The 115343-nt window shown below is 42.5% G+C and carries 85 protein-coding genes, 3 tRNA genes and 5 pseudogenes (2 of these 93 cut by a window edge); 45 read left to right on the top strand and 48 right to left on the bottom strand.

Annotated features, from left to right (window positions below; all coding sequences use genetic code 11):
• The 10 genes and pseudogenes from DW121_RS05840 to mobA form a co-directional block, all read right to left on the bottom strand.
• A protein-coding gene (locus DW121_RS05840) for a radical SAM protein (protein WP_118323255.1) crosses the window boundary here: on the bottom strand, positions 1-802 show its 5' portion. Its footprint begins 344 nt before the window's first position; the window shows 802 of its 1146 coding nt (coding positions 1-802); the start codon lies at positions 800-802; its stop codon lies off the left edge, out of view.
• Positions 793-2001 (bottom strand): hypothetical protein, encoded by a 1209-nt coding sequence (locus DW121_RS05835; protein WP_118323254.1) that lies wholly within the window; start codon positions 1999-2001, stop codon positions 793-795. Before DW121_RS05835 ends, DW121_RS05840 begins: the two co-directional genes overlap by 10 nt.
• Positions 1995-2198 (bottom strand): helix-turn-helix transcriptional regulator, encoded by a 204-nt coding sequence (locus DW121_RS05830; RefSeq protein WP_118323253.1) that lies wholly within the window; start codon positions 2196-2198, stop codon positions 1995-1997. The genes DW121_RS05835 and DW121_RS05830 overlap by 7 nt, the downstream gene beginning before the upstream one ends.
• Positions 2199-2316: 118 nt before the next feature.
• Positions 2317-2820, bottom strand: a pseudogene (locus tag DW121_RS05825) (conjugal transfer protein TraG); the annotation flags it as partial.
• Between the two features lie 115 nt (positions 2821-2935).
• Positions 2936-4747, bottom strand: coding sequence for a reverse transcriptase/maturase family protein (locus tag DW121_RS05820; RefSeq protein WP_187120010.1), 1812 nt, complete (start codon positions 4745-4747; stop codon positions 2936-2938).
• Positions 4748-5311: 564 nt separating this feature from the next.
• Positions 5312-6139: pseudogene (locus DW121_RS05815) on the bottom strand (TraM recognition domain-containing protein); the annotation flags it as partial.
• Positions 6140-6243: 104 nt separating this feature from the next.
• Positions 6244-7908, bottom strand: coding sequence for a group II intron reverse transcriptase/maturase (gene ltrA / locus DW121_RS05810; RefSeq protein WP_187120011.1), 1665 nt, complete (start codon positions 7906-7908; stop codon positions 6244-6246).
• A 630-nt stretch (positions 7909-8538) separates the two neighbouring features.
• A pseudogene (locus DW121_RS05800) lies at positions 8539-9255 on the bottom strand (YWFCY domain-containing protein); the annotation flags it as partial.
• 19 nt (positions 9256-9274) lie between these two features.
• Positions 9275-10546 carry a conjugal transfer protein MobB gene (gene mobB / locus DW121_RS05795; RefSeq protein WP_118323250.1) on the bottom strand — a complete coding sequence of 424 codons (1272 nt, stop codon included), beginning with the start codon at positions 10544-10546 and terminating at the stop codon, positions 9275-9277.
• On the bottom strand, positions 10531-10953 hold the full coding sequence (gene mobA, locus DW121_RS05790) for a conjugal transfer protein MobA (RefSeq protein ID WP_118323249.1): 423 nt from the start codon (positions 10951-10953) through the stop codon (positions 10531-10533). The genes mobB and mobA overlap by 16 nt, the downstream gene beginning before the upstream one ends.
• Before the next feature lie 513 nt (positions 10954-11466).
• Here mobA and DW121_RS05780 point away from each other — a divergent pair.
• The 7 genes and pseudogenes from DW121_RS05780 (at position 11467) to DW121_RS05750 (ending at position 17678) form a co-directional block, all read left to right on the top strand.
• On the top strand, positions 11467-12249 hold the full coding sequence (locus DW121_RS05780) for a ParA family protein (RefSeq protein WP_118323248.1): 783 nt from the start codon (positions 11467-11469) through the stop codon (positions 12247-12249).
• Between the two features lies 1 nt (position 12250).
• Positions 12251-12679 (top strand): DUF3408 domain-containing protein, encoded by a 429-nt coding sequence (locus DW121_RS05775; protein WP_118323247.1) that lies wholly within the window; start codon positions 12251-12253, stop codon positions 12677-12679.
• Between the two features lie 2 nt (positions 12680-12681).
• On the top strand, positions 12682-13344 hold the full coding sequence (locus DW121_RS05770) for a hypothetical protein (RefSeq protein ID WP_118323246.1): 663 nt from the start codon (positions 12682-12684) through the stop codon (positions 13342-13344).
• Between the two features lie 160 nt (positions 13345-13504).
• Entirely contained in the window at positions 13505-13801 is a 297-nt protein-coding gene (locus DW121_RS05765; protein WP_100263229.1) for a DUF4134 domain-containing protein, read from the top strand.
• Positions 13802-13811: 10 nt separating this feature from the next.
• Complete coding sequence (locus tag DW121_RS05760) at positions 13812-14147, top strand: DUF4133 domain-containing protein (RefSeq protein WP_118323245.1); 336 nt, start codon at positions 13812-13814, stop codon at positions 14145-14147.
• Positions 14144-16354, top strand: a pseudogene (locus tag DW121_RS05755) (TraG family conjugative transposon ATPase); the annotation flags it as partial. The gene DW121_RS05760 and the pseudogene DW121_RS05755, both read left to right, overlap by 4 nt.
• A 448-nt stretch (positions 16355-16802) precedes the next feature.
• Complete coding sequence (locus DW121_RS05750; RefSeq protein WP_118323244.1) at positions 16803-17678, top strand: hypothetical protein; 876 nt, start codon at positions 16803-16805, stop codon at positions 17676-17678.
• Positions 17679-17749: 71 nt separating this feature from the next.
• Here DW121_RS05750 and DW121_RS15820 read toward each other — a convergent pair whose 3' ends face one another.
• Genes DW121_RS15820 through DW121_RS15810 form a run of 3 tightly spaced genes read right to left on the bottom strand, consistent with a single transcriptional unit; the run spans position 17750 to position 19573 of the window.
• A complete protein-coding gene (locus tag DW121_RS15820; RefSeq protein ID WP_233555778.1) occupies positions 17750-18250 on the bottom strand; it encodes a hypothetical protein in 501 nt (166 codons plus the stop codon).
• Positions 18251-19372: a hypothetical protein gene (locus DW121_RS15815; RefSeq protein WP_233555777.1), complete on the bottom strand. Its 1122-nt coding sequence runs from the start codon at positions 19370-19372 to the stop codon at positions 18251-18253.
• A gap of 12 nt (positions 19373-19384) precedes the next feature.
• The gene (locus tag DW121_RS15810; RefSeq protein ID WP_233555776.1) at positions 19385-19573 is read right to left on the bottom strand and encodes a hypothetical protein; all 189 of its coding nucleotides are present in this window, start codon (positions 19571-19573) and stop codon (positions 19385-19387) included.
• Between the two features lie 751 nt (positions 19574-20324).
• On the opposite strand from DW121_RS15810, the gene DW121_RS05740 reads away from it, so the two are divergent.
• From DW121_RS05740 to DW121_RS05730, 3 genes are all read left to right on the top strand, one after another.
• Positions 20325-21347, top strand: coding sequence for a DUF3871 family protein (locus DW121_RS05740; protein ID WP_118323243.1), 1023 nt, complete (start codon positions 20325-20327; stop codon positions 21345-21347).
• Positions 21348-21663: 316 nt separating this feature from the next.
• The gene (locus DW121_RS05735) at positions 21664-22251 is read left to right on the top strand and encodes a tyrosine-type recombinase/integrase (protein WP_118323291.1); all 588 of its coding nucleotides are present in this window, start codon (positions 21664-21666) and stop codon (positions 22249-22251) included.
• Between the two features lie 486 nt (positions 22252-22737).
• A complete protein-coding gene (locus DW121_RS05730) occupies positions 22738-23790 on the top strand; it encodes a hypothetical protein (protein ID WP_147399662.1) in 1053 nt (350 codons plus the stop codon).
• Between the two features lie 208 nt (positions 23791-23998).
• On the opposite strand, the gene DW121_RS05725 is transcribed toward DW121_RS05730, so the two are convergent.
• Entirely contained in the window at positions 23999-25759 is a 1761-nt protein-coding gene (locus DW121_RS05725; protein WP_118323241.1) for a recombinase family protein, read from the bottom strand.
• 93 nt (positions 25760-25852) lie between these two features.
• Between DW121_RS05725 and DW121_RS05720 the strand changes: the two are divergent.
• From DW121_RS05720 to DW121_RS05675, 10 genes and pseudogenes are all read left to right on the top strand, one after another.
• Positions 25853-26170, top strand: a pseudogene (locus tag DW121_RS05720) (conjugal transfer protein TraG); the annotation flags it as partial.
• A gap of 11 nt (positions 26171-26181) precedes the next feature.
• Positions 26182-26538, top strand: a complete 357-nt coding sequence (locus DW121_RS05715) for a DUF3876 domain-containing protein (protein WP_118323240.1) — start codon at positions 26182-26184, stop codon at positions 26536-26538.
• Complete coding sequence (locus DW121_RS05710; RefSeq protein WP_117682020.1) at positions 26535-27161, top strand: DUF4141 domain-containing protein; 627 nt, start codon at positions 26535-26537, stop codon at positions 27159-27161. Before DW121_RS05715 ends, DW121_RS05710 begins: the two co-directional genes overlap by 4 nt.
• Before the next feature lie 29 nt (positions 27162-27190).
• The gene (gene traJ / locus DW121_RS05705; protein WP_004326113.1) at positions 27191-28186 is read left to right on the top strand and encodes a conjugative transposon protein TraJ; all 996 of its coding nucleotides are present in this window, start codon (positions 27191-27193) and stop codon (positions 28184-28186) included.
• A gap of 20 nt (positions 28187-28206) precedes the next feature.
• The gene (gene traK / locus DW121_RS05700; RefSeq protein ID WP_004309966.1) at positions 28207-28830 is read left to right on the top strand and encodes a conjugative transposon protein TraK; all 624 of its coding nucleotides are present in this window, start codon (positions 28207-28209) and stop codon (positions 28828-28830) included.
• Between the two features lie 4 nt (positions 28831-28834).
• Positions 28835-29122 (top strand): TraL conjugative transposon family protein, encoded by a 288-nt coding sequence (locus tag DW121_RS05695; protein WP_118323239.1) that lies wholly within the window; start codon positions 28835-28837, stop codon positions 29120-29122.
• Entirely contained in the window at positions 29100-30422 is a 1323-nt protein-coding gene (gene traM, locus DW121_RS05690; protein WP_118323238.1) for a conjugative transposon protein TraM, read from the top strand. The genes DW121_RS05695 and traM overlap by 23 nt, the downstream gene beginning before the upstream one ends.
• Positions 30423-30455: 33 nt before the next feature.
• The gene (gene traN / locus DW121_RS05685; protein ID WP_118323237.1) at positions 30456-31391 is read left to right on the top strand and encodes a conjugative transposon protein TraN; all 936 of its coding nucleotides are present in this window, start codon (positions 30456-30458) and stop codon (positions 31389-31391) included.
• A gap of 2 nt (positions 31392-31393) precedes the next feature.
• The gene (locus DW121_RS05680; RefSeq protein WP_118323236.1) at positions 31394-31975 is read left to right on the top strand and encodes a conjugal transfer protein TraO; all 582 of its coding nucleotides are present in this window, start codon (positions 31394-31396) and stop codon (positions 31973-31975) included.
• Positions 31976-31988: 13 nt separating this feature from the next.
• Positions 31989-32429: a DUF3872 domain-containing protein gene (locus DW121_RS05675; protein ID WP_118323235.1), complete on the top strand. Its 441-nt coding sequence runs from the start codon at positions 31989-31991 to the stop codon at positions 32427-32429.
• A 49-nt stretch (positions 32430-32478) separates the two neighbouring features.
• On the opposite strand, the gene DW121_RS05670 is transcribed toward DW121_RS05675, so the two are convergent.
• The 8 genes from DW121_RS05670 to DW121_RS05625 all read right to left on the bottom strand — a co-directional run bounded on the left by DW121_RS05670 (position 32479) and on the right by DW121_RS05625 (position 38988).
• On the bottom strand, positions 32479-33987 hold the full coding sequence (locus tag DW121_RS05670; RefSeq protein ID WP_233519540.1) for an RNA-directed DNA polymerase: 1509 nt from the start codon (positions 33985-33987) through the stop codon (positions 32479-32481).
• 131 nt (positions 33988-34118) lie between these two features.
• Entirely contained in the window at positions 34119-34601 is a 483-nt protein-coding gene (locus DW121_RS05665) for a DUF6956 domain-containing protein (RefSeq protein ID WP_117682026.1), read from the bottom strand.
• Between the two features lie 15 nt (positions 34602-34616).
• On the bottom strand, positions 34617-34835 hold the full coding sequence (locus DW121_RS05660) for a DUF3873 domain-containing protein (protein WP_087422716.1): 219 nt from the start codon (positions 34833-34835) through the stop codon (positions 34617-34619).
• Between the two features lie 74 nt (positions 34836-34909).
• Positions 34910-35443 (bottom strand): antirestriction protein ArdA, encoded by a 534-nt coding sequence (locus DW121_RS05655; protein ID WP_117682027.1) that lies wholly within the window; start codon positions 35441-35443, stop codon positions 34910-34912.
• Positions 35444-36081: 638 nt separating this feature from the next.
• Positions 36082-36654, bottom strand: a complete 573-nt coding sequence (locus DW121_RS05640; RefSeq protein WP_118323234.1) for a hypothetical protein — start codon at positions 36652-36654, stop codon at positions 36082-36084.
• A gap of 120 nt (positions 36655-36774) precedes the next feature.
• On the bottom strand, positions 36775-37305 hold the full coding sequence (locus DW121_RS05635; protein ID WP_118323233.1) for an ORF6N domain-containing protein: 531 nt from the start codon (positions 37303-37305) through the stop codon (positions 36775-36777).
• 84 nt (positions 37306-37389) lie between these two features.
• Positions 37390-38625 carry a site-specific integrase gene (locus tag DW121_RS05630; RefSeq protein ID WP_118323232.1) on the bottom strand — a complete coding sequence of 412 codons (1236 nt, stop codon included), beginning with the start codon at positions 38623-38625 and terminating at the stop codon, positions 37390-37392.
• Positions 38626-38900: 275 nt separating this feature from the next.
• Positions 38901-38988, bottom strand: a tRNA-Ser gene (locus DW121_RS05625).
• Between the two features lie 555 nt (positions 38989-39543).
• Between DW121_RS05625 and DW121_RS05620 the strand changes: the two genes are divergently transcribed.
• The 5 genes from DW121_RS05620 (at position 39544) to DW121_RS05600 (ending at position 44031) form a co-directional block, all read left to right on the top strand.
• The gene (locus DW121_RS05620; protein WP_117712820.1) at positions 39544-40770 is read left to right on the top strand and encodes a glycine betaine/L-proline ABC transporter ATP-binding protein; all 1227 of its coding nucleotides are present in this window, start codon (positions 39544-39546) and stop codon (positions 40768-40770) included.
• Entirely contained in the window at positions 40767-41594 is an 828-nt protein-coding gene (locus DW121_RS05615) for an ABC transporter permease (protein ID WP_117712821.1), read from the top strand. Before DW121_RS05620 ends, DW121_RS05615 begins: the two co-directional genes overlap by 4 nt.
• A 16-nt stretch (positions 41595-41610) precedes the next feature.
• The gene (locus DW121_RS05610; protein WP_118323290.1) at positions 41611-42462 is read left to right on the top strand and encodes a glycine betaine ABC transporter substrate-binding protein; all 852 of its coding nucleotides are present in this window, start codon (positions 41611-41613) and stop codon (positions 42460-42462) included.
• A 196-nt stretch (positions 42463-42658) separates the two neighbouring features.
• Positions 42659-43414, top strand: coding sequence for an inositol monophosphatase family protein (locus DW121_RS05605; protein ID WP_118323231.1), 756 nt, complete (start codon positions 42659-42661; stop codon positions 43412-43414).
• Positions 43415-43419: 5 nt separating this feature from the next.
• The gene (locus DW121_RS05600) at positions 43420-44031 is read left to right on the top strand and encodes a DJ-1/PfpI family protein (RefSeq protein WP_117712858.1); all 612 of its coding nucleotides are present in this window, start codon (positions 43420-43422) and stop codon (positions 44029-44031) included.
• 299 nt (positions 44032-44330) lie between these two features.
• On the opposite strand, the gene DW121_RS05595 is transcribed toward DW121_RS05600, so the two are convergent.
• A tRNA-Ser gene (locus DW121_RS05595) sits at positions 44331-44415 on the bottom strand.
• Between the two features lie 397 nt (positions 44416-44812).
• Here DW121_RS05595 and pflB point away from each other — a divergent pair.
• A complete protein-coding gene (pflB, locus tag DW121_RS05590) occupies positions 44813-47041 on the top strand; it encodes a formate C-acetyltransferase (protein ID WP_118323230.1) in 2229 nt (742 codons plus the stop codon).
• A 142-nt stretch (positions 47042-47183) separates the two neighbouring features.
• Positions 47184-47909 carry a pyruvate formate-lyase-activating protein gene (pflA, locus tag DW121_RS05585; RefSeq protein WP_118323229.1) on the top strand — a complete coding sequence of 242 codons (726 nt, stop codon included), beginning with the start codon at positions 47184-47186 and terminating at the stop codon, positions 47907-47909.
• Positions 47910-47932: 23 nt separating this feature from the next.
• On the opposite strand, the gene DW121_RS05580 is transcribed toward pflA, so the two are convergent.
• Both DW121_RS05580 and DW121_RS05575 read right to left on the bottom strand, forming a co-directional pair.
• Positions 47933-49249 (bottom strand): outer membrane beta-barrel protein, encoded by a 1317-nt coding sequence (locus DW121_RS05580; protein ID WP_118323228.1) that lies wholly within the window; start codon positions 49247-49249, stop codon positions 47933-47935.
• Entirely contained in the window at positions 49250-49798 is a 549-nt protein-coding gene (locus tag DW121_RS05575; protein ID WP_117712826.1) for an RNA polymerase sigma factor, read from the bottom strand.
• 180 nt (positions 49799-49978) lie between these two features.
• Between DW121_RS05575 and DW121_RS05570 the strand changes: the two genes are divergently transcribed.
• From DW121_RS05570 to DW121_RS05535, 8 genes are all read left to right on the top strand, one after another.
• A complete protein-coding gene (locus tag DW121_RS05570; protein ID WP_117712827.1) occupies positions 49979-50683 on the top strand; it encodes a NigD-like protein in 705 nt (234 codons plus the stop codon).
• 180 nt (positions 50684-50863) lie between these two features.
• The gene (locus DW121_RS05565) at positions 50864-53983 is read left to right on the top strand and encodes an ATP-binding protein (RefSeq protein ID WP_118323227.1); all 3120 of its coding nucleotides are present in this window, start codon (positions 50864-50866) and stop codon (positions 53981-53983) included.
• A gap of 142 nt (positions 53984-54125) precedes the next feature.
• Positions 54126-55175, top strand: a complete 1050-nt coding sequence (locus DW121_RS05560; RefSeq protein ID WP_118323226.1) for an efflux RND transporter periplasmic adaptor subunit — start codon at positions 54126-54128, stop codon at positions 55173-55175.
• Between the two features lie 2 nt (positions 55176-55177).
• Complete coding sequence (locus DW121_RS05555; protein ID WP_118323225.1) at positions 55178-58210, top strand: efflux RND transporter permease subunit; 3033 nt, start codon at positions 55178-55180, stop codon at positions 58208-58210.
• A 2-nt stretch (positions 58211-58212) separates the two neighbouring features.
• Complete coding sequence (locus DW121_RS05550; RefSeq protein WP_117712831.1) at positions 58213-59496, top strand: TolC family protein; 1284 nt, start codon at positions 58213-58215, stop codon at positions 59494-59496.
• A 31-nt stretch (positions 59497-59527) separates the two neighbouring features.
• Positions 59528-60553, top strand: coding sequence for a sensor histidine kinase (locus tag DW121_RS05545; RefSeq protein WP_118323224.1), 1026 nt, complete (start codon positions 59528-59530; stop codon positions 60551-60553).
• Positions 60546-61322, top strand: coding sequence for a LytR/AlgR family response regulator transcription factor (locus DW121_RS05540; protein ID WP_117712833.1), 777 nt, complete (start codon positions 60546-60548; stop codon positions 61320-61322). Before DW121_RS05545 ends, DW121_RS05540 begins: the two co-directional genes overlap by 8 nt.
• Positions 61323-61381: 59 nt before the next feature.
• Positions 61382-62293, top strand: a complete 912-nt coding sequence (locus tag DW121_RS05535) for a DMT family transporter (protein WP_117712834.1) — start codon at positions 61382-61384, stop codon at positions 62291-62293.
• A gap of 39 nt (positions 62294-62332) precedes the next feature.
• Here DW121_RS05535 and DW121_RS05530 read toward each other — a convergent pair whose 3' ends face one another.
• The 12 genes from DW121_RS05530 to DW121_RS05475 form a co-directional block, all read right to left on the bottom strand.
• Positions 62333-63400, bottom strand: coding sequence for an acyltransferase (locus DW121_RS05530; protein ID WP_117712835.1), 1068 nt, complete (start codon positions 63398-63400; stop codon positions 62333-62335).
• Positions 63401-63503: 103 nt separating this feature from the next.
• Entirely contained in the window at positions 63504-66725 is a 3222-nt protein-coding gene (locus DW121_RS05525) for an alpha-mannosidase (protein ID WP_118323289.1), read from the bottom strand.
• A 158-nt stretch (positions 66726-66883) separates the two neighbouring features.
• Positions 66884-68743: a glycoside hydrolase family 127 protein gene (locus DW121_RS05520; protein ID WP_118323223.1), complete on the bottom strand. Its 1860-nt coding sequence runs from the start codon at positions 68741-68743 to the stop codon at positions 66884-66886.
• Between the two features lie 38 nt (positions 68744-68781).
• Positions 68782-70410 (bottom strand): glycoside hydrolase family 43 protein, encoded by a 1629-nt coding sequence (locus DW121_RS05515; RefSeq protein ID WP_118323222.1) that lies wholly within the window; start codon positions 70408-70410, stop codon positions 68782-68784.
• A 44-nt stretch (positions 70411-70454) separates the two neighbouring features.
• Entirely contained in the window at positions 70455-74441 is a 3987-nt protein-coding gene (locus tag DW121_RS05510; protein ID WP_233555775.1) for a hybrid sensor histidine kinase/response regulator transcription factor, read from the bottom strand.
• 46 nt (positions 74442-74487) lie between these two features.
• A complete protein-coding gene (locus tag DW121_RS05505; protein WP_233555774.1) occupies positions 74488-76023 on the bottom strand; it encodes a glycoside hydrolase family 28 protein in 1536 nt (511 codons plus the stop codon).
• A gap of 11 nt (positions 76024-76034) precedes the next feature.
• Positions 76035-77504, bottom strand: a complete 1470-nt coding sequence (locus DW121_RS05500; RefSeq protein ID WP_233555773.1) for a glycoside hydrolase family 28 protein — start codon at positions 77502-77504, stop codon at positions 76035-76037.
• A gap of 26 nt (positions 77505-77530) precedes the next feature.
• A complete protein-coding gene (locus tag DW121_RS05495) occupies positions 77531-80272 on the bottom strand; it encodes a glycosyl hydrolase (RefSeq protein WP_118323219.1) in 2742 nt (913 codons plus the stop codon).
• Between the two features lie 12 nt (positions 80273-80284).
• Positions 80285-83011 (bottom strand): glycosyl hydrolase, encoded by a 2727-nt coding sequence (locus tag DW121_RS05490; RefSeq protein WP_118323287.1) that lies wholly within the window; start codon positions 83009-83011, stop codon positions 80285-80287.
• 160 nt (positions 83012-83171) lie between these two features.
• Entirely contained in the window at positions 83172-84668 is a 1497-nt protein-coding gene (locus DW121_RS05485; protein WP_118323218.1) for a SusD/RagB family nutrient-binding outer membrane lipoprotein, read from the bottom strand.
• A gap of 26 nt (positions 84669-84694) precedes the next feature.
• Entirely contained in the window at positions 84695-87808 is a 3114-nt protein-coding gene (locus DW121_RS05480) for a SusC/RagA family TonB-linked outer membrane protein (protein ID WP_118323217.1), read from the bottom strand.
• A gap of 35 nt (positions 87809-87843) precedes the next feature.
• A complete protein-coding gene (locus tag DW121_RS05475; protein ID WP_118323216.1) occupies positions 87844-89763 on the bottom strand; it encodes an FISUMP domain-containing protein in 1920 nt (639 codons plus the stop codon).
• Positions 89764-90176: 413 nt separating this feature from the next.
• On the opposite strand from DW121_RS05475, the gene DW121_RS05470 reads away from it, so the two are divergent.
• Both DW121_RS05470 and DW121_RS05465 read left to right on the top strand, forming a co-directional pair.
• Positions 90177-92240, top strand: a complete 2064-nt coding sequence (locus DW121_RS05470) for a beta-L-arabinofuranosidase domain-containing protein (protein WP_118323215.1) — start codon at positions 90177-90179, stop codon at positions 92238-92240.
• A gap of 42 nt (positions 92241-92282) precedes the next feature.
• A complete protein-coding gene (locus tag DW121_RS05465; RefSeq protein ID WP_118323214.1) occupies positions 92283-94436 on the top strand; it encodes a glycoside hydrolase family 3 C-terminal domain-containing protein in 2154 nt (717 codons plus the stop codon).
• Positions 94437-94589: 153 nt separating this feature from the next.
• Here the strand turns inward: DW121_RS05465 and DW121_RS05460 are convergent.
• Positions 94590-94674 (bottom strand) — tRNA-Ser (locus DW121_RS05460).
• 115 nt (positions 94675-94789) lie between these two features.
• Here DW121_RS05460 and DW121_RS05455 point away from each other — a divergent pair.
• Positions 94790-97324, top strand: coding sequence for an endonuclease MutS2 (locus tag DW121_RS05455; RefSeq protein WP_118323213.1), 2535 nt, complete (start codon positions 94790-94792; stop codon positions 97322-97324).
• A 62-nt stretch (positions 97325-97386) separates the two neighbouring features.
• The gene (locus DW121_RS05450; protein WP_118323212.1) at positions 97387-98598 is read left to right on the top strand and encodes an L-serine ammonia-lyase; all 1212 of its coding nucleotides are present in this window, start codon (positions 97387-97389) and stop codon (positions 98596-98598) included.
• Between the two features lie 2 nt (positions 98599-98600).
• Here DW121_RS05450 and DW121_RS05445 read toward each other — a convergent pair whose 3' ends face one another.
• The 10 genes from DW121_RS05445 to DW121_RS05400 all read right to left on the bottom strand — a co-directional run bounded on the left by DW121_RS05445 (position 98601) and on the right by DW121_RS05400 (position 106225).
• On the bottom strand, positions 98601-99089 hold the full coding sequence (locus DW121_RS05445; RefSeq protein ID WP_117712838.1) for a PepSY-like domain-containing protein: 489 nt from the start codon (positions 99087-99089) through the stop codon (positions 98601-98603).
• Between the two features lie 40 nt (positions 99090-99129).
• Entirely contained in the window at positions 99130-99570 is a 441-nt protein-coding gene (locus DW121_RS05440) for a PepSY-like domain-containing protein (protein WP_117712859.1), read from the bottom strand.
• 93 nt (positions 99571-99663) lie between these two features.
• Entirely contained in the window at positions 99664-100953 is a 1290-nt protein-coding gene (locus DW121_RS05435; protein WP_118323211.1) for a sensor histidine kinase, read from the bottom strand.
• Positions 100950-101627 (bottom strand): response regulator transcription factor, encoded by a 678-nt coding sequence (locus DW121_RS05430; RefSeq protein WP_117712840.1) that lies wholly within the window; start codon positions 101625-101627, stop codon positions 100950-100952. Before DW121_RS05430 ends, DW121_RS05435 begins: the two co-directional genes overlap by 4 nt.
• A gap of 51 nt (positions 101628-101678) precedes the next feature.
• On the bottom strand, positions 101679-102230 hold the full coding sequence (locus DW121_RS05425; RefSeq protein ID WP_118323210.1) for a DUF4738 domain-containing protein: 552 nt from the start codon (positions 102228-102230) through the stop codon (positions 101679-101681).
• 83 nt (positions 102231-102313) lie between these two features.
• A complete protein-coding gene (locus tag DW121_RS05420; RefSeq protein WP_117712860.1) occupies positions 102314-102541 on the bottom strand; it encodes a DUF4248 domain-containing protein in 228 nt (75 codons plus the stop codon).
• Between the two features lie 167 nt (positions 102542-102708).
• Entirely contained in the window at positions 102709-103164 is a 456-nt protein-coding gene (locus DW121_RS05415) for an HU family DNA-binding protein (RefSeq protein ID WP_117712842.1), read from the bottom strand.
• Between the two features lie 300 nt (positions 103165-103464).
• Complete coding sequence (locus DW121_RS05410; RefSeq protein WP_118323209.1) at positions 103465-104604, bottom strand: YhcG family protein; 1140 nt, start codon at positions 104602-104604, stop codon at positions 103465-103467.
• A gap of 80 nt (positions 104605-104684) precedes the next feature.
• A complete protein-coding gene (locus DW121_RS05405; RefSeq protein WP_118323208.1) occupies positions 104685-105293 on the bottom strand; it encodes an HU family DNA-binding protein in 609 nt (202 codons plus the stop codon).
• A 245-nt stretch (positions 105294-105538) separates the two neighbouring features.
• On the bottom strand, positions 105539-106225 hold the full coding sequence (locus tag DW121_RS05400; protein ID WP_118323207.1) for a potassium channel family protein: 687 nt from the start codon (positions 106223-106225) through the stop codon (positions 105539-105541).
• 1255 nt (positions 106226-107480) lie between these two features.
• Between DW121_RS05400 and DW121_RS05395 the strand changes: the two genes are divergently transcribed.
• The 6 genes in view from DW121_RS05395 to DW121_RS05370 are tightly spaced (at most 41 nt apart) and all read left to right on the top strand, a layout consistent with a single transcriptional unit that may run on beyond the window.
• Positions 107481-110447, top strand: a complete 2967-nt coding sequence (locus tag DW121_RS05395; RefSeq protein ID WP_118323206.1) for a SusC/RagA family TonB-linked outer membrane protein — start codon at positions 107481-107483, stop codon at positions 110445-110447.
• 25 nt (positions 110448-110472) lie between these two features.
• On the top strand, positions 110473-112059 hold the full coding sequence (locus tag DW121_RS05390) for a RagB/SusD family nutrient uptake outer membrane protein (protein WP_118323205.1): 1587 nt from the start codon (positions 110473-110475) through the stop codon (positions 112057-112059).
• Positions 112060-112100: 41 nt separating this feature from the next.
• Complete coding sequence (locus DW121_RS05385; RefSeq protein WP_117712862.1) at positions 112101-112991, top strand: Calx-beta domain-containing protein; 891 nt, start codon at positions 112101-112103, stop codon at positions 112989-112991.
• A 32-nt stretch (positions 112992-113023) separates the two neighbouring features.
• Positions 113024-113515, top strand: a complete 492-nt coding sequence (locus tag DW121_RS05380) for a TlpA family protein disulfide reductase (protein ID WP_117712848.1) — start codon at positions 113024-113026, stop codon at positions 113513-113515.
• A gap of 33 nt (positions 113516-113548) precedes the next feature.
• Positions 113549-115162 (top strand): DUF6029 family protein, encoded by a 1614-nt coding sequence (locus DW121_RS05375; RefSeq protein WP_117712849.1) that lies wholly within the window; start codon positions 113549-113551, stop codon positions 115160-115162.
• Between the two features lie 27 nt (positions 115163-115189).
• Positions 115190-115343: the start of an Omp28-related outer membrane protein gene (locus tag DW121_RS05370; RefSeq protein WP_118323204.1), read on the top strand. The gene runs 929 nt beyond the window's last position; 154 of the gene's 1083 nt are visible here — the first part of the coding sequence; its start codon is at positions 115190-115192; its stop codon lies off the right edge, out of view.

The raw sequence follows: 115343 nt of genomic DNA, 5'->3' as shown, positions 1-115343 counted from the left end.
CATTTACATTCAATAATGGTAATTGTATTGATAAATCTTCAATATGTTTTTTATTCATTGTTGAAAGAACGGTATGTACTAATATAGGAATACCCGCCTCTTTATACAACTGAATATTTTTAACAATCGTTTGAACCCCTAATTCATTATCCTTTTTATCTTTTTGAGGACGAATTCTTGAATTAACACTATTCAAAAGAGAATCAAGAGAGATTCTAACAACAACATTGTATTTTTTTAACAAAGGAACAATATCTTGTTGATAAATCAAACCATTGGTATCAAGCATAATTCCCGTTCTATTTCCAATTGTATTAAGCACATCTTTCAATTTGGCTTTTTCCAATAACGGCTCACCTCCAGATAATACAATCGCCAAAGGATTCATATCAAGAAGTTCCTTGGCTATCTTGATTACATCGACTTTTGCGAACTCTTTATCAATTACGTCACCTGCATAACAATATGTACAATTACAATTACATTTATTTGATATTAACCAATTCAATACTATTGGCTGTCCATCAGGCAGTTCATCTATATCCGAAAAATGTTCTTTTGATGGCAACCAATTTTCTACATCAAAAGAAGCACATTTATATTTTTCATTACCGATATTCAAATGATTAATAATTTTCTCTGGTAAATTATTAGTCTTATTATTACAGTATCTTTCAACATCCTCAGAAAAATTATCAGCAACAGCCAAGAATAATCCTGAAAACGGGGAGAAAATAAGAGTCCCAAATTTAGGATGTCTTCTAAGATATATTCCTTTTTTTGTCTTTCTTACTATTTCCATACCTTTAGAATATGTCTTATATGATGTGAATTTATTCTTTTAGCTGCTTTACCTATATTGCCATAATGACTAATATGAGAAGTATTAATTTCTTCTATTTGGTAACCCATATCTGTAAAGATATCACAAATAGAAGCACCTACAGGAATGGGAATGTCACGAGTTATATTATCATTTACAACTATATAACCCATAGCTTTTTCTGTTAACAATGTATCTATTTTTTTATATGCTTCTTGAATATTATAAAAATACTGACAGAAATAAGGATGATAATATACAATTATGTCATTTTTTGATTTCTTAGGCATTTTCTTTGCTTTATCCAGTAACTCCAATAAAAAAGTATTAGCAATAGGAGATTCTATTTCACCATAACTTTTACCACTTACATTATTTGAACCTATCATTCTCTGAAAGTCATACTGATTCTTATTTATAATATTATCAAGAATCCAATTTTCTATCCTAAATAGTTTAGAATAATCCCTATAGTTAGGATATGGAGGTGATGTGACAAAGTAAGAATATTTATTATCAAGACTAACATTCATTATATCTGATAATACATTTGTATGTATAAATTCCGTGTATTGTTTAATTTCTTCCTTTAATAAAACACCCAAAGCCTCCAAATACTTTACAAAATCTAATTTCCAATTAACATAAGAGCATAAACCTCCTTCTTTGAAATGAGTAATATTTGTGCTACTTCTTTGATAATGAGCAAAACGAGATACAAAAGGAAGAAAAATTGCGATAGACAATTCTTTATCATTATTGGCTATATCATATATTGTATTGTATAATTTTGATATAAAGTCTATTGATGCTTTTGTAAAGAAACTATCAGAAATAGAAACACTCTGTTCTATTTTAGGCAGTTCGTTAATCCGATTTAGCAAATTATTGATATATAATTGAATAGTATTAGTGTTGCTCGGATTCTTTAATAATTGCCAATAATAAGCTGGTGGATTTAACTCAATATTCATTGTTTTAAAACCATTTCTCCCCCAAAATCGCATACCTCCTCCATAACCACTCATAGGGTCTAAAATACATTCTCCAACTGATATATATTGAGTTATATCGGCTAATATGACATCAAGTTCTCCTTTTTCTTTAAAAGATGCAAAAGCACGACTTCGGGTCATTAATCCTTTGTAAACATGACTTATATTCTCTATTTCTAGCATTTATCTTCTGCATTAATTAATTCCTGAATATTAACTTGTAGTATTTTGGCAATTTCGAATAAAGTTTCCAATGGGGGTTGAACTCTATTAGAAGAATAAGCATTTACAGTACTAAAACTCTTCCCTAACTGCTTTGCTAACCAAGTTTGAGATATTCCTTTCCTGTCCAAAACCTCTTTTATTTTATTCAATTTCATTGCTAACTCATATTCATTATTACTTAAACGCTACAAATATAGCAAGTTTAATGCTATACTCGAAATTATCAACATATATTTTACGTGCATTATTCCATATATTAAAAAATAACATTTCCTACCCACCATCATATGTGCTATCTTCACCATCTTTAATCAAATGGCATAATTCCGGGTCGTTCTTAATCCGGGTTATCTCGTCCTCGACAATCTGCCGGACTTCCTGACGGATGCGGTCGTAATTGGCTTGTATCTCCTCCTGCATCCGGTCGTTGCCTTCCTTGTCGGTGAAGTCGATAATCTGCGGCAGCTTCACGTAACGGGCGGTTTCCCGCTTCACCTTTTCATTGTCCACCACGATTTCACAGTGGAAAATCTTCTGCTCTATCCGTTCATCGAAGTTGTCCGCTACCGCCCCCACGAACATGCCTTGCGTGAGGTTGGATATTTTGCTGGCAGGTATCAGGCTGTCCATTTGGGTACTTATCGAGGTGGATTTCTCCCGCTGGTTTATCGTCATGCTCTGCCGTTTCTGCAACACCTTTCCGAAGCGTTCGGAAAGGATTTTCGCCGTTTCACCGACTACCTGACCGCTAAACACGTTACCCACAGTATTTTGGATGTAGACTAAGTAACCGACGCCCATTTTCATATTTCTATGACGGGTTTCCGGATACTCGCCCCCAAACCGGACGTACACCTTTCGATGTATCCGGCTTTCCATTGTTTCTGTCAATCTATAATTTACCATTGTGTATCAGTTTATGGCAATTATGACATACTGCTATCGTTTTTCTTCTACGTGCAATCATGAACTTTGCCCATGAGCTTTTCTTTTTCAAGTCTTTGAGCTTACGCACATGATGCATTTCAAGATTTTCGGTAGCCCCACAGTATTCACATACACACGCACTTAACCTGTCTATAAGACTGGTTCGTACAAATGTATATTTCGACTTGGGTAGTTCATCGAAATTTGCAATCTGACATCCGTCCTTCTTGCGCTTGAAACCGTCATGATAGAAAATTCTTGTCCTCTCGTTTCCTTTATTGTCTTTGAAGCGTACACCGATTTCCTTTCCGACACGCAACTTTTCCCTCAGTTTTTTACCTTTTATTCGGTATTTCTGTCCGAAAGTTTTAATCATGCTCTGTTTCATGATAGTATAAAACGAGTTAAGAACGTTACTGTTGTTTGCGATTGAGTAATAGTTGTAGAAACCTCGTATCTCGGAATTATATTTATCCAATATTTCAAGGTCGTCATTGACTGAAAGATAACCTCTCGGAATACCTTTCCACACCTCTTTGCCATTAGCTTTGTTAATCTTGACGGCATCAAGTGCAAGAAGTTTCTTCTGCATAGTTGCAGTAGTCACTTTCAAGACGACTTTGTTCCCGTAAAAACGTTTCAATACTCCGTTTTTATCTCTCTTGGCATCGTTTGTTTTTCGTATGCACACATCGAATCCCAAGAATTTGGCAGACTGATTTCCATGCGTAATGAGTGTCTTTTCATCGGACAGTTCAAGTTTCAGCTTTGATTCAAGATATTCCTTGATGTCAGCCTTTATCCTTTGACTGTCCTCTTTTGAGCCAATCACTCCTATCAGGAAATCATCTGCATAACGGACATATTTCAAGCGTCTGTAATTGCTGTCCATACTGTCCGCAGCGGGTATTTGTACTCGTCTCTTTTCTATTTCCTTAATCTCATTTTGCAGCATGAGGATATTCCCCATGTCTGTCTCCTTTTCAAGTTTCTTGATGACAGTCCTCTTGCGTCCTTCAAGTTTGCGGTGTTCAGGATTCCTGCGCCTTTTCTTCCCGTTGTCAAACTTTTTGATGTATTCCTCCATATACTTGTCAAGTTTGTCCAAGTATATGTTTGCCAGTATGGGGCTTATAATCCCTCCTTGCGGAGTGCCGCTATAATTGCGGTGGAATACCCAGTTCTCCAAATATCCTGCGTTCAGAAACTTTCTCACAAGGCGTATGAAACGGTCGTCTTCTATGCGCTCTTTGAGTATGCCGACCATTACATTGTGGTCAATGTTGTCGAAAAATCCTTTGATGTCTCCTTCGATGAACCATTTTGCCCCGATGAAATTGTCTTGCAGATATTTCAGTGCGGTATGACAGCTTTTATCAGGTCTGAAGCCATGAGACATGTAGCTGAAACTATTCTCATAGATAGCTTCGAGCACCATTTTCATAACTTCCTGCACCAATTTATCTCTGAAAGCAGGTATGCCGAGCGGACGCATCTTCCCGTTCTTTTTGGGAATATACGTTCTTCTTGCAGGCATAGGCTGATAGTTTTCCTTTTTCAGTTCTTCTATCAGTTGCTTGATTTCTTTCAGGCTCGTTCCGTCAATGCTTTTTCCGTCAGAACCTTTAGTCGTATTGCCTTGCTTTTTTGACAATTTCTGATAAGCCCGGTAATACATTTCTTCATTAAACAAAATCCTGTACAACCGCTCGAACTTGTAGTCCGGATGATTGCTGTGTTTCGATAGATTGTTTAATACTCTTTCTGGATGTCTCATAATGTCTCTTCACATTTTCCGTTAATTGTATTAAAAGAACCAACTGCCGCCCTTTGCCATGTACAAGGCTTTCCCTTGCTCGGACTACTACGGCGGCTCCGTTACCATGTCGGATATTCAGAGGTCTGCACCTCATAGCCGTTTTCCTCGGCTTTCCGATTTAGGTAATCCCCATTTAGACATATAATAACATAGCTCGACAGATTGTCGGATATGACTTCCGCCCTTTACGTTTATAACGTTGTGCTGCAACCAGTTCCTGCCATATTTCCCCAAGTAATATGGAAATAGGGATTGTAGTATGACGATTATAGTTACCTTGACGTCATAGTTTAAGGCTCTAACCACTCGGACTATCATTCAATCAGTATGGATTTTATCCTCGTATCTGTCTTTTCACCCACCATTCAGTCGCGGTTTGGTAACTTTACCGACTTATGGCTTTGCTGACGTGCTACACTCCCTGTCCGATTTCTCTTTCAGATAAGTCAGCGGTGATAGGTCATTTCAAAGAACACTTGCCTAATCTCTTGCCATAGAGATAATTATTATATGCCCTTATGGGCGCACTACTTTGCTTTCCTTGTCCCCGTAGTCACGGGTAAGCTGGCTGTAATCCTGAAAGCCCAGCAGAACCGCCACCTTGTTGCTTCGAGCGGTGGCTATCAGGTTATCAAGCCCACGAAAGTATATGGTCGGTAACTCATCTATTATCACCGAACTTTTAAGCTGACCTTTCTTGTTTATCAGCTTCACTATTCTACTGTTATACAATCCCAGTGCCGCCGAATAGATGTTCTGACGGTCGGGATTGTTGCCGACAACCAGTATTTTAGGCTCTGCCGGGTTATTAATGTCTAATGAAAAATCATCGCCCGTCATTACCCAATAGAGTGCCGGACTTATCATCCTTGAAAGCGGGATTTTCGCACTGGCAATCTGCCCCTGCAACTGTTCGTTAGCATCAGATTCCCAAGCATCCACGAACGGGGAAAGGTAATTTTCCAGTTCGGGATAGCTGCGCAAAATCGTGAACACATCGGCGTATTTCTTGTTCAGCAGTTCTATGGCATGGGGGAACGTGCAATATTTACCGCCTTGATAAATACGGAGATACCAAATTATAGCCGCCAAAAGGATAATCGGGCTTTCCACGAAAAAGTCGCCCTGCTTACTTATCCAACTGCGGTTCAAATTGAGCATAATCGTGTAGCTGGCTTCATAGGCATCCGCAATGTCCGACATGAAGCTGGCGTTTATCGGGTTACATCGGTGGCTCTTGCGGGGGTCGTCAAAATTGATAATATAGAATTTCGGCTTCACCTTGTACCCGTCCAAGTGGTTAAGCAGATGATTGTAAGCGATTTCCGAAAGGTCGGGGTCGGGTAGGTCAGCACCCTTGCGGGTGCTTTCCCCCCTAAGAACCGTGCGTGAAAGTTTCCCCTCACACGGCTCAAGCAAACAATATTCCTTTTTAAATAGAAATACGCTCATACTTACTTCTTCTTTTTATGTGTAACACTTTGATAACAGCCATCATGAACTAAGCAAAGGTGTTTTTTCCCATTCTTCTGCTGGCTCATGGTGTGCCATGAGGTTTCTGCTGTTATCGGCTGTCCGCATAACACGCAGTTTCGATTTTGTCTTTCCCACATTGAGATAAGTGACTTCTTACCTTTCAAACTCATTCTCATTTTGGCAGTTCTCCTTTTTTCAAGGTATTGCTTCCATTCAGGGTCAAAAGGATTGACATCACATTTCAGTTGGGGGTATCTTTCAATCTTCGTATTAAACAGAATAGTGATTGGAATAAAATATTCCTCATGCTTTTCGTTCTTCCTTTTGACTGCAAATACCCAGTCACGACCATCAATTCTATGGAAATAGCGGTTCTTAATCCACCCTTTGCATTTGTTACCATGCCTGCGGAGTGCCCACCGCCATAACTTCTTATAGATTTGATAATCTGTCTTACGAAAGACATTTGAGGCTGCACTATATTTGTAATAGTTAGCCCATCCATTAAGTATCGGGTTCAATCGCATAATCAGTTCATGTTGAGCATCGCCACGAAATCGTTTGATTTCATCTTTGACTTTGCTCAACATTCGTTTTGTCCTATCTTTAGAAGGTTGTGTCAGCAGGGTATCTCCAAATTTCCGTACATTGAAACCAAGAAAATCGAAACCATCCGTTATGTGTGTAATTTTAGTTTTCTCTTCGGATAGTGTCAGTCCTCTTTCTGCGAGGAAATCAGCTACCAAAGGTTTTACTCTATGTTCCAATATTTCTTTAGTATCACCTGTTATAATGAAGTCGTCTGCATAACGCACCAATCTAACTTTCGGACAGTACCATCCTGATTTTCCTGATACTCGTTCCCACGGGAAATGAGTTTCCAATAGGTTCTGTAAACCATCAAGCGTCATATTGGCAAGTGTTGGTGATATGATACCTCCTTGCGGTGTACCTTCTTCTGTCGAGAAAAGTTCTCTGTTATATACGTATCCACATTTCAGCCATTTTTGTAAGATGGATTTATCCATAGGGATATTCTTCATCAACCATTCGTGGCTTATGTGGTCGAAACAACCTTTAATATCTCCCTCCAATATCCATCGGGCAGATGTTTTCTTGGACAGAAGCGAATGGCAACGAGCCATAGCGTCTGCTGTGCTGCGGTCTTTCCTGAAACCAAAGGAATAGTTGTCTGCTGTAGTTTCAGACACTGGTTCCAGTGCCATCAGATAAAGTGCTTGCATGGCTCTGTCTTTCATTGTCGGTATTCCCAACGGGCGAAGTTTGCCATTACTTTTCTTGATGTTTACTCTTTTTAACGGTTGAGGTTTGTAGCCTCTTCTTCTTAGTGTCACAATGGCTTTGAACTTCGATTGCGGAGTTGACCAAAGAATTTTATCAACCCCTGAAGTCTTCTTTCCATTATTGGAAGTAACTCGCTTGACTGCCAATGCTTTGGCATAAAACGAGTGGGTAAGTGTCCATTGCAAGGCTTTTACCTTGCCGAACTTACCTGCTTTCTGAGCTTTTACAATACGCACTTGCAGCTTATTGACTGCCTGCTCGCACTTGTTCCAGGCTATGCTTTCCCAAGTCCGACCATTGCGGTCAGAAGACGCACACGATTTTTTGTTTTCGTACATTTGCTTTTCTTCTTTCATAAGTTCTAAAAGTTATCTTGTAAAACGTCACCATACCGGAAGTCTGCTCGTTTTCACGTAGGATAATGTTGTCAAAAACAATTCATGGTTTCGGCTCAATCCCTATCCACCCGATTACGGGATGGCATTCGCTTTCTCCGATTCTCCTTTACCCACATATCCGTCAGATTACCTTGCGGTTCTCCTACCCGTACGGGAGATATATGGGCTTACCGTGTTTTACACCAGTACCGGGAATGGGTTAGGTCTTGCCTCTTCGCCGATGGCTCTATTGTTCACGTGTCCCCAAAATTCACAGGGACAACCAGCCATTTTACCTTTTGGTTCAAGCCTGATAGCATTAGTAGGCTTGTTCGACTTAACGACGTTTATTAGCAATTCACTTGCGTTGACCATACCTTCCGAGCCAAGCTCCCCGACCGCATAATGCTTGCGACCTTTGAACTTCCCTCACAGTTCGTTCTTACCCTTTCGGGAGGGCTACCTTGTCCGAGCAGCTTGATACCCTTGTACAAGCGCACCTGCTCGTAGGCTACTATTGGTGAAACAATAGGTCTGCTCTATCGATGAACGATTGACAGACAGCTACTGGCGTAACTTTCCACGTCACACAAACTTGTAGTCATAACAATAGAGTGCAAAACCTTTCTCGATTTGCACTTTTATGTAACTGTTTACCACGGCATACGACTTGCCGCTGCCCGGCGTACCCAGCACAAGACTGGCACGGAACGGGTTTACAACATTTATCCAGCCATTATTCCACTTCTTGTTATAATAGAACCGGGTCGGCAGGTTTACGGAATACTCGTTCTCGATAAGCCTTGTTTCTTGTTGGAAACTTTCATTTTCCATGTTAAAGACATCTTCCATGAGGTTGTTCTTCAAAAGCCGGGACATCCATGTACCCGCCATGAGCATACAGATATAGCCCACCGACAGCGTGGCGATATAAAACACCGTACCTGCCGTGTGTGGCAGGGGAAGTTCCAGCAGCCACCAGTTCAGGAAGAACAGCACGACACCCACCGCAAGGCTGCAATGTATCTTCGTCCATGTTATCTTTTCCTCTTTCACGCCCTTAGTGCCGATGCACGACAGGGCGAGGAACACCACGGAGAAAAGTTTCGTCCAAAGAATGGACGAGAACAGCCCGGTGGTGCGCTGGAAGTTCCATAGTATCTTGTCTATCACCTCAAAGGTCACTCCCCACTCTTTCAGGGTGGAGTAACAGAACCAGTACACGTTTATTCCCACGAATAGAATACTGATAGCCCGCATAAAGTCCATGACCCTTGCAAGTCCTCTCAAATCATCTTCTTGTTGCATGATTGTAATGTTTTTTGAGTTAGTCGATGCGCCTTGTGCGCTTCTTTTTCTTCTTCTTTCTCTTTTGACTGGTGGTATCTTGTGGCTCGTCACCAGCGGATGAACCGCCGCCCAACAAACCGCCGAAAGCACCCAGCACGGATGCCATACCCGAAACGATGTCGGCTTTCGGCGTGAAGCCCGGCCGTTCCTGATGTGTGGATTGTTCCTGCCGTAGTGTTGCCATTTCAGGCTGGTGCATATTTTCGGTTTCCCCCGAAAAGCGTTCATTGAACACGTTCGCCGAATACTCTTTGCCCAATCGTGAACCGTTCAGCACCACCCGGCTGTCGTGGTCGATGAACGTAACGCCATAGATGCGCCCGTTGTCGTTCTGACGGAATACCACGTCAATGCCCTGTTTCTTTAGCTGCTGTTCCAGTTCTTTGCAGTTGCGGGTATTCCTCACGGCATCGGCTACAATCTTCCGGGTACGTTCTTTCAGTTTCCCATTCTTGATTGCTTCGCCCGATTTCTCCATTCTGCGCTGCACCGCTTCATAGCCCACCGACTTGCCGATGCGGGATGCCTTTACCGGGTTGCCCACCTTTTCGCCTTTGTCGTTCATGGCAGAATAGACTATGCCCTGATAAGGCTTACCGTTTATCTCTCCCTTGACTTCCTCGGCACATATATTATAGGTGGCGAGCAACGCCTTGTACTCCCCGAAGGACTGGAAGCGGTAGCCATAGCAAGCCGCTTTCACGGTGTTACCGATTTGATGCTTCACGTCCCCGGCGGTGTAGTCCACCTTTTTTAGTTCCGGGCGTTCCGTCCTCGCTTTCTTCTCTGCCGGGTGAAGCCCGTATTTCTGTTCCAGTTCACGGGTTATCTGCTTGCTGCGCCGATGCTCGAACTTGTCGTTCAGCGGTCTGCCGTTTTCGTCCACCCGCAAACCTACGATATGGATATGGTGGCGGTCGATGTCGGTATGCTTGTACACCAAATAAGGCTGGTCGCCATAACCCAACTTCTGCATATACTCCCGTGCGATGTCGGAAAACTGGCTGTCCGAAAGTTTATCTTCCGGGTGCGGATTTATGGAAATATGAAGTATCGGCTTCTTGGTGGATAGCTGGACGGGCATCTGCATTTCAAAGCTGCGCATACACTCGCCGATGCTGAAACGCCCGTCCTCGCTTAACAGCATCCGGTTGGAGAAAAGCACTTTTGCTTCCTCGCTGTCCACCTTGTTTTGGTTGTATGCCAGTGCGCCGAACATATTGCCGCCCGTGCTTATTTTGGCAACCATAGTTCCTTGCACTCGTTTGTCAGGTCGATAACCTGACGGTTCAACATCGCCAGTTCGGTAGTCGCTTTCTCCAATTTATAGAGAAAAGCCAGTGCCTTTTTCTCTGAAAAATTGCTATGCAACGCCTTTACAATTTGGTTGTAATTGACCGCCACGGCTCTGAATTGTGCATAAAATTCGGTAAGCCGGGCGCAATACTCGACCGCCGACTTGTCCACTTTCACCACCCGGAACGGCTCGCCGAACAACCGTGCGGCGATGAAACGGGACTTGCTCGTAACGCCCGACTGCTCCCACTGCGAGAGGAAGCGGGCGTTCTCCCGGTCGTTCAGGTAAAGGACATGGCGGTGCTTCGCCGGGTCTGCGAGGGCGGGGCGACCGCTCTTGTTGGTTTTTCTTGTTTCCATACTTCTTTGAATTAAAAAATTACGACTTCGGAGTGATTTTTACCCCCGCAAGGGGCAAGGCGTTTTCAGGCACGGAAAACGGTTTTGTAGCATACAAAACACACCTTGCTATTTTCTGACGAAAATCGAAATCCGTCACGGACGGATTGGGGTTAGCGTGAAACGGTAAGCCCTGCCATTAACCAGCCCTGTTTTACCCCTCTGCCCCCAGCGGTTCGTTACTCCGCTGCAAAGTAACGGTGATTTATAATGCTGTAAAATAGGTGGTTGGTGGACAAATCGGGACAGCGCAGGACAAAACGGGACAAGGTTTTCAGGGGACGTTTTTTCTCCCTTTTTTTGCATCGGATTTCAAGATTGAAAGCAAGATTGAAAGAAATATTCCAATCAGGAAAGAATGATTGAAAGCATGATTGCAGGATTTCAATATTCCAAGAAAGAATGAAAGCTGGAAAACAAGATTGAAATAAAACAGTCTTTCAATATTTCAAGATTGCAATATGGAAAGAAAGAATGAATGAAAGCAATATGGAAAACGAGAAAACACCCCTTTATGTCGCCTTTTCCACCCAAAAGGGCGGGGTCGGCAAAACCACCTTTACCGTACTGGCAGCGAGTTACCTCTATTACCTCAAAGGCTACGATGTGGCGGTGGTCGATTGCGACTACCCCCAACACTCCATTGCCGGGATGCGCAAGCGGGATGCCGAGCAGGTCGGGGCGGATGAAGATTACAAGCGAATGGCGTATGAACAGTTTACCCTGCTGGAGAAGAAAGCCTACCCGGTGCTGTGCAGTTCACCCGAAAAGGCGATAGTCACGGCTGACGAATATGTAGCTGCCGGACACGTGCCGGATATAGTGTTTTTCGACCTGCCCGGCACGGTGAACAGCAAGGGCGTGATAAACTCCCTTGCAGGCATGGACTACATCTTCACCCCCATTTCAGCCGACAAGGTGGTGCTGGAAAGCAGCCTGTCGTTCGCAATGGCTATCCAAAAGCTATTGGTAAAGAATGAAGCCTGCCGACTTGCCGGGCTGTACCTCTTTTGGAACATGGTGGACGGGCGGGAGAAAACAGACCTTTACACCGCCTATGACAAGACCATTAAGGAACTGGAACTACCGCTGATGAAAACCTTTATCCCCGATACCAAACGCTACAAAAAGGAACTGGTAGCGGATAAGAAAGCAGTGTTCCGCTCCACGCTCTTTCCCGCCAGCCGCCCGCTGGTGAGGGGAAGCAACTTGGAAGAACTGATAACGGAAATAGTGTATTACATCAAATTACAGTGATATGGCAAAGCAAAGCGGCGGTATGCCGAAGATAGACGAGGATTTCATGAAAGAACTTATCTCGCAGGGCGTACCCGCCAAGCGGGAGAACCAGCCGGATGATGCACCGCAGCCCGGCGGCGAAACGGAAACCGCCCATGAGGGACGGCAGACTGAAACGGTGCGGGTGGAGAAAACGACAAACCGCAAGCGCAAGGGCGGCACGGGCGACTACCGGGAAACCTACTTTCAGAAAGTGGAACTGGCAGACCGACAGCCCTTGTACGTGAGCCGTACCACGCACGAGAAGCTGATGCGTATCGTGACGGTGATAGGCGGGCGCAAGGTGACGGTAAGCAGCTACGTGGAAAACATCCTGCTGCGCCACTTCGAGCAGTACCAAGACGAGATAAACACCCTGTACGAAAGCCACTTCCAAAAGCCTGTCTGACTATGGTAATCCATTGCATACTTACCGGGCTTTTGGTGTACTATATCGCCCTATGGCTGTGGTATCGCTACACGGACAGACGGACATCACCGGGCAAAACGGACGATGCGCCACTCCCACGAAACGAGTTTTCAAGCTACACGCTGATAGGTGAAAGCCGATACAAGGGTGGACTAATCGAGACAGCGCAGGACAAATCGGGACAGCTCCCGCAAGCGGTTGAAAATGATACTATTTTTGCGCCGCAAGCTGGCGAACAGTCGGAAGAAAACTTTTTGGAAACAACACCCGAAGCGGAAGAAACGCCCGGTTACGAGAATGACGAACCCGACAACGAGGACGAGGAAATAGCCGGGTACATGGACGGTGACGATGATACCGGGCGGGCTACGGGCGTGAGCTTTGACGAACTGGGCAAAGCGGTACGCACGGCAAACGCCGATAACCCCACCGAAGCGGAACAGCGGCAAGCCGCCGGGACTCTGGCAAGCATTGAGGGGACGAACCTCTACGATGCGGTGGTGGAGAACATCAACGGCGGACTGGCAAAGGTGGCGGAATTGCTCAAACGGAACGAAGCCGGATTGGTTGCAACTATTCCAACCGAAGCTGCCCCATCTGCAAGCAAGGAACACGAAGCGTTCGACATGAACGACTTCCTATAATATAATAAAGTATAACAATATGAAGCAACGTGACTACGGTTGATTGGCAACCTGAAAACCAAGCAAACGGGACTATCCCTGACCACTAAAATTTCAAATTATTCACCAGCCGGGAAAGGCGGACTTCCCACCCGCCGCCCGGCATTAAAAACAAATCACAATGAGAAAGAGAATCTTTTTGTCGGCGGCTATCCTTGCCGCTGCGGTAAGTGCCTACGCACAGGGCAACGGGCAGGCGGGCATCACCGAAGCCACGAACCTAATCACAGGGTATTTCGACCCCGGAACAAAATTGGTGTACGCAATCGGGGCGGTCTGCGGCTTGATTGGCGGGGTAAAAGTATATAACAAATTTTCAAGCGGCGACCCCGATACCAGCAAGACCGCCGCCAGTTGGTTCGGGGCGTGTATCTTCCTGATTGTCGCCGCCACTATCCTGCGGTCGTTCTTCCTATAAACCAGCGGCTATGTCTGAATATCCGGTAAACAGGGGTATCGGAAAGCCGGTGGAGTTCAAGGGGTTGAAAAGCCAGTACCTTTTCATCTTTTGCGGCGGCTTGCTCGCCGTCTTCGTGGTGTTCATCGTCCTGTTCATGGCAGGCGTGAACCAATGGCTATGTATCGGTTTCATCGTGTCGGCTTCGCTGCTGCTCGTATGGCAGACGTTCCGGCTCAATGCCCGGTACGGCACGCACGGGCTGATGAAAGCAGCCGCCCGCAAAAGACACCCCCGCTTCATTATCAGCCGAAAGGCGATACCCCGATTATTCACCTACAAAAGAAGAAAGGAAGAAAGACCATGAGGAATACATTAAAAGCTACCACGCTGGAAAGGAAATTTCCACTTTTGGCGGTGGAGAACGGCTGCATAATTTCAAAGGATGCCGACATCACGGTGGCTTTCCGGGTGGAACTGCCCGAACTGTTCACCGTCACCAGTGCCGAGTACGAAGCCATACATTCGGCATGGTACAAGGCAATCAAGGTGCTGCCCGACTACTCCATAGTACACAAGCAGGACTTCTTTATTAAAGAGAACTACCAGCCCGACACCGAAAGGGACGAGCTTAGTTTCCTGTCCCGGAGTTTTGAACGGCACTTCAATGAACGCCCGTTTCTGAACCATTACTGCTACCTGTTCCTGACAAAAACGACAAGGGAAAGAAGCCGCCGACAGAGCGACTTCTCCACCCTCTGCCGGGGCAGGATTGTACCGCAGGAGATAGCGGACAGAGAAACGGCAACAAAGTTCATCGAAGCGGTCGGGCAGTTTGAAAGGATTATGAACGACAGCGGTTTTGTCACCCTTACCCGGCTGGCGGCATCGGAAATCACCGGGCAGGACGGAAAGGCAGGCATCATCGAGAAATATTTCTCGCTATCGCAGACCGACACCACCTGCCTGAAAGACATCGGGCTGTACCCGGAAGAAATGCGTGTCGGGGACGATATACTGTGCCTGCACACGCTTTCGGACGTGGAAGATTTGCCCGGCAAGGTCGGAACGGACACACGGTTTGAAAAGCTGTCCACCGATAGAAGCGATTGCAGGTTAAGTTTTGCCGCCCCGGTGGGCGTGCTGTTGTCGTGTAACCACGTCTATAACCAGTACATCTTCATAGACGACCACGCCGAAAACCTGAAGAACTTCGAGCAGACCGCCCGGAACATGCAATCGCTCTCCCGCTACTCCCGTGCCAACCAAGTGAACAAGGAGTGGATAGACGAGTACCTGAACGAAGCGCATAGCAAGGGGCTTATCTCGGTACGTTGCCACTGCAACGTCATGGCATGGAGCGATGACCGGGAAGAACTCAAACGCATACGCAACGATGTGGGAAGCCAGCTTGCACTAATGGAGTGCAAGCCACGCCACAACACGGTCGATACGCCCACGCTCTTTTGGGCGGGCATACCCGGCAACGAAGCCGACTTCCCGGCAGAGGAAAGTTTCTACACGTTCTTGGGGCAGGCTCTCTGCCTGTTTGTGGAAGAAACGAACTACAAAAGTTCGCTTTCGCCGTTCGGTATCAAAATGGTGGACAGGGTAAGCGGTCGCCCGCTGCACATCGACATATCAGACCTGCCCATGAAGAAAGGCATCACCACCAACCGCAACAAGTTTATACTTGGGCCGAGTGGTAGCGGGAAGTCTTTCTTCACCAACCACATGGTGCGCCAGTATTACGAGCAGGGTGCGCACGTGTTGCTGGTCGATACGGGTAACAGTTACTTGGGGCTGTCCCAGCTTATCCACAACCGCACGCACGGCGAGGACGGGATTTATTTCACCTACACCAACGAGAACCCGATAGCGTTCAACCCGTTCTATGTCGAAGACGGTGTATTTGACATAGAGAAGAAAGAGAGTATCAAGACCCTTATACTCACCCTGTGGAAGCGGGACGATGAAGCCCCCAAGCGGTCGGAAGAAGTGGCGTTGTCCAATGCGGTAAGTGCCTATATCGAGCTGATAGGCAATGACCGTTCGGTAACGCCCTGCTTCAACACGTTCTACGAGTTTGTCCGGGACGATTACCGCCGACAGCTTGAACAGAAGAACGTCAGGGAAAAGGATTTTGACATTGACAATTTCCTGAACGTGCTTGAACCGTACTATCGTGGCGGTGAGTACGACTACCTGCTGAACTCCGACAAGGAGCTGGATTTGCTGCATAAACACTTCATTGTCTTTGAATTGGATAATATCAAAGACCACAAGATTTTATTCCCGATAACGACTATCATCATTATGGAAGCCTTTATAAACAAGATGCGCAAGTTAAAGGGAATAAGGAAGTTAATACTAATTGAAGAAGCGTGGAAAGCGATTGCATCGGCGAACATGGCGGATTACATAAAATATTTGTACAAAACCGTCAGGAAGTATTTCGGAGAAGCGATTGTGGTAACGCAGGAAGTGGAAGATATTATTTCCTCGCCCATAGTGAAAGAGAGTATCATCAATAACTCGGACTGCAAAATCCTGTTAGACCAGCGAAAATACATTTGTTGTTGGAAGGTGTGAACTTAGCTTATTTTAACAATAAAACTACATTTTGATTGGCTTTTGATGTCTGTTGGACTTATAAAAGTAACCTACTATACATATTTAAGACTCTATACCAAGTCTGATTATTTGGCTTTCTTCAATACTTAGCACATGAAATTAACTGATATTTGCTGGCTGAAAGATATTTTTGCATTTTATTTAACGGTCTAACCACAATGTTTTCACCTAAGATTCAGTATCTTTGCATTTGTCAAGCTGATTACTTGACTGGTCTTCTGAAAAGACTAAAAGCGGTCTTTGAAATGTTGTGATTCTGTTTCTCTGCAAGCGTCTTGCAGTTTCTACAAGAAGATGAACAGCATTAATTTTTTGCTCATATCTGAAATTTTAAAAAGGTTGTTTGAATGTTTTTTGTTTTTGTTCAATAATCTAAAAAAATAGAAAGATGAAAGATAAAGAATTTAATGCTAATGGTAAAGTCGTAAAGTTTGCGGCTGTTACTATATCAATCAATGGTGAACAAAAGGATATTATCCCTGCATTTACCGAGTTTTCAATCAAGCGCAAAGACTTCTCAAAGAGTAAAATCTTAGAGAACATTGACAAGAATAAAATCCTGCCAGCACTCTTTGCGTTTACAGGCACTAAGCCGTTCAGAGATGAAAATATCACCCTGCTTGACTACAACGGAGTAGAGATACCCCAAGAGTTAGACGGGGAGGTTCTTGTCAGTCTTGACAAATCCGATACTATCAATTTGTTTGGTGTACTTGATGCACCTTTCAGTTCTGTTATGGTTGAGTGCAATACCGTTGCAGAAGCCTACTCTCGTGTGGCTACAACCTTTGCCATTTCACAAATGCCTAAAAAAGACGAATGGATTGGTTTAGGCATAGCTACCACGAAAGATAATGTTCTTAGTCAGATTCTCCAATTTGCTAATGAACACAAAATGAGCGGAACAACGGCACAAGCCTATTTTGGCTTGTCCTATAATATATCTTCTTTGAAAAAGGCAGCCATAACAATGGCTTCCCCTCTTGAAGATGCAAAGTTTCGCTCTATGGATGAAGCAACAAAATTGTTTCAAGCAATAGGAAAGGCATTTGGAACAAAATATGCTGTGCTTACACAATATGTGAAAGCATTGAATGTGAGCATAAAACGCTATTCCTTAAATGAAGTAGTGGAAGTTCTTAGTGAACTTGACAAAGACTCGAAACAATCTATTTCAGACGCACAAAGTAACGAAAGAAGCCAACTCATTCAGGCTATTCTTTCAGAAAAAATTGTTTTACGCAGAAATAACAAACCTGCATAAATAAAAGAAACATGAATCACAACAAACATTTAGAGGGCATTCCGTATTATACGGTCTGCCCTCTTATTTATTCAAATAAACTCAAAGCCACCTTTTCGGCAACCGTCAGAAAGTGGAATTTTTACAGGTTTCATCTTGATGCCAAATCTCTTTTCCAAGTGGCTTGCAACCCCTTTCTGATTTATGCCATACCTTGCATACACTTCTTCCATTCTTGACTTTATGACATCGGTAAGTTCCTTATTTCCAACAGGAAATATATCTCTAAATTCCTTAAAGAGCCGATAAGTCGCTTGTTTGTTCTTTATCTCATTTTTGAGATTTATTTCCTTATATCCCAAAGACTTAATCCGTTCACTACCCAAAGAATCATAATAAATTTTCAAGTCCTCATATTGCCGCTCCATGATTGTGTCCGCAATGAAATACTTGCAGTTCTCTTTCTTACTACGATACTCGCAATAACGCTTCATCCTGTCAGCAAATCCCTCTTTCTTGATGATACACTCTAATTGTTCCCTGTAATCGGAATGTTCCTCTTTTTCACTGACACAAAATCCGCTATCTTCCAACTACTTTTTGACTTTAATGCCATTCAAATAGTTTTCCCTTTGAACATCAAAGGAAAATCGGTCATTCAAATAAGCCATTCTATTTACTGAAAAACGGTCATTGACAGAATCATACCATACATAGCTATCACTATACTTGTTCAATCTTTGAGAATCAACCGTTTCTTTTATAAAACTCTCTCTTATATCCTTGTCTGTTACGCTATTTTTATGATTGGCATTTTTGACAGACTTTTGCAACTTGCACTCTAAAGCTGTTTTATAGGAACTTGAATCATTCTCCCCGACATCCACATTATATATAAAAGTAGTGGTGTTCTTGAACGGATTACACTCTAATCTTTGCCGACCTGCTATTTGAGCCAGTTCCGTAGCAATATCAATAGAAGTGTGAACTTTCCTGTTGTCGCTTATTACGAATGTGGATGCACAAGTGGAATAGAAGTCACATCCTGCAAAAGCGGTAGAAGTGCAAAATGTAACTTTCTTATGTTGTTCCCCCTTCAATGGAATACAGCCTATCCCGTAATCTTTACCTAACTTCTTTACGAGCGATTCGTTTTCAGCAGTAGAAGCCACTATTATATTCACATCATCAGCCTGTAAGCCTGTGTGCTTGATAATGTTTACAATGTTGGCTACACTATTCAAGAAAATAACACACTCTTTCGATTCTACCTTTCTATCATTTACAATAACGGAAGCATATATACCTTGCTGATAATTCCTTACTATCTCAATAGCATTGTTTATCGGATTCTTCGATTGTACCCTCTTTACAAACCGTTGCTCTACCTTGCTCCATTCTAAGACTTTGTAGGGCACATCTTTGAAACAATCCATTTCCAACATATACTTATCCGCAATAGGAGTGGCAGACAGATAAGTGACAAACGGAAAGCCTTTCAACACTTCCAATAAAAACATTTCGGTTTCCGACTTAAATCCGCTGTCTATCAATAGATATTGATATTCATCTACAACCACTCTCCAATCCGACTTATCCTTGATAAGACTACTCAATCGTGGCATAGAATCATACGTTGCCAATATCTTAGGCTTCGGGCTGTTCTTCAAATAATTCTCTATCTCCGCATTTTTCACATCGCCATAAACTGCCAAAGTTTCTTTATACTATTGGCTCTTATTGGTTATCAAGTTGATTCTTGGACTGCATATAATAGTCTTGTGCGCATCTTCAATGGCAAGGGTGGTAGCTCCGCATCCTGTTATTCCCTTGCTCAAAATTCCTTTCGGCAGTTCAAATCCTACCCATTCATTCAAATAATTTACATTGGCTGGTACTTTTATTGTTTCGACCATAGCATAAAATTTAAAAATCAATATATCCGCATCTTGAAATCCGTGTCCGATATTTCATCGGTTTTATCTTTATTTCTAAGGAAGTCAGGACAAAAAATTAGACAGTCCAAAAAACTAAAAAATCTATCTATCTTTCTAAAAGTGGCAGGAAAGAAAATCAGACAACGCCCGCAAAATAAAACCGAAACACATAGATTTCGGCTTTATGCTCATCTGCATGGGCTGGATATGTTGATTTTCAAAATATAAGGGGCAAGACAGTAAAACGCCCCTCTCTAAATTATGTGGTAAGCAATTATAAACAACTTTAGGCAGACTTCCAAACGAATATACCGCCAACCTTGAAAATAGCGCCTCACATATTACCCTGCTCTGTTTTTCATACTTTGAGGTCTGCTACAAAGTGGCTAACAGCCTATCTCCGCTTTTTCTGTTTTTGCAAAAATTGAAAGTTTCCGGTTGCAATATGATTACATATAGCACATTACAAATTTGACACGACATCCAACCTGCAAGACTTTATAAGGGGATATAGCTTATTGGAATAACAGAGCCATCCCGAAAAATAGGCATATACATTATTATACATGGATATTGTCAGAATAGTCCTCTCTACTTGTTCTGCTATCCTGTTTTTCAAATTGGAGATAGCCATAAACACAAAATTCTACTACAACTTGAAGTCCCCCCACCAATACTTGAATAAAAACAAAGAATAAACTTAATCATTCACTAATTAAAAATTTCAAGTATGGAAAACTTAGTTTTATTGCCTACTATGGCACAGAAAAGAAGTAGTGACTTCAAACAGTATGCAGAGGATGCAACAGTAATTTTAGAAGAAACTACAAAAGTCCAGAAAGTGAATCACTTTATAGAAGCTAATACTATGGAGATTGATTTACAACATTTAAAGAGTGACTGTATTGTTCCCGTCTTTTCAAAAGACAACGAACTGACTATTTCGCACAATGCTTTTATTGAAACGGTATGCGAAGCTACACTGTCATTCTTTAGAGGTGAAACGGTTGATAAACCCGACATTCGTGTTTCTCACATTGTCAAAGGCAGAATCCCCGAAGCGATTCATAAGCCTGCAAACCAACTGTTAGAGAGTGACAAGACACAGTATTTTGAACGTATGATGTTTTGCATTGAAGTACCTACTATCTATGAAACGATAGAGGGAAACAAACTCACTCTAACGATTGGCGGTGTGCGTGCTTATAATCACATGAACCTCTATTCAAAGAAAACCGTTGAGAAATTCAAGGTTTTCATTGGATTTAAGAATCTCGTTTGCACAAACTTATGTGTTTCAACAGACGGTTATAAAAGCTGTTTGGAAGTTTCTAATACAAGCGAATTATATCGTGCGGTATTGGAAATGTTTCACGCCTATAATCCTGCAAAACACATTCATTTGATGCAGACACTTGGAAACAGCTTTTTGACGGAACATCAATTTGCGCAAATTCTTGGCAAAATGAGATTATATCAATGTTTGCCACAAGGCTATCAAAAGAGCATACCCCGATTGCTAATTACAGACACACAAATTAATAGCGTAGCTAAAGCATATATACAGGATGAGAATTTTGGTAGCTTTGGCAGTGATATAAATATGTGGAAGTTCTACAATTTACTCACAGGGGCTAACAAGTCAAGTTATATAGATTCTTTCTTGGATAGAGCCTATAATGCGACAGAGATAGCGCAAGGCATTAACATGGCTTTACATGGTGACGAGCGTTACAAATGGTTTATTGATTGATTTTACACAGTGGGAGATATTCAGTAATGGATATCTCTCATTTTTTACAAACATCTAAAATTTAGAATTATGGCACAGAGACAAAATCAAAAATGGGCAACAAACATGATTATATGCTTAGTGATACTTTTTATATTCCTTTGCATTAGTCCGTTTTATACAATCGCTTTCGTGTGGCTTGGAGTGTTGGCATTTTCTTGCTGGAAATGATTCACTAATTAGCAAAGTGAATGTTCCGTTGATGTTCAGTTACTTACATTAATTGGATATGCACCGGACATTCACTTTTATTGTCTAACTCTCAAAAATGAACATTATGAGCTTGAAATACAGTAATACAACGGCTGATTTTCTACAATGGGATGAAGCTATGAATTTGATAAGAAAGCTATTCAAAGATGAAAATTACTCTATGAGTTTATTAATTGCTTTAGGTTGTTTCTTCGGTTTGCGTATAAGTGACATTCTTGCTTTGCGGTGGAATCAAATACTTAATGTTGATGAGTTCACCATCATTGAAAAGAAAACAAGTAAGAAACGGACTATCCGCATTAACCCACAACTGCAAAGGCATATTGCAGATTGTTACAAGGCAATCAAACCAATAGGCAAAAGTTCGCCTATATTGGTAAGTCAAAAGGGTACAATCTATTCAGTACAACGAATAAACATTATTCTGAAAGAACTGAAAAAGAAGTACAAGCTACATATTGATAACTTTAGCTGCCACTCTCTTAGAAAGACTTTTGGCAGACAGGTTTATAATATGAATAGTGAAAACTCTGAATTGGCTTTAGTTAAGCTAATGGAATTATTCAATCATTCAAGCGTTGCCATTACAAAACGCTATCTTGGACTAAGACAGGAAGAACTTTTAAACACATACGATTGTCTTAGCTTCTAATCCTTAGTAGGTAGGAAATTCAGTAATTTTGCTCTTATATGGGTGAGGTTGATTTCCTACCTGTTTGGATTACACAAAATAGCGTCCTAACAATTTAATAATAAGCATAGTTCTTGCTCAAACAAACGCTTTTATGTAATTTTGCACCAATTTCAATGACCTAATGCGTTAGGAAGTTGAAAGGACATATAAACGAAAGGGCGTTTAGCTAAATTATCCCTTGTTGGAATCTGGACAATTCTTGACTGTGGATAATGAGCAGGAACGCCCACACCTTAGTTATATACTTATCTCTTATGGGGTAAACTATATACTATCTTGGTGTGGGCTTTGCTTATTATACAGTCAAGGGCAGTCCAGAACTCTTAGCAATAGGAGAGCCTCAACAAGATAATAAGTTAAAGTACCCACACCTTTTCTTTGTATGTAAGCTAAAGAATAAAAATCGCTTCTTTGGGGTACTGGGTAGCACAAAAAAGTCAAACAATGAAGATATTAAAACTTGCTGAAATGGCTTTATTTACCATTACGTTGTGCATGGGTGTCATTTCCTGTGAAAAAGAAGAAGATGAGTATGTTAAATTGGGACGGCTTCAATATAATAGCGATATGAAGTTGGAAACTAAATGGGTTGCGCCTTTTTCAGTTGGATTAGATATTGCTTCCTCTTATTGTACTGATTATGCAATATCAACAGATAGGGATTTTTTGGAACAGAGCCAATTTGGAGATGGAGACTGGAATGTCATTAGATGGTACGATAGAGAATCAGAAAATGATACTTATATGGGAGTAGCCTGTAAGTTATGCAAGAGAGATATAATTATAGATGAACTTTCTCCCAATACAACTTATTATATTATGCCCTGCTATACTCCCGACAATCAAGGAAAACCAACAGAGCAATGGCAAAAGGGAGAAATAATAGAAATTACAACTCCGAGCGAAGAAGAATGGACAGAAGAAATAGTAGATTTAGGATTAAATGTAAAATGGAGAGGTTGGAACTTAGATGCTAACGACCCTTTTAGCACAGGAAATTTTTATATTTGGGGTAATACAAAACCGACCACATATAACCACTCTAATTTAACTTATTATCCAGAGCCACCGACTATAAATTTAGAAAATATTTGTGGTACACAATATGATGCTGCGACTGTAAATTTAGGGGAAAATTGGAGACTACCAACTTATAAAGATGTGCATGATGAATTGCTAAATAAAGCAGCTTGTACTATAATCTATACAAAGAATACAATTCTTTACGATTTTAAGAGCAAGATAAATGGTAAGCATTTATACATTCCTGCTTCTGCTTATATACCCTATTTGGTAAAAGACTATGGAAGTGGAAACCTTACCATTTACGGAGAAGAACATATTGAAAATGAATCAGAGTATGATATACCTTATTTTTGGATAGGTGATTTTGGTGATGCGGGCAGCAATAGACATTGCTTGAAAGGCAATAAAGTTGCTATTGTTAAAAAATACTGGGGACTTCCTATCAGACCTGTTTACGAAGATAAGAGATAATCATTTTTCATGACATATTAGAGAACGGCATTTGTGCTAAATCAGCATAATTGCCGTTTTTCATTTGGCGCATTCATAAGACAAAAAAGAATTTGCAACACTTCTTTTTTGCCTGTCTAATTTTTCTTCTCGGCACTCTTATAAAGAACTTGTAGAACAGTCTAAAAATCGGACATAGAAGAGAGAAAACTCTCTCATAAAAAACAAGCTATTCAAAAAGAGGAAAGTTCTTTACTCCTTTTATTAGATATTCTTCATTATCACCAAATAAATCTTCCGTTTCTTTGGCTGATAGAGGTTTATATTCTGCAACAGGCAAGGTAAAGGCTTTATTCTTATCCTGCTTAATTACAGGCATCAATACTTTTCTATTTTCTATATCGAATTTAAATGTAGAGGGCAATTCAATAGCTATCGGAACTTTATTGTTAGTGTGAATACAAACTATAATTTCTATGCCGTTTTTGAAAGTGATAACAAAGAAGCCCCTACGCAATCTTTCAGAATAGTAAACAACTTTTTCAAGATACTTTCTAAACAAATCCGCTTTATCCTCTATTGACAACTTATCCAGCGCATCAATGGCAATATCACTGCTTAATTGATTTTTGATAAGCTCTTTGTTCTCCCTTTCCACTTTCAGCATTTCTATCTCCTTTTCTTTGAGGGTTATATCCTTTGAATGTTCCTCATAATCGGTTTGAAGCCGCAACAGGATTGTGGGATTCGTGAGCTTTCCCATATTGCCGATTAGAATTTCTTGGTTTGCCTTAATCTGTCTTATTGAGCTGTTCAAAAATTGAATCTTTGAAACAATATCGTTTATCTCCGCATTGATTGCTTCTACTTTCTCATTGGAAACCTGTTCAAACTCTTTGCCTACTATGACGGCTTTTAATACGTTCCAAATGATTCTTAGAGCTAAATCCACATTTACACCGCCATTGGCACAAATCGTTTGGTCGTACTTGTTCTTTTTAACGGCGCACCGATAAAAACGCAACTCGCCTTGATGTGCAGTGATATACAGATTCTTTCCACAAGGACACTTCAAAATACCTTTCAACGGATTGAAGTTTGAAATACGTCTGATTTCAAAAATAGCGTTCTTTTTAAGAGCCACTTGCACTTTGTCCCAAACTTCCTCGCTTACTATTGCATCGCCATTTTTAGTTATGGTCTGTTCTATGCTGTTGCCCTGTTTATCTGTCTTTTTACGATTATGTGTCAAAGTCCATTCTCCTTTATAAATTGGAGAGTGCAAGATATGACCGATTGTAGCAAGGGCAAAATCCTCACCTTTTCTCGTCTTTATCCCTTTTGCGATTAACCTCTGCTGAATTTTCTTTATGGTAAGCCCCTCTATACACCATTGATATATTTGTCTTACGACATCGGCTGTTTCGTCTTGTCGGAGCAAAGTTTTTGGAGTTCTACCTCTTTCAAAATTCGGATTAGGCACAGCGCAATAGCCATAAGGCACAGCACTACCTGTAAGCATTACATCGTCAGACTGCATAAAAGCCCTGTCTAAGCCACTTAACATACGTTGGGTTATCTTCTTGCGCTCCTCTTTGGCATACTCGGCAGCTATCGCTATTCTCATTATATCAACAAGTTCAAGAGGCTTTCCACCTTTATAATAAGAATTGTTGTCTATAAAGATAATATCCAACTCTCTTTGCAACAGGCTGTTTACATCGGATAGAGTAGCAATAATATCCTCTTGTCTTGACAAACGACTTAATTCACTGACAATCACAACATCCGCATCTTCTTTCGTAAGTTGCAGGAGTTTAAGATAACTTGGGCGATACTTGATAGCACCGCTTATACCCTCGTCTTTTAAAACATCAATCAGATTATAGCTGTTATCCTCACAATAACGCTCAATCTGTACCCTTTGCCGTTCCGCATCCTGCAATGTGGTAGATACACGAATATAGCCTATAACTCTTTTCTGCTCCATACTTCTTTTGCTCTATTAGCTACAATTAGCGGATTTGCTTCTTGCTCCAATTCTACTTTTGCAAAGGTACAAAAAAATACTCACACCCAGCAACAACCTATGTACCTGAACAAGTTCGACAGCATACAAAACCTGCTCGGACTGACCGACAAGGAGCGTTCGCAGATATTGTCTATCAACATGGCGAACCACCCCGGACGGAAGTACAAGGAAGTTTTCTTCTCGCTGGGCGGCACGCAGTCGGCGGTGTACGCCACAGAAGTTTCGTTGGAAGAATATTACACGTTCACGACAGAGGAAAGCGAGAAAATGGAACTGTTCGCCCTCGCCGAGAAGCTGGGCGGCAACCTTGAACTGGCTATCAAGCGGCTTGCCGAAAGCAAACGCAATCCCCAATCATCAACAACTTAAAATAAGGAAACATGAAACAGATAAATAGACTGTTTCCCATGCTGCTATGCGCCTGCCTGTCATTGGCTGGCTGCACTGGCAGTGGGGAAAAAAAACTGGAAAAGATGCGTGGTGAATGGGTACACGTCAAGGGACACCCGGCTTTCACGCTCTCGGAAACGGGCGGCAAATACACCGTCACCCGGAAAGCGAATATCAGGGGCAAGATACTGGAGACCGCCTATCAAGTGTCGGAACAGGACGGAAAACTGTTTATCGAAACTGGCTTTGCCATACTGCTGACGTATGATAAAGGGCGTAACCGGATAACCCTTTCACCCGGTGGCGAATACAAGCGAGTTACAAACCCTAAAAACAGAACAAGATGAAGAAAACAATTCTCCTTTTGGCGATATGCCTTTGCGTCATCGGCAAGGCATCCGCACAGTGGGTGGTGTCAGACCCCGGCAACTTGGCACAGGGTATCATCAACACCACCAAGCAGATAGTGCAGACTTCCACCACTGCCAAGAACACGCTGGACGGCTTCATGGAAGCGCAGAAGATTTTCCAGCAGGGTAAAAAATATTACGATGCGCTTAAAGCGGTACACGATGTTGTCAAGGGCGGTGTCAAGGTAGGAAAATCTATCGAACTGGTGGCGGAAATCTCCGAAATCTACGTGCGCAACTTCCAAAACATGCTGGCAGACCCGAATTTCACGCCTGACGAACTTTCCGCAATATCGTTCGGCTATGCCAAACTGATGTCGGAAAGCTCGGACGTGTTGCAGGACTTGAAAAATGTAGTGAACATCACGGGTATGTCGCTGACGGATGCCGAACGGCTGGCTATTATTGATAATGCCTACCGAAGCCTATTGAATTACCGAAACCTCGTGAACTACTACACCCGCAAGAACATTTCCGTGTCCTACTTGCGGGCAAAGAAGAAAAACGACACCGACAGGGTGCTGGCTCTCTACGGCTCGGCGGATGAACGCTACTGGTAACATGATACGACCACTTAATTAGTACGCCTATGTTATTAGCAGCAGTGGATTTTGACAACCTGCACCAAGTGTTGCGGGTGCTGTACGATGAAATGATGCCCTTGTGCAGCAACATGACGGGGGTAGCCAAAGGGATAGCCGGGTTGGGAGCTTTGTTCTATGTAGCCGCCAAAGTGTGGCAGTCGCTCGCACGTGCCGAACCCATAGACGTGTACCCGCTGCTCCGTCCCTTTGCGCTGGGGCTGTGTATCATGTTTTTTCCAACTTTCGTGTTGGGGACTATCAACACGGTATTGTCGCCAGTGGTGAAAGGGTGCAACCAGCTTATGGAAACGCAGACTTTCGACATGAACGAGTACCGGGCGCAGAAAGACCGACTGGAATATGAAGCCCTGATGCGAAGCCCCGAAACCGCTTACCTCGCATCGGACGAGGAATTTGACCGACAACTGGAAGAACTGGGCTGGTCACCCTCCGACATGGTGACTATGACGGGTATGTACATGGACAGGGCGGCTTACAATATCAAGAAGTCCGTCCGGGACTGGTTCAGGGAGTTATTGGAAATGCTCTTTCAGGCGGCGGGGCTGATTATCGACACGCTGCGCACGTTCTTCCTAATCGTGTTAAGCATACTGGGTCCGCTGGCGTTTGCGATTTCCGTCTATGACGGTTTCCAAAGCACGCTGACCCAGTGGATTTCACGCTATATCTCCATTTACCTGTGGTTGCCCGTGTCTGACTTGTTCAGCAGTGTGCTGGCTCGCATACAAACGCTGATGCTCCAAAAGGACATTCAGGAACTTTCAGACCCGAATTTTATTCCTGACGGGAGCAGCACCGTGTATGTAATCTTTATGATTATCGGCATCGTGGGCTACTTCACCATTCCAACGGTGGCAAGCTGGATAGTGTCGGCTGGCGGCACGTCTGCCTATAACCGCAACGTGGCACGGGCGGGGTCAATCGCCGGGGCTGCGGTCGGTGCGGCAAGCGGGAAAGTAACCGGGAAACTACTCAAATAACCAACATCAAAATTTAGTATATGGAATTTAAGTCATTAACGAATATCGAAACGAGTTTCCGGCAAATCCGGCTCTTTGCACTGGTATTCATCTGCCTGTGCGCACTGGTGACGGGCTTTGCCGTGTGGAACTCGTACAGCTTCGCCGAAAAGCAGCGGCAGAAGATATACGTCCTCGACAACGGCAAAAGCCTGATGCTGGCACTCTCGCAGGACATGGCACAGAACAGACCCGTGGAAGCCAAATCGCACGTGCGGCGTTTCCATGAGCTTTTCTTCACCTTATCACCCGACAAGGGGGCTATCGAAAGCAACATCAAACGCTCGCTGTTCCTTGCCGACAAGACCGCTTTCAACTATTACAAGGACTTGGCGGAAAAGGGCTATTACAACCGGGTGATTTCCGGAAACGTCACGCAGACGGTGGAGATTGACAGCGTGAAATGCGACTTCGACCAGTACCCCTACAAGGTGAACACGTATGCCCGCCAGTTGATTGTCAGGGAAAGCAGCCTGACGGTGCGAAGTCTTGTGACCTCGTGCCGCCTGCTCAACGCCACACGGAGCGACAACAACCCGCACGGCTTCATTATCGAAGCGTTCACCATTACCGAGAACAAGGATTTACAAACCGTCAAGAGATAGCCTTATGGAGAGAAAACGAAATTACATCGAAAAGGTGCAGGGCTGGGCGGACGACCGACTGCGCCGGATGTGCGGACGGATTACGCCGGGCAAAAGGCTGGCGGTTATCCTCGTGATGTTCTTCTTTTTCGGCGGCTTGTCTATCTACATCACCGTTTCATCAATCTACAATATCGGGAAACGGGACGGCAGGCGGCTGCAAATAGAACACATCAAACAATACCCGCTACACGATAGCGACAGTATCAACTTATTAAACAGACTGAACAATGGACGAAGTACAGAAGAATGAAAGTAGCATATCTACTTCACCAACAAATGGGAAGCCCCCAAAAGAAAATAAGCCTAAAAAGGAACTGACACCCCAACAGGTACAGCAGCGCAGGAAAATGATAGTCTTCCCGCTGATGTTCCTTGCCTTTGCCGGGTGCATGTACCTGATATTCGCCCCCTCCGGCAAAGAGAACGTGAATGTGGAAAGCGTGGGCGGCTTCAACGCCGACATACCCCTGCCCGCAGAGGACGGGATTATAGCCGACAAGCAAAAGGCATACGAACAAGCAATGCTGAACCGCAAACAGCAGGACAAGATACAATCCTTGCAGGACTTCGGTTTCACGGGGGACGATAAAGCGGAAGAACCGCAAGCGGAAATCGACCTGATGCCGGAAAAAGATGCGAAGCCCCAAAGGGGCGGCGGTGCTTCTTCACGGGCGGCTTACCGGGACATCAACCGCCAGTTAAGCACGTTCTACGAAACCCCGGCGGTGGACGAGGAAAAAGAGGACTTGAAGCGGCAGGTGGCGGAACTGACAGACCGACTGCAACAACAGCAGAACGCCACGCCTACGGCTGACGACCAAATGGCACTCTTGGAAAAATCCTACGAACTGGCGGCAAAATACATGAATGACGGCGGGCAGAACGGGCAAACGGCACAAGTGCCTGTTGCCGGGACTGTCACCCAAATGCCACAAGCCCAGCCCGTGCAGGCAATCCGGGAAACGACCGTATCAGGATTGCAGCAGCCCACGAGCGATGCCGACTTCATCCGTGCTTACAGCCAGCCACGAAACTACGGCTTCAACACGGCGGTAGGCACGGGCTACGCTATGGGAAAGAACACGATAGCCGCCTGCATCCACCAAGACCAAACGCTGGTGGACGGGCAGGCGGTGAAACTACGGCTGCTCGAACCCATGCAGGCGGGAAACATCGTTGTGCCGAAAAATACCCTTGTGGCGGGGACGGCAAAGGTGCAGGGCGAACGGCTCGACATACTGGTGTCCTCGATTGAGTACGCTGGCAACATCATCCCGGTGGAACTTGCCGTGTTCGACACGGACGGGCAAAAGGGGCTTTCCGTCCCGTCCTCTATGGAGCAGGAAGCGTTCAACGAAGCTATGGCGAATATCGGCAGCGGACTAGGTACAAGCATTTCCTTTGCACGGAGTGCCGGGCAGCAGGTGGCTATGGACGTGACAAGGGGATTGCTGCAAGGAACGTCCGGCTACCTTGCCAAGAAGTTCCGAACAGTAAAAGTGAAGCTGAAAGCCGGGTACAAGGTGATGCTTTACGCCAAACAACAATAACCATTTTATCAACCACTAAAATTTCAATTAACGATGAAACAGATTTTTGTAATGTTCGCCCTCTTGCTGGGCGTGTGTGCGGCAAACGCACAAACCGCTGACACCGTGAAGTATGCGGCAGGCAACGACTTGTACCGGGGGATTACCCGGAAACTCTCGTACCGCCAAATGGTAACGCCCTACGGCGTGGAAGTGACCTTTGCCAAGACGGTGCATATCATCTTCCCTGCCGCCGTCCGCTATGTCGATTTGGGAAGCAACCACATCATAGCGGGCAAGGCGGACGGTGCGGAGAACGTTATCCGGGTGAAAGCCACGACAGAGGGCTTTCCCGGCGAAACGAACTTCTCCGTTATCTGCGAGGACGGGAGTTTCTTCTCGTTCAACGCCAAGTATGCCCGTGAACCGGAAATGCTCAATATCGAAATGAAAGACTTCTTGGAAAATGAAGATACATCCGATTTCTCGCATACCCGCATGAACATCTACTTCCGGGAACTGGGTAATGAAAGCCCGCTGCTGGTGAAGCTGATAATGCAGAGCATATACAAGAACAATGACCGGAAAGTGCGCCACTTGGGTAGCAAGCGTTTCGGCATACAGTTCTTAATCAAGGGCATTTATACCTATAACGGGATGCTCTATGTACACACGCAGACAAAGAACAGTTCCAACGTGCCTTTCGATACCGATTTCATCAAGTTTAAGATAGTCGATAAGAAAGTACCGAAGCGCACGGCTATTCAGGAAACAGTATTGGATGCGGTCAGAAGCTATAACGAAGTAGTGGAGATTGCCGGGAAAACGACCGTGCGCACGGTGTACGCCCTGCCGAAGTTCACCATTCCTGACGATAAGCTGCTGTTGGTGGAACTTTACGAGAAGAACGGCGGGCGGCATCAGGTTATCCGGGTGGAGAACGCCGACATCGTGAACGCAGAAGTGATTAACGAACTCAAAATCAAATAGGGATGAAGAAACACATCTTTATAATGATGCTCTTTGTGCTGTGCCTGACCTCGTTTCAGGCACACGCACAAAGATACCTGCCGGGCATGAAAGGCTTGCAGGTGACGGCGGGCATGACGGACGGGGTGCATTGGAACGCTGGTAGTGATTTCGCCTACCATATCGGGGCGGCATACAGCGTTTACACCAAGAACGCAAACCGCTGGGTGATTGGCGGGGAATACCTGCACAAGAAATATGACTACAAGGATATGCAGATACCCGTAGAACAGTTCACCGCAGAGGGCGGCTATTACCTGAAATTCCTATCGGACAGGCGCAAGACCTTTTTCCTTTCATTGGGCTTGTCGGCACTCGCCGGGTATGAAACAAGCAACCGAAGCGAAAAGCTCTTGCCGGACGGCTCTACCTTGCTGGATAAGGATTGCTTCATTTACGGCGGTGCGCTAACGCTGGAACTGGAAGCCTACCTGACTGACCGGGCGGCTCTGCTACTGAACGCAAGGGAACGGGCGTTGTTCGGCTCGGACATAGGCAAGTTCCACACGCAGGTATCTTTGGGACTGAAATTCATTATCAACTGACCGCTATATAATAATGTATATGAAGAATGTAATGTATAAAATCATCATGGGCTGCTACATCGTGGCCGCCCTTGTGCTTGTCACCGCCTGTAATGACAACTTAGATATTCAGCAGGCATACCCGTTCAGCATCGAAACGCTGCCAGTACCCAAAAGGCTGAAAGTCGGGGAAACCGCCGAAATACGCTGCCAACTGGTGCGTGGCGGCTATTACCAGCCGACTACCTATCAGATAAGGTACTTCCAGCCGGACGGCAAAGGGAAGCTGGAAATGGATAACGGCACGGTGTTCCTGCCCAATGACCTTTACCCGCTGGAGAAAGAAACATTCCGGCTCTATTACACATCGGCATCAACCGACCAGCAGACGATTGACATTTATATTATCGACAGCTTCGGACAGATGCAGCAGCTTTTGTTATCGTTCAACAATGACAGTAGCGAGGATAAATAATGAGATAAGAAACAGAGGTTGTGCCAATCTTTGACACAACCTCCTGCTATTAATAATCAAAGATAGAAACTTCATCTATATTTATAATAGGTGTAAACATATCTCTAATCCAATTGGTACACATGCTATATAATGGAAATTCCGCAGTATATTCATCCTTTAGCCATTCATTATTCCATATCTGTACATTTGGCTTATTCTCTACTATTTTGCATAAAGCTTCTGTATAGCCCATTGGAGTATTCATTTGGAAAGTTATTCGTTGCATCCATAATTGCAAATACCCAATATTCGGCAAACGGGAAAATTTGTTACATATATTTTTAGCCATAGTCTCTCTTTTTTCAGTAGTATCCAAATGATTAATTAGATTACTGATAATAGAAACTGCTAAACTATATACCTTAGGACTATTCATCGCTATTTCTACTACTATGGCTGATAGAACCCCTACATTTTCTAATAAATTTTCTATTGCAGAAATACGCTTTAAAAATATAGTTAATAGTTTGGATATTGTACCAGAGTTGGGATATTGCTTTGACAGACACAATATATATAGAAGTTCCTGTTGCAGTGTATTGAACACGGCTTCTTCTCCCTTGTAAATAGGAAGATTGGCTATATAAAATAACTTATCTGCTTTAACAGAACTTTCTATAATATCTTCGCTCAATTTTGTTTTAGAACTGTTCAACTGAAAATTCAATTTTGCAAGAGTAATTTGAAGAGTCATTGCTATTTTTTCAAGTTCTTCCTTACTATTGCTAAATATCCTATAATCATCACGATATCGCAATATTTTGTAATGAGTAATTCCCATTCTTTGTAGTTCCTCATATAACAACAAATCGGAGTACCCTAATACCATCTCTGCAATAAAATCAAATAAGACCCCACCTTGAGGTATTCCATTCGTCTGAGCATATTGCATACCCATAATGTATTTATCTATATTATTGCCTAAATTATCCTCTTGTCGATGAGATTTTGCATAATCTATTCCATGCAAAGCCCATGCTATAGAATGAGTATAAATAGAACCATAGCAATTTGTTATGTCAGTAATAAAGATATACTTATATTCTAAAGAAAGTTCTATAGACCGTTGCTCTATATGTTCCCACCAAGATTTAATTGTAGTTGCCATTACACTTTTATCTTTTTTCTCTTTTAACATCGGTATGCTTACAACTTCAATACTATCTTTCTTAAAATCTGCAAACCTTTGTTTGAGAAATTTCCAATTTTTAGCTTTAGTTATTTCCCGGGCTAAAAAATAATACAGAAATGGATTTGCTAATTGTAATGGTCTATACGCATAACGCCCATCCTTATTTACTAAAAAATCATAATTTACATTTTCATAATCGGATGGAAGTTTCTTGACATCTTTTAAACATTGACTGAAGTCTTTTTTTCCAACCTTATTTTTTACGAATTTTAAAATCTTATCAAAACTAAAATATATAGGTAGCGATAGCGTACTATAATTTGTAGGTTGTAAAAAGTAATCCAGTGCTTTAGTTGTTGACAACTCCAGTATATTTCTCATCATTCTATCATTTTTTTGCAAAAATACTATAATTATCTATTCAACAGATTATAAATGGGCTTCTTTGTTACTTTCTTCACCCGCTGGCAGGCTCACGGAAGAAAGTAACGGCGGCAAACAGCCGCCGTTCTCTATCAACTGATTTTAATGCTCTTTACGGGTACATTTTTCTCTAACCACACCTTTACCTGTTCCATGTTATATTCGCCCGTTATGACCGCCGTATGGTCGTTTATGGCTACAAACCTGACACTTTCGTAACTGTTTACCCAGCCTTGCAGGGAACAGACACCCCACGCCGCCGCATCTTCAAAAATACTGCGGTCTATTTGGCTGATTGGCTCACCGAAAACTACTGTCATTGTCTGAAAGTCCGGTTTGTCCTCCAGCAGTTGCAAATGGCGCAACGTGCCGAACTCGTCAATTTTACGCCCCCACGCCCACACATCATTATATAAATCATCGCCCCACTGGTGTGGGCGGTCGAAGCGTACTTTTACCTCTTTAGTGTGTTCGTTTTCTTCCGTGTCCTCAATAACACCCGTTACCATTAAGCCCGTAAAAATGCACTCGCAACGCCTGCCGATAAGCTCCTTGTTTACTTCTGTCGTTTTCATACCTCAAAAATTTACTTATTTATTACTCCGTTCTTTTTTCGCTATCCACCCGTCACGCCTGCGGCGGCACTCTGCCAGCGTTTTGGCTACCGTGCTGAATAGTTCGCCGTCCGTGTGGCGGTAGTCATATTGAAAATAAATCTGTCCCCTGAATGCGCCTAAGCAACATTTCACGTATTTTTCTTCTCCCGGTGTTTGGGTGATGCTTACCCCGTTTTTGTTAAGTGACTGCATGATGTCTTATTTTTTATGGTTATAAACTTGGTTGTTTTTAGCGGGCAGGGCTTTGACACCCCGCCCGGATGTTATTATGCTGCACGGAACACAAAGCCGTCATCAAACCAGTAATCGCACATAAACAGGTCACGGGCAAATTTTTCATAATCGAAATAGGTCTTTGCGAACTCCGGCAGGTCGTAACATTCTTCTATAATTTCATAGGCGAAATCTTCTTCATCGTCATATTCCCCTTGATATTCATCCCGGAAATCACGTACAAGGTTGTCCGCATCTTCCTCGCCTAAATCATGGCTTTTATAGTTGCACCACACGAAAAAGGCTTCCTGCTCGGTGTCGCTCAAATCCTCCACCGCATCACGCAGGGAAAAGAAATTTTCAGAAATCCAGCTTTCGCCGATTAAGCCCTCCGGCACGTTCTCCCAGTCCTGAAACATATATTCCGCATCTTCCTCGTCCTTGTGAAGTTCCCGGCAGGCTTCGTAAAATTCTTCCTTGTCCGAATAGTCCGACAGGTCGAGCCATGCGCCGGACAATGAACCGTTGTTGTACTTGGCGTAAGTGCCTACATAAACGCTTGCTGCTGATAATGTCGTTGCTTCCATATTGCTGTAATTTTTAAGTTTTTAATTTTATGCGGATTTGAGAGGTGAGGGAGTTGAAGTTTCACTGAACTTTTTTCCTGTTTCCCGTAAATCCGACTTTTTTTTTATGCGTCTTCCGGTCGGGTCGGTCGTTTTCGTTTCACATAGGCGTAAAAGGGTAGTGTTTAGAGTTTGCAGGGTTTTGGGCAAAAAATACCTCGCAAGGCAGGGAAGATTTTTTCGCCAAACCGGAACGGCTCGACCTTGCAAAATCGTGAAGAACACGTAACTACCTTTGCCTATTGAAATGATTAAAACGACTGTCCCGGCTGGGGGACTGCGTAAGAGGAAGATTTACAGATAGGGAAACTGGAGAAAAGTGCCTGTTCTCTTTCATCTTTTAGGGAACACTCCATGCGGGTGGGAAAGGCAAGGGTATGGCAAGTTTACCTTGCGGTACGCTTGTGCGGGTTTCCAACGGCTCTTTTCACGAAATACAGTCAGCCATGCCACGCACGGCTGGCGTTTCGGGGAATGTGCCAGTGGGAAAAGGATATAAAAAATGCGGGTAGTCGGTGGACTGCCCGCAAGGTGATAGAAAGCACTTTGGTAGAATATAGCTTTTTAGAATGTTATATAGACAAAATCCATTATACAGATTACCTGTCTTTTAGAAATTTAAATAAATTATTTAGATTGATACCGATACCACCTATATTGGGTTCAAGAATTAGTGCATCATTTAGGATTTTACCAACTCCACTTTTCAATTCTTTCTTTACTTTGAAATCCTGAATAGCCTTCTTATCTCTTATATCTTGAAAAATCTTTTCAAGAAGAGCTACAACATCTTGAGGTCGCTGACAGATTTTGCGTATTTCTAAAAACACAAATTTATCTTTGGGAATATTCTTTCCTTTTAGTTGTTTATTATTTCCGTCTATAAAGTATTTCGGATGAAGGGTAGTTATCATTAATGCTGGTAATAGTTCCAATGGGTCTATACCATTTATAGACTCCCAAGACATTAATTCCGAATAAAAATGACTACCTGCCATTCCCTGTATAACCACAGAATTATTATTAGCTGCAAATTCTGCTATTTTATCAAAATTTTCTCTTAAAGTGTTACCTATGGGTTCATCCCAATTATAATAATCCAAAATGTACAAATAATAATTTTTAGAAACGCTATCAGGTATTTCTGCTAATGTATGAATTTTCAATCCCATATTGTTACTTGCTTTTAGAGGACAAAGATATGCTTTATTTATCAATAGCTTACTTGCATTTAAGATTATCTTCGAAATCACTAAATTTATTATGTGTCATTTCGTTACCGAAATCGTTACCTATTTGTTACCTGAACGGTCATAGGTAACGAAACCTATCGGACGGCGTTCTTTTTGCTGTTGCGACTGGCTTAGAAGCTGGGTAAGGGCTTGGTACAGTTCGTTGAACTGCGCATCGGTGCTTACCTCCAATTCCTCGATGCGCTTTAACAGTTCCTCGTAACCGATTGCCATTTGGCGCATGAGGACAAAAGCCCGCATGATTGAGATGTTTACTTCTATGGCTACTTTGGAACGAAGAACCGAAGAAAGCATGGCTACGCCCTGCTCCGTAAAAGCCATAGGCATAGCAACGCCGAAGTTGTAAGCAGGGGGTATCACATTTTGTGATACCCCTATGGATAACAGCAAGTTAGCTTCCTCTTGGGTGAGAACAAACATAAAATCACCCGGAAAACGCTCGATATTGCGCTTGACCGCCTGCTTCAAGGCTCGTGTTTCCACTTGGTAGAGTTCTGCCAAATGATAATCGAGCATCACCCGGCAACCTCTGACTTCAAAAATCTTGTTTTGGATAATCTGTAAATCCATAATTGTATATTTTAGGGGATTAGGTAATGTTGGAACAATAGTAAGGACTGGTCACAATTTGTGACCAGTTCCCAATAATCAAGATTACATGGCTACTTCCTTGTAAATCTTTTCGATACCAACAAACTTCTTGTCAAGTCCCTGCATATCGCTGCCTATCTTACTGTTAGTTATGCGGGCGTAAATTTGAGTCGTTTCAATGTTTGTGTGTCCCAGCATCTTGCTGACCGTTTCAATGGGTACGCCTTTTGAAAGCGTGGTGGTCGTGGCGAAAGTATGCCTCGCGAGGTGAAAAGTCAAGTTCTTTTTAATTCCGCATACATCGGCAATCTCTTTCAAGTACGCATTCAGCTTCTGATTGCTGATAATGGGAAGTATCTTGCCGTTCGGTAATTTGCCCTTGTACTTCTTCAAAATCATCTTGGGAATATCCAGCAAGGGAACATTCACGTCCGTATTGGTCTTTTGCCGCTTTGTCATTATCCAAAGGTTGCCGTCAAAGGATTTGCGGATATTGTCTTGCGTAAGCCCGGCTACATCTATATAGGCAAGTCCGGTGAAACAGGCAAAGATGAACAAGTCCCTGACGTGTTCCAGCCGTTCGGAAACCATTTTCTTTTTGAGGATGATTTTTATCTCGTCCTCCGTCAAGTAGCCCCTATCCACTTTCTCCAGCCGAATTTTATAACTGGCGAACGGGTCGTTTACCAATATGCCGTTGTTACGGGCTATGATGATGATGCGCTTGAAGAACTGCATGAACTTGGCGGTGGTGTTGTAGCCGCACTTGCAGGCAGTACGCAGGTACAACTCAAAATCGGTAATGAACATCGGCGTTATCTCCTTAATGGATATGTCCGATACGTTGTACTTGCTTTGAATGAACTCGGCAAGGTGTCGGCGGGTAACTTCATACTTGCGGTAGGTCGCTATCGTCTTGGATATGCCCACAAGCTGCTTCACGTCGTCATTGTGCTTTTGGAACAGGGTAAGGATAGTTTCGTGGCTCTCGCTATGTCCCAAGAACTCGTTCTTTACTTTCTCGGCGGTCACGTAGTTGTCACGCCGCTGCATTTCGTGGTAAATGGTGTTCAAAGATGCGTTTATATCATCCAGCATACGGTTTATGCGGCTGGCTTCCGCAGTACGTCCGGTAGCCTTGCCCATTTTACCGTCCCAAATAGAGTGTGGCACGTCCAGCTTGGTATTAAAACGGCTTGCCACGCCGTCCACTGTGATACGGGCGAAAATGGGGTACGCACCGTTGGCTTTCTGCTTGTCTTTCTTTGCGTAAAAGCAAATGTTGAATGTCGATTTCATAACTCACTTCTTTAAGTTGCAAAACTATTGTAAATCTCTTAAAATGAGTTCTATGCAGGCAAGCCAAATAGCGACAGGACTTCGCCAATTTCGGACAATCTGTACCCCCTTTCCGCTTTTGTTTGTCGGGGGTACAAGTTAGGTTACGAACTTTGTCTTTTAGGGGCGAAAAGATGTACTTCAAGGCAGACACAAGGGGGATAAAAAAAGTCCCACAAATCATTGAATTTGTGGGACTTGTCTGCTTACTGTCCGGTTTTGTCCGGTTAGTTCAGCGGAGAGACGGGGATTCGAACCCCGGATACCCTTTAGGGGTATACACGCTTTCCAGGCGTGCCTCTTCAACCACTCGAGCACCTCTCCTTATCGGGGCGCAAAAGTAGGGGAAGTTTTCGGATTTACCAAATGTTTGGCATAAATAATCAATTAAAAACATATTATATTCCGTCAAACTCAAGTAAAAAGTCAAAAAGTCTTCAATAATCAAATTTAATTATTACTTTTGCACTACCACTTATGTACGATAAATGCGATATACGCAGCGGGAAGGCATTAAGCCCTCGACGATGCGTATATCGCATTTATTGTTAGTACATGAGTGGTATCAATATTAACAAGTCGGGGGCTTTTTAGTTCCCTTTGCCATCATGAATTTATATTTTTATATACTTGTATAGCCCTCTTAAAAGGCTATTATAAATTTTGTCGTTTTCCCGTCTTACTTGTGAAAGCAGGACGGGATTTTTTGTTTCCTCTGAACAAAGCATAGCAGTGGGCGTTTATATAACAGTAAACGACAAATTCCCTCATTTTAATTCCATATTTACTCATCCTTCTCAAGGAAAACAGAGTTAATAAGCCCCCGGTCTGAAAATAAAATGTGAACCTGAACCATTATTTAAAATAAACTATATTATTATGAGTAAAATAGAAATTAAAAACTTATACCTAATCTTCGGAAAAGAAAAACACAAAGCTGAGAAAATGTTGAAAAAAGGTAAAACCAAAGAGGAAATATTAAAGGCAACCGGATGTACCATTGCCGTAAAAGATGCCAACCTTTCCATCAATAAAGGCGAAATATTCGTAATCATGGGTTTGTCCGGCAGCGGAAAATCAACCTTGCTACGCTGTATCAACCGGCTGATACGCCCCACATCAGGAGAAATAATAATCAACGAAACAGACATTTCAAAAGCCTCCAAACAGGAATTGCTACAAATACGCAGGAAAGAGCTTGCCATGGTATTTCAACATTTCGGGTTGCTGCCCCATCGCTCCGTACTACACAATATTGCTTTCGGGTTAGAGCTGCAAGGAGTGAAAAAAGAAGAGCGTGAAGAGAAAGCCATGGAATGTATGCAACAAGTGGGATTAAATGGATATGAAAATCAAATGGTTGGTCAACTCTCCGGAGGTATGCAGCAACGTGTGGGGCTGGCACGCGCCCTTGCCAACAATCCGGAGGTGCTGCTGATGGATGAAGCCTTTTCCGCCCTCGACCCACTGATACGCGTACAGATGCAAGATGAATTATTGACTTTGCAGTCGAAAATGAAAAAGACAATTGTTTTCATAACCCACGACCTGAACGAAGCCATCAAATTAGGTGACCGCATCGCCATCATGAAAGATGGAGAAATCGTACAGACAGGTACATCGGAAGAGATATTGACAGAACCTGCCAATGCTTACGTAGAGCGCTTCGTGGAAAATGTAGATCGCTCCAAAATCATCACAGCAAGTTCCATTATGGTGGACAAACCGCTTGTGGCACGACTGAAAAAAGAAGGTCCGGAAGTATTGATTCGCAAAATGCGCGAACGCAACCTGACTGTTCTGCCGGTGGTAGATGCCGGCAATATATTGACTGGGGAAGTCAGGCTGAATGACTTGATAAAACTGAGAAAAGAACAAATCCGCTCAATAGGCACTGTTGTGCGCCACGAGGTACATTCCGTATTAAGCGATGCTGTACTTGAAGACATCCTGCCTCTGATGACACGCACCAACTCTCCCATCTGGGTCGTTAACGGAAACCGGGAATTTCAAGGAGTAGTCCCCCTGTCTTCACTCATCATTGAGGTGACAGGAAAGAATAAAGAAGAAATTAATGAAATCATTCAAAACGCAATAGAATTATGATAAACATAGGACAATATATAGAATCAGCCATCAACTGGCTTACGAACAACTTCTCTACCTTTTTTGATGCTTTGAGTATAGGCATCGGCGGCTTCATAGACAGTTTTCAGCACGTACTGTACGGAATTCCTTTTTATATCACGATTGTTCTACTGGCACTTCTGGCTTGGATGAAATCGGGTAAAGGTACAGCCATATTTACTATTCTGGGACTATTACTGATTTACGGAATGGGCTTTTGGCAAGAAACTATGCAAACACTGGCTCTTGTACTATCATCCACCTGCCTCGCACTACTGCTGGGAGTACCGCTGGGCATTTGGACGGCCAACAGCGACCGATGCAATACAATTATGCGACCGATATTAGACTTCATGCAAACCATGCCCGCTTTTGTATATCTGATTCCTGCTGTACTATTCTTCGGGCTGGGTACTGTACCGGGGGCATTTGCAACTGTAATCTTCGCCATGCCACCTGTAGTACGACTAACCGGGCTCGGTATCCGTCAAGTTCCAAAAAATGTAATAGAAGCCTCCCGCTCTTTCGGCGCCACCCCTTGGCAGCTACTCTACAAAGTGCAACTCCCCCTTGCACTACCCACCATAATGACAGGAATCAACCAAACCATCATGATGTCCTTGTCTATGGTAGTCATTGCCGCAATGATTTCGGCAGGTGGTTTGGGAGAAATTGTCCTGAAGGGAATTACCCAAATGAAAATAGGACTCGGCTTTGAAGGTGGCATAGCCGTTGTCATATTAGCCATTGTACTGGATCGCATCACCCAAGGAATGGCACAAAGTAAAAAGAGAAAACAATAAAAAAGAATCAACTATTATGGATAAAATAAAAATAACAGTCGTACTATTACTGGCAGCCCTGTTATCCGCAGCCTGCAGCAATCTTGACAATAATAAGAAAATCAGCATAGCCTATGCCAACTGGTCGGAAGGCATCGCAATGTCTCATCTGGCAAAAGTCATACTGGAAGAGCATGGTTACAACGTAAAGATGCTGAATGCAGATTTAGCACCCATCTTCGCTTCCCTATCACGCAAAAAAGCCGATGTATTTATGGACGTATGGATGCCGGTAACCATGCATGATTATATGGAACAATATGGAGACAGACTGGAAATCATCAGTGACATATATGACAATGCCCGTATCGGACTGGTAGTACCGGAATATGTCACCATCCGGTCTATCGAAGAATTAAACGAACATAAAGAGTTATTTTCCGGCAAAATTATCGGTATTGATGCTGGTGCCGGAATTATGAAAACAACCGAAAAGGCATTGGACAACTACGGACTGGACTATAAGCTGATGACAGCAAGCGCTCCTGCCATGACCACATCTTTGGAAAAAGCCATTCAAAAGAAAGAATGGATAGTAGTAACCGGCTGGACTCCACACTGGATGTTTGGACGTTATAAGTTAAAGGTACTTGATGACCCCAAACAAATATATGGAAAAGCGGAATCCATCCACACCGTAACTTGGAAAGGCTTCAGCGAGAAAGATCCGTTTGCTGCCAAACTTTTACGTAACATCCGGTTGACCGACCGGCAGATTAGCTCATTGATGACTGCCGTAGAAAAAACGCAGAAAACAGAGACTTATGCCGCACGCCAATGGATAAAGGCGCACCAAACATTGGTAGACAGCTGGATTCCGATGAAATAGAGTCCCCCATACTTCCGGCAAATCTTTATCGCCTGAACTATAGGAAATGCTTCTGCGACAACCGGAAGATTTGTTTTTGTGTTTCTTTGAGCCTATCTGTAAAAACATCAATAAAATAACTAATTTTGCATTCGGACAAGGGCAATCCTTTCCAAGACATAAGAAAAAACAATTAAATTAAACCCTATAAATAAACATGGATGTACAACGTATAATCAGCTTGGTCAAAGAGACTAAGGGGATAATCACAAACAGGGAAATGGCAGCTCATGTGAAAGAAAAAGGAGTTGCCGATTACGTTACGCAAGTTGACGTGGCTATACAGGACTTTCTGAAAAAGGAATTGTATATATTCGCACCTGACATCCAGTTTCTCGGAGAAGAAACCGGCTTGCAGCGGATGAATACAGACTGCTACTGGATTCTTGACCCCGTTGACGGCACTACTAACCTCATGCACGACTATCAGCATAGCGTGGTTTCGTTGGCTCTTTGTCGCCAAAAAGAGATAGTTTTGGGTATTGTCTATGACCCGTTTCATGACGAGCTTTTCTCTGCTGCCAAAGGCGAAGGCTGTTTCTTAAACGGCAAACCCATACACGTTTCCTCTGCCCGAAAGCTTTCGGAAACCATAATCGGCATCGGCACTGCTAAAAGAGAGCTGGCGAAAGAAAACTTCGCCAAGTTTCTCAAAGTCTATGAAAACTCTCAAGACATCAGAAGACTTGGTTCTGCTGCATTGGAATTGGCATATACAGCGTGTGGCAGACAAGGTGGATATTTCGAGATATATTTGAATCCATGGGATTATGCGGCAGGGATGCTTTTAGTACAAGAGGCCGGAGGAAAAGTAACCGGCTGGGATGGAAATGCACTCGACCCGGCTCAAGGATGCCAAGTAATCGGAACAAACGGAAAAATCCACGAAGAATTACTCAAACTATTATTATGAATATGATGAACAACGAAATTCTATATATACTCTTACCGAATTATGCCGCACATGAAGTGGTATATCTTTCACAGGCTATCGCTTCTGATGAATATGCGCTGAAAGAAAAACCGAAGTATGTCAATAAGGTTGTAGCCCCGACAATGGAGCCTGTAAAATCCATCGGTGGTTTCCGCACTTTACCCGATTACTCATTTGAAACGATGCCCGATGATTATGCAGCATTGGTATTGATTGGTGGTTTCGGGTGGACAACACCTGTTGCAGAACAAGTCGAGCCGATTGTCAGGCAAGCCATAGAAAAAAGAAAGGTTGTCGGTGCAATTTGCAACGGGGCTTCCTTCATGGCAAAGTGCGGCTTCCTCAATACCGTAAAGCATACCGGCAACGGATTGGAGCAACTGAAAATTTGGGGCGGTGACAATTACATCAATCCGGAAGGATATACCCATGCTCAAGCAGTCAGCGACAAGAATATCGTGACAGCAAACGGTTCTGCTACACTTGAATTTGCCAAGGAACTGCTTCTGCTACTCGAAAACGACGTACCCGAGCGCATTGAAATGTATTACCAGTTCTACAAGCAAGGTTTTTGCTCGCTTTTCTCCAATCAATAATAGTATGGAAGTAATATCTTTACGACATTCCCCGGAATATCCCGACAGAGCCATTACCTATTTTCAGGAAAAATGAGCTACGGAAGAATCCATGCCGGTTTACGATGATGCAAAGATTATCGGGGATACAATCTTGAAAAGACATTGATAGATTGTGTCGCCCAGAAATCAAGATTTTATCAAATACTCGTGTAGTATCGATAAGATTATTGAAAATAATAAAAACGCCCAATTTTACATTCTTGGTATGTAAAATTGGGCGTTTATTTTGCAAAACACTGATTTTCAGCTTTTTTTTGCGGAGAGACAGGGATTCGAACCCCGGGTGCCTCGCAGCACAACGGTTTTCAAGACCGCCGCAATCGACCACTCTGCCACCTCTCCAAAACTTCTTTTTCAAAAAGTACTTTTCTCTTAAAGCGGTGCAAAGATACTACTTTTTTCTTAATTTACAAATAAATCCGAAATAAAATAGTTTCTATATTCACAAAAACTAAAATTACAGTATAAGGGAGCCTAATGTTTCGTCACTAAATACTAATCGTCCGACAGCTGTTTAATTATCGTCCCACAGTTGTCGGACGATAATTAAACAGCTGTCGGACGAAAGTGAAACGGTTGTGGGACGAATAGATTTTAATATCCACAACATTAATTTATGGATATTTTATGTTCTTCAACATAAAAATCAGCCGTTTTATTATGTAATTACGGAAAAATTTCCATAATTTTGCGCGCTCTAAGGGATAACATATCTAATCACCTTCAAAAAAAGAATATTATGGAATTAAACAAAACCTTTATTGACGGGCTTTGGAACAAGGAAATCAATGTCAGTGATTTCGTTAGTAAAAACATCGCACCCTACACCGGAGATGCATCTTTCCTGCAAGGACCTACGGAACGTACCAAACGTATCTGGAACTTGTGTTTGGAAGCATTGGAAGAAGAAAGAGCCAATAACGGTGTTCGCTCATTAGACTATACTACAGTATCCACTATTACTTCCCACAAAGCAGGCTATATTGATAAGGAAAATGAACTTATAGTAGGCTTGCAGACAGACGAACTGTTGAAACGCGCCATCAAACCTTTCGGTGGCATCAATGTCGTGGCAAAAGCATGCCGCGAAAATGGTGTGGAAGTAGACGACAGGGTAAAAGACATCTTTACACACTACCGTAAGACGCACAACGACGGTGTGTTCGACGTATATACCGAAGAAATCCGTTCGTTCCGTTCTTTGGGCTTCCTTACCGGACTTCCCGACAATTATGCGCGCGGACGTATTATCGGTGACTACCGCCGTCTGGCGTTGTACGGCATCGACCGTCTCATCGAAGCCAAGCAGGAAGATTTACATAACCTGACCGGTCCTATGACCGAAGCACGCATCCGCTTGCGCGAAGAAGTATCAGAGCAGATTAAGGCTTTGAAAGACATCAAGACGATGGGTGAATATTACGGGCTCGACCTCAGCCGCCCGGCAACATCCGCTCAAGAAGCAGTACAGTGGGTATATATGGCATACCTTGCCGCTGTAAAAGAACAAGACGGTGCGGCCATGTCACTGGGTAATGTATCTTCTTTCCTCGATATTTTTATTGAATACGATTTAGCTCACGGCAAGATTGATGAAACTTTTGCACAGGAATTGATTGACCAATTCATCATCAAACTGCGCATGGTACGCCACCTGCGTATGCAGTCTTACAATGATATCTTTGCCGGAGACCCGACGTGGGTTACCGAAGCTATCGGCGGACGTTTCAACGACGGCCGTGTGAAAGTAACAAAGACCTCTTTCCGTTTCTTGCAAACATTGTACAACCTCGGTCCCTCTCCCGAACCTAACATGACTGTACTGTGGAGTCCGGAGCTGCCGGAAGGCTTCAAAGAGTTCTGCGCCAAAGTATCAGTGGACACCAGCTCTATCCAATACGAAAACGACAACCTGATGCGCGAGGTGCGTAACTGTGACGACTACGGTATTGCCTGCTGCGTATCCTACCAAGCCATCGGCAAACAAATCCAGTTCTTCGGTGCACGTGCCAACCTTGCCAAGGCATTGTTACTTGCCATCAACGGAGGACGTTGCGAAAACACCGGAACAGTAATGGTAAAAGGTATCCCCGTACTGACCCACGACACGCTGAACTTCGAAGAAGTAATGGCTAACTACAAGAAAGTACTGACGGAAATTGCCCGCGTCTACAATGAAGCAATGAACATCATCCATTATATGCACGACAAGTATTACTACGAAAAAGCCCAAATGGCATTCGTGGATACTGACCCGCGCATTAATCTTGCCTATGGTGTAGCCGGACTTTCCATTGCCATCGACTCACTGTCCGCTATTAAATATGCCAAAGTAACAGCACGCCGCAATGACATCGGCTTGACGGAAGGTTTCGACATTGAAGGCGCTTTCCCCTGTTTCGGCAACAATGACGACCGTGTAGACCACCTCGGCGTGGACTTGGTTTACTATTTCAGCGAAGAGTTGAAGAAGTTGCCCGTATACAAGAACGCCCGCCCCACCCTGTCACTGCTGACTATCACTTCTAACGTGATGTACGGTAAGAAGACCGGCGCCACTCCTGACGGACGCGCCAAAGGTGTTGCCTTCGCCCCGGGAGCCAACCCAATGCACGGACGTGACAAGAACGGCGCCATCGCCTCTTTGAGTTCCGTAGCCAAATTGCGTTACCGTGACTCACAAGACGGTATCAGCAACACATTCTCCATCGTTCCGAAGTCATTAGGCCCTACTGCCGAAGAACGTGTAGAGAATCTGGTCACCATGATGGACGGCTACTTCACCAAAGGTGCACATCATCTGAATGTAAACGTACTGAATCGCGAAATGCTGGAAGATGCCATGGAGCATCCGGAAAAATACCCACAACTCACTATCCGCGTTTCCGGTTATGCCGTGAACTTTGTGAAACTGAGCCGCGAACATCAATTAGAAGTTATCAGCCGCAGTTTCCACGAACGTATGTAATACGTTAATTAAGAATGAAGAATTAAAAATGAAGAATGAAGAATTGCCATGCGGTGTATCTGCAGGATGTAGCAAGATTCTTCATTTTTAATTCTTCATTCTTAATTCTTCATCCTTCATTTTTAATTATAGACCTTCGATTATGATTAATGTTCATTCATACGAATCAATGGGCACTTTCGACGGCCCGGGATTACGGCTCGTCGTTTTCCTTCAAGGCTGTCCTTTCCGTTGCCTGTACTGCGCCAACCCCGATACCATAGACGTAAAGGGCGGTAACCCCACTCCACCCGATGAAATTCTGCAAATGGCAATCAGCCAAAAAGCGTTCTTTGGGAAGAAGGGAGGAATTACTTTCTCCGGCGGAGAACCTACCTTACAGGCTGAGGCATTGGTACCTTTGTTTAAGGATTTAAAAGCCAACGGCATCCATATCTGTCTTGATACCAATGGCGGCATTTGGAATGAAAAAGTGGAGGAACTGTTCAGCCTGACAGACTTGGTACTGCTCGACATTAAAGAGTTCAATTCCGAACGCCACCGCACCCTGACCGGACGCAGCAACGAACAAACCTTACGCACCGCCGCCCGGCTGGAACAACAAGGGCACCCTTTCTGGTTACGTTATGTCTTGGTGCCGGGATATAGTGATTTCGAGGAGGATATACGCAGTATGGGTAAACAGCTTGGCAAATATCAAAGCATACAACGAGTAGAAATACTTCCTTACCACCGACTTGGAGTACATAAATACGAAGCAATGGGCTGGGATTACCAACTGAAAGAAGTGATAGAGAACACTCCGGAACAGTTGGAACAGGCAGAGAAACTCTTTAAAGAATACTTTCCGACAGTAGTAGTAAATTGAGAATTAAAAAATTCTCAATTTAATCAGTATGTCAACCGTATCCCGCCCTGCAAAGTGAAGTTACAGGGATTTTCCTTTCTTATGGTTTGAATATCAGAGCCGTCATCAAAGAAGTAAGACACCCCCGGTTCCACATAGATACCTACTCTGTTACTTATATTATATTGTGCACCCACAGCTCCCATTACAGAAAACTGCAATGGTTTCACTGTTTCACTTTGGCTGCCTATCTTGCCATAGATACATTTCTCCATAGCACCACCGGCAGAAACATACATAACAAAAGCTTTCTTATCCACAAAGTTCCAGTTTGCCCGCAGAGGAATGCCCAGATAATGTAGTTTTTGGCTGAGTTTTTCCGAACTTCCGGCGAACTTTACATCCGAAGCGAGATACGTATATGTCAAGCCTGTCTCTACCGAGAATCCTTTTGCAAGTCCTTTACGTACAGAGAAACCGAAAGACAAAGGCTGCTTATGGTCTACATCCACTATCTGATCCTTATTTTTCAACAAATATGGCATTCCGTTCTTGAAGACAAGTTCCTGCCCTTCAGGAACAGCTAAAATCCCGTTAGCTACTGTACTAAGGTCTACTTTTCCACCGGAATAACCGAAGTCTGCATCGCTTTGTATGAAACTGCCTTCACTGATATTATTTCCCGATATCAGTCCGCCCGTATTTCCCACAGCCAATCCCACCGACCAGCCACGTGACTTTTCTTTTTTCGTATTTCCAACCGGTAACTGTAATTTATCCTTGCTGGACGGGCGGCGTCTCTCAATCTGCCGGTTCTCCGTACGGCTATCTTTCACTGCTACATCCCCTGTCTCTTCCTGTACTGTTTGCTCCTGCACATCTCCCTGCATTTCTTGCCGGGCAGTCAAAGGTTGCTCTTCTGTATTCTGTCCGGTTTCGCTTGCTACGTGCAATTGTTGTGCCAGTAAAGTACGGTGGTGCACACCTGTTGCCGCCACTTGTTTTTGCACGCGATAGCCAGGTTCTGTAATTTCCGTTTGTATTGCAGGAGTTTGTTGCTCAGGCAGTTTGTCCGGAACAGCCGCTAAAGCCGGCACAGCCGTACTCCGCACTTCTTCCCCCATAGGACTCTGAAGTAACCATACGCTGACTGATGACACTGCAACCAACAGCACCGCAGCTGCAGCTACAGTCCAGCGACGGAAAGGAATGATACGCCGTTGCACAACTACCGGTGGCTTAGAAGCGGACAAATCCTTTTCAAGCCGTTCCCAACCCGAAACGGGTAACGGCTCGGAATAATCCTCCAACCGTTCCTTTATCTTTCGCATCCACAATTCATCTTCCATACGTTTCTTCATTTATGCGTTCTTTCTCATCCACTCCTTTACCTTAACCGCCAAAGCAGCTTTAGCACGAACTAACTGCGAAGCCGATGACTTTTCATTGATACCCAGCAGTTGGGCTATCTCTTTATGAGATTTATCTTCAAAAACAAAAAGGTTAAATACGGTACGATAGCCGGCAGGAAGTTCACCGATAAACTGCATCAATACCTTTTGAGGAATAGTATCCACTGCCGAAGCATCCGGTTCTTCATACGTCTCCGGGACATCGTCCAAGGCAGCGGACTGGTTCATCACATCATTCTTCCGCAAATACTGCAATACCGTATTCACCATCACACGTTCCATCCAAGCCCGCAAAGAACCTTCTCCACGCCAAGTGAACTTATCGAAAGAGTCGAATAGTTTCAGAAAGCCGTCATGCATCAGGTCTTGCGCAGTCTCCCGGTCACCGGCATAACGCAAACATACGCTGAGCATCCGCCCCGCATATTGTTCATACAGTTCTTTGCGGGCAAGATTGTCTCCTTGCCTACAGCGTTCTGCCAATACCTGTTCTTCCATTCTCTCTTTCAACACGTGTTTACCTTATAAATGCAACGGGCACAAAAATACTGCATCCGACAGATAAGAAATTCATTCTTTATCTTCTTTAACAATCTCATTAAGCAGTATTCATCCAAATTCGGCATTTTCTGAATACAAAATCTAAATTATAGAATCTATAAAACAAAACCTCTACTTATGAAAAAGTTAAGAACAACATTAGCCGCATTTCTACTATTGTTCATAGCCATGCCCACGTTGCAATCCTGTTTGGACGACTGGGATGATAGCAACCGTTCATCACTCACTATCGGCACTGTACGAATCGTCGACGGAAAAGATTATTACTTTGCACTCGATGAAGGAACCAAGATGTTTCCCGGTGACACCGCACAAATCAACAACTACACATTGATAGAAGGGCAACGCGCTTTTGTGTACTTCAATTTGCTCGACGAAAAAGTAAACGGATACGATTATAATGCGAAAATCAATCACGTAGAAAATATCCTCACCAAAGACATCTACTTTATGCCTGCCGAAAAAGCCGACAGCATCGGTGACGACCGAATCAACATAACCAATATGTGGATTACCGACAATTACTTGAACATCCAGTACCAACTATACCACAGTGGCGATGATGAAAAGAAGCATATGCTAAACCTGATAGTAAACGAGAGTTCCGATGGCAAGAACGACAAAGAAGGATACATCACACTGGAGTTCCGCCAAAATGCTTATGATGACGATCCCCTCAGACCGGGACAAGGGCTGGTTTCTTTCAAATTGGACAAGATAGCTGACCAAATAGTTGGCAAAACCGGACTCAATATCCGTGTAAAAAGTTTGTATGACGGAGAACGTTACATAACTATCGACTTTAAAAAAGACGAAAACTAATCTATCCTGTGAAACACTCTTTTCAATTCCTTTTTATAGAAGCGGAGTGAGACCTATGTCGTCACTTCGCTTTATTTATATTCTCCCCCATTATTTATTCTATTTCCTTTGTCCGTCCGACAAATTATACATACTTTTGCTTAATTTTAACTCACATTAAATGAACTTATAAAAGAAGACATGAGAGAATTCATTCAAGCAGTAACTATTTTACTTTGTTTACTGACACAATCCGTGTCTTCGTACGCCAACAAAGGAGACAAAAAAATAAATCACATTCTAATCGTCAACACATACTCCGATGCCAATCCATGGAGTAACAGTCTCATTCTCCCGATAGTAAATTTAGCGTCCCGTCACGGTGATATGGGAGCCTATACCGCACACCTGAAGATGCTCACTTTGCAAGACACAAAAGACTTCAAAAGCTATAAAAAGAAAATACGCAAAGAACTTTCCAACCAATCACCCAGCTTAATAGTCTTCATAGGATGTGCCAGTTTCATTCTATGTGACGAGTTGAACAAACAATGGCCGGATATCCCAATGCTTTTATGCGGAGAACGAGACTATACAGGTCCGGAGGACTGTGTAGCCGACGGACATGCCTTATCACCGGAAATGCGCATTCCGCTAAAAAGTATGCAAGGACGCATGAACCTGACCCTAATGCACGCCAGCAACCATATAGAAGAGAATATCCGTCTCATGGAACACATGATTCCGAAAATGAACAAACTCATGTATATCGGGGACGAAACTTATATCTGCCAGCAAAATAATTATGATATTTCGGAAGTCATCCGGAACAAACATCCGGAACTGTCATACGATTTCATATCCGCCAAAGACGTCACTACCGACAGTTTGTTTACTATTCTCAACAAAGTGAATACCCAAACCACCGGCATCTTGTACACCTCATGGTTTCGGAAACAAGACTACAAGGACAATACGATAATGGTCAACAACTCTCATCGCATCATCGCGACTTCCTCCATTCCCCTGTTCTCTTCCAGAACAGTAGGCATTAAAGACGCAACCGGTTTCGTTGGTGGATACTTTTACGACGAAAAGGCCTTTATCAAACAAATGCTTTCTACCATTCAAGAGATATTGAACGGAAAAGCCGCACGCAACATTCCTTTTTATTATGCCACCGATGGGGTTCCCACTTTCAATTACAACTCACTGAAGCAACTTAACCTCGACCCCAAACGCTGCCCTAAAAATACAGTATTTTATAATATGCCACCCACCTTTTGGGAACAATACGAATACATCATCATAATCTGTATCTGTGTTATCATTATTCTCATGTTAGCTTTCCAACACCACCGCCTGCTCGTGCTCAAAAAAATGAAAAAACTTCAGCAGAATGAGTTGGATACTGCCACCAAATACTATACCCTGATAAATAATATGCCTATTATCTATCAACTGGAAGAGTTAATTAAAGATGAAAACGGACAAATCGTAGAGACCCGCTTTATTGATGTAAACAGGCAATTTGAAGAAAAAATCCTCCGGCGCGACAAAGTCATCGGAAAACTGGGAAGTGAAATATTCCCGCAATCCATGACACATTTCCTCTATTTCATGAACATCGCCTTAAAGGAAAAACGTTCTGTAACCTTCTCCTACTATTCTAAAGAAGATAACGCTTTCTACGACATTGTGATAAATGCTTACAGCGACGAACGCCACATGGATATTTTCTGTCTGGACAGCACCGAATTGCATCGCGCACAAATGCAGTTAAGTTCCATCAACCATAAACTATCCATGGCACTCGACATAGCCAATATCGTGCCTTGGAAATGGAATTTGCAGACTCACACCATACTTTGTGACGTAAACAAACCCATTGAGCTAAACCATGAAAACATCGGTTCCAATGAAGAGCAGCTTTCCGTTCCAGATCATATGTACTTTGCCAAAATACATAAGGAAGACCTGCCAAAGGTAAAAAAAGCATATGCCGATCTGATAGCGAAACGTACCACAAAGGTCAAAGAAGAATACCGAGTTATCAACCGCATCAACGGATGCAAACAAATAGACTGGGTAGAAGCCCAAGCAGCAATAGAGAGTTACGATGAGAAAGGTGAACCGCTTACGCTGATAGGTTCTTCTTTAATCATCACCGAAAGAAAACGAATGGAGACCGACCTTATCTCTGCCAAAAACCGGGCAGAAGAATCTAATCGTCTCAAGTCGGCTTTCCTTGCCAATATGAGCCACGAGATACGCACTCCACTCAATGCCATTGTCGGATTTTCCGGCATACTGGCTTCCACCGAAGAAGAAAAGGAAAAACAGGAATATGTCAGTATCATCGAAAACAACAACGCTTTGTTATTACAATTGATTAGCGATATCCTCGACCTTTCCAAGATTGAAGCCGGCACAATGGAATTTGTCAATACAGACTTCGACCTAAACCGGGTAATGACAGAATTGGAAAGCGCACTTCGCCTGAAACTGTCACCGGAAAAAAATGTGGAACTTATCTTCGAGTCCCGCCTGCCCGATTGTCATATTTATGCCGAACGTAACCGTATTTCTCAAATCATCATCAATCTGGTAACTAATGCCATCAAATTCACTGACACGGGCAGCATCCGCTTTGGCTACGAAAAGCGCGGCAAGACACTCTATTTCTATGTTACCGATACCGGTTGCGGTATTCCCGATGACAAACAGAAAGACGTATTCGGCCGCTTCGTGAAGCTGAATAACTTTGCCCAAGGTACAGGGCTTGGACTTTCTATCTGCCAAACCCTTGTACAACATATGGGTGGCAATATTGGGCTACAATCCAAGTCGGGAGAAGGCTCCACCTTCTGGTTTACCCTGCCCTACACTCCCTCCACCCACATCAGACAGCAGGAGGTAAAAACAGAGCCTATCAAGATGAAACAACAAAAAATCACTATCCTGATAGCCGAAGATCATGATAGCAATTACCGTCTGATAGAATCAATCCTCAAAAAAGACTACAATCTGATCCATGCTTGGAATGGCGAAGAAGCTGTTGCAATGTTCAAGACATATGCACCGCAACTTATCCTCATGGACATCAACATGCCTGTTATGAACGGCTATGAAGCTACCAGGGAAATACGCAAGCTATCTACACAAGTACCCATTATAGCTGTTACAGCCTTTGCCTATGCATCTGACGAGCAGAAAGTCATGGAGAACGGTTTTGATGCCTATATGGCAAAACCTATCAATGCCAATCAGCTGAAAGGACAGATTACATCTATATTGAAACAGCATATCATTTTTATGTAAAAGCATCGGCCTTTCCAACCGAAGGGTACAACTTTTGTTCCCTATTTCTCCTTTTTCAGCCTCTAATTTTCCGGCTTAGGAAACTATATCAGGACAAGTTTCCTAAGCCTTCCTTACTTTTGGCGAAAAATCAGAATGAAATATGAGAACAAAAGTACCCGCTATCCTACTATCTGCACTTGTCCTATTGCTTTATGCTTGCAATGAAAAGGATACTAAAAATGAACACGAGTTGTTGGTCAACACCTCCACAGTCTCCACATTACCACAAGAGGGAAATAAAGAATTTCCTTTCATAGCCCAGCCTTTTCGTACCAGTGAACTATCATTCCGGGTGGGTGGTCCTATTGATCGTTTCGATGTATATGCCGGTAACCAATATAAACATGGAAGCATCATTGCTGAGATAGACCCGCGCGATTTCCACATTCGTAAAGAACGTGCCGAAGCAGTCTACCGCCAAAGTAAAACAGAATTTGAACGTATAGAAGCGTTATACCGGAAAGAAAACATCTCTGCCAGCACTTACGAAAAGGCGAAATCCGATTATATATCCGCCAAAACCGCTTTCGATACTGCCGTATGCGAACTGGAAGATACCCGCCTGACAGCCCCTTTCACCGGATATGTAGGCGAGGTCTACATTGAAAAGTTTCAAGATGTCAAAGCTACTCAGCCGGTCATATCCTTTATTGACATACATCAACTAAAAATAGAGATATACATACCGCAAGAGATAGCCTACGCCGCACAGTCTTTAGACAGCATACAGATACATTTCGACGCCATCCCTGACACGACCTATCAGGCCAAGATAATGGAGGTGTCCAAAGGCACTACCCGCAACAATCTGTCATATCTGCTTACAGCCATATTACCAAATGAAGGTGGTAAACTGCTTGCGGGTATGTCCGGCAAAGCGATGTTGGATATACCACAAGCAGAGAGTGCCGCCGGTTTCTGCATCTCCCAGGCGGCACTCTGTCACCGACCTTCCATAGGCGATTATGTATGGGTAGTTAATCCTTCCACATCACAAGTCAATCGGCGTAAAGTAACAGTCGAGAAATTATTGTCTAACGGGTCGGTACATATTTCAAACGGACTTCAAGCCGGGGAAACCGTTGCAACAAGTAGCCTGCGCTTCCTCTCTGACGGAATAAAAGTAGGTCTTACCTCTAAAAACAAGTAATTATGAAGCTGGTAAAATACTTTTTACAGAAGAAATCCGTCACAATCCTGTTATTGGTATTAGTATTGGCAGGCGGATTACTGGCATACGTCAAAATGGGTAAACTGGAAGATGCCCCGTTCACCATTAAACAAGCATTGGTATTAACACCCTATCCGGGAGCATCCCCTTCGGAAGTCCAGTCACAAGTCACAGACATACTGGAAGAATCTATCCAAGCATTGGGTGAACTCTATTATCTGAAAACGGAAAACCGTGCCGGACTATCAAAAATCACCGTTTATGTAAAGAAAGAAACTCGTGCCGACGAGATGCAGCAACTCTGGGACAAACTGCGCCGCAAGGTAAACGATGTACAGAACAAACTGCCTGAAGGAGCCGGTCCTTCAGTTGTAAATGATGATTTTGGTGACGTATTGGGCGTTTTTTACGGGCTTACGGGAAGTGGACACAGTTACCGAGAACTTGAGAATCAGGCCAAACTAATAAAAAATGAAATTCTGAAAGTAAAGGACGTAGCTAAAGTAGAAATCTACGGTACACAGACACCCACCATTGATATTTCTGTTAGTCCTTCTGTAATGGCCCGTAGCGGTATCACTATGGCAGATATCTCCCGTGCTTTCGAAGCTCAAAATAAAGTAGTGGATGCCGGCGGTATAGATGCCGGTTCCAACCGCTTACGCATTGAGTCCACCGGAAATTTCTATTCTTTGAACGATATACGCAACCTCACGATTGTATCACACACCGGAGAACACTTCCGTCTGGCAGACATTACCCGGATTGAAGAAAGCTATCAGACTCCGGCAAGCAACCTAATGCGTATCAACGGGCAGCCTGCTGTCGGTATTGCCATTTCCACCGTTCCTACTGGCAATGTGGTTGACATGGCAGCTGCTGTCAAAGAATCCCTTGAACGACTGTCGGGAAGTATGCCCGAAGGATTTGAACTGGTTACTATTTACGATCAGGGATACGAGTCGGCAATTGCCAACCGGGGTTTTATCCTTAATCTCATTATATCCGTACTTACCGTAGTTGCAATCCTGCTCTTTTTTATCGGTTTGAAGAATGGGCTTCTGATTGGCAGCGGATTGGTATTCTCTATTTTCGCCACCTTGATAGTAATGCTGTGTACTGACATCGCCCTTCAGCGTATGTCATTGGCAGCTATTATTATTGCTATGGGAATGTTGGTAGATAATGCCATCGTGGTATCCGACTCTGCGTTGGTAAATATGCAACGGGGTATGAGAAAGCGCGTCGCCATTATGCGCGCTTGTTCATCCACCGCCCTACCGTTACTGGCGGCAACCATCATTGCCATACTGACGTTCCTGCCTATTTATTTTTCACCTCATATCACCGGCGAATTACTTTCCTCATTGGTAATTGTTATTGGTGTTTCATTGATGTTTAGCTGGGTATTCGCACTGACACAAACCCCGTTCTTCATTCAAGAATTTGTACGCCGTCCCCGACCAGAAGAACTGAAAAATGCCTTGTTCGACGGGAAGTATTATAATATGTTCCGCCATTCTCTACATTGGGTTATAAAACATCGCTATGCCACAATAGGCTGCATGATTTTGCTTTTAATACTCTCTGCATGGAGTTTTAAATTCATTCCCAAAGTATTTGTACCTGCACTGGACAAACAATATTTCACGGTGGATGTCTGGCTACCCGAAGGCACTAATATTGATGCAACCAGCAAGATGGCAGAAGATATGGCGGAATATATCCGTACATACGAAGAAGCGGAAATGGTATCCACCTTTATCGGTAGGACTCCCCCCCGTTATTACCTATCCAACGTGGCTTTCGGACCACAGTCCAATTATACGCAATTACTGGTAAAATGCCACACCTCGAAAGAATCGCGTCAACTTAACGCTACATTACAAGACTCTATTCGCCTGAAATTTCCCGAACCGCTCATCAAAGTGAACAAATTTGAGCTAAGTCCGCTGACAGAAGCCGTTATCGAGGCCCGCTTTTTAGGTCCTGACCCGGCTGTACTCGATTCCCTCGTTGGGCAGGCAATCGAAATCATGCGTTGCAATCCCAAAGTAGCGGACGCCCGTAATGAGTGGGGAAATATGGCATTGATGATACGCCCAGTTTACGATCCGGTAAAATCGGGTGAACTCGGCATCACCAAAGCACAGATGATGCAGTCTGTTAAATCTATCAGTGACGGTGTACCGGTAGGCATCTATCGTGACAATGAAAAGAAAGTCCCCGTTCTGCTGAAAACCGAAGGATACAACATTACAAATGCCAGCTCTTTAGGCAACTTCTCCATGTGGAACGGTGAACGTTCCGCCCCCTTATCACAAGTAACGGAACGTATTGAAACAACTTGGGAGTTTCCTCAAATACGCACCTATAACCGCCAGCTCAGTATGGCTGCCATGTGCGGCGTAAAGCCGGGACATACAATGGCAGAGGTACATGGAGAAATCCGTAGCGAAATAGAGTCCATGCCGCTTCCCACCGGCTACACATTCTTTTGGGACTCGCAATATAAGGATCAGGGTGAAGCCATGCAGGCTATTGCCAAGTACTTTCCACTGGCATTCCTAATGCTGATTGTTATCTTGGTAGCGCTGTTTGGAAATTTCCGCCAACCGATCATTATCTTGTGTATACTTCCTTTATCACTTATAGGTGTTGCTGTCGGAATGCTACTTACCGGATTCGAATTCGGTTTCTTCCCCATTGCAGGTTGGTTGGGATTACTGGGTATGATTATCAAGAATGTGATTGTACTGATAGATGAAATCAACATACAACGCCGCGACGGTGTCCCTGCCTATACAGCCGTAATAGAATCTACCGTTTCTCGTACACGTCCTGTATTAATGGCGGCCACAACCACAATTCTCGGCATGGTTCCATTATTATTTGATATTGCCTTCGGAGGTATGGCGGCCACGATTATTTTCGGATTAACATTCGCCACTTTGCTGACGCTATTTGTCACTCCGGCATTATATATCTTATTCTATAAAATAAAAACTAAGTAAACATGAAAACATTCTATACTTTACTGTTCTGTTGTTTGTGTGTCCAGCCCGTATTTTCCCAGCAGAATTCTCTGCTGGAAAAATATAGGGCAATGGCTCTGAACTATAACCACGATCTGCATGCCGCAGACAAGAACATCGCTTCCAGCATGGAACTGATGAAAGCCGCCAAAGCCGATCTTAAGCCCAAATTATCGGGTGATGCAAATTTTCAGTACACCGGAAATCCGATTGAGCTTACCATAAATCTTCCCCAAACGCCCCTTCTCACTTTCGAGGGGCGTGATATGAAATACGGTGCATCTCTGTCATTAACACAGCCTCTCTACACAGGCGGCCGCATCCTTGAATCTATCCGTCTGGCAAAACATCAACAGTCCATGAGTATTCATCAGGCAGAACTGCTCCAATCTTCTGTATGTTACCAGACAGATATGCAATATTGGAATACCGTGGCTCGTTTGGAGCTCGTGCGCATAGCCACAGATTACCGTAACTCTATTGCTTCATTGGCACATACTATCCGTGAGCGTGTTGAAGCTGGACTTGTCGATCCCCAAGATCTTCTCATGGCAGAAGTAAAACTCAATGAAGCCGAGTATCAAGTATTGCAAGCCCAAAACAATTTTGAAACCGGTCGTATGGCACTCAATTCCTTAATAGGTGTGAAACTCGAAGCTGAAACGAAAGTAGAAGATACCATCCCTACGGTTCCTCTCTCCGATAATCTGATGATGTCCGGTGGCAGTAACCGTCCTGAACTGCTTATAGCATACGATCGGATAAAAATAGCCGAAAGCCATGGTAAGCTGACAGACTCTAAATACAAACCACAACTTTACATCGGAGTAGACGGTAGCTACTCTTCTCCCGGCTATGATTTCAAAACCGACCTTGATCCCAACTATGCTATATATGCAAGATTATCCGTTCCCATCTTCGAGTGGGGCAAACGACGCAACGAAAAGCGTTCTTCCGCTTGGAAAGTAGGCATGGCAAACGACTATCTTAACAAAGTGACCGATGATGTAAACCTTGAGGTACAAACTGCACGCACTTCCCTTTCACAAGCTATAAAACAAGTAGAGCTCACCGGAAACTCTCTTGAGAAAGCACGAGAAAATGAACAAAAAGCATTAGAACGTTATGAAGAAGGGAAAACATCCATCATGGAAGTTATTGAAGCCCAGAACTACCGGCAAGCCTCACAAATAAACTACATACAGGCTAAAGTCTCTGCGCAGGCTTCTTACTCCAGTTTGATAAAAGCATTGCACAGATATTGAATTCTCCCAAAACATTATAACTTTGTCCCCCATGAAGTGGAATAATCTGATATACGGCATTCTGTTCTCTGGATTAGGAGCCTTCTCCTATATCCTTCTGGTAGACTATACAAATCTATCTCCTCATATTGCTGACGCACTCTATTCCCGCGGGGCATTCATCTATTTTATCTTGGCATTCAATGTGCTGGGGTATGCTACCCTTCGTCTCAGTTCATGGATTAGCACACAATATGCTGTGAATATCCGCTCACGATGGAAGATTCCTGCCATTTATCTGATAGTCATGTTGCTCTTCCTGTTACTTAATTACGGGCTGCTTGCCAGTGCCAAAATACTGGCAGGAGCAACATATCCATTCGCCATCCAGCCAAGAGGATGGTGGCTACTGATTACTATCTGGCTTGTAGAACTCGTTATTCTGGGATTATTACTGGCAAACCGTTCTATCCAAAAAGCATTGAAACTACAACAAGAAGCTGCTGTATTGCAAGCCGAGAATGATACGGCGCGCTATACGGCCCTACAAAACCAATTAAACCCGCACTTTCTTTTCAATAGCCTTAACACCCTCATTGCCGAGATAGAATATGACCCTAAGAATGCGGTACACTTTACCAAGCATCTGTCCAGTGTCTACCGCTATGTGCTGCAAAGTCAGGACAAAATGTTGGTGACACTTGGCGAGGAGTTAGAATTTATTCGTTCCTATCTGTTCTTGCACGAAGTTCGCCTGGGTAATTGTCTCACATGCCAAAATAACGTTTCGGCAGAGTATACAGAAAGAATGTTACCTCCCCTCACCTTACAATTATTAATTGAAAATGTCATTAAGCATAATTCTATTACCTCCAACAAGCCTATGGTTATCACTATCTCTATCGAAAGTGAATATCTGTCTGTCAGCAATCCAGTGCACCCCAAGAAAAGCATTACATCATCCGGAATAGGGCTGGCAAATCTTGCCAAACGCTGTAAACTGATGTCCGGCAAAGATATAATCATCGAAAACGAAATAGAACTATTTACCATAAAAATCCCTTTGTTATATGAGTAATCCCACTGTTGCCATTATTGAAGATGAAATTCCGGCAGCCCGTCTGTTACATTCCATGATTGCCCGCCTACGTCCGGAGTGGAACATCACAGTTATTCCCGGTAGTGTAGAGGAGGCAACCGAATGGTTTGCCTCGCATCCTCACCCTAACCTTCTTTTTCTCGATATACAACTGGCTGACGGTAACTCATTCGACTTTCTGGCAGCTGCTCATCCCTCATCCACTATCATATTTACAACTGCCTACGATCAGTATGCAGTCCGCGCTTTTACAGTCAACAGCATTGACTATATACTGAAGCCGATAGATGAACAGCGTTTGCAGGACGCCATTGATAAATATGAACGCTTGCAGCAACACAGCAATACACGCCCCGAAGACTACCTGACAACCTTACTAAACGCTTTACAATCCAAAGAAGAAAAACAATACCGCACTCGTTTCCTCATATACCGTGCCGATCGTTTTTGGCCTTTACAAGTCAGTGATATCGCCTATTTTTACTCAGAAAATAAAATAACCTTTGCAGTCACCCGTGACAATCAGGAATATGTACTCGACCTATCACTGAACAAACTTTCCGAACAGTTGGATCCGGACCGATTCTTTCGCGCCAACCGTCAGATTATCCTGTGCATCGATGTTATAGACCATGCTGAGCCCTACTTTAATGGAAAAATATCAGTAACAGTGCGTCCACCCTATAAAAACAAAATAACAATCAGTGAGGAGAAGCTTAGTGCTTTCAAACGCTGGCTTAACTTTTAATTCAAAAGAAAAACGTATCTTTGCAGCCAATTTTATCAAACTACTCACTTTCTGCAAGCATGAAAAAAGGACTGCTATATGCTATATTTGCATCTATACTATGGGCTATTGTAAACCCGTTTATCAAGCAAGGGCTTAGTTATGATTTCACTCCGATGAATTTTGCCGGTATTCGTTTCACAAGTGTCGGCATTCTACTTTTTGCCTATACTTGGCATAAAGGTATGTGGCAGGAAATCAAACAATACCGCAAACTGTTTCTGAACCTGGTATTCATCAATATGTTCATGGGCTATACCGCCTTCTATTTCGGAGTGGACTTCGTAAGTGGAGCTATATCGTCTATTATCATGGGTATGACACCTCTTATCAACGTACTGCTGGCACACTTACTGGCGAGCAATGACAAGTTGAACGGGTATAAAATAGTGAGCCTCATCGTCAGCCTCGCAGGACTATTGCTGATTGTAGGCATGGGCAGTGATGGTGAGCCGCTGGACTGGAAAGGTATTACAGGTATTGTACTGTTGTTACTCAGCATTATCTTTCAGGGGTATTCTGCCATTTCTGTATCCGAAGAGAAAGGCAAAATCAATCCTGTTTTTCTAAACGCCGTACAAATGTTCTTCGGTGGCTTGCTTATCTATATCATAGGACTAACAACAGAGGGGTATCACTCTTTCATTGGCAAGCCTACCGGATTTTATATCAGTCTGGGCATTCTGGTGTTCATATCTGTCTTTGCATTCAGTTTTTGGTTTATGGCATTACAGAGCAAAGGTACAAAAGTCAGCGACATCAATATGTGCCGCCTCATCAATCCTATTCTTGGGGCTGTATTAAGCTGGGTGATGCTTGCGGACGAATACCCTACATTCAGTACCGTAGCCGGTATGTTGGTAATCGTCAGTTCATTGGTCATCTACTTCAAAGGAGCGGAGATTGCAAAATACTTTAGTACCGGAAAATAACCTACAAAAGTAAGAAGCAAACTCTACTCCCATTTATCATTACCCTATTATCCATTTGCTACCGGGCAAATAGGAGATAAGTTTTGTAGTGACATAACAACTGATAAAAGTAAGTACGCTAATAAGCGGGATAGCTACTGCAACGGATGTTTGCGGCTGAATAAATGAAACCCATAACGGCAACCATAACAAATGCATCAGGAACATACCGTAACTATTTATGGAAATACTTTTTATCAGACCATAAATCCTATTTTCCTTTTGAATAGTAGTAAACAACAAGAATGCCCCAAAAGTAGCTACTACACAATTAATTATGCAGAAACACCATGCGATTTCCAAATCAGAAAGTTGTTGAGGGGTGCCGGGTTTAGCTTGCAGATAAAAGCTAAGAATAGTAAAGGATGTACCGCCCAACAAGCAGACAAACCCGATAACGGAACGTTTGAATCGACTCCAATCAATGTGATAGCGAATATAATGTCCCAAAATCAGATAGCCGGGATAACCACTGAAATCGTACAGCATATAATACTGATTCCACCAACACTGCCCCAACACATCACCATAGAATTTATTCACAAACGGCAAGCAGGTAGTCAACGCCCACAAATATAAAAACATACGTTCCTGTTTAGCCGTAGCTGTACGCAACCAAGGCGAGAGAATAGGAATAAGCAGGTAAAGTCCGATAAGAGGATACATAAACCAAAGATGAAAAGCATTCATCGGAAAATTTAATGGCAGCTTACAAATAGCCACGCACATTTCTTTCCAACTTCCCCCATCCTGCCATATCGGAAGTACAGCATAGATAACCATAAATATAGCCATAGGTGGCAAAATACGGAGAAAACGCCGTTTAAAGAACTCTCCCCACGGCTGATTTTCTTTCATAGGAACCAACAAATAAGCTGAAGTGATAACAAACAAAGGCACTGAAATGCGACTCATCCCATCCCAGATAGCAATCCAAAGTTTGTGTGATTCTGAAAGAATAGGCACGTCACCCACCCCATAAAACGCTTCACCGGCATGCACCATCATCACTAAAAAGCAAGCAAAAACTCGCAGATAATCCAAAAATACAACTCTGTCCTGTTTCATATGATTGATTTGTGTTTTTGGGGAACAAAAGTAAGAAAAACGATACAAATAATTGATATCTAACACTACCTTATTTAGAAAATATCGTGATATTTCATTTTTATTAGTTCATCTTTCGATTTAAAGTTTTCACTTGACAAGTTTCGCTTTTATTTGCTGTACGGAATAACTTAGAAACGGGACAAACGGACAAAGTATTATCGTTGACCAAAGTAGCTGCAAAGATGACAATATCCTTATTGTCAGGCAATACTACCTCTGTAACCTTAGCCGGTAAATCAATGGCCAATTTGAACATATAGGTAAACTCATAAGGATGATCACCTTTACCTGAATGGCGGTGCGTACCCACATAAGCCACTTCTACATCTTTCAAATAACCTTCCGTATGTCCTGTGTGTCCCCATTGACCAATAAAACCAGTATAGGAAGGTACAATAATTTCCTGTTCAGACCTACCTACGCGAAATACTCCCTGCACATCTTTTTCAGAAGCGGCAGCCGCAAGAATATAAAGACGATTATAAACACTGTCTACAGGCAGTTTCAATGTATCGCCTTTACACGCCATACCATTAAGTTCTTCATAGGTTTCCAGTTTAAAAGGTACTCCATGCATATTTATCTCAGCCGGAACTAGTTCTGCAGCGTAAGAATAACCAGACTCAAAGTTTGCCGCTGTCTTGAACTCATTCCAGCTGAAGCACTTTTTGTCATAAGTAAGAATCAACGGTTTACCGACCGTTTTCGCTTTTCTCGCGGAGGCAAAGCGTATCTTGTAAGTTTTAATACTATTGGGATTGACAACCACCTTTAAACAATTTCTGTTGAATTCTGCCTTATCAATAGTTTTTTCTGTACCATCTGCCTCTACAGCCGCTATGATGTCATTAGCAAAGACTATTGAGGCTTCTTGTACCTGTTCTCCTCCTGTCTCATATACACGCACCACATATTCATCCGAGCTTTCAGCCTTCTTTAACGCCTTAATAAGAACATTCCGATTATTTGAGAAAGCTAAAGAATAAGTCTTTCCTAATTCACCATGATGTTTCCCAGTAATGAATGCCTTAATGCGTTGATTTAACAACTCAGCTTCCTCACGAACCCGTACTACATCCAAAGTACCTGTATGACCTATCAGACTGTAAGTAAAGGTATGATAGCCAAAGTCCTGACAATTTTGATAAGCATAGTGTTCTTTTGTTTTCGGAGTATGCAGCAAAGTAAGACGCAAAGTGTTATTATCAGGTTTATCCCAGCCATACTTACTGTCATTCATCACAGAAACCCCATAAGAGCCATTGCTGTCTGTCAAATCTGCCCAATATTGAGCATATACTTCGTAAGCAGTCGAAGTATTGTTACCCCTCTGCACACTGCCTACACCCAAGTCGTAAGTAGCTTTCTCATTATCCAAATTGAAAGGAAACTCAGCTTTTAATAAAGAATTGGTAGACTGCCAATCTATTTCATTAATGAAATCTATTCGATGCGCCAACGCACCTTCATATAGATGAATATATTGGCGAAAAAAAGAGTTGCCGTGAGACTTCTCCACACAGAGGGTTTTACGTAATTTACCATTCTCGCACAAAGTCACCTTCACATTACTAGTAATAGAAACAGGGGTGCTATCTACAGTTTTCTTCAGTACCTCCCAGGCGGGCCAAGAGAACGATTCATTTTCTGTAAAAAGAGCTAAGCGAATAGCTTTGCCGGCTTTCACCAATTCTTTGCTATTTTTCTTGTCGAACAGTGAAATTATATCACCATTTTCGTTTAACCTCAATTTGTAGAGTGAATTTTCAATACTTGTGGCTTCAGCAGTAGCTACCCTTTTTCCGTTACCTGAAAAACGTACATCATAAACCACATAGCCCATAGCGGGAACAGTGGCTTCTACCAACAGGCGCACGTTTCCATCAGTATATGAAACTAACTGTGAATTTACCTTTTGACCTTGTTCATTATACACAGTCACTTCTTTGGGAAAACGAGGAGTTTCTATCTCTATACTCACCACATCGGTAGCCTCAAAACCGGAAGCATTATAAAACACTATAGGAGTACCCTTAACTTGAGTATCAAGATTGTTTGCCACGCTTTTCACAGCATAAGTGAGAATACCGGAAAATTGCTTCAAAGAAAGTAACTCATCATTCCAAGAGAATTCATAAGCACGAGGAATACTAGTACCAGTCAAATCATCATGGAACTGATGGAAGATAAAGCGTTGCCATGATTCTGTCAGGCTTGTTCCCGGATATTCTGCTGTCCCAAGCAAGGCAGCAGCTACAGAGGCTCGCTCTGCTGCATCTCCTAAAAGTTCATTTTGACGATTATAAAGCTTCATAGCAGCCTGTGAAGTATAACAACCTGTACCATGAACATCCATTAACAGTTCACCATCGAATACCGGAAGCTCAGGATGGATATCATAAGGTTGGTATGATTTGAACAGTTGATCACTCGTGGCACTGATAATTTCTAACGGTCCTTCTCCTTTAATACCCTTTTCCACAGAAGCAACAGAAGCAATAGTGGGAGATCCACCCATATCACCCGTTCCGTAATAACGGTAAACAGTATTCAGTGGAGTACGTTTGGAAAACTCTAATAGTGTCTTATTGTTGGAAATATCCTCATTGTTCCAGCGGTGACCATAATAATATCCATGAGCTAACATGATGGAGGCACCATCTATACCTCTCCACAAACCAATGGTGAAAGGATGTTTACTTTCACCATAAAAAGGATTGGTACGCCAGTCTAGTTTCTGTGAAGAGAAGCCTATCAACCCACAATGAGAAGCTACAGTAGGAAGTGTCCAGCCAAAACCAAAACAGTCGGGCAAAAAAATGTCAGTACTTTCCACTCCCAATTCTTTACGATAGAATTCCTGCCCCAACATAATATTGCGAATAAATGATTCAGTAGAAGGAATCAGGGTGTCAGTTGCATCCCAACTGGCTCCACTTACATGCCAACGTCCTGCTTTTACAAAAGTCTTCATTAATTCGTATTCACGAGGATAATACTCCTTCATCCAAGCATATTTTACACCTCCTTCAAAGTTGAAAATATAGTTAGGATATCTATTTAAAAGAAAGATATTCTGGTTCAAAGTGTTCCAGATGTACTCCCGGATAGTGGTTTGAATATCCCAATTCCATTGCGTATCCAAGTGTGCATCTGCCACCGCATACACTTTCACCTTTTCCGCTATCATGGTTTGAGCTGACAATTGTCCGCCTATAATAACTGGCAACACAGTTTTTGCTATCAAACAGATCCTCTTAGCCAGTATTCGCTTTATTTTCATAATAGTTATATTATATATCATTAATTAAGAACAAATGAAATTATCAGCAAGTACTATGCGGATAACAATAATCCAATTAATGTATTATATTTCTTCATTAACCTTTTTTTGTCAGAAACTATCACAGGAGTACACAATCACCTATATTAGGAATTTCACTATTTTTTATAGTCAATCCATACTTTCATGTTACCAGCCTCCATATTATCCCATGCATAGTAAGGAATTAGGGTAAAAGTCTTTTTTCCATCTTTGGCAGTAATTTGCTGAACACCATTCAGAAGATTCACATTAAAATTGGTCTTAAATGATGTCTTTGGAGAAATATGGATTCCTTCAATTGTGCCTTTGTTTTGAGCATCCTCAATACAATAAACCAATGGGCCACGCTGAATAGCACGCTTTCCTATATTCTGCTTCACCCTGATATCAGATTGCACAACTTCTACTGGCATATCAAAATCCAATTCTATATTATCGCCTGAGTTCCATTCGGCTATTACTACATATCCCTTATCAACCACCTGTTTTTTAACTTTCTTTCCATTAATGAATAAATTATACTTTTTACACCATCCAGGAATACGCAAACGCAACTCCTTATTGATTTTTTCATCTGCATTAATAGTAAATTTAATTTTTCCATCCCAAGGATATTTCGTCTCCTCTTTCATAGCTACTTGGACTCCATCCACATTGACTTCTGCCACATTGCCAATATAAAGATTCACCCAAATAGCATTATCGGAGATACCGTAAATATAGTTACCAATAGAAGGGAGAAAGCGCGATAATTGACTCGGACAACAAGCACAACCGTACCATGGAAGACGATGATGGTCTCCCTTGGATTCAAGGGGATTCACATAAAAAAAGCGATCACCATTGAGAGAAATACCTGCCAGTGCACCGTTATACATAGAACGTTCCAGTACATCAATATATTTAGAGTCACCCGTGAATTGATTCATACGATGATTCCACAATACCATACCAACCGACGCACAAGTTTCGCAATAAGCTTCTAAATTAGGAAGATCATAGTCCTCAGTAAACCCTTCGTTGTGACGTGATGAACCTATACCGCCCGTTATATACATATTTCGTTCCACAACATCAGTCCACAATCTATTAAGCGCATCAATATATTGAGGGTTGTGTTTGATTGCAGCGACATCAGCCATACCACAATACAGGTACATACAACGTACAGCATGACCACCTATACTTTCCATTTCCGAAACAGGAACTTCATCTTGATAATACGATTTATCCCAATTACTCTTATCACCCTTAGTACCATAACCATGCCCGCGTTGCTCCAATAGCCAATTAGCGAAATCCACGTATTTGGATTCCCCTGTTGTTTGCGCCAATTTTACAAGAGCCAATTCTATTTCTTCATGTCCAGGTACCCAATGACGTTTATTTGGTCCAAAAAGTGTCATCATATGGTCTACCATATGTGTAGATACATTCAATAATGTACGCTTTCCCGTAGCTTTATAGTATGCTACAGCCGCTTCAATCATATGACCAGCACAATACATCTCATGCTTATCCATATTTGTCCAACGTTTATCCAACCCAGTAAGGGTATAAAAAGTATTGATATATCCATCGGGAAGTTGGGCTGCCGCCATTTTATTTATCCATTCATCTGCCTTTTTCTCCAGCTCAGGATTTGGGTTATTGATTAGTGAATAGGCAATACCTTCCAAAGCTTTATAAACATCCGAATCGTCATAAAAAATACCAGAATGCTTCCCTGAGTTTTTTGCCGCATTCTCAAAATTCCGTATCCGCCCAGTTTTATTTTCTATTTGATCTATACAAACAGGTAGTGTATTAGTAACATGCTTTTTCAGACGAGGAGACCAAAAATCATCCTGTATACGAACTTGAGAAAAATCCACCTGATTAATCATTTTTGTTTGCGCAAAAAGTGTTTTATCACCACCCGTATAGCATATTAATGTCATACCACAAACAAGAATTGTTTTAGTAAATTGTTTCATTGTATATTATTTATTCGTTATATTTATTATTTTTCAAATTAAAATCCCGTATATTCAAACCAAGAGAATGTCGCTGTTCGTTTACTTACTTCTCCATTACTGGAAGCATACATACCCACATATGGACCGATAAAACCACGAGCCACATTCGTACTACAAACAGTTGCATCCACCTCTTCACAGAGCGCACGCATATTCTCACTTGATTCACCGTAGTAAAAAGCATATTTCAACCCATCACCTTGAATAGAAAGAATGATATTGTCTGCTCTATACGGAACATGAGCTAATATGGCTTCTTTCCCATTTTTGACTTGAATTAACCTCAGTTCACGAGGAGTATCTCCTTTACCCGCTATAGTCAAACGATAATGAAAACGATCATTTTGCATAATTACCATACCTGCCTCCTCATTGGGCTTGCTTGGATTGAATTGCATGGCACAAGCTGTATAAAACTTATGATGTTCCACGCGACGAGCAATCAAAGAAGGATTCACCAACTCACTTACACGCTGAGGTCTCAGGTTGATTTGGAGTTTAGAATCTTTTAACTCATACCACTTCTCAAAAGGAGTACGCAAAAAATTCCAGCAATAAGCTAATGATTGTCCATTAAATTCATCCTTATTATCAGGCCTTATTACTGGACATTCAGGAAGTTTAGGAAATTGTTCTTCCATGAGTACCCTTCCTACTCCCGGATTAAAAATAGGCTGGTCTCCCTGAAATTCTACAGAGGTCAAAAAGGTTTCACGTCCTAACATATTAAATCCATTTACAGGTCGTACACCAAGCATCACACTATACCAATCTCCATTTTGAGTTTGTACCAAGTCTGCATGGCCTATTGTAGTAATGTCAATATCATTGCCTAAATGACGATGCGTCAGTACAGGATTACAAACAAACGGAGTATATGGACCAACAACATTATCCGCAGTAAAAATAGACACAGCATGGTTCTCCCATGTGCCACCTTCAGCAATCATCAAATAGTACTTCCCTCTAATTTTATATATATGCGGTGCCTCAGCATAAGGGCTATTGATAGCATATCCGCTTGAAACTATATGTCGTTCGCCAATAAATTGCCCTGTCGACGGATCGAGTTGTTGCACATAAATACGATCTTCAGCCGGATAACGACGGGGCGGTATTTTATTATCTCCATTAATACTACCACAGTACCACATAGTCCCATCTTCATCAAAGAATAGAGATGGATCGATACCAGGTGCATCTTTAATAAAGATGGGTTCTGAGTAAGGTCCTTCGGGAGAGTCTGCTGTTACAAAAAAATTGCCTCCACACCCTGTAGCTGTACAAATCACATAATATTTGCCTTGATGATATCGAATGGTAGGCGCCCATAATCCATTCGATGCCTTCAAGCCATCTTTCATTTGTAATTGAGAAGGGCGATCAAGCACGTGCCCTATCTGCTCCCAGTTTACCAGATCCTTACTATGAAAAATGGGTAAACCCGGGAACCATTCAAACGAAGAAGTTACCATGTAATAATCATCCCCCACTCTACAAACAGAAGGATCCGGATGAAATCCTGGAAGAATAGGGTTCTTAAACGTTTTTTGCGCAGATACATTAAACGAAAACATTAGTAAAAATAATGCAAGATACGTACGTACCCAAATTGTTTTGTTCATCTTAGTCTATTATTTAAAAGTTAATTCATTATTCTAATTCTATTTCATTCTGTCGAGTTACTACTACTTCCAGATTGCTTTATAAATTCTTTAGGAAGCATACCAAAATGTTGATGAAAACACTTTGTAAAGTAAGATGCACTAGTAAATCCAGTAAGGGATGCAATCTCATTAACTCTATAACCACTTTCACACAATAGAGAAGCCGCACGTTTTAATCGTTGCAATCTAATATAATCATTAGGCGTAAGGTCTGTCACCCCCTTTATTTTTCGGTGTAGGCTCGAACGGCTCATATTCATTTTTTCTGTCAGTACATCCACGCTAAATTGTGTATTATCTATGTTCTTTTCGATAATTTCATTCATTTGCTTCAAGAATAACTCATCTGTTTTTGTAAGTGCTACAACATTTGCTTCAATGAAAGGGCGTTTGTAGAATAACTCTTTAATGGACTTCCGATTTACAAGCAGATTTTGAATTTGTGCCATAAGATATTCTAAAGAAAACGGCTTTTCGATATAGGCATCTGCTCCCAATTCTAATCCATTTATACGGCTCTCCAAATCCGATTTAGCACTTAATAAAATTACAGGAATATGACTGTATTCTACAGTCTCCTTAATATTTTTGAGTAACTCCATACCATCCATATTGGGCATCATTATGTCACTTACAACAATATCGATATCAAACTCCTTAAGTACTTTCAATGCTTCCAAACCATCAACAGCCCTATACACATCGTATTTATCCATCAAACGTTTCGATATAAAGTCCTGCATCTCTATATTATCTTCAACAATCAGCATAGCTGACTTCTCTGAAAACTTCAAATTTGTCATGGTAACAGGTTCTTCATCTTTCGGTTCAACATCATCTACTCTTGTTTGATGGTAACTTGGTAAGTTCAGCACAAATCGGTTTCGTTCTATACACGCGGTATCAAGTATCAGTGAACCTCCATGTAATTGTGCTAAAGAACGTGCCAATGGCAGCCCCAGCCCTCTCCCGGAACTTATCGGTCCCTGAGATGAAACTTGCACAAAAGGTTCAAAAATAGCTTCTCTCATTGTTGGCTCAATCAATTCCCCGTCGTTTTCAACAATAATACGAAAACTGCTATTTGTTACAGCGGTTAATTCTACCTTGATTTCTGAAATTGAATATTTTGAAGCATTTGTAAACAAATTACTTATAATTTTTGTAAATGCTTCCAAATCTACATCAGCATATAGAGAATCTTCGGGCAGTAATAATGAGAACTTACGGCCATGCTGTTCACTCGGCAACTTAAAACGCCTATAAATAGACTTAAGTAACAGATTTATATCAGCACGTTCAAAGTTCAATTGAACCCTTCTTGTTTCCACTCTCTGAAAATCAAGTAACTGATAAGTAAGTGAAAGCAAACGCTCCGTATTTCTCATCATAGTATCCAACGTTTCCTGCGTATTCTCATCTAATGATTTATTACGCATTATGTATTCTAGCGGAGTCTTTATTAAAGTAAGCGGAGTTTTTATTTCATGAGCTATATTGGTAATAAATTCCAATTTAGCATGGTAAGATTCACGTTCCTTTTCATGTTCCAACTCTTGCATTAACTTCTGATGCTTCTTATTCACTTTCTGCTGATTGTAGGACATGAAAATCACGATTAATACCAATATCAATACGCAATAAATAGTATATGCCCACACACTTTTCCACCAAGGACCATGTATATGTATAGTAAGTGAACGAGCTTCATGCCATTGTCCTGCACTATTTTTAGACCTGATTTGTAATATGTACTTACCTGGACGTAAATCTGAATATGAAATACGCTGCATATCTGTGTAAGACCAATCTTTATCAAGGCCTTCCAACCTTACACAACAAGCATCATTTGTAGTTGCCGCATATTTCAATACAGCAAAATCAAAACTAATAAAGTTTTGGTCATATTCTAAATCCAATTTATTTGTATGAATAATGGAATGCTTCAAAGGCGAGTCTACTCCAGGAATAACTTCTTTATTATTTATTTGGAATCCCGTTAGATATACAGTTGGAAAACTTAAATCATCTTTAACATTGAGAGGATCAATAACAGCTAAACCTCCAATAGTTCCAAAATAAAGCTTTCCATGATTATCTTTATATGCAGAGTTATAATTAAATTGATTGGAAATCAATCCCTCACTTTTGGTAAATACCCGAATATTACCAGACGATGGATTAAGTCGTACTAAACCACGATTAGTTCCTACCCAAATATCCCCAAAGTCATCTTGAATTGGGCTGAAAGCTGTATAATCAGGGAAACCATCCTCAATAGTATAGTGAGAAAATTGTTTATCTTCAGGGTTATAACATAATAAACCATGTCCAATTGTGCCCATCCATAACCAACCATCCTTATCTTCATAAACATCCACAATCTTATTAATTAAATGTCCGGTTTGTTTTTGAATCTCAGAAATAAAATCAATTCTTTTTGAATCATAAGTATAACATACAAGTCCTCTACCTACCGAGGCAAGCCAAATATTACCATGACGATCTTCGCAAATATTATGTACATACATATTAGAAAATCCGTTCACCTGCGTAAATGTCCCATCCTTAGGACTAAACCAATATAATCCACCTTGCGTGCATATCCAAATACGATCTTTTCTATCTTGATAAATAGCATAAATTGAATTTTGTACATTGTAACGCTCGTCTGATATGTAATACCTTTTCACCCCCCCAGTATTCAGATTATAAACATTAAGTCCACCAGAGTATACTCCCACGTAAAGTTCATCATCAATTACACATAGCCCATGAACATTATAATGTTCCAAATGGGCATCAACAGGAATAATATTTTTTTCTTGAGAATTAAAGTAGTTCAAACCAGCATCTTCTGTTCCAATCCAAAGATTGCCCATGGAGTCTGGCCTTATTTCTCTTACAACCCTTCCTCTAAGAGATATTCTAGTCACTATTGGATAATATGATTCAATATACCGATTCTCGTTAATGGACATATAGTTGATGCCACCAAAATAAGTACCAACCCATAGTCCATTCTCACTATCGCGATAGACAGCATAAATAGCATTGTCAGAAAGCGAACGCTTATCAAAATAATCATTTACACATTTTGATGCCTTCTTTTGTATTTCATCATAAAGATACAACCCTGTTTCTGTTGCCAGCCAAAGCCCATTCTCACTTATTTGTATATCATGTACATAAAGAGACTCACCTATCCCCTCCCCTATTTTCAAACATTGAGTGGTCTTATCATTTAAATCGTATCTCACTACACCTGAGTATTGAAAGCCCATATAGATAAAATGTCCATTGCCGGTTATTACCTGCATACCATCATTCTCGGCATTAAGGCAATCTATTTTAACTGTATGATAATTTCCTGTTGTATAATCGAATTGTATCAAACACTCTTTATCACCACCAATCCAAACATTATCATCATTATCAATCCACATAGCTGTAGCAGTGATATTTGTCTCCCCAACTTTTAAATTGCTAAAGGGATAAAATTGACATTTACAAGTTTGGGGATTATAACTATATATTCCTTCATCCTTTTCCAAAAAGAATAAAACACCTTTTGCATTTGCCTTTACAGACAGAATCATTCCTTTGGGAGTACGTCCATCTGCAGTTTTGATATGTACCTGCTTCAAAGAGTCTCCTTGAGTATCATAACAAAGGATACCTTGAGCACCTATCCAAAGTGTACTATCTGGAGCCAAGCATAGTGAAAAAATACTATTTATGTCTTGAGAATTATTTGGGGAACATTCACCCTTATAAACTTTCACTTTGCTACCATCATAACGATTCAAGCCATCGCGTGTAGCAAACCACATAAATCCATACGCATCCTGCATAATGGCAGTAATGTCATTGTGAGACAAACCATCATCCATTGTAAGATGTGAAAAATGATATTGTCGTACATCTGCATTTAGTGTAGTACTCAAAAGCATTACCAGGACCATTAAACAGATACGTATAATTTTCATATTTATAAACTCTACTTATTAATATAATAGTGATAGGTTCTCAAATTTACTTTACGAATTCATTGATTTTTAAATTCAAACCTTCTTCTGCAGAAACGGGCTTTCCTTGCACAGTACAGCCTGCAATATTTACATTTCTAATACAGAACTGTGCATTTTTGCCTAATATTTGCGATTCTACCCCATCCATGTTCGCTAATATATGTATATCTTTAACTTCTACTCCATCAATTGTACAATTTCCAGTACATTCACGCCAACTTTTATCAGTAATTTCAAAATCAATTAACCTAGGGGCTTCATTACCTGGAAATTCAAAACTTTCAATATAAAAATTCTCAAATCGTACTTTTTCAATATGAGTGGAGTCGAATGCATTGATAACCATTGCTCTTTTACACTTCAAGATATCAATATTACTGAACGTAATATTACTAAACTTCCTCACGCAAGTTTCAGTACCAATCTTCGCAGCAGCCGAGTTACTCATAGTCAGAATCCTGTCAAACAAAATATTTTCAGTTGTCCAAATTCGTTCATTGTCTAGCCCTTTAACGACCACATTATCATCACCTGCATGAATAACTGCATTTATGAGTGAACAATCTTTCGATGAATCAAAATCAATTCCATCTGTATTGGTCCAATTTCTCACAGGGCGATTATTCAACACCTTGAGATTTCTGAAATGTACCTGCTCTGAACGATACACACGAGTATTCCAAAAAGTAGGGTCACGAAGTACAACACCATCGAAAACAATATCCTTACAGTTAGAAGCATAAACTAAATAAAATTCACGAGCACCATTTTTGCGCAATCCACTCCAACCGGCTCCATCTATTGTGCCATATCCCAATATGCGAAAGTGGCTTACGCTATCTATACGAATCAAACATTTCTCCTGATAGTCATTAGGATTAACACTGCCCATAATCAACGCATCATCTGCCAAAAATAATGTAAGATTACTGCGCATATTAAGCTGTCCAGTTCGATAAATACCTTTAGGAAAATACAGCACACCCCCTTTTTGAGCTGTTTCATCAATGGCCTGCTGTATTTTATCTGTACAAAGCGCATTTCCTGTACCGTCTATATCATAATCCTTTATATTCACAAGAGCCTGATTCTTAAACCCAGACCGGTAGTCTATAAATGGATTAATAAGCAGATAAAGATCCTCCATATTGTTAATTTTTACCATAAAAAATCCAGGTCCATCGACCGTAAAAGTCAACTTATTTCCAACAACTTCACCGTGAATATCTTTTCTTAATGGGCTTATGCGATAACTTTGAATATCTTCCTGAACTGTTACCATAATCTTTATACTTGCCTTTCCATCACAAACCACTTGTGTGTAATGAATAGGAATATCCAATTTTGCCATTTTCTCAACAGCCGCTTTCACTCCGTTAACACTTACACAAAACTCCTTACTAAGCGGTTCATCACCTAATGCCGGAAGCAAACGGGGTTCATTGACTGACTCACAGGCAATAAATAGAAAACCAACAATAATTACACTAAATAATATTTTTACACATTTTCCCATATTTCTCATTTTAAAAATAAACATAGACTTCATTATTATTTGCGGAACTGATTACCCACATATCTCACATTACTACATTCTTTTAGATTGATAAATTTAGTTTCATCAAGCATAGGCATTACACAATCCCTCAACAATACTCCTTCTGTGCGGAATACATCAATAACAGGAGTATCTTTTGAAGTAGTATTACCTATCAAATTACTAAGTACAATTTGATTACCATGCGTTATATTAAATGATGATTTTCCATTTATATTCAGTAATTCTATATTACGTAGAGTCAAATTCTTCACATAACTGGCCTCTAACCCTTGTTTACACTCCATGCGAATATCCTCTAACAAAATGGACTGTGGAGGAGCTTCTGCCAATCCTATAATATTAATAGCCTGCTCTATATTCGTCCCAATAATGTCTTTGAAACGAATATTTTTGAAGAACGGAGTTGATTCTGTTACTGGATAAATCTTCCCACTAATCCCCTCGTACCCCATATCAATTGAAATACCTTCACGCAGATTCTCCATGATGATTCCACTTGCAAAAATATTCTCTACTGTTCCACCTCGTCCACGCCCAGTCTTCACACGTAAACCACGTAACGTACCTTTAAAAACGCAGTTCATAACTGTTACATTTTTTATACCTCCTGACATTTCGCTACCTATTCCCACTGCACTACGTCCATGAGCAAACGTACAATTCGATATAGTAATATTCTCACATGAAAGACCTTTCTTGCGTCCATGCTCATTATAACCAGACTTCAATGTTATACAGTCATCACCACAATCGACATAACAGTTTGAAATCCTCACTCCATTACAACAGTCTGGATCAATACCATCTGTATTAGGGGATTCATAAGGTTGAATAATAGAAATGCCATTAATAATAACATTTCGGCAATACACTGGGTGTACTGTCCATGAGGGAGAATTAGTTATAGTCAAATCCGAAATTTTCACGTTTTCACAACGGTATAAATTAATCATACGCGGACGTGGATACTTCAACGGTGAACCCTCAGGGTTTTCAGGTTCACGTTCTCGAATACCTGCAGCCGTACGCATTTTATCAGTTTCCCAAAAGGCATCCCACCATGCCTTTCCCTGTCCGTCAATTCGTCCACGACCAGTGATTGTCACATTCTTCAGATCATGTCCTGTAAAGAGTGAAGCATATACTTTTCGCTCAATACCCTCCCAAGATCCATCTATAATAGGTGTGTTTGCTATATCATTACTAAAATAAATTGTGGCTCCAGAACAGACTTCAAACTCAATATTGCTTTTCAAGAATAAAGGACCACTTACATAATTGCCTGCAGGTACAATAATTTTCCCGCCTCCTTTATCAGAAGCAACATCTATAGCCTTTTGGAATGCCTCCGTGCAAAGTGTATAATTCCCAACAGCTCCATAATCATTCACATTGAAATATTGCCCCAATACCATCAGTGGCATCATGCAACAAATCATAAACAAATATACTTTTTTCATAAATTGTATGTTATTTTATTTTTCAGTCAATCTTCATGTTTACAACATCTTAATTCTATTGGGCCCAACACTCCCGATGGAACACTATCCCACAGTTCAGCACTAAAGTTACGATATGCAACATCCACTAAAAAAAATGTTTGCCATTTCACTTCATTACGATCCATCCATATCATTCTATTTGCATCAAGGTTACGTACCTCGATACGAAGTTTATTATTCTTCTTTTTAAGTAAAGAAGCATTAATATTCAGTTCAAACGGTACTGACCACAATTCCCCAACATATTGATTGTTTATCCAAACTTTAGCTGTTTCACGAACATCACCTAAAGCAAGTTGATAATTGTCACATTTCACTTCTGGCAGATTGAAAACTGTTTCATATACTCCTATACCACTAAAATACTGCGCCATAGTATCCGGAGCCTCAGTCCAACTTCCTATAGTAGTAGTATGATAGGAGGCAGGAAGTTGCGGTTTCCCTTCTTTGAAAGATACATTCCAATCACCATCTATACGGAAAGAAGCAATTGCATTATGATAGTTCCATGCAGAAGTATTGCTATCTGCAAATAATTTGATAAAACAGGATTCCCCCGGCTTTAATTGCAAATAAATTCCCTTATCTGATTTTTTAGCTACCCCCTCTTCACCTGTCAACGGATTATAAAGCGTTATATTCTCTGCAGTTTTACCGAGTTTAACCCAACCTTCTTCAAATTCATTACTTTGATTAGCTACAAAGTAAATTATGCCTTGTTTATTCCGCATACGTATGAATTCCAAGTTTTGAGTGCCAAATTTCTCTTGTACCACACCAGAACGTTTAATAGCATTGCAAAACTGAGCATCTATTTGCACATTATTGTAACCTTTTATCTCATCCAACAATGAATAGAATTCTTTACGTTGTTTTTCAGAGACATGATAACCTGGAATGTCACGAGGCATTCTATATGCAAAAACAATTTGAACGCCTTTCTCTGCAAACAGCCTGAGTTGTTGTAACGTAGAAAGTGGCATACGCTTGCAGCAAGGCACAACAATAGTAGTGTAAACTGATTTTCCAGGCGTTACTATTTTACCATTGACAGCATTTGACATTACAATCTGCCTATCGGATATATAATCAAAATCAAAGCCCTCACGTTTCATTGTACGTGCAATATCACCAATGTCCTGACGGTAGAACCAAGTGTCAGGATTGTGTATGGTAAACATCTTTAATTTACTTCGACTATCTTCATCGTCCGATTCTGTCCAAAAATCATGCATAGGTACATAAAGTAGTACCTCATTATCTGTTGAACTATTTTGTAGTAGATGTTGGCAACGCGCAACATAGAGTGAAAAGTTAGGGATTGTTTCCTTGAAAGCACTGGTTATTCCAAAATTAGCTGCAGGATAAAACCTCCATCCTGGAAAATCTATTTCTTTGGGTGAATAAGCGCCACAAGTCAACATTATATGGTTGATTCCACTAATATACAACTCATCAATTTGTGGTTTTGCCTGTGATAATGCCACCTTAAAGTGATCACCCAACCAAGTAGCAGTTTCCGATGACGTGAGAGACTTACCCATTACATGCGATGCCGATGATGCAAATTTTAATAGCATCTTATCCGGGCGACCAAAAGATTTCTCGTTATATACCTTGTCAATCCGCACATTCTTTATATTCAGCGGACTGGCGCCAAACGATTCAGTTTGAGGTATATCTGAAGCACCATATAGATCAAGCCAATTAGCCGGAGTTCCATGAGCTTGTTCCACAGTCTTTACTCCATGATTATTTGCCCACTCATGCCATACTTTTACAAAATTATCCAATAAAAGATCAGACACAGTTTCACGATAATCACACAATACTCTACGCGCTTCATCACTTCTGTTCGAAGGATCAAGTAAGTAAAGTACTTCTCTTAGATCATAACCTCGACGTATTTTGAATTCATCCAGCAATACAGGAGTATAATCAGCTCCATAAACCTCATATGAATCATTGAAAGTTGAGCGCAAATCTGACCGTGACTGAAACAGAGCATCAAACCTTTTCAAATATTGTTGAACCGTATTTTTATCAAAATGGTCTATTACCAACCCTTCACCTCCTAATCCTGAACGCTTTGTCCGTTGTCCGGTAGGACAAGAAAATAAAGCATATACATCATATTTTTTTGCAGGAAATGTGTAAGACAATATACCATCTTTATTAATATGCTGAGTAAGGTCTATATATTCTCCATCAGTAGAATAAGCACTTAGTACCTGAATTTCACCTCTGCCCAAAGTATCTACTTGGATATTTACTTTTTCTTTGGGTATTGCTGTAAATACGCGAGTCACAACTGAATATTTAGCACCCATTTCAGGAGTGACATTAGGTCCTCCAAAAGGCCAGGCAGAAGTAAGTGATGCATCAATTGCCAGCCCGTTGTTTTTAAAATTAGTAGCAGTATAATTCAACATTCTAATCCAGTCTTGACTCATAAAGGGAATAAACTTCTCTTTATAATCATCAACCCCATATGTGGCTGCAATGCTGGCACCACCATAACCCATTTCTTTAAACTGTTGCAGATGCCAGTCCAACCCTGCACAATCCACTGCACTACCCAACCAGTACCACCAAAGCCATGGACGTTCGGTTGCAGTAAAGTCAGAAAGTTTTTGTTTCAATTCTTGTGCTTGTATAGAAAAGCTTTGAAAGAGCAATGAAATTACCATACTCTTTAAAACCCAACTTTTTATTTTATTATTCATTTTGTTTGTATATTAATAATTACCTATTAAATATATATCACCTATCAGTCCTGATTCTTCTAACTGCCAATTAGTGGTATTATAATCACCACGCTTGGGGTCACTAATATAGCATTCTTTCCATTTAATATGGTGGCGATCCATACCTATTATTTTATTAGTAGCTATATTTTTCACTTTTATTTCTATTTTATTATTTTTCCGCTTTAAAAGTTTAGCATCAAAATCCAATAAATAAGGAACACACCAAGTTCTTCCTATTGATTTCCCATTGATAAACACTTCAGCCATATCACGAACATCAGAAAATTTCAACCGTAATTTTGTAGAATTCTCTAAACCTTTTGGTAAATCGAATGTCAATTTGTAAGATCCTACCCCATTATAATAACAATGCGTGCTGTCACCCAACTCAGTCCAACTACACAGCTTAGTTGTCGTTAAAGTGGCAGGAGGATTTTTCTCTTCTCCAAAAGAAATAGTCCATTCCCCTTTTAACTGATAGCTTTTTCCTATGTATTCATTGTAAGCTTCGGCTTTCTGTATACTATTATCAGCAAAGATTATAATTGCTTCTCCAGGCAACAATTGAATTCGTATTTCACTATTACTTCCCTCCTTTCCTATTGTAGGAAGCCTATAAAAATCACCAGTGAGAGGATTGTAAGCTGTTATTTTTTTATACTTAGCATCAAGCATAATAGCGCCATAATTGAATTTACTATCCTGATTAGCAACAAAATATACTTTTCCTTCTTTGTAGCTTTTACGAATAAAATCCAGTCCTACTGTAGAAAATCCTACTTTGGGAATTTCAAGTCTATGTAAAACAGAATCGACATTCTCTGTAATAAATACTTGAGGAACACTTCTCATGGATTCACGAAGATTGTTAAGTGTCAGCAGTTTTTCACTCACTTTATGAAGTCCAGGAACATCAAGAGGCATAGAACTATCAAATATAACAGAAACACCACTTTTAGCCAACTGCAACAATTTAGTCATAGTCTCAATAGGCATACGCTTACATGCTGGAATTACTACGGCCTTATATAGATGTCCACCTTGACTTTTAATCATTCCATTATCCACAGTCATGCCTTGTAACAATTTATCAGACACATAATCAAACTGATAACCTGCATTTTTTAAATTACGACCAGTTACAGCAAACGGCCAGTCAAATCCCCATTTAGTAGTAAGATGGTCCATCATGGTGAGTACTCCCAAATCTTCTTTAGTTTCACTAAAATAATCGGATACTGGATAATAAAGCAATATATCATTATCATTTTCAGATTGCTGTAAAACATTCTGTACTCTTGAAACATAAAGGCTAAAATCAGGCATATAATCCATCAATGATGATCGAGGACCAAAATCCGGGGCTGGATAAAACACCCAACCAGGGTATTCTGAATCTAAAGGTGTATTAGTGGAACTAATAAGATGTATATGGTTTATACCTGCTACAAAAAGCTTATCCACCTCAGGCTTTACTTGAGAGAGGGCAGTACGAAAATGATTAGTCAACCATGTAGCAGTCTCACTCGAGACCAGTCGGTTTCCCATAAGGTTTGCACCTGATGAAGCAAATTTCATATGTAACACATCAGGTCTTTTATAAGGAACTCGTCGTGTATCCTCATCCACTCGCACTTTATCTATATTAAAGCAACTGGGACCAAACGATTCGCACTGAGGAATGTCTGCCGCAGCATACATATCCAAAACATTTGAAGGACTTCCATGGGCCTGTTCCATAGTAAGAAAGGAATTCTCATTACTCCAATGAGTCCATTCCGTGGTAAAATTATCCAAAATCAAATCTGCCATCGTAGCACGATAGTCACAAAGAAACCTTTCATGCAGTTCACCTTGCTGCTTATCAAACAAGAGAGAGAGATATGGCTTTGGAGAATATCCACGTCTTTTCTCAAACTCTGAAATAAATGTAGTAGTATAATCAGCACCGTATACCTCATATGAGTCGTTGAATACCGCCCGAATACCTTTCATACGTATCAGATCTTTTTCAAAATCTTTCAAATAGTTACGCAGTGCATTTTTATCAAAGTTATCTAAAACAAGTCCTTCTCCTCCTGGAGAAGAACGTTTAACACGTTGGTTAGTATACCCTCCTATTACTGCTTCTATTCGCCATTTTCCTTTAGGAAGAGATGTTTTCAATTTACCACTTGCACGGATCTGAGGAGTCAAATCAAGATATTCACCATCATTTGAGAAAGCTGATACTGCAATAATATATTCATCATCTTTATCATCTATTAAAAACTTATCGATTGTCCCATTCGCCTCGAAACTCAATGAGCGTTTTAAAAATTTAGCCCCATCTTGTTTTGTAACCTGTTTACCTCCAAACGGCCATGCAGAAGAAAGCGCTATATCGACCTTCATATTCAATCGTTTAGCTTTCTTCAATGTGTAGTTCACCATATTATACCACTCATCACTCCTATACATTAATTGTTTTTCCTCGTATCCTTCCACACCATACGTAGCTATAATTACTACACCACCATATCCAGCTTTTGCATATGCGTCCATATGCTTATCAATTAGATCTTCTGTTACCACATTTCCTAACCAAAACCACCACACCCAAGGACGTGCTTCAGCACTGTATTGACGTGCATCGTCATTATTCTGAATTTCACCAGCCTGCAATGCTGTGCACCAAACGATACTCAGAATGAAATATAAGAAGAACTTTTTCATTAGTATTTTTATTTTCTCAGTAAACAAACAATCTTTATACCACCAAATGGAGCTAAAGAAAAAACTAATACAATATTAAATAATAGCAAAAGGAAGCATCAATGTATATATACAGGCATTGATGCCTCCCCATAACTATTCAATAATTCTAACTATACACTTATTTCAAAATCCACATAATATCATCTACATCATCCGAACCATTGTATTGCCGTTTGATCGCTTCTTTCACATTAGCTTCATTTGTTTGGTATTCAGCCCTTGGATATCTCCACCTCACAGGAACTTTACCGCTAGGATTACTCATATTACTACCAATCTGATATGCCGGAACTCCTGTACGGCGCATATTATAGAAAGGCTCCCAACCTGAATTATTGAAGAATGAAATATATTTCTGATTAAGAATCTGCTCTAAATCGTTATTGTAAGCAACCACAGAACTGTTGATATAGTCAGAAATAACAGCCTCATCAAGATTGTAAGATTCCATAGAAGCTCGTATACCCGCTTTGTAATAAGCATCGGCATCACCTTCAATCCAACCAAGATTGATAGCCTCGGCAATGTTAAAGCACTGTTCTGAATAACCCAACAAAATCATAGGCTCCCCTACAGGTGTACAATAATATTCACGATTAAAAGTTGAGGCTTGTTCACGAGTTGCATAAATAGCATCGTAGAGATCGTTCGAGTTTACTCCCCCATACTCGTTCACATCAAAGTTAGAATTGTCAGGATTAGCATCTTGTGCAACTTTTGTACGTTCAGCAATTACAGAAATACGTGGGTCATTATATTTCTTAATTAAATCATAATAAGTGTTCCCAATTCTATAATAATCAACATTAGCTTTCAAATAGAACCACAGATAACGATTATCTTCAATATCATACCAACGGTAAACAACATTGTCTGCATTTGAACCCAAAAGCGGGTATTTTGTGGGATTATTCACAATCTCTGCAAACTGTTCTTTGATTTTTAAATCGGTATCATCAGAACGTTTACTCAGATTAATTAATGTACGAAGCCTTAAAGCGTTTGCAGCTTTTTGCCATTGTGCCACATCTCCATTAAAGATGAGATCTCCACTACCTAACGAAACCTTCTCTTGTGCTGCTTGTGCCAAGATTGAATTAGCTTCTTCCAACATACTCAAACAATTCTGAAACACTTGTTTTTGAGTATCGTATTTAGGTGTAAAATTAGCTTCAGACTGTCCTTTCATTGCCTCAGTCATAGGTACATCACCCATCTGCATAGTCATGTCAAGATAATTCCAAGCTTTAAAAAAATTCCCCACCCCTTTATATGCAGGGGAGTTTACACGATCAGCTTCAAATTCCATTGCTTCTACATCACGCATAATATGGTAAGTTAATCCTGCCTCTCCTCCCAAATAACCTTGGAACTCAAGATCACCCTGTTGTGCTGATATAGATGCAACATATTGTGACCAACCACATTGTACTCCAATCAAGGGACGATAGCACCCTAAAGTGTTCTTAATAATTGTATTAAGAAGTAAAGTAGGAGGCACCTGCCCTTGAGAAGCCGAGTTGGGATTATTCTCATATTCAGAGAATGGTTGACATGCGGAAAACATGAACACGCCTGCCACCAAAGCTGCGAATTTATTTTTCAGTATTTTCATAATTGTTACTTTTTACTTTTATTCATTTAGAATGTTACATTCACATTAAATCCGATATTGCGGAATGAAGGGGTCTGCAAGTTATCCCACACTGTATTTTCATTGTACTGGTCAGGGTCTACTAATCCCGATTTAGTGATTAGGAAAAGGTTACGGCCTACCAGAGAAACACTAGCTCCTTTAATAGGAGTTTTTGTCAAATGTTTGGTAAGATCATAAGTGAGCGACACTTCACGCAGTTTCAAGAATGAGCGATCAACCAACACACACTCATCTATACCATAATACCCCTTAGAATTCTGCACATAATCAAAATAATTAGTTGGAATATCATTAGGAGCAAACTTACGCGTATCACTAATAACATTACCTTCTCCATCGCGTTTCAACTCACCCGATACTACTTTTACACCTTCTGCAATATATTCTTTACCTGCATACCAGTTTTGGCGCTCTTGATCATCAATATCAAGTGAACGACCACCAGCCCACATATATCTATTATATTGGCTAAGCATCTTACCACCGATACAGGCATCAAACGAGAAGTTCAGTGATACTGGACCATATGACATATTGTTACTGAAGCCAACCATCAAATCATTATTGGCATATCCCAGTTTTTGTTTGATATTATCCTTTTGAATATTTCCATTGTCACCTATAATAACCTGCCCCGCATATTCACTATTTGTCGGAGCATACATTATGGCCGAGCCATAGATAGCATCCATACGATCGCCAACTTTCAACTCACCGTATTGTGTTTGCCCTTCAGGCAACTCATGTAAGTAGTTGCGATAAGAAGAAAGATTCAAAATAAGATCCCAATTAAAACCTTTATCATTTCTAAAAGGAGAAGCAGTAATTGAAAGTTCCCACCCCTTACGCAATGTTTTCAATCCATTTAAGCAGTAGGCTCCATATCCCGATGTCTCTGAAATGGGTTGATTGTAGGTCTGAGGACCATCAATAAAGTAAAAATAAGTTGCGTCAAAGCCTAAACGGTTGTTAAACAAACGAAGTTCACCACCTACCTCATAACCAGTACTATAAGACGGTTTAATATCTTTGGAATAAATAATTTCAGGAGAAGTCAAACCTAAATTGTTGTTCCAAGTACCAGTTTCGCTATACACAGGCGAAAAGTAATAAGGAGAGAAAGCACTACCCACACGAGCGTAAGAGCCTCTTAACTTCAAGTAACTAATAAATTCAGGCATAGGAATATATTCCGATACCACTGTAGAAAGCTGTGCAGATGGATACAAATAACTATTTTTGCCAAAAGTAGGAATAGTAGATGACCATTGGTTACGAGCAGTTAAATTCAACATCAAATAGTTTTTCCAACCTAAATCCAAATATCCATAAACCGCATACTCAGCCAACTCCCGCTTACTGCTGGTAGGGGTAGTGGGTTTCATTGAGTTCGATAAAGTGTAAATACCAGGAACAGCCAAACCGTCAGTTTCAGCATAGTGTGAAGCGTCATTATATTGACGTGCATTAAACCCAAGCATTGCACCCACATCAAATATGCCTAATTTCTTATCGTATTTGGCAATCAAGTCTGTCAAAATCTGAAAATCATTCTTGTAGCTTTGAGAATAATTTCCGTTGCGATTATATGCAGTAGAATAGGCCGTACGATAATCTTCCATTAGTTGATTCATGTTTACACCTGTACGCAAAGTAATGTTCAATTCGTTAGTTACATCATATTTCAATGATGCACTACCGTATGCTGCGTTCTTATGATAGCCATGCAAGTTTTCATATAAAATGAAATAAGGATTATTATAATCGAATGAGCCATTGTCGTAACCAGGTCCAATATCGAAATTACGTTGTTGCAAACCTTCCAATCCAGGAGCCCAATAATTACGCAAATCACGTACATCCACATTAGCACCTGCCCAAAGAATCATAGAGTAAATAGGACTGTTCCGACCATATCCCACAGATGGGAAGTTTGGTGAATCAATCTTATTATAATTAATATTGGCATCAAAACGCAATTTCTTGGAGAATTGTATACCACCACTCATATTCACAGTGTAACTATTCAGTTTAGTATTTTCAAATACACCCTTTTGATGCATTTCACTCAAAGATATACGGAAATCTCCTTTATCAAACTTAGTTTCCACGCTTACATTGTTATTTGTCACCACACCAGTACGCAACATATTCTTTAAATTATCCTTACCACGTGGTATCCAAGGTATAGCAATTCTGTTGCCATCGGCATCATAAGGACTATTCCATTGTGGAAGTAATCTACCATCAAGTTCCGGTCCCCATGCTCCCCAAAATTCATCAGTACTATTACCCACACGATATTGGCCTTGATAACCGGTTCCATATTTTTTCTGGTAAGATGGATTTGCAATCATACCTGTGTCAAATCCAGTAGATGAGTTTACTGAAATTTTAACCGCTTCTTTAGCTTTCTTTGTGGTAATCTGAATCACACCGTTCTGTCCCATCTGTCCATAAAGAACAGCGGCAGCAGGACCTTTAAGTACACACATACTCTCTATATCTTCAGGAGCAACCTCCCAAAAGGTTGCACTTTCAACTGGTACTCCATCAATTACCACTACAGGAGCTACACCACGTAAAAGAAGTGCAGGAGTATCAAAAAGATTGGGAGAATTTGACACCTTTAAACCGGCAATCTTACCTGTTAGGTTAGATGCGGTATTGGCAGACGGAATCTTGGTAAGCGTAGGGGCATCTAAATCCTGTACTGCATAACCCAGTTTCTTTTTCTCTTTTTTGATACCCAAGGCGGTCACCACCACTTCATCCAGAACTTCGGTATCAGATTTTAATACTACATTGATAATTCTCCGTCCTTTTACCTGTTCAACAACAGGGACTAATCCCACAAATGAGAAACGAAGTGTACTTTTATCATTTTCCACTCTTACTGAATATTTACCATCTATATCAGTAATCACACCATTTGTAGTACCCTCCACTTGTACAGTCGCACCAATGATAGATTCTCCTTTCTCATCAATCACCGTGCCTGTCACAGTTATGCTCCCATTCGTCTGAGCGAATGATACTGTTGTACACATCAATAGCACAACAAAAAATATGCTGAATTGCCGAATTGTCTTATACATATGTTTACTATGTTTTTCTAAATTAAAAAAGTTTATTATTTGTCTGCATCACGTACACAACGCACTTGCCAACCTTCATACTTATGAGTCCAGCTAATACCACTATCACCCTCATCACCTCGGCGATGATAAAGTAACCAAGGATAATTAGAATCACTAACATCAATAGACCACCATGTTGTTTCACGTGCTCCTAAAGTATTCCAACCTTTCCATGTACCATCTCCATTGCGTCCTGAACAAGCCCAGCCGTTCCAACCTGTAGAGTTAGCATAATGATCGTGTGCCAAAAGCCCATTCATGTAATTCATATCGCCTGCAGCAAAATCTTCAGTGCTGGCTCCAATTGACTCCAGCAAAGTTATCAGTTCGGCTTTACTGGGCACATGCCAACCTTCGGGGGCAATACCTCGCTCGTCTGCTACTGCATACCAATTATAAACGCCACCATACGCTTTTGCGCTATGATCACTTACATTTTGATTGAAAGTATCTTCAGTCCACTGCCAATCAGCAGCTTCACCAAAAATCCAACTAAATGCACCTACCATGTCTGATCGACCAGCTTTATCAAATTCTGCATTATGATTCTTATCACAATACAAAATCTCGTCTCCATTATTATAATGCGTAGTTCTTAAGTTTTCGGCTAACCAATATTGGTCACCAATCTTCACTATTTTATATTGATTACCATCATAATCCTTAACAGGCATATCTATTTGTATATTCTCTGTATACAAAGTATTAGAACCTTCAACACGGTATCCACGAATATGGTAGGTATCACCCGAAAGTAATTTAGTAATTTCACCAACTACCACATTTCCACCCTTGCCAACAAACTTCTTGTCGTTCACCGTAGGATCTTTAGTACGTCCCATAACCAGCCCATATTCCGAATACTTACTCATATCACCATTTATTACCATCATGTAAACAACTTTAGTGTTGGTAACATCCACAAGACTAAGTACACAGTCACCTCCTGTTGCCTGCGATAGGGTAGACTCAAACAAAATCTCCGAATTGATATCAGTAGAAGTCATTTTGCCTTTAATTGACTCACCAGTCTCCTCCAAGTATAGATATCGACGAGTATTATCAGAATAGTAGATAGACAATCGTTCACCTCTCACATTCCATGTTCCATCTATGACTGCTCCTGTTGATGAATTTTCTTTAAACATTCCATCAGCTTCAAAAACCATCGTCTTACCCAAAAGAGCCAGGTCATTTGATACCCCATTCATAGCCCTAGTAACCAGCCATGTACCCAAAACACGTACATCATTCATGTCCGCCTCAGGGGCTGGCTGTTGGGTCACTTCGAATGTTTTGGCATAATTCGCAGGAAGCCCCTTACCATTAATAGAGACAGTAGAAGTTCGGGGAGAACCTGTAACATTATCCTTAAACATAATACGTAAAGGAACCTGACGAGGAGGATTTCCACTAACCACCTCATCCTCAAGCATCACAGCCCATCCATCAACAGATGTCACTTCTAACTTCAGGTTAGTGTTAGCTTTTAATTGAATAACGTTCTCAAGCCCGTCTACTGTGATCGAAGTGGGCATATCCACAATTTCGAAGCCGTCAGGGTTAAGTTGCACAACTTTAATCTTACGCTCAACTGAACCAGCTTTCACTGTTACTTCTGCCAAACGTTCCTCAATTTTTTCATTTTTTTTCACTTTAATCTGCAAAGAAGAACTTCCTGCCGAACCGCCTTTTATAGTAGGCTTACACCATTCAGCATTACTTTCCACTGTCCAATCAAAATTGGAATTAACTTCAATAGTTTCAGTAGCCCCTTCAGAAACTACATTTATTGTTTCCGATGATACCGTCATTTCATAAATAAAATCAGGTAATAATTCATCATTGCTGCAAGCAGCAAAAAAGATAGTGAAACAATAGGCTACCATAAAGGTAAAAATAATGTTTTTCATACTTACTTGTTTTTTTTAACATTAACAGCTGTTTTTCTTCATCGCAAAAATATATAAAGAAAACTCTCTAAGCAAAATTCTACAAATTTATGATATAAAATGGCAGAATATCTCCATTTTGCAATTTAAGACTTCTGCACGTAACAATAATCAACATAATAACGCCCAATAACACCAACTATTTTTAATCACATCTAAAGCATCAATGTTACCTATTCAATACTATATACTGCTTTGACATAATTTTACAAGATTCTGACAGAATAATAATATTTACTCAAATACCATCAAAAAAGCTGTCTAACAATAATTTGTCAATATCGTGTAAAAATCTGTATCAGCTTGGAACTACATACAATAAAGCATACCTTTGAGTTGTAAAAAAACATCAAATTATTTTATCCATAAGCTTTATGAAACCAATAAAATCTTTAACTTTTGTACTAACAGCATTTTTTTTATCGGTATTTATTATGCCATTTAGTCTAGCACAAACTCCAATGCCTATGAATTACCGTAACAACCTTTACCCACTTCAACGAAAGCCCTATATACAGTTACCAATCGGTAGTATCAAACCCAAGGGATGGCTCAAAGAAATGCTTCTCAGACAACGGAATGGTATGTCCTCACAACTTGATAAACTTTATCCGGAGGTTATGGGAATCCGTAACGGTTGGTTGGGTGGTGACGGCGACCAATGGGAACGGGGACCCTATTGGATAGATGGGTTGTTACCTCTATCCTATCTCCTTGATGATGAAGAAATGAAACGCAAAGTACAACCCTGGATAGAATGGGCCTTGAACAGTCAGCGTAAGGACGGTTTTTTCGGTCCTTCACGCAACTACGAACCTGAACCAGGATTGCAACGCAACAATTCAGAAGATTGGTGGCCCCGCATGGTAATATTAAAAATCATGAAACAACATTATGAAGCAACTGGAGATACACGAATTATACCTTTCCTTACCCGCTATTTCCGTTATCAACTACAAACTCTACCACAAAAACCTTTGGGATATTGGACTTTTTGGGCAGAGTACCGAGCTTGTGATAATCTTCAGATCGTATATTGGCTTTATAATATAACGGGCGAGCCATTTTTACTGGATTTAGGTAAACTATTGCATAAACAAGGTTATGATTATGTAGATATGTTTTTGCGACGTGATGACCTCACACGCATTAATACGATTCATGGTGTGAATTTAGCCCAAGGTATCAAAGAACCAATTATATACTACCAACAAGATCCCGACTCTACTTATATATATGCTGTTAAGAAGGCATTTGCAGACATACGTAAATACCACGGACAACCTCAAGGAATGTATGGAGCAGATGAAGCTTTACATGGTAATAAACCAACTCAAGGAGCAGAATTATGCTCTATTGTAGAACTTATGTATTCATTAGAAAGTATGCTCGAAATTACAGGAGATATACAATTTGCCGATCATCTTGAAAAGTTGGCATATAATGCTTTACCTACACATATCACAGATGACTTCATGGCACGCCAATATTTTCAGCAACCTAACCAAGTAATGCTCACACGTCACGAACACAATTTTGATATCAATCATTGTGAAACCGACATTGTATATGGACTTCTAACCGGCTATCCTTGCTGTACCAGTAACTTTCACCAAGGTTGGCCTAAGTTTACACAAAACCTATGGTATGCCACAGCTGATAACGGTATAGCTGCACTGGTTTATGCCCCCTCTGAAGCGACTATAAAGGTAGGTCAAGGAGTAGATGTACACGTAACAGAAACTACCACATATCCTATGGGGAACAATATTATGTTCACTTTCAACTTTCCTAATTCAATTAATACATCCTGTAACTTCCCATTACACCTACGTATACCTGCATGGTGTAAAGGAGCTGAAATAAAAATTAATGGTAAAACCATACAGTTATCAGGTTCGCAGTCCGGTATTGAAATAATAAAACGCGAATGGCATGAAGGAGATCAACTTGAACTAAGTCTACCAATGAACGTATTTACATCTGAATGGTACGAAAATTCAGTTGCAGTGGAACGCGGGCCACTGGTTTACTCTTTAAAAATAGGCGAAAAATGGGTAAAGAAACAAATAAAAGATGATCCCGTTCGCTTTGGAACAAGCTACAACGAAGTATTGCCTACCACTTCGTGGAACTATGGATTGATAGACTTCGACACGATAAACTTTAGCAAGAACTTCATTGTAGTAGAACATCCCGAAAAAATGAAAGCTAAATATTTTTGGAATCAAGAGAGTGCTCCCATAGAAATCAAAGTCAAAGCAAAAAAGATACCTTCATGGACACTCTATAATGAAATGGCAGGTCCTCAACCATACAGCCGAATGATATACGGCATAAATAAAGAAGAAAGTTCTGAAGAAGAAATTACCCTTATTCCATATGGATGTACCACACTACGTATTACCGAGTTCCCCGTTTTGGGAAAATTCGACTAATGAATATTCTCCTATATAAACAACTAAAACAACTTTAATATTATGAAACGATTTATTAAAATCATGATGTCAGCATGCACGCTCACATTAGTAGCGTGTAGTCATCAGGCTCCCTACCAAAACAAGTCTCTCTCCCCCACCGAACGAGCTATAGACTTAGTTAGTCGGCTTACTTTGGAAGAAAAGATTGCTTTAATGCAAAACAACTCACCAGCCGTGGAACGATTGGGCATCAAGCCTTATGAATGGTGGAACGAAGCGTTACATGGAGTTGCCAGAAACGGATTAGCCACAGTCTACCCCCAGGCTATTGGCATGGGAGCTTCTTTCAATGACACATTACTTTACCAAGTATTCACGTCTATAAGTGACGAAGCACGTGTTAAGTACCGTCAGGCTCGTGAAGTCGGCAACTACAAGCGATATACAGGATTAACTTTTTGGACACCCAACATCAATATCTTTCGTGACCCGCGTTGGGGACGTGGACAAGAAACCTACGGTGAAGATCCCTACCTAACCTCACGTATGGGATTATCGGCTGTTGATGGATTGCAAGGTCCCGAGAACACTAAATATGACAAAACACATGCTTGTGCTAAGCATTATGCAGTGCATTCCGGACCTGAATGGAACCGGCACAGTTTTAATGCCGAAAATATCAATCCACGCGATCTTTGGGAAACTTACTTACCTGCTTTCCAAGATTTAGTCACACGAGGTAATGTAAAAGAAGTCATGTGCGCATATAATCGTTTCGAAGGAGACCCCTGTTGCGGAAGTGACCGTTTGCTTATTAACATACTACGAAATGAGTGGAATTATAAAGGTTTGGTAGTTAGCGACTGTGGAGCTATAGACAACTTCTACTTTAAAGGACGGCATGAAACGCATAAGAACGAAGCTGACGCATCGGCAGCTGCCGTATTAAGTGGCACGGATTTGGAATGTGGACGCTCATATGCAGGGTTGGTATCTGCTGTAAAGGAAGGGTTAATCGACGAATCCGCTATAGATCAATCTTTATGCCGTCTCATGAAAGCACGTTTCGAATTGGGTGAAATGGATGACACTACTCCGTGGGATCAGTTACCGGACAGTCTATTGTCGTGTCATGCACATCAACAATTGGCTCTACAAATGGCACGTGAAAGTATGACATTACTACAAAATCACAAAAATGTATTACCATTAGACAAAGAAATGACAGTAGCACTCATTGGTCCAAACGCCAATGACTCTGTGATGCAATGGGCTAACTACAACGGTTTTCCTGCCCACACCATTACCTTACTTGAAGGACTAACACAATATTTACCTCAAGAAAGGCTAATTTATATTCCTCAAAAAGATGCAGAAGATCAGAAATACCCATGGGTAAATTATTATCCAACCGACATACAGACGGTTGTTAACCAAGTTTCAAAAGCTGATGTAATTATATATGCGGGTGGTATATCCGCTTCATTGGAAGGTGAGGAAATGGATGTAGATGCAGAAGGATTCCGCGGAGGAGACCGTACCACCATCGAATTGCCCAATGTACAGCGCAAATTAGTAAAAGCCCTGAAAGCTACCGGTAAACCAATAGTGTTCGTAAATTTCTCCGGATGCGCTATGGGATTGCAGCCCGAAAGCCAAATTTGTGATGCCATCCTACAAGCATGGTATCCAGGACAAGCCGGTGGTACTGCAATCGCAGAAGTATTATTTGGCGATTATAACCCTGCAGGTAGATTACCGGTTACTTTTTATAAAAAAGACAATCAATTACCCGATTTTGAGGATTATGATATGCAAGGGCGTACATACCGTTATTTGGATTGTGAGCCACTATATCCTTTCGGGCACGGATTAAGCTACACCACCTTTTCCTATAGTACTCCTCTCATTGAAAATGGCAAACTCAAAGTGAAAGTAACAAACACCGGAAACTATGACGGTGATGAGGTTGTTCAACTTTACGTAAAACGCCATGATGACCCCAATGGTCCGTTGAAGACTCTACGGGGATTCCAACGTATTCACATTCCGGCTGGCCAAACAGTTGAAGTTTCTTTCCCATTCACATCCGATACCTTTACGTGGTGGGATAAAGATAGTAACACTGTACACCCTCTACAAGGAGAATACAAGATTTTTGTCGGCGGAACCTCAGAAGAAAGTCAACTGAAATCTATTGAGTATAAATACTAATCCACAATAAGAACAATTATTGCAGATTCCCATTGTAAGCATCCCTTTTTAGGGATGCTTGGATATACTTATTTTGCTATATACCAAAAGCAAAAAAATCCCTGTAAAGTGCTATTTTACAGGGATTTTTCTTTGTTTTGCAATTCTTTCCAGCGGAGAGACAGGGATTCGAACCCCGGGTGCCTCGCAGCACAACGGTTTTCAAGACCGCCGCAATCGACCACTCTGCCACCTCTCCAAAACTTCCTATTCAAGAAGTGCTTTTCTTCTAAAGCGGTGCAAAGGTACAAATCATTTTTAATTCTGCAAACATACTTCCTGTTTTTTCATGAATTAATTGTACTTTTGCATCCATGATATACCCACAGAACTTTGAACAGAAGATAGGTTTCGACCAAATACGCCAGCTGCTAAGAGAGAAGTGCCTCAGTACGCTTGGCGAAGAGCGAGTGACAGACATGGCATTCTCCGACCGTTTTGGTGAAGTGGAAGAGCGTCTGGATCAAGTTACAGAATTTGTACGCATACTTCAGGAAGAAGACAATTTTCCCGCACAATATTTTTTCGATGTACGTCCATCCCTGAAACGAATACGGGTGGAGGGTATGTATCTGGACGAGCAGGAACTTTTCGATCTCCGCCGCTCATTAGAGACGATACGTGACATAGTACATTTCCTTCAAAAAAACGAAGATGAGGAAGACGGCCCATCTCCCTACCCTTGCCTCAAACGACTGGCGGGAGACATAACCGTATTCCCGCAACTTATCGGAAAAATAAACGGCATTCTCTCCCCCTACGGAAAAATAAAAGACAACGCATCGGCAGAACTGGCACGTATCCGCCGGGAATTGGCAAGCACAATGGGAAACATTTCGCGTTCATTGAACAGTATCTTGCGCAATGCACAGTCTGAAGGGGTTGTAGATAAGGACGTAACTCCCACAATGCGCGACGGACGACTGGTTATTCCCGTAGTGCCGGCCTTGAAACGGAAAATAAAAGGTATTGTACACGATGAATCTGCCAGCGGAAAAACCGTATTCATCGAACCTGCCGAAGTGGTGGAAGCCAACAACCGCATCCGCGAGCTGGAAGGAGACGAACGACGGGAGATTATCCGTATACTAATGGAGTTTTCCAATCTGTTGCGACCATCTATTCCCGATGTCTTGCTATCCTATGAATTTCTTGCTGAAATAGATTTCATACGTGCCAAAGCATTATTTTCCGAACAAATCACCGGGCTGAAACCCGCTTTCGAAAACAAACAGGTTTTAGACTGGACAATGGCTGTCCATCCGCTGCTGCAACTCTCCCTTGCCAAACATGGCAAAAAGGTAGTACCGCTGGATATAGAGCTGAACGGACAGCAACGCATCCTCATCATTTCCGGTCCTAATGCCGGCGGCAAGTCTGTCTGCCTGAAAACCGTAGGATTGCTGCAATATATGTTGCAATGCGGCTTGCTCATCCCGATGCACGAGCGCAGCCATGCCGGCATATTCAGCAATATATTCATTGACATCGGCGATGAACAATCCATCGAAGACGACCTGAGTACCTACTCTTCGCATCTGACGAACATGAAGATAATGATGAAGAACTGCAACGAGCGCAGCCTCATCCTGATTGACGAGTTTGGCGGCGGTACGGAACCCCAGATTGGCGGAGCGATAGCCGAAGCAGTACTGAAGCGTTTCAACCAAAAGCAGACGTTCGGTGTTATTACTACACACTACCAGAATCTGAAGCATTTTGCCGAAGATCACGAAGGGGTAGTAAATGGTGCCATGCTATACGACCGCCACTTGATGCAGGCTTTATTCCAACTCCAGATAGGTAATCCGGGCAGTTCATTCGCCGTAGAGATTGCCCGCAAAATCGGATTACCGGAAGATGTAATCGCCGATGCCTCGGAGATTGTAGGCAGCGAGTACATCAATGCCGACAAATACCTGCAAGACATCGTACGCGACAAACGATACTGGGAAGGCAAACGCCAGACTATCCGGCAGCGTGAAAAGCATATGGAAGAAACCATCGCCCGATACCAGACGGAGATAGAAGAATTACAGAAATCCCGCAAGGAGATTTTGCGAAAAGCCAAAGAAGAAGCCGAGCAACTGATGCAAGAAGCCAATGCCCGCATCGAGAATACTATTCGTACCATAAAAGAGGTGCAAGCAGAAAAAGAAAAGACACGTCAGGTACGCCAGGAACTGAATGATTTCCGCGAATCAATGGACGCTCTTGCCGCTAAGGAACAGGAAGAGAAGATTGCCCGCAAAATAGAAAAGCTGAAAGAAAAGCAGAACCGGAAAAAGGAAAAGAAAGCCGATAAAGGACAGGAAAATACACTGTCCGCCCAGGCATTGGCAGAGCAACAGGCGCGAAAAGAAGCCGAACGCCTGGCAGCAATCGTACCCGGCAGCAATGTCAAGATAAAAGGGCAAACTTCGGTAGGTGAAGTGTTGGAGATAAACGGAAAGAATGCCACCGTTGCTTTCGGCAGCATCAAAACCACCGTCAAGCTGGACAGGCTGGAGCGGACAAACGCACAGCCCAAGCAAGCAGACGTCTCTGCCAAAAGTACCTACATCAGTTCGCAAACCCAAGACAGTATGTACGAAAAGAAGCTGAACTTCAAACAAGATATAGACGTACGCGGTATGCGTGGAGATGAGGCCTTACAAGCGGTTACCTATTTCATAGACGATGCCATACTGGTGGGAATGTCCCGCGTACGCATCCTTCATGGCACAGGTACAGGCATCCTGCGCACCCTCATCCGCCAATATCTGCAAACTGTACCCGGCGTAAGCCGCTTTGCCGACGAACATATACAGTTTGGCGGAGCGGGAATTACGGTTGTAGATTTGAGTTAGTTGAGAATTAAGAAACAGAAGACAGAAAATAGAGACTAATAATCCGATAACTAAGTACTAAAATGAAATCAATCAAAGAACTCTATCGCATTGGCACTGGTCCTTCAAGTAGCCACACAATGGGGCCTCGTAAAGCTGCCGAAATATTTCTGGCAAGACATCCGGAAGCTGCGGCATTCAAAGTAACGCTGTACGGCAGTCTGGCCGCAACAGGCAAAGGTCACATGACCAACATCGCCATAACCGAAGTCCTGCAACCGGTAGCACCGGTAGAGATTATTTGGGAGCCTAAGATTTTCCTCCCCTTCCACCCCAACGGAATGAAGTTTGTTTCGATGGATAAAGAAGGGAGAGACACCGACCAATGGACGGTTTTCAGTATTGGCGGCGGCGCTTTGGCAGAAGAGAACGACGGAGCATCTTCGGTCAATACTCCCGATGTATATTCCATGAACAGTATGACGGAAATTTTGCAATGGTGTGAGCGTACAGGCAAAAGTTATTGGGAATATGTCAAGGAGTGTGAGGACAGCGACATATGGGATTACCTGCAAGAAGTGTGGAAAACCATGCAGGATGCCGTAAAACGAGGGCTGGAGCAAGAAGGTGTATTACCCGGTCCGCTGAACTTGCGCCGCAAAGCCTCAACCTATTACATACGAGCCAGCGGCTACAAGCAGTCTTTGCAATCCCGCGGACTGGTTTTTGCCTATGCTTTGGCGGTAAGTGAGGAAAATGCTTCAGGAGGTATCATTGTCACAGCTCCCACATGCGGTTCTTGCGGTGTTATGCCCGCTGTACTTTATCATCTGTCCAAAAGTCGTGAATTTAGCGACACGCGTATCTTACGAGCCCTTGCCACAGCCGGATTAGTAGGAAATATAGTAAAAACCAATGCTTCCATTTCGGGGGCGGAAGTTGGCTGTCAGGGTGAAGTCGGCGTAGCCTGCGCCATGGCCTCCGCAGCCGCCAACCAATTGTTTGGCGGTAGTCCTGCACAAATAGAGTATGCAGCTGAAATGGGTCTGGAACATCATTTGGGAATGACCTGTGACCCTGTATGCGGTCTGGTACAGATTCCATGCATAGAAAGAAGTGCCTACGCCGCCGCACGTGCCCTCGATGCCAACCTCTACTCCTCTTTCACCGACGGTATGCACCGTGTATCTTTCGACAAAGTAGTGGAGGTGATGAAAGAAACTGGAAATGACCTGCCTTCACTGTACAAGGAAACCAGTGAAGGAGGATTAGCTAAGGATTATAAGCCGATGTAAAGTTACGGCCAATGCGTATCATCTTTATCTCCACTGACATCCTTTTGGTCCAATAGGTTACCGCTTTGGTCATAGAACAATTGGTATTCCATATTGCCTTTTTCCACTTCGATGACGTACTGTACAGGCTCCACCGGATATTGCAGCATATCAATATCCTCCCGTTTCCAGTTGGCATATTCTCCGGTATTGAAGGTAGTCTGTACAGCAGCCGGCAAACCCTCCCAAGAAATGTTTACTTCGGTCAATTGCCAGACAGCCTGAGTATCAAACCACACGTCCATTTCCCTACCATCCATCCAACAGTCGGCTACAAAGAAATTACCTTTCCGCTCCCATTCAACGTCCGTAGCAGCCGGATATTTCTCCTTAAACGCTTTAGATATCGCATCCGGGGCAGTTATATTGTCATTCTTATCATCATCGCTGCATGCGCTGAAAACCATTGCGGCAATAAACAACATCGCTAACATTTGAATTTTCATTTTCATACCTTACTGTAATTTTAAAGTTATACATTTAATGTAACAATCAATCATCCATGCTGACAAACTTTCCCTTGCTGTTGAATTTCAACGAATAGTCATTGGCAAGTTCCACTTCCACTCCGCTACGGTCTCGTTCAATCTTTGTAATAATCTCTTGTGGAAAATTCTTTTTTACATATTCCTTCACAGATACCGGAATCAATGCTTCGGGTACGGCAGCCTTCTTGCAATCCACATCCGTCCAGTTACCGTTACTGTCAAAATCAATTTCTGTGCGGTCGGTCAATAATACCTCATACTTTTTAGATCCCAATATTCCGGTTTCAATCTTGATATGAGAAATTTGAGGTTTGGTAAAATACTGGTTGATAAAGTTACGGGCAGTCAAAGGCAGCTGCTTGGCATCACGTGTAATGACATCGCCTGCAAATGCAAACTGTACGGCTACAAGAGCCAACACAAGAATAGATAATACTTTTTTCATAATCGTTATTTTTTTAATGTTACTAAATTGTTTTGTATCATTCACACTGCAAATAACGACAGAGAAATAGGAAAGATTTGGGAATAATCGAAGTTAACTGTTATTTTTGTTTTCTTTAACAAGCAGGAAACAATGCATCCCTTCCTGCCATTCGTACGTAAGCCTCAAGGAAGAAATCCGGGCAATGGAGCGGGCTATGGCAAGTCCCAGCCCCGTAGAATCTTTCTTTCCGTCAATGCTGTGATAGAAACGGCGGAACAGTTTCTCACCGTCCAGCGATGTATCTCCCGTATTCTTTATAGCCAGCGAAGACGGAGTAGTGAGTATCTGCAACTCTCCTCCATCCTCATTATGGAGCAATGCATTCTTCACCAGATTGGAAACCAGAATCTGAGCCAACGAATGATTACAACGGATAATAAAAGGATGTTCTCCCCGCTCACGCACCAAGCGCACTTGCTTATGCTCGTATATATCCATCAAGTCCGGCAGAAGATTATCCAGAATTTCATCTACCGACACATCTTCCAATTCCGTATACTGCCCGTTCTCTATACGTGACAGCAGCAACAGGGATTTATTCAGCTTCACAGCACGTCCCAAAGTAGAATAGATTTCATCCAGTTCTTTCATCTGCTGTTCAGTCAGATTATCATTTTCTGCCAGCAGTTCCACCTTGCCGCGTACTATGGCAAGCGGTGTCTGCAACTCATGCGAAGCGTTTTCTATGAACTGTTTTTGTTCCTCATAGGCCTTGTAGCTACGGTTGCCCATATCTACTGCAGCTTCGCTCAGCTGACGAAACTCACGTATTTTCGTAGGATTTTCCAACACCGGCACCTCCTTTCCGGGCTGAATATTGTGCAGCCAGTCCAGCAGCTTATGCAACGGACGGAATACTCCCTTCAATATCAGCTGAATACCGGCAGACGTACAAATAAGAAGAAGCAAGAACAAAGCTCCCAAATACCAAAGCACCGCCTCTACCATATCGTCCCGTTCCAAAATGGAAATCATCAGGGTCAGTTCGTAAAACTGACCGTCGGGCATACGAAAAGCCGTACGCATCACACGTACCGGTTCGTTCTCATCCTCAAGTTCGATATAAACAGTAGAATCATAAAAGACCTCCTGATAATGCTTCCCCTCTTCTTCAGAGATAGGCAGGAATTTATAAAAAGACATCAAAGAGCCTTCCGTTTCAAGAATAGAAGGGTCATGAAGCGCATGTTCCATCAATATCCCGGCATAATTCTCCAGCGTATCGTCCGTTTCGTCAACAACTTCATCAATAATGGCATAATAAAACAGTACGCCCCACACCGCCATTAACGCAAATAGCAGTAAAGAAATTTTACGGTATGTATAGTACACCAGTTTCATAGTTCGGACAGTTTATAGCCAAAACCGTAGACAGCCTTCAGTTCGACGGAAGCATCGGCCGATTTCAACTTCTTGCGCAGGTTTTTCACTTGCGAATAAATAAAGTCCAAAGAATCGGCTTGGTCAATATTGTCGCCCCACACCGACTCGGCAAGGCTCATTTTATTGATAACCCGGTTGGCATTCACCACGAAGTAATACAGCAAATCGAACTCCTTACGGTTCAGTTGCAGGGGAGCGCCGTCGACTTCCGCCTGCCGCTTGTCCGGATAGAGCAGCAGGTTACCTACGGTTACAGTCACATCGCCTTGCGTTTGGCGGCGGCGAATCAAAGACTTTATGCGGGCATTCAGTTCTGCCAGATGGAAAGGTTTTGTCAGATAATCGTCGGCTCCGAGTTCCAGTCCATCCACTTTATCATCCAGCGAATCTTTGGCGGAGATGATAAGCACACTGTCCGTACGGTGCAATCGCTTCAACTCGCGCAGCAAATCCAGGCCGCTTCCGCCGGGCAGCATAATGTCCAGCAGGATGCAGTCATAGTCATAGTCGTTTATCTTATCCAAAGCCGAAAAATAGTCGGCAGCCGTTTCTACGACAAACTTCTCTTTCAGGAGCGAAGTGCGGATCGTCTCCCGCAAATCTTGCTCATCTTCTACAATCAGGATTTTCATATCAGCAAAGAAACCTCACAAATCTGGAATCATTCTGGAATTACCCGGATATCAGTTGGGAATAGTATCTTCCTCGTACACATCTTCCAACAGTTCTTCTTTCGCCATGGATATTTTACCGTCGGCGGAAACTGTCAATCTGAGAGGCACGTAAAGATCCGTTTGCGGATAGCAGATACTGGCAGCATAGAGAATGCCCTGAGGAGTAGTCTTGTCATATACCAATCCTTCCAGAATGGCATATTTCATAAACCGGGCATCAACCAGCGAAGCAAAACTCTCTTTTGTAAACACCTTGTCCACAATTTGCTTGCCGCCACAAGTAATACGCAGCGTGATGCTGTTGTCAACAAACTTCTCTCCCTGTTCATTCTTCACAACAGGCAAGCTGTCATCCGGACGGCGGACCACAGACGAGCGATATTCCTTACCTTTATAAGTAATAGTCACTTTTGTATCAGAAACCTGCATACGTTGTGGGGCAGACGTCACTGTGCTGTCCTTCATCAATACCTGCACATCCTCTCCGCTCTTGCTTCGGGACGCACAGGAAGTAATCAACAACGCCACTGCACAAAACACTATATAACCAACAGTTTTCATCGATTCTTTTTTTAATTGACAAGGGCAAAGGAACAAAAAGAGCGGGAGAAATACAAATGAAAGCCATAAAAACAATAAGTCAATCAAGGTTCATCCAAATAGTGGACAATGATGCCTACTTGCCTCGGCATAAATGTCCGTACCCTCACATGGTATCCTGTAAGGAGTAATTCCGCATACAATTCACGGTTGCGTTTAATCCAGCGCGTCAGTGTACGAATAGCGCAGCGCGCCGTAGCATTGGGGCAATACAAGCATGCCAGTTCTTTTTTCGTATACGTTCTGATACGAAAGCCATTTTCATTTTCCATAGTCTTTTGCAGGTTTATCATTTATGTGTCATTTTTAATTGTTGATGTAAAGATACAACATCCGGAAGGCGAAGTCAAGTAATTGGAGAAAAGATATGAACCTTTCCTGAGAAAAGTTCATATCATTCTCATACACTGTTATTTGTTTTCAGTCACTTCAGCGCATATTATCCCAACGGGTTGTTATCTTCCCCTCCATCGGGTATGGAATCATTTCCGGAAATGGTTTCCGAACTCTCCCAATTGGCGCGCGTCACGCTGACACGTGTCAGCATCTCCTTGAATTGTTGTCCCGGAGTGAAAATTATCTTTCGGCGGTAAACCGTATCCGACTTCACATCTTCCTCTTTATCCTGACTTTTAGCATTGATTCCCGGACGGAAGCACCCAAAGTCTCCCAATTGCACCGAGAAGCCTTTGTTTATATTCATATTCAGTGTATCTATCAAGCCGTCCAGCACCATTTTCACCACACCGCGCGGCGCCATGCCTACTTTAGTGACTTCATTACACAAATCTCCAAACTCCACCGTTCCCAATGTCTTCAATTGAGCCACATACTTTTCTGTTTTTGTCTTGTCAAAACCGAACACTCTCTTTTTCACTTCGTAATTTAAAGCCATAATCTTTTAATTTTAGATGATTAATAAATTTGTTTTTCGGCTTTGTTCGCTCGTCAGTTTGCAAAACCTGTTTCTTTGTGATCACGATGCAAAGATACAACAGGCACAAAACGGCATGGTGCTTTAATGGTCGTTTACATCACTTTCAAATCTATCAACCGGCATCTAATACAAGAGTAACCCACTGATAACAAAAGGAATAAAATAATCTGAAATTTTTGAGAAATAAGAAGTCCCTCCGTTACAATCTGCCTGCCATACTTTTTTTTAAGATAAGGGCGGATGCAATATCAGTCAACCTCATTCTTTATCCTCCTCCAACTGATTTTCAATATTTTCAATTTGTGGCAGTACAGAAGCCACATCTTCAAAGAGTTTTTCGGTTTCGTATTGTGCAATGCCCAATGGCTGGGTGATGCCGCGCAGAGCAAAACGTGCTTTGGTGTCACTTTTTGAGCGGCATAGTAGTAAACCAATGGTAGGCTTATCTTCAGATGTTTTTACATATTCGTCCACAGCCGAAATGTAGAAATTCAGTTTGCTGACAAATTCGGGCACAAACTCCACAGCTTTCAGTTCCACCACCACATAACAATGTAGTTGCAGGTGATACATTAGAATGTCGATGTAGTAATCATCGCCGTCTACCGTCAAATGGTATTGCCGACCAATGAATGCAAAGCCTTTGCCCATTTCCAACAGGAAATTGGTGATACGTTGAGCAAGGTTCTTTTCGATATCAAGTTCACGCTGTAAAGCTACCGTTCCCAAGAAACTGAAGTTATACGGATCTTTGAAAGCATATTGCGCCAAGTCCGATTGGTAAGCGGGTAAGGTGTCCTGAAAGTTGGTAATCGCATTGCCCTTGGCTTTGATATAACCATTCGTTATCTGCGAAAGCATTACGTCACGACTCCAGCCGTTGGCAGCGGTTTCCATAATATAAAACGCACGTTCCGTATTGCTTTTTACCTTAGGTATTAACGAGATATGATGGTACCACGATATTTGGTCAAGTGGCACTTGACCAAATTCTTCATTCGGCTTTTTGATTTGGTCAAGTATCGCTTGACTAATTGGGAGCAACTCTAATTCAGCAAGTGGCACTTGTATAAACGGAAAATTAGGATAACTCAACGCAAATCCTCTCATATACTTTAAGTTGGTTACAGAGTACCCCCTATCATCGGGAAATCGCTTCGTGAGGTCCTTCGATAATTGCACAATGACTTTTGCACCCCAACCCTGCTCCTTTTGCTTGGTTAGGATATCGCTACCAATTTTCCAGTAAAGAGTAAGCAATTCTGTATTGACGCTAAGGATAGCCTTCAATTTAGACTGCTCAATCAATGAAATGATTTCTTTACGCCAATTATTGTAATTATCGGGAAGCATAGCTTGCCTTTCAGTCATTTGCGGTACTGTTATATCATTGTCCATTGCTAATTGCATTTAGACTACAAAAGTACTGAAAATAGCCAGTTTTCTATTAGGTCAAGTCAAGTATTTAATGTGGCGTCCTATTTTCTCTTCGCATATACCACACTCCTCCCCATCCCATGCCTCATCAGCACGCCATCCTCAAGCAGCTGGTTCAGGTCTACAACCGCCTGCTTGCGGCTGCGTCCTGTGAGCCGGGCATACTGGGCGCGGTTGATACAGGGATATTTTTGCAGATACTCGTCAAGCAGATGCATCCGTTGTTCTGCGGGCAGGACGGTAGCGGCAAGGAAAGTGGATTGCGGATTGCGCTCCAGCTTCATCTTACCCCGCAACTCCTCACAAAACGGCTTGCTCAGACGGAAGTTCAGACCACGCAGAGACACCGAAGCGGCACGCACCTCATCTCTGTCCATAGCATGACGCTGAAAATTCAATGAAGGGGTGAAATAGCCGAGTTCACCCAGTTCCACACTCCAACCGTCGGCAAGGCAGTCACGCATCTCGTCCGTGAAGGCGGCCAGCGCTCCCTCAAGCACGCTGCGGCTGATGCCGGAAAAGAGATGGACACGGTCTATAAATTCTTTTTTATCAATAGTACCTTTAGGTACGAAACGGGCATAAAGGGGTTGTTGCTCACCGGTCCGGCGGATGTCGGGCTTCTCAAAAAGGTCATAATAGGCACTCATAGTAGTCTGAAGTTTGTTGCCGTCAATGCTACACTCAGCAACTTGCCCCTCGACGGTTAAGGGAGAAGATACCCGGAATAAATCGTTCCACCACGGAGAACACTGCGTTCCACCATGGAGAACTTTCCGTTCCACCGTGGAGGAACGAAAAGAACTCCACGGTGGAACGATTTAGTCTTAGGCAACAAAGGTACTAATCTTCCCCGGGAAAAAGCATAAGAATCGCTTTATTTGAAAATAAATTATCACAGCGCCTTCCAGAATTTCCGGAAATCCCGATACCGCCCGTAACACACCAGCTGATCTCCCGCCTGTATTTTATCATTATCCGGCAGTTCGTTCACCACATCATGCTCCGTAAAGGAGATGCCCAAGCAGTTCTTCAGAGTCTCGGCACGTTTCAGGGCAAGCAGCTTCAGCCCGAATTCGTTGTCGAGCTTCAGTTCATTCACATTGTAACCGACAAACCTTCCGGGCAATGTGAATTTCATAACGTAGTAGTTGGAATCCACGCGGAAAGTTTCAATATCCGCACCGAACTCCAACAGATGAACCAGTCCGCGAGCCGCATCCTCCTCAGGAGTAAGGATACGCTCCAGACCGAAAGCTTCGAGCACCGAACGATGCACGCCGTCGATGGCCCGGGCATAAATGCGCTTCACTTTTTTCTGCTTCAACAACGCCGCCACCCGGATGGAAGCGCCGAAATTTTCACCGATAGCCACGATTACGACATCAACGCTGTTCAGAGGGAGTACGGACAAAGCCTGTTCATCGGTTGCATCAATCACAAATGCGGTGGCTATCTTATCCTTTAAACTATCTACACGACCGGCACTCACATCGGCGCCTATCACCTCGTGCCCCAAGGCTGAAAGCTCTTCGGCAAGCACGTGGCCGTAATTACCTAAACCAATAATAATATATTTCATATTCCAACGAATTATATGAAGCCGCCCGCCTTCCGTTCTGCAAAAACGAGCCGCTAAAATCGTGGAAAATTACGATTTTCACCGCTATTTACCAAAAATATGGCTAAAAAACTCAGAACCAACCCAAAATATGAAAGTAAGAAAGAATTTTATTTATGAGAGCAGAAGGTCTGGAAGCAAAAAGAACACAAAGTTCGGCAAGAACTTGGTCGGTTTACCACTTGTCTTTTGATATATATAATAAATGTATACATACATTATATAAACAAGCGATTTTTCCGCTCTTATTTAACGACACCTTTTTGGTATCTATGTAATTACACCTGTATTACGATTACAAAGTTATGTTTTTTTTTTGTAAAAATGGCATATACGGGATTTTTTTTTGCACCGTTGTCTGCATTTCGTCAAAATGACACTATATGCACCGAGGAAACATCATAAAGAGTGTATTTTTATAAATTTCGTGTCTATATAAGCAGTTGGAAGAGGTTAAAAAGCACTCTGTCACCCACACGGTCATTAAGTTAAATATAAAAATGATAAATATATTATTTTTAGTAAAAAATATAAAACTTACACAATTAAAAAAGAAGCATAGGAATTTTTATTATGGTCTATTTTTCTTCCATTCCAAATACCCTGTTTCTTCTTAAAACAGAACCCTTCCGGAGTTTCTTGAAAATTTACCGTTACAGACCATTATAAGGCATATTTCAACTTATTACCAAGTTCTTGCCGTACTTTTCTTTTCCCTGTTAAAAATGTATTTTTAGCATTTCAGGCAGAAGAATGTAAAAAGAAAGACAAGTCTGTAAGAACTTTAAGAGAGATGAAAATTAAAAAAATATTTTAACGAATTTATACTAATAAAATAACAGATATGCTAAATATCCTATCATTATTAGGTTGTTACATAGCCTTGTTTTCTTTTTTGTTTTGCAATAATCGCAACCAAGAAAACTTGATTCGGTCATTATATCAGTATTACAATGCCAACTTTAATGACAACTTCCGGTTGTCTATCGTTCCTCCCTTCTGATTGATTTTTGAAGGGGAGAAATATGCTATCCCGCCTATTCTTAATCAGAGTTATCTCCCCCAATCGTATTCACAGCACTTTATGAGACTACATTGAAAAACATTGTCGGTCACAGACCCGGCAATATTATTCGTTCAATGTAAGTATGTCCGCGATGGAGTACAACTATTCTATTGATCCATGTATTTATTAAATAATTTAGAAAGAAGTTTTATGAAAAGAAAGATGGTGTTGCTGTTAGGGCTCCTGTTATTGGGAGTCGAAGCAATAACAGCCCAGACACGTAACGTTACGGGAATTGTAATTTCCGAGGAGGACAATCAGCCCGTTATCGGAGCTTCTGTTCTCGTACAAGGAAGTTCCAAAGGAACAATAACCAATGTAGACGGACAGTTCAACTTGGACGTACCCGCTTCCGCCAAGACGTTGCAAATCTCCTTTATAGGAATGAAAACCGAGGTCGTTCCCATAAAGCCGCAGATGAAAGTCGTGCTGAAAGCCGACACACAAATGATGGACGAAGTAGTGGTAGTAGGTTACGGAACCGGTAAGAAACTCGGTTCGGTAGTAGGCTCCGTGTCTACGGTGAACAGTGGCAAGATTGCCAACAAGCCGGTAGCCAATGCAGGAGACGCCCTGCAAGGACAAGTAGCCGGCCTGCAAGTATTCACCCCCAGCGGCGAACCCAGCGGAACGGTTGTAATGCGCCTGCGCGGTGTCAGCTCTATCAATTCAGATACGGAACCGCTGTTCATTCTGGACGGTTCTCCTATCTCGTCCAGTGCGTTCACAGCACTGAACCCTAATGATATAGAGAGCATGACAGTACTGAAAGACGCCTCATCCACAGCCATTTACGGTTCGCGTGCCGCCAACGGCGTCGTAATCATGACCTCCAAGAAAGGCAAAATGGGACAGAAGGCAAGAATCAGCCTTAACGCCCAGTACGGATGGTCCAAGATGACAGGCGACAATGCAAGCATGATGAACTCCGGGCAATGGTTTAACCTTCAGGAGATTATGGACCCGGGAAAGCTGTACGACAGTGCTTTCCAAGAAAGAAAAGCCTTCTATGTAGACAACGGCATATCCACCGACTGGTCGGATGTATTCTTCGGCAAAAGCGCCCCCACACAGCAGTACGACCTTAATGTAGTAGGCGGTTCGGAAGGTGTCAATTATTACCTTTCTTTCGGACATTACGATGCGGAAGGCATCATGGACGACTCTTTCATGCGTCGTGAAACCCTGCGCAGCAATGTAGAAATGAATATCACCAGTTGGCTGAAGGCAGGTGTCAACCTGAACCTGTCTTATCAGAAGTACAACACCACCTCTTTCGGAAGCGTGGCAAACAGTGTCTACAACAAGGCCTATGCAGCCCGTGTCTACCGCCCCGACCAGACGGTGAACGAAATCCTGAAAGACAACGAAGGCAAATTCATCGGCTATGGCGAACGCCTTGACTACTTCTCGGACTTGGGTTTCTACAATCCCTATTACCTCTCCGAGATACAGCCCAACGAACGCAGCACGGCACGCATCAACGGAAATACATTCTTCAACATCAACCCCGTCAAAGGGCTGAATATCCGTGCCGCACAAGCCGTAGAAGCATACGACTACCGCAACAGCCATAAGGTATATCCCGTAGGCCCGTTCGACGGCGCCGGCGAAGCCAGCGAATCTTTCCAGCGTTACTACTCGTTTACATACACCAACACCGCCGAATATAAATTCGACCTTGCGGGCAAGCACTACTTCACGGTACTGGCAGGACAGGAGTCCATCATCACCAAGAACGAGAACTTCACCGCCTACGCCACCAAGATACTGGACAAGCGTATGATGCTGATGAGCACCGGTGCAGACTCCGACGTGCCGTTGCATACTAAATATAATAAGGTGTTCAACTCCTACTTCGGCACTATCAGTTATAACTACGACGACCGTTACTACATCGACCTCGCAGGCCGCCGCGACGGTTCATCCCTCTTTGCCAAGCAGAACCAGTGGGCCACTTTCTACTCCGTGGGAGCCATGTGGAACATGAAGAAAGAGAAATTCCTGCAAGACATTTCATGGCTGACCGGCCTGCAGCTGAAAGCCAGCTACGGAACAACCGGTAACTCCGGAATCAGCCCCTACAACGCCCTTGCCCTGGTGAGCGGCGGTTTAATTTACGACGGCAAGGCAGGTATCGCCCCCTCTACCGTGGGCAATGACAACCTGACTTGGGAAAGCATGAAGACCCTGAACGTAGGCCTTTCCACCAGAGTGTTCGACCGCGTATCACTGGATATAGAGTTCTACAACCGTCATACGGCAGATATGTTGATGGCCTATCCCCTCTCCTTCACCACCGGTCACAGCAGCAGCGTGGAAAATGTGGCAAGTATGCGTAACCGCGGTTTCGACCTCAGCCTTGCCGTAGACATCATCCGGAACAAGGACTGGAACTGGAGCGTATCCGGCAACATCAACTACAACAAGAATGAAATCACCAAACTGTTCAACGGGCTGGACGAATATACACTGCCCGACACCGGACTGAAAATGGAAGTAGGCAAAGCATGGGGCGAATACTATTACGTGCGGTGGGCAGGCGTTGACCCGCGCGACGGCTACAATATGTGGTATGACAAGAACGGCAACCTCACCAAAAACTACTCCGAAGAAGACGCCGTATTCGTGGGCAAACAACGCTACGCTCCCTGGTCGGGCGGTTTCGGCACACAAGCCGGCTGGAAAGGTATCTTCATCAGTGCCGATTTCTCCTTCATGCTGGGACAGTATATGATGAACAACGAACGATACTTTACCGAGAATCCCACTTTTGCCGGTTCCAACAACCAGACAACGAAGGTACTGTCCATCTGGCAAAAACCGGGTGACGTTACCGACATCGCCGTAGCCGATTCTCCCATGCAGTTTGATACCCACTTGCTGGAAAACGCGTCTTTCATGCGCCTTAAAAACCTGACCATCGGTTACAACCTGCCTGCACAATGGCTGCGCAAGACCGGTGTCATCAACAGCGCCAAAGTGTACTTCACCGGAAGAAACCTGCTGACCGTAACCAAGTACCAGGGTTACGACCCCGAGGTGGACAGCAACCTCCAGCTGGGTAACTACCCCAACACCAAGCAATACACTTTTGGTATTGAACTAACTTTCTAAACCTATTAAAAAGTATAAAGCCAAAATGAAGAAAATATCTATCATAGCATTTACTACATTGATGTTCGGGCTGAGCGCGTGCGACATGGACATGATGCCCTACGACTCAATACCCGCCGACGAGGCTCTTAACTCCATCAATGCTTTCGAGGAAGCACGCACCGGTATCTACGCCGCCTATATAGGTCTGGCGGGCGGCAGTTACGTCCTCGCCCCCGAATTTCAGGCAGACGGCTTTAATGCCACTGCCGACTTTTCCAATACCTACGGTGACTTCTACCGTTGGAACTTCCAGAGCAGCAACTCTTATGTAGAGGCTATCTGGTCTAACTGCTACGCCGCCATCGGACGCGCCAACTTCTTTATAGATTCTGCCAAAAAGATGGACGAAGGCGAGGAAAACGACCTTACCGACGTACAGAAACAACAGCTTGCGGTGTACGTGGGCGAAGCGTACTTCACGCGCGCTTACTGCTACTACTACCTCACCACGCTTTACTGCGCCGACTATAATCCGGCTACCGCCGCTTCCACTTTGGGACTGCCCCTGCAATTGGAGTACAAGCCCAAGATTTCCGCTTCCGAATATCCGGAACGTTCTTCACTGGAAGCTACCTACAAACAGATTACGGAAGACTTGGCGGAAGCCGACACACGCATCCAGACAGCCCGTTCAGGCATTGTAGACTATGACCGTTACATCAACGGCGCCTATGTCAACATAAACACAGCCCCCAAGCAACGCGGCAACTACATCACGGTAGACGTAGTGAAAGCATTGCGTGCCCGCGTGGCGTTGCAAATGGACGACTACAAGAATGCGGCTGCCTATGCGGAGTCCCTGATAGACTCGGACTTCTATCCGCTGCTGAACAATGAAAGCGGACTTAAAGATATGTGGCAAGAGGACGGCGGCACGGAAACCATCTGGCAGATAGCCATGCAGAGCGCTGACGACGCCGGTTCTCCGCTGGGAACACTCTTCATCGGTTATCCCACCACCAAGAAAGACTACATCCCTACCAAGACGTTGATAGACCTTTACGATGCCGACGACCTTCGTCTTGCCGTATACTACGGAGACTACAAGCTGAGCGTTTCTACCGGAACGGCTGCCCAAATCAAGTTCTTCAACAAGTATCCCGGCAACAAGAACTTCAATACGCTGGGCGGAACAACCCGCTACCTGAACCAGCCGAAGCCCTTCCGCATTGCCGAGATGTATCTCATTGCCGCCGAAGCCAATACGCGTATCGGTACGGCAAGCAGTCTGGAGAAAGCGCGCGGCTACCTGAAAACGCTGAAAACCGCCCGTATTCCCGGATTCTCCGGCGGAAACTACAACAACCAAGAAGTCCTGATGAACGAGATTATGGACGAACGCGAGCGCGAATTGGTATGTGAGGGCTACCGCATGATGGACCTCAAGCGTTGGGGCAAAGGCGTGAAGCGCGGCCTGCCGCAAAATTCCGGTCTGGTATTGTTCCCCGGACAAGCCACTACCGACGGACTGAACAAACCCGCCGACGACTACCGTATGGTATGGCCCATTCCCAAGTCGGAAATGGATGCCAACACGTCACTTGCCGGACAGCAGAATCCCGGATATTAATAGATAGAAAGAGTAAACCATTAATGATAAAAAAGAGTAAGATGAAATACTTGAAGATAGCTACCCTCCTTCTGTGCGGTGTCCTGACAGTGTCCTGTTCCGAAGACGAGGCTACGCTCAATACGTCAGACGCCACCGTCAATTTCCAGAATACTGAAATGGAAGTGAAAGAGACTGCCGACCTGTGCAACATACCGGTGGAAGTGACAGGCGAACGCAACGGAGACATCAAAGTAACAATCAGCATCAGCAGCGAGAATGCCGCGGAAGACGAAAATTACATCGTGACTACCAAGACACTCGTTATCTCCGCCGATGAAGCTGTCGCCAACTTTGAGTTCAAACCCGTGGACGATGAAGAAATCAATGCAGACCGCATTCTCACCATCGCCATCACCTCGGTAGAGGGCGGACAGGCCGGTCAGAAAAGCAGCATGACCATGAAGATTCTCGACAATGACTCCAATTACTACGAAACGCTTGCCGGAACGTGGGCATTCACCGGAACGGCTTCGGGTACTTCCGTCATGGATATGCAGGTAGGCTTCTCCGTCAAGGTGAACCTCGCCGAAGAAGGTACGGAAGCCTACGGCAAATACTTGGTATGCTCCAACGAGAAAGGTTTCGACCCGGAAGGAGATATTGAATGGACCTTCAACTGGCGTATGCGCTACGAATATGACGAAGCCGCCAAAAAGATATACGTGTACATCATGCAGGGTGAAGACGTAGCTGCCAACGGCCCCTACACCATCCGTTTCCGTGAGAACGCAAGCAGCGTGGGCTATGAAGGCTACCGCGGCGAATACGATCCGGCAACCAAGACCATTACCTTCACGGGCAACACCCTGATAGGCGACCTTTACAAGGACGGCAAAGTGGCTACCATGAAATTCAATATACGCAAATGCGCGATGGAACGCATTAAATAATACTGATTATTAATTAAAACAAAGAACTACTTATGAAAACATTTATCACTGCCGCGTTATTGTGCCTGTCTATGGCTTGCACTACCGCATGGGCGCAAGTGCCCTCGGTCAAGATAGAGAACTCCAAAGGAGAACTCGTAAATACCGCCTCACTGGTTGATAATAAAACCCCGATGATTATCTCATTCTGGGCCACTACCTGCAAACCCTGCATCCGCGAGCTGGACGCCATTAACGAGCTGATGCCCGACTGGCTGGACGAAGCGCAGTTCCGCGTGATAGCCATCGCCACCGATGACAACCGTTCCGCCGCCAAAGCCCGTTCGCTTGCCGAAGGTCACGGCTGGAGCGACTTCACCGTACTCTACGACAAGAACCAAGAGTTTATGCGTGCCATGAACGTGACGCTTACCCCGCAAGTATTCGTGGTGGACGCCAACGGCAAGATTGTCTACTCGCACACCGGATACACTCCGGGCAGCGAGCAGGAGTTGCTGAAAACAATCAAGGGTTTGAAGAAATAATTTATTTACTGACACAGCTAACGTTTCACGAGCATGAACAAACTATTTTTCCGGACATTAGCGCTGCTGACCTTAGTGTCGGCAGCCGCCGGAGCACAAGAGACGAAAAACAAAGGTTACCTGACCGGAAGTTTTGAAACCAATACCAATTACTACAAGGACGACAGCAAGACAAAAGCTGAATCTCCCGACGACCATTTCGGTAGCAACAACTACCTGAAACTGGACTACTATCACGGGAAGTTCACCGCCGGCATACAGCTGGAAGCCTACGAGCCCGCCCTCTACGGCTATCCTTCCGAATTGGAAAAAGCCAAGATGACCAATTACTACGCTTCATGGGTGGACAAGAATTTCTCTATCACCGCAGGAACATTCTATGACCAGTTCGGTAGCGGACTGCTGTTCCGCAGCTGGGAAGACCGGGCATTAGGACTGAACAATGCGGTAATGGGCGCACGCTTCACCTATAACTATAAGAATCTGGTGGCTTTCAAGGCTATCTGGGGCGCACCCCGCTTCGGTATGGAATTTTCCGACACGCAGGTACGCGGCGCCGACCTCAGCTTCTCCCTCTCCAACCTGCTGAACTGGCAAAGCACTTCGCTGGCAATCGAGGCATCCGCCCTGAACCGCTACGAGAAAATACAGATGGTGGACTTGCAGGAAGAAGGCGGAAAGCCCTATACCAACGGTTTCTCCGGCAGAGTGAACTTTGAGCGCAACGGCTTCACCGCCAAAGGTGAATACGTGGACGGCGGCAACAAGTTCTACGCCTTTGCCCACGATGACAAACAGTACGTCCGCAAACGCGCCAACGCGCAGCTGCTGGAGCTGGGTTACAGCAAAAACGGGCTGGGCATCAACCTGACCGGACGACGTCTGGAATGGATGGACAGCAAAATCATCTCCGACAACACCTCCACCTCCAACCTGCTGAACTATGTGCCTGCCATGTGCACGCAATACACTTACCTGCTCACGACCCTGCATCCCTATACCCCGCAGATAGGCAGCATGACGAACAGCTACACCAACAGCGGTGAGATGGGCGGACAACTGGACGTATTCTACTACTTCAAGCGCGGCACTGCCATCGGCGGCAAACGCGGACTGAAAGTACACGGTAATTTCTCTACCTACTATGCCCTCTCCGAGGAAGGCACTGCCAAGACAGGCAATATGCTGTTCCGCGATTTCAGCGTAGATGTAGAAAAACAGTGGACCAAAGAGTTCAAGATGAACCTGCTTTACTCCATGCAAGAGTACAGCCCCTCGTATGGCGCGACCAAGGTCACCAACCTCTCCAATATTTTCGTAGCCGACTTGCTGTACAAGTTTACACCGGACTTCTCCACCCGCCTGGAACTGCAATACCTCACCAGCCAAGAGAACGAAAAGGACTGGATGGCAGCTTTGCTCGAAGTGAACTTCGCCCCCAGTTGGAGCATCTACGGCAGTGATATGTACAATCACGGAGACACCAAAGTGCATTATTACAATGTAGGCGTCAGCTATGCCAAGTCACGCACCCGCATTGCCCTGAGCTACGGCCGCAACAAGGAAGGCTATGTATGTTCCGGCGGTGTATGCCGTCTGATACAGGCATATACAGGCGCCAACCTCTCTATCACGACTTCTTTTTAACAATATCAATTCCAAAACAGTAAGAGTATGAAGAAAAATTTAATGTTTTATGTATGCAGTCTGGCATTTGCCGGCTCACTCGCCTCATGCAGCGGTTCGTCCGACGAGGTGGACATCCCTACCGAAGTAACCGGCCCCATCACGCTGACAGCGGATAAGAGCGTCATTGAAGCAAACGGCG

The organism is Bacteroides sp. AM10-21B, from assembly GCF_003472565.1.
In the GTDB taxonomy this organism is placed as follows: Bacteria; Bacteroidota; Bacteroidia; order Bacteroidales; family Bacteroidaceae; genus Bacteroides; species Bacteroides propionicigenes.
This window is presented reverse-complemented; position numbering and strand designations above follow the sequence as displayed.

Bases quoted from the DNA above. Each gene is read 5' to 3' on its own strand.
- DW121_RS05765 (WP_100263229.1), top strand. From the start codon at position 13,505: ATGAGAAAGAGAATCTTTTTGTCGGCGGCTATCCTTGCCGCTGCGGTA.
- mobA (WP_118323249.1), bottom strand. From the start codon at position 10,953: ATGGAAACAAGAAAAACCAACAAGAGCGGTCGCCCCGCCCTCGCAGAC.
- DW121_RS05610 (WP_118323290.1), top strand. From the start codon at position 41,611: ATGGATAAAATAAAAATAACAGTCGTACTATTACTGGCAGCCCTGTTA.
- DW121_RS05735 (WP_118323291.1), top strand. From the start codon at position 21,664: ATGAGCTTGAAATACAGTAATACAACGGCTGATTTTCTACAATGGGAT.
- DW121_RS05830 (WP_118323253.1), bottom strand. From the start codon at position 2,198: ATGAAATTGAATAAAATAAAAGAGGTTTTGGACAGGAAAGGAATATCT.
- traK (WP_004309966.1), top strand. From the start codon at position 28,207: ATGGAATTTAAGTCATTAACGAATATCGAAACGAGTTTCCGGCAAATC.
- DW121_RS05425 (WP_118323210.1), bottom strand. From the start codon at position 102,230: ATGAAAACTGTTGGTTATATAGTGTTTTGTGCAGTGGCGTTGTTGATT.
- DW121_RS05675 (WP_118323235.1), top strand. From the start codon at position 31,989: ATGTATATGAAGAATGTAATGTATAAAATCATCATGGGCTGCTACATC.
- DW121_RS05410 (WP_118323209.1), bottom strand. From the start codon at position 104,604: ATGGACAATGATATAACAGTACCGCAAATGACTGAAAGGCAAGCTATG.
- DW121_RS05665 (WP_117682026.1), bottom strand. From the start codon at position 34,601: ATGAAAACGACAGAAGTAAACAAGGAGCTTATCGGCAGGCGTTGCGAG.
- DW121_RS15810 (WP_233555776.1), bottom strand. From the start codon at position 19,573: ATGGTCGAAACAATAAAAGTACCAGCCAATGTAAATTATTTGAATGAA.
- DW121_RS05395 (WP_118323206.1), top strand. From the start codon at position 107,481: ATGAAAAGAAAGATGGTGTTGCTGTTAGGGCTCCTGTTATTGGGAGTC.
- DW121_RS05565 (WP_118323227.1), top strand. From the start codon at position 50,864: ATGAGAGAATTCATTCAAGCAGTAACTATTTTACTTTGTTTACTGACA.
- DW121_RS05655 (WP_117682027.1), bottom strand. From the start codon at position 35,443: ATGGAAGCAACGACATTATCAGCAGCAAGCGTTTATGTAGGCACTTAC.
- ltrA (WP_187120011.1), bottom strand. From the start codon at position 7,908: ATGTACGAAAACAAAAAATCGTGTGCGTCTTCTGACCGCAATGGTCGG.
- DW121_RS05375 (WP_117712849.1), top strand. From the start codon at position 113,549: ATGAACAAACTATTTTTCCGGACATTAGCGCTGCTGACCTTAGTGTCG.
- mobB (WP_118323250.1), bottom strand. From the start codon at position 10,546: ATGGTTGCCAAAATAAGCACGGGCGGCAATATGTTCGGCGCACTGGCA.
- DW121_RS05495 (WP_118323219.1), bottom strand. From the start codon at position 80,272: ATGAATAATAAAATAAAAAGTTGGGTTTTAAAGAGTATGGTAATTTCA.
- DW121_RS05725 (WP_118323241.1), bottom strand. From the start codon at position 25,759: ATGGAGCAGAAAAGAGTTATAGGCTATATTCGTGTATCTACCACATTG.
- DW121_RS05535 (WP_117712834.1), top strand. From the start codon at position 61,382: ATGAAAAAAGGACTGCTATATGCTATATTTGCATCTATACTATGGGCT.
- DW121_RS05465 (WP_118323214.1), top strand. From the start codon at position 92,283: ATGAAACGATTTATTAAAATCATGATGTCAGCATGCACGCTCACATTA.
- DW121_RS05545 (WP_118323224.1), top strand. From the start codon at position 59,528: ATGAAGTGGAATAATCTGATATACGGCATTCTGTTCTCTGGATTAGGA.
- DW121_RS05520 (WP_118323223.1), bottom strand. From the start codon at position 68,743: ATGAAACAATTTACTAAAACAATTCTTGTTTGTGGTATGACATTAATA.
- DW121_RS05560 (WP_118323226.1), top strand. From the start codon at position 54,126: ATGAGAACAAAAGTACCCGCTATCCTACTATCTGCACTTGTCCTATTG.
- DW121_RS05540 (WP_117712833.1), top strand. From the start codon at position 60,546: ATGAGTAATCCCACTGTTGCCATTATTGAAGATGAAATTCCGGCAGCC.
- DW121_RS05525 (WP_118323289.1), bottom strand. From the start codon at position 66,725: ATGAAAATAAAGCGAATACTGGCTAAGAGGATCTGTTTGATAGCAAAA.
- DW121_RS05385 (WP_117712862.1), top strand. From the start codon at position 112,101: ATGAAATACTTGAAGATAGCTACCCTCCTTCTGTGCGGTGTCCTGACA.
- DW121_RS05405 (WP_118323208.1), bottom strand. From the start codon at position 105,293: ATGAGTGCCTATTATGACCTTTTTGAGAAGCCCGACATCCGCCGGACC.
- DW121_RS05510 (WP_233555775.1), bottom strand. From the start codon at position 74,441: ATGAAAATTATACGTATCTGTTTAATGGTCCTGGTAATGCTTTTGAGT.
- DW121_RS05475 (WP_118323216.1), bottom strand. From the start codon at position 89,763: ATGAAAAACATTATTTTTACCTTTATGGTAGCCTATTGTTTCACTATC.
- DW121_RS05390 (WP_118323205.1), top strand. From the start codon at position 110,473: ATGAAGAAAATATCTATCATAGCATTTACTACATTGATGTTCGGGCTG.
- DW121_RS05680 (WP_118323236.1), top strand. From the start codon at position 31,394: ATGAAGAAACACATCTTTATAATGATGCTCTTTGTGCTGTGCCTGACC.
- DW121_RS05780 (WP_118323248.1), top strand. From the start codon at position 11,467: ATGAATGAAAGCAATATGGAAAACGAGAAAACACCCCTTTATGTCGCC.
- traM (WP_118323238.1), top strand. From the start codon at position 29,100: ATGGACGAAGTACAGAAGAATGAAAGTAGCATATCTACTTCACCAACA.
- DW121_RS05485 (WP_118323218.1), bottom strand. From the start codon at position 84,668: ATGAAAATACTGAAAAATAAATTCGCAGCTTTGGTGGCAGGCGTGTTC.
- DW121_RS05550 (WP_117712831.1), top strand. From the start codon at position 58,213: ATGAAAACATTCTATACTTTACTGTTCTGTTGTTTGTGTGTCCAGCCC.
- DW121_RS05490 (WP_118323287.1), bottom strand. From the start codon at position 83,011: ATGAAAAAGTTCTTCTTATATTTCATTCTGAGTATCGTTTGGTGCACA.
- pflB (WP_118323230.1), top strand. From the start codon at position 44,813: ATGGAATTAAACAAAACCTTTATTGACGGGCTTTGGAACAAGGAAATC.
- DW121_RS05575 (WP_117712826.1), bottom strand. From the start codon at position 49,798: ATGGAAGAACAGGTATTGGCAGAACGCTGTAGGCAAGGAGACAATCTT.
- DW121_RS05775 (WP_118323247.1), top strand. From the start codon at position 12,251: ATGGCAAAGCAAAGCGGCGGTATGCCGAAGATAGACGAGGATTTCATG.
- DW121_RS05710 (WP_117682020.1), top strand. From the start codon at position 26,535: ATGAAGAAAACAATTCTCCTTTTGGCGATATGCCTTTGCGTCATCGGC.
- DW121_RS05660 (WP_087422716.1), bottom strand. From the start codon at position 34,835: ATGCAGTCACTTAACAAAAACGGGGTAAGCATCACCCAAACACCGGGA.
- DW121_RS05640 (WP_118323234.1), bottom strand. From the start codon at position 36,654: ATGGGATTGAAAATTCATACATTAGCAGAAATACCTGATAGCGTTTCT.
- DW121_RS05605 (WP_118323231.1), top strand. From the start codon at position 42,659: ATGGATGTACAACGTATAATCAGCTTGGTCAAAGAGACTAAGGGGATA.
- DW121_RS05450 (WP_118323212.1), top strand. From the start codon at position 97,387: ATGAAATCAATCAAAGAACTCTATCGCATTGGCACTGGTCCTTCAAGT.
- DW121_RS05435 (WP_118323211.1), bottom strand. From the start codon at position 100,953: ATGAAACTGGTGTACTATACATACCGTAAAATTTCTTTACTGCTATTT.
- DW121_RS05455 (WP_118323213.1), top strand. From the start codon at position 94,790: ATGATATACCCACAGAACTTTGAACAGAAGATAGGTTTCGACCAAATA.
- DW121_RS05600 (WP_117712858.1), top strand. From the start codon at position 43,420: ATGAACAACGAAATTCTATATATACTCTTACCGAATTATGCCGCACAT.
- DW121_RS05555 (WP_118323225.1), top strand. From the start codon at position 55,178: ATGAAGCTGGTAAAATACTTTTTACAGAAGAAATCCGTCACAATCCTG.
- DW121_RS05430 (WP_117712840.1), bottom strand. From the start codon at position 101,627: ATGAAAATCCTGATTGTAGAAGATGAGCAAGATTTGCGGGAGACGATC.
- traJ (WP_004326113.1), top strand. From the start codon at position 27,191: ATGTTATTAGCAGCAGTGGATTTTGACAACCTGCACCAAGTGTTGCGG.
- DW121_RS05695 (WP_118323239.1), top strand. From the start codon at position 28,835: ATGGAGAGAAAACGAAATTACATCGAAAAGGTGCAGGGCTGGGCGGAC.
- DW121_RS05635 (WP_118323233.1), bottom strand. From the start codon at position 37,305: ATGGATTTACAGATTATCCAAAACAAGATTTTTGAAGTCAGAGGTTGC.
- DW121_RS05400 (WP_118323207.1), bottom strand. From the start codon at position 106,225: ATGAAATATATTATTATTGGTTTAGGTAATTACGGCCACGTGCTTGCC.
- DW121_RS05380 (WP_117712848.1), top strand. From the start codon at position 113,024: ATGAAAACATTTATCACTGCCGCGTTATTGTGCCTGTCTATGGCTTGC.
- DW121_RS05570 (WP_117712827.1), top strand. From the start codon at position 49,979: ATGAAAAAGTTAAGAACAACATTAGCCGCATTTCTACTATTGTTCATA.
- pflA (WP_118323229.1), top strand. From the start codon at position 47,184: ATGATTAATGTTCATTCATACGAATCAATGGGCACTTTCGACGGCCCG.
- DW121_RS05740 (WP_118323243.1), top strand. From the start codon at position 20,325: ATGGAAAACTTAGTTTTATTGCCTACTATGGCACAGAAAAGAAGTAGT.
- DW121_RS05620 (WP_117712820.1), top strand. From the start codon at position 39,544: ATGAGTAAAATAGAAATTAAAAACTTATACCTAATCTTCGGAAAAGAA.
- DW121_RS05730 (WP_147399662.1), top strand. From the start codon at position 22,738: ATGAAGATATTAAAACTTGCTGAAATGGCTTTATTTACCATTACGTTG.
- DW121_RS05770 (WP_118323246.1), top strand. From the start codon at position 12,682: ATGGTAATCCATTGCATACTTACCGGGCTTTTGGTGTACTATATCGCC.
- DW121_RS05820 (WP_187120010.1), bottom strand. From the start codon at position 4,747: ATGAGACATCCAGAAAGAGTATTAAACAATCTATCGAAACACAGCAAT.
- DW121_RS05715 (WP_118323240.1), top strand. From the start codon at position 26,182: ATGAAACAGATAAATAGACTGTTTCCCATGCTGCTATGCGCCTGCCTG.
- traN (WP_118323237.1), top strand. From the start codon at position 30,456: ATGAAACAGATTTTTGTAATGTTCGCCCTCTTGCTGGGCGTGTGTGCG.
- DW121_RS05615 (WP_117712821.1), top strand. From the start codon at position 40,767: ATGATAAACATAGGACAATATATAGAATCAGCCATCAACTGGCTTACG.
- DW121_RS05445 (WP_117712838.1), bottom strand. From the start codon at position 99,089: ATGAAAATGAAAATTCAAATGTTAGCGATGTTGTTTATTGCCGCAATG.
- DW121_RS05530 (WP_117712835.1), bottom strand. From the start codon at position 63,400: ATGAAACAGGACAGAGTTGTATTTTTGGATTATCTGCGAGTTTTTGCT.
- DW121_RS05750 (WP_118323244.1), top strand. From the start codon at position 16,803: ATGAAAGATAAAGAATTTAATGCTAATGGTAAAGTCGTAAAGTTTGCG.
- DW121_RS05420 (WP_117712860.1), bottom strand. From the start codon at position 102,541: ATGGAAAATGAAAATGGCTTTCGTATCAGAACGTATACGAAAAAAGAA.
- DW121_RS05670 (WP_233519540.1), bottom strand. From the start codon at position 33,987: ATGATGAGAAATATACTGGAGTTGTCAACAACTAAAGCACTGGATTAC.
- DW121_RS05505 (WP_233555774.1), bottom strand. From the start codon at position 76,023: ATGTTTATTTTTAAAATGAGAAATATGGGAAAATGTGTAAAAATATTA.
- DW121_RS05580 (WP_118323228.1), bottom strand. From the start codon at position 49,249: ATGAAGAAACGTATGGAAGATGAATTGTGGATGCGAAAGATAAAGGAA.
- DW121_RS05500 (WP_233555773.1), bottom strand. From the start codon at position 77,504: ATGAAAAAAGTATATTTGTTTATGATTTGTTGCATGATGCCACTGATG.
- DW121_RS05415 (WP_117712842.1), bottom strand. From the start codon at position 103,164: ATGGCTTTAAATTACGAAGTGAAAAAGAGAGTGTTCGGTTTTGACAAG.
- DW121_RS05440 (WP_117712859.1), bottom strand. From the start codon at position 99,570: ATGAAAAAAGTATTATCTATTCTTGTGTTGGCTCTTGTAGCCGTACAG.
- DW121_RS05515 (WP_118323222.1), bottom strand. From the start codon at position 70,410: ATGAACAAAACAATTTGGGTACGTACGTATCTTGCATTATTTTTACTA.
- DW121_RS05760 (WP_118323245.1), top strand. From the start codon at position 13,812: ATGTCTGAATATCCGGTAAACAGGGGTATCGGAAAGCCGGTGGAGTTC.
- DW121_RS05835 (WP_118323254.1), bottom strand. From the start codon at position 2,001: ATGCTAGAAATAGAGAATATAAGTCATGTTTACAAAGGATTAATGACC.
- DW121_RS05470 (WP_118323215.1), top strand. From the start codon at position 90,177: ATGAAACCAATAAAATCTTTAACTTTTGTACTAACAGCATTTTTTTTA.
- DW121_RS05480 (WP_118323217.1), bottom strand. From the start codon at position 87,808: ATGTATAAGACAATTCGGCAATTCAGCATATTTTTTGTTGTGCTATTG.
- DW121_RS05630 (WP_118323232.1), bottom strand. From the start codon at position 38,625: ATGAAATCGACATTCAACATTTGCTTTTACGCAAAGAAAGACAAGCAG.